The organism is Variovorax sp. dw_308 (assembly GCF_019207085.1).
Classification (GTDB): domain Bacteria; phylum Pseudomonadota; class Gammaproteobacteria; order Burkholderiales; family Burkholderiaceae_C; genus Variovorax.
The window spans coordinates 396242-509942 of the sequence record NZ_JAATOM010000001.1 but is presented as its reverse complement, the minus strand read 5'-3'; the positions used below and the strand labels follow the sequence as shown (position 1 = coordinate 509942).

Sequence of the window (113701 nt, the reverse complement as noted above, 5' to 3'; positions counted from 1 at the left end):
GCGCTGGTAGATCGCATAGAAGGGCGTCGGCGCGCTCGACCCGGCCAGGAAGCCCAGCGTGATCGAGGCCTGCAGCAGGAAAGCCGCATTGGGCGACAGGCGCCGAGCGGCCGGCAGCACGGCGGCGGGGTGAGAAAGGCTGGTGCGGGCATTGGTCATGGTGGGCGGCCTCTTCGTTCGAGCTGGCTGACATCGAACAGACAAGTCTGTCTGGTGGTTGCAGTGTACAGACCGGTCTGGTAATGTCAAGCCCATGGAAACGAAAAAATCCCTTGCCCCGCAGCGCGGCTCCGCCCGCGAGCGCTTGCTGGCGGCTGCCGACGAGCTGTTCTATGAAGGCGGCATCCACACCGTCGGCATCGAGCGCGTGATCGAGCGCGCCGGCGTGGCCAAGGCCTCGCTCTACGACTGCTTCGGCAGCAAGGAAGAACTGATTCGCGCCTACCTGCAGTCCCGGCAGGAGGCGCGCAGGCTGCGCATCACCGCGAGGCTCGCGACGTACACGACTCCGCGGGACCGCCTGCTCGGCGTGTTCGATGCCATGGAAGACCTCATGGCAAGCGGCAATTTCCGCGGTTGCGCCTTCAATCGCGCGGCCAGCGAATCAAAGGCAGGCGGCGTCATCCAGTCCACCTGCGACGACGCGCGGGGCTGGATGCGGGAGCTCTTCACGGGGCTGGCCCGGGACGCCGGCGCCGCCGATCCGGAAGCGCTGGCGCGGCAGCTGATGCTGCTCTATGACGGCGCCTCGGTGTCCGGCCAGCTCGAGTTCGGCAGCGGCGCGGCAGCTACGGCCCGCGCCATCGCAGCGCACATGCTGGACACCGCCATTCCTGCAAAGGCCAGGAAAAAAGTCGCGGCCTGACCGGGATTCGTTCCGCGCCAGACTACGGCAGCGCTAGAGGCTGCGCGCCGCGAAGGTATCGCAGGACTGGATCTTGCCGCTCTCATAACCAGCGCCAAACCAGTGCTGGCGCTGGGCGCTGGTGCCGTGGGTGAAGCTGTCCGGCACCACCGCGCGCCCCGCCGAACGCTGCAGCGCGTCGTCACCGATCTTCTGCGCGGCGTTCATGGCCGCCTCGATATCGCCGGGATCGAGCCATTGCTTCGACTCCTGCGAATTGCGGGCCCAAACGCCCGCGAAGCAATCCGCCTGCAGTTCGACGCGCACGCTCAGGGCGTTGTTCTGGGTCTCGCTGAGGCGATTGCGCATCGCGTCGACCTTGCCGGTCACGCCGAGTTCATCCTGCACATGGTGGCCGACCTCGTGCGCGATCACGTACGCCTGCGCAAACTCGCCAGGCGCGCCCAGGCGGTTCTTGAGCGTGTCGTAAAAAGCCAGGTCGATGTAGACCTTCTTGTCGCCGGGGCAGTAGAACGGGCCCATGGCCGACTGGCCGGTGCCGCAAGCGGTGGGCGTGGCGTTGCGAAAGAGCACGAGCCGGGGCGGCGTGTAGGTCTTGCCGTTCTGCTGGAAGATCGCCGTCCACACGACTTCGGTATTCTTGAGCACGGTGGACACGAAGGCCGCTTCGCGATCGTTGGCGGGCGGCTTGTGGGCCGGCCCGGGTTGCTGCTGCACTTGCGGCGAGCCGCCGCCGCTGAGCATGCCGAGCATGGTGAGCGGGTTGATACCCAGCACCCATCCGCCGATCAACGCCACCGCGATCGTGCCGATGCCGATACTGCGACCGCCGATGAATCCGCCGCCTCCTCCGCCGCCACCATCCCGTCGATCCTCGACGTTGTCCGATTGTTCGTTGCCTTCCCATCTCATGGCTGTCTCCTCACCGGCGGCGCCGGATAGCGCGTGAATAGTAATGGCTCAACGGTGGGGCGTGTAACCGACGGTCATGACGCCATCCCCCAACGCCGCCGGGCGCGACGGGCGTTGCGCGACCTCCGTGCGACGTTGCGCTTCGGCAGCCGCGCGCCACTCGGCCGCGCGGACCTGGGAGTGGGCAATCATCGCCATGGCCACGGCTTGCGCCAACACGATCGCCACGAGTACGGCAACCAGCAACTTGCGCAGCGGCGACAGTTGGCGCACCTCGTTGATCGAATCCAGCATGAAGGTCCCCTTTGGAGCGACGCGCCCGGTGCGCGACGGCAGCGCCATGCTGAACGAGCGTGCGCACGACGGCTGGGAGCGCGCGGCGCAAGCGGGCGTAGGAACTCAGGCCTTTGGAAGCGTCACGCCGCGCTGACCCTGGTACTTGCCGCCACGGTCCTTGTAGCTGGTCTCGCAGACCTCGTCGCTCTCGAAGAACAGCACCTGCGCGCAGCCTTCGCCCGCGTAGATCTTGGCCGGCAGCGGCGTGGTGTTGCTGAACTCCAGCGTCACGTAGCCTTCCCATTCGGGCTCGAAGGGCGTCACGTTGACGATGATGCCGCAGCGCGCATAAGTGCTCTTGCCGAGGCAGATGGTCAGTACGTTGCGCGGGATGCGGAAGTACTCGACGGTGCGCGCCAGCGCGAAGCTGTTGGGCGGGATGATGCAGTAGTCGCCATGCATGTCGACGAAGCTCTTCTCGTCGAAGTTCTTGGGGTCGACCACCGTGCTGTGAATGTTGGTGAAAACCTTGAATTCCGGCGCGCAGCGGATGTCATAGCCATAGCTGGAGGTGCCGTAGCTGATGATCTTGTGGCCTTCGCGTTCGCGGATCTGGCCCGGCTCGAAGGGCTCGATCATGCCGTTGCTCTCGGCCATGCGCCGGATCCATTTGTCGCTCTTGATGCTCATGTGAAGTCGGGGCTGCGGGAAGTGGGCGTGGATTTTGGCACGCCACCCGCCGAGGGCGCCGCTTGCGAGATCACCGTCCGCTCGATCACCCGGTCGTCGCCCAGCACGATCAGCGAAAACAGCAGTTCCTCCAGGCTGTTGGCCCGCCCGGTCTTGCGCGCCAGCAGCGGCGTCGCCTTGGGGTCCAGCACCAGGAAGTCGGCCTCGCAGCCGGGCTGCAGGTTGCCGATCACGCCATCGAGTCCCAACGCACGCGCCGCGCCGGCGGTGTGACGCCACCACAGTTGCGAGGGCGGGATGCTCAGGCCCGGCTTGGTCCGGCCCTCGCGACCCACGTAGTAGGCGGCGAGCATGGTGTGGAAGGGGCTGAAGCTGGTGCCGCCGCCCACGTCGCTGGCCAGCCCATAGCGGTAGCCGATGCGATCGGCGCCCTCGAAATCGAAGAACCCGCTGCCCAGGAACAGATTGCTGGTCGGGCTGACGGCAGCAGCCGCACCGGTCTCGCGCATGAGGCGGCGATCGTCGTCGTCGAAATGGATGCAGTGCGCATAAATCGATCGCTCGCGCATCAGGTCGAAGCCAAGGTAGACGTCCAGGTAGGAGCGCGCCTTGGGGAACAGCTTCATGACCCACTTCACCTCGTCCTCGTTCTCGGCCACGTGGGTGTGGATCCAGGTGTCGGGATAGCGCGCGGCCAGCTTGCCTGCGCCGCGCAATTGCTCGTCGGTGCAGGTCGGCGCAAAGCGCGGGGTGATGGCATAGCCGAGGCGGTCGACGTTGTGCCAGCGCCGGATCAGCGCTTCGGTGTCGATCAGGCTCTGTTCAGTTTCGTCCCGTACACCATCTGGCGAATGACGATCCTGAAGCACCTTGCCAGCCATCATGCGCAGCTTGCGCCGCTGTGCCGCCGAAAAGATGGCTTCGACGGAACTCGGGTGCGAGGTGGCGAAGGTGAGCGCGGTGGTCACGCCATTGCGCATCAACTCGTCCAGGAAGACCTCGGCCACCTGCGCGGCATGCGCCGGGTCGGCAAACTGGCTCTCGGCAGGGAAGGTGTAGTTCTCCAGCCATGGGAGCAACCCATCCGCAGGCGCCCCGATGATGTCGGTCTGCGGGAAATGGATATGCATGTCGATGAATCCCGGCGCCAGGATGCGCCCGGGTAGGCTTATTGCGTCGAGGCCGGCATGGCGAGGGACCACCTGGTGCCATGGCCCGGCGTCGACCACGACCTGCCGACCGCGGGAATCGGCGCCGACGACCAGCAAGCCATCTTCGTCAAACAGGGCGCCTCCATCGAAATCAAATCGCAAAAGTGAGGCACGGTACGCTTTCATGGGGGGTAGCTTAAGCAGAAACGCCACGTCAATGATGCTTGCGTACCGATAATTAGTATCCGCAACCGTACACAATCGTCGTGAATTCCAGGGAGCCCTTTCCTTGAGAACTCGACCCCTTCCCCCGGATCTGGATCTCTGCAATCAATGAAAGTGCTGCTGATAGGTAACCTGCCCGCGGACGGGCAGACGAGCATGCTGTTGTTCCAGGCCGTCATCCAACGCGAAATGACGCGGCTGGGCCATGACGTGCGCCTGGTCACGCCCATGCCCTGGGTGCAGCGGCTGCCGTGGCCCGAGCGCCTGCGGAAATGGGTGGGCTATGTCGACAAGTTCGTGCTGTTCCCGTTCACGCTGAAGCGGCATGTGCGCTGGGCCGACGTGGTGCATGTCACGGACCACTCCAACGCGATGTACGTGCCCCGCGTGACCGCGAGGCCGAATATCGTGACCTGCCACGACGTCATCGCGATCCAGGCCGGTCTCGGCATGATTCCCGGCTGGAATGTGGGCTGGACCGGGCGCGTCTTCCAGCGACTGATCTCCAAAGGGCTGGACCGCACCGATGAAGTCGCCTGCGTATCCCACCTGACGCGCCGCCACCTGCTGGAACTGCGCCTGGCCCAGGAAGGCAAGGTGGGCGTGGTCCTGAATGGCCTCAACGCTGCCTTCGCGCCGGTGGCGCCCGAGGCCGCCGCACCCGTGGTCTGCAAAGTCGGCCTGGGACCGCAGGACCGCTATGTGATGCACATTGGCGCCGACATGCCGCGCAAGAACCGCATCACCATCATCAGGGCGTTCATCGAGTTGCAGCGGCGCGCCGTCGCGAGCGGGCAGCCGCCGGTGGCCGACAAGTTGCTGATCGTGGGGCCGCCACTGTCCCCTCCGCTGGATGAACTCGCCCGCTCCAGCGGAGTCTCCGACAAGATCATCCTGGCCAAGAACGTGTCGCATGAAGATTTGTGCGCGCTCTATTCGCAGGCCACGGCCCTGCTGTTTCCCTCGCTGCAGGAGGGCTTCGGCTGGCCCATCATCGAGGCGCAGGCCTGCGGCTGCCCGGTGTTCACCTCCGACGTGGCGCCGATGAACGAGATCGGCGGCACGGCCGCGGTCTATGTGCAGCCGGAAGACGCCGATGGACTCGCAAGCGCGATCGAGCAGGCCGCGCCGCGCCTGGATGAGATGCGCAGGCTGGGTCTCGAGAACGCCTCCTTCTATACGTCCGAGCGCATGGCCCGGGGCTACATCGACACCTACCGCAAGGCGATCGACGCCCGCCAAGCCGCATGAAGAAGCTGCTGTCGCTCCTCGTCGTGGCCCTACCCTGGCCGCTGAAGCGCTGGCTGCTGCGCAAGGTGTGGGGCTATCGCATCGCGGACAGCGCGCGCATCGGGCTCTCGTACATCTTCCCGGGTGAACTGGAGATGGGCGAGCATGCGTACATCGGGCATTTCAATGTCGCCATTCACCTGGGACGCGTGGCGTGCGGCGAATATTCACGCATCGAGCGGGGCAACTGGATCACCGGCCACCCGCCCGCGGGCGCCCATTTCTCGCATCGAACGGGGCGCGACCCCGCCCTGCTGCTCGGCGCCCATGCCGCCATCACCAAGTCGCACATCATCGATTGCACCGACCGCGTCTCGATCGGCGCCTTCACGACCGTGGCCGGATATCACTCGCAGCTCATCACGCACGGCATCGACGCCGTGACGGCGCGCCAGGACTGCAAGCCGATCTCGATCGGCGCCTATTGCCTGGTGGGCACGCGCATCACCGCGATCGGCGGGGCGGTGCTGCCCGATCGCTGCATCCTGGGTGCGGGATCGGTGCTGAACAAGGCGCATGCCGAGGAGTGCGTGCTCTATGCCGGGCAGCCCGCGGTTCGCATCAAGTCGATTCCGGAAGATGCGGCGTACTTCAAGCGCACGCGCGGCTTCATCGACTGAAGGTGTGAATATTCCTGCAGCGGACACCGCCCTCGCTACGGGATCTCCGCACCTTCAGGGTCCCCAAGCTTGCTGAGTCATCAAGCGCCCTGGCGACTCACCTTGCCCTGCACGCCTTCGACCAGCCAGTTCATCTGCAGGATCTGGGCATCCGTGAGCGAGCTTCCCTTCGGGATTACCACGCGGCCCTGGTTGTCGCGCACGTCGGCCGTCGCGGCAAAGGGCAGGAGCTTGCCGCTGCCGATGTCGCGCTGGCGGGCCAGCACCTCGTCCTGTACGGACTTCGGCACCTTGCTGCCGAAATCGCCGACGCGGATCATTCCTTCCTTCACGCCGCCCCAGATCGAGCCGCTTTTCCAGGTGCCGTCCAGCACGGCGCGGGCGCGCTGCGTGTAGTAGCCGCCCCACTCGTGCGTGACGGCGACGATCTGGGCGTCGGGCGCCACCTTGCGCATGTCGGAGTGGTAGGCCACGGCCATCTTGCCGCGCTCCTGGGCGGCGCTCATGACGGCGGTGGAGCCGGTGTGGAAGGCGATCACGTCGACGTCCTGGTTGAACAGTGACATCGCGGCATCGCGCTCCCTCGGCGGGTTGAACCATTCGTCGAGCCACACGACCTTGACCTGCGCCTTCGGGTCGACCGAGCGCATGCCAAGCGTGAAGGCGTTGATGCCCTGCAGCACCTCGGGGATCGGGAAGCCCGCGACGTAGCCGGCCAGGTGCGTCTTCGTCATGCGGCCCGCGGCGACGCCGGCCAGGTAGCGGCCCTCGTAGTAGCGCGCGTTGGAGATGGCGACGTTGTCAGCCGTCTTGAGGCCGGTCACCGATTCGAACTTCACGTCGGGGAAGTCGCGCGCCACCTTCAGCGTCGGCTCCATGTAGCCGAAGCTCGGGGTGAAGATGAGCTTGTTGCCTTGCTGGGCCAGGTCACGGATGACGCGCTCGGCGTCGGCGCCTTCGGAGACGTTCTCGACATAGGTGGTCTTGACCTTGCCGGGTAGCGCAGCCTCGACGGCCTTGCGGCCCAGCTCGTGCTGATGGACCCAGCCGGCATCGGTCAGCGGCGCAACGTAGACGAAGCCGACCTTGAGCGGCGCACTGGCGGGCGCGGGGGTCTGGGAAAAAGCGGGAGATGAAAAAGCGCAGGCAGCCGCGATCGCGGCCACGAGGTTTTTGTACATGGTAGTCCTCTACATGGCCCCGGGTGGTTGAAAAAATGCGGCGCCTCGGAGCAGCGGTGCGGGCGGTATTTTAGCGGCGCGGCCCCGGGCCTTCGAAATGCCCTGGCGCGGCGGAACTTCGCCAACGGCTGCCCGTCTATCCCGTGCCTCGCAACCCTCTCCAACCAACATCAACAACCGTGAGCAGCCTTTCATGAGCCGCAATGGCCCCGGCGTCCGATACGCCACCAGTCCCCTGCTCGCAAGCAAGACGCCGCTGTGGCGCAGCAAGTTCATCGTCGGCAGCATGGCATTCGGCTTCGCGCTGCTGGCTGCGCGTGCGGCCTATGTCGAGGTCTTCAACAACCAGTATTTCATTCACCAGGGCGAGGTTCGCTTCGTGCGCACGCTCGACATGCCGGCCAGCCGCGGCCGCATCCTGGACCGCAACGGCCAGATCCTCGCGGCCGACGTGCCGGCGCCCAGCATCTGGGCCATCCCGGAGGACATCGAGCGCGACGACCCGAGCGTGCAGGCCAGGCTGCGCGATGCCGCGCAAGTGCTGGGCATGCCACAGAAGGACTTCGACAAGAAGCTGGCCGACGAGGACAAGAGCTTCGTCTGGATCAAGCGCCAGGTCGACGTGGCCGTCGCGCGCAAGCTGGCAGAGCTCAACATCAAGGGCCTCTACCAGCGCAGCGACTTCAAGCGCCTCTACCCTGAAGGCGAGGCCGCTGCGCATGTGGCCGGCTTCACCAACATCGAGGAGCAGGGCCAGGAAGGCGTGGAGCTGGCCTTCGACCACAGTCTGGCCGGCAAGGCCGGCTCGCGCCGCGTCATCAAGGACCGGCTCGGGCGCGTGGTGGAAGACGTGGGCGAGGCGGTGCCGCCGGACAACGGCGACGACGTGCAGCTCAGCATCGACGAACGGATCCAGTACGTCGCCTACGAGAAGATCCGCGACGCGGTGATCGAGAACAAGGCGAAGGCCGGCAGTTGCGTGGTGGTCGATGCAGTGACCGGCGAGTTGCTCGCGATGGCCAACTACCCCAGCTTCAACCCCAACGACCGAAGCGACCTCAGCGGCGACCACCTGCGCAACCGCGCGATGACCGACGTGTTCGAGCCCGGCTCGACGATGAAGCCCATCACCGTCGCCACCGCGCTGCAGCTGGGCCGCATCACGCCGCAGACGATCATCGACACCAACCCGGGCCGCATCACGGTGGCCGGCGCCACCATCCACGATGACGAGAACTTCGGCGTGCTCAACGTCATCGGCGTGATCCAGAAGTCGAGCAACGTCGGCGCGACCAGGATCTCGCAGCGCATGACGCCGCACGAGATGTGGGATTCGTTCACTTCGCTCGGCTTCGGGCAGAAGCCGCAGACGGAGTTTCCGGGCGCCATCACCGGGCGGCTGCGGCCGTGGAAGGCATGGAGGCCGATCGAGCAGGCCACCATGTCCTATGGCTATGGCTTGTCGGCCTCGCTGTTCCAGATCGCGCATGCCTACACCGCGTTCGCGCACGGTGGCGAGGTGATCCCGGTGAAGCTGCTCAAGAGCGATGCGCCGCCGGTCGGCATCCCGGTGTTCACGCCGCAGATCGCGAGCGAGGTGCGGCAGATGATGCACCTGGCCGCGGCGCCCGGCGGCACGGCGCCGCTGGCGCAGACGGTCGGCTATTCGGTCGGCGGAAAGACCGGCACCGCCCACAAGCAGGAGGGCAAGGGCTACGCCGGCAACAAGTACCGCGCCTGGTACACCGGCATGTCGCCGATCGACAAGCCACGCATCATCGTCGCGGTGATGGTCGACGAGCCTGGGGCGGGCAAGTACTTCGGCGGGCTGGTCGCGGCGCCGGTGTTCAGCCAGGTGGTGCAGCAGACGCTGCGCATCATGAACGTGATGCCGGACCTGGCGGTGCCTTCGCAGGCGCATTGAGGCCCGTCAGGGGCCATCGCGACGCCTTGGGGCGCGATGGCCCGCGCCGTGAATCGGCATGGGCCCGCAGCGCGGGCGCGCCGCAGAATCGGAGGATGCCTGAAGCATCCCCGCAACCGCATTGGCGGCGCAATCTCATCGTCTGCATGTTCGGCTCGTTCACGACCATCGTCGCGATGACGCTGCTGCTGCCCTTCCTGCCGCTGTATGTCGAGCAACTGGGTGTGACGGACCATGCGGCCATCGTGCAATGGTCGGGCGTCGCGTTTGGCGCGACCTTCTTCAGCGCGGCGCTGTGCGCGCCGCTGTGGGGGAAGCTGGCGGATCTCTATGGGCGCAAGCTGATGCTGATCCGCGCCAGCCTGGGCATGTCGGTGGCGATGGCCCTGATCGGCGTGGCGGACAACGTGTGGCAACTGGTGGGACTGCGCCTGCTGGCCGGCCTGCTCGGCGGCTATGCCTCCGGCTCGATGGTTCTGGTGGCCACGCAGACGCCCAAGGAGCGCACCGGCTGGGCGCTCGGCACGCTGTCGTCGGCGATCATGGCGGGCAACCTCGTCGGACCATTGATCGGCGGCGCATTGCCGCCACTGATCGGCATCCGCAACACCTTCTTCGCGGCGGGTGCGGTGATCTTCGTGGCCTTCCTCGCCACCGTGACGCTGATCCGCGAAGAGAAGCGGCCTCCTGTGGCCAAGGGAGCGCAAGTGAAGGTCGGCTGGGCGTCCATTGATGACAAGGGGCCGATCGTCGCGATGTTCATCACCGGCACGCTGCTGATGCTGGCGAACATGTCGATCGAGCCGATCATCACGGTCTACGTCGCGCAACTCGTGGCCGACCCGGTGCACGTGACCCTGATGGCCGGGCTGGTGATGTCGGCCGCGGCGCTGGGCAGCATCCTGTCGGCGGCGCGTCTCGGCAAGCTGGCGGACCGCGTCGGGCACTGGACCGTAATCATCGGCTGCCTCGCGGTCTCTGCCGTGCTGCTGGTGCCGCAGGCCTTCGTGACATCGTCCTGGCAACTGGTGCTGCTGCGCTTCCTGATGGGGCTGTCGCTAGGCGGCCTGCTGCCCTGCATCGCCAGCGTGATCCGCCACAACGCGCCGGAGCGGGCGGCGGGGCAGATGCTGGGCTGGTCGGTGTCGGCGCAGTACACCGGGCAGGTGGTGGGGCCGCTGCTCGGCGGTTTCGTCGGCGGGCACTACGGCATGCGCGCAGTGTTCCTGGGCACTTGCGTGCTGATGGCGGGCGGTGCGCTGTGGAATTGGCGCGTGAAGCGCTGAAGGTCCCAGCCCCCAGAGCCGGCTCTGCGCCCTGGTCGCCATGCCGCTGCTGGCGCCCAGGAAGCGCTATCAGCTGGCGTCGAAAGTCTCGAATGCAGCGTTGAGCCGGTCGACGTAGGCCTTCTTGGCGGAAGCCTCGATGAAACTGCCGTTGAAGCTGTTGGCCGCCAGTTGCCAGGCCTGCTGCGCCGAGAGGCCGGTCGCGGCGAAGGTCTGGAGGAAGTTCTCGTTCATGTAGCCGCCGAAGTACGCAGGGTCGTCCGAATTGACCGTCGCGACCAGGCCTGCGTCGAGCAAGGTGCCAAGGTTGTGCTTCGACAGGTCCGGGAACACGCAGAGCTTGAGGTTCGACAGCGGGCACACCGTCAGCGGGATCCTGTCCTGCGCCAGCCGCCTCATGAGCGCGGGATCCTTGCTGCTCTGCACGCCGTGGTCGATGCGTTCGACCTTGAGCACGTCGAGCGCGCTCCACACATAGGCGGGCGGGCCTTCCTCACCGGCATGCGCGACGAGGTGGAAGCCCAACTCCCGGCAGCGCGCGAACACCTTGGCGAATTTCTCCGGCGGATGGCCCACCTCGCTGGAATCGAGGCCGATGCCGATGAACTTGTCGCGGTATGGCAGCGCCTGCTCCAGCGTCTCGAACGCCTCTTCCTCGCTGAGATGGCGCAGGAAGCACAGGATCAGCGCGGCGCTCACCCCGAGCTTCGCCTGCGCATCGACGCAGGCGCGGTGCAGGCCGTCGATCACCGTCTTGACGTCGACGCCGCGCGCCGTATGGGTCTGCGGGTCGAAGAACATCTCGCAGTGGATGACGTTGTCGGCGGCAGCGCGCTCGAGGTAGGCCCAGGCCATGTCGTAGAAGTCCTGCTCCTTCAGCAGCACGCTGGCGCCGGCGTAGTAGATGTCGAGAAAGCTCTGCAGGTTGGTGAAGGCATAGGCGCGCCGCAGTTCCTCGACGCTCGCATAAGGGATGCTCACCGCATTGCGCTGCGCCAGCGCGAAGATCAGCTCAGGCTCCAGCGAGCCCTCGATGTGCATGTGAAGCTCGGCCTTGGGCATCGCGCGCAGCAGCGCGGGCAGGCGGTCTTGGGCAATGGGGCGGACAGTGGTCATGGTGGGGGTCTTGTTCGTGGGAAGTGCAGTTCAACGGCAGCGAATACGGGAGCGGACAGCCGAACGCAGAAGTCGCAAAGGTTTCGCAGAAGTCGCAAAAGGAATGCCTGAAATTTTGCTTGAATCCTTCTGCGACTTCTGCGTGCTTTTGTCAAAGCAAAAGGGCCGCTCGAAAGCGGCCCTCCATCAGCAAAGCGAGCGAGTTACTTCTTGTCGCCCGGCACCTTGCCGTCCACGCCCTTGACGTAGAAGTTCACGCCCGACAGGAACTTGTCGTCGGCCACGGCGCCGGCAGCGACCAGCTCCTTGCCGTCGTTGCCGACGATCGGGCCCTTCCAGATCTGGAAGCTGCCGTCCTTCAAGCCCTTCTTGACCTCCTCGACCTTGGCCTTGACGTCGGCCGGCACGTCTTCGGCGATCGACACGATGTCGATCGCGCCTTCCTTCACGCCCCACCAGCTCTGGCCGGTCGTCCACTTGTTGTCCAGCACGTCCTGCGTGGCCTTGATGTAGTACGGCGTCCAGTTGATGACGGCCGATGCCAGGTGGGCCTTGGGGCCGTAGGCAGTCATGTCGGAATCCCAGCCGAAGGCGCGCTTGCCCTTCTCTTGCGCCGTCTTCAGCACGGCCGGCGAGTCGGTGTTCTGGAACAGCACGTCGGCGCCGCCATTGATGAGGGCGGTGGCCGCTTCGGTTTCCTTCGGCGGGCTGAACCATTCGTTGACCCACACCACCTTGGTCGTGATCTTCGGGTTGACCGATTGCGCGCCCATGGTGAAGCTGTTGATGTTGCGCAGCACTTCAGGAATTGGCACCGAGCCGACCACGCCGAGCTGGTTGCTCTTGGTCATGCCGCCTGCGATCACGCCGGCCATGTAGGCGCCTTCGTAGGTGCGGCTGTCGTAGGTGCGCATGTTCGGCGCGGTCTTGTAGCCGGTGGCGTGCTCGAACTTCACGTCCGGGAAGTCGGGCGCGATCTTGAGCATGGGCTCCATGTAGCCGAAGGTCGTGCCGAAGATCAGCTTGTTGCCCTGGCTGGCCATGTCGCGGAACACGCGCTCGGCGTCGGCCGACTCAGGCACGCTTTCGACGAAGGTGGTCTTGATCTTGTCGCCGAATTCCTTTTCCAGCGCCTTGCGCGCGTTGTCGTGCGCGAAGGTCCAGCCGCCGTCGCCCACGGGGCCGACATAGGCAAAGGCGATGTTCAGCGGACCCTCGGCCGGCGCCGGCGCGGGCGCGGCGGCGGTAGGTGCCGGAGCGGCCGGCGGGGCAGCGGGCGCCGCAGCTTCTTCCTTCTTGCCGCAACCGACGAGTGCGGCCGAAGCCACGGCGGTCAGGGCGGCCAACTTCAGCAGGGCGCGCTTGTTCATCAGATCAGTCATTGTCGAAAATCCTCAAAAGGGGACAGGTTGGCAAACACAAAAAGACACATCCGGGCGGATTATGAACCGGGGTAGAACGGTTTTCCGATCGACGCCGGCATGTTCACGCGGATGAACGCCGGGTTGCGGGAGATCAGTGCCAGCACGACGATGGTGGCAACGTACGGCATCATGTTCAGGAACTGGCTGGGAACGTCGACACCCACGCTTTGCAGGTGAAAGCCCAGCATGGTGACCCCGCCGAACAGGTAGGCACCAAGCAAGACCCGCGCCGGTCGCCATGTCGCAAAGGTGGTCAGCGCCAGTGCGATCCAGCCCTTGCCGGCCACCATGTTCTCCACCCACAGGCCCGTGTAGACCACCGACAGGTAGGCGCCCGCCAGCCCGCACAGCGCGCCGCCCGCGACCACCGCCAGCAGGCGTATGCGGCGCACCGGGTAGCCCAGCGCATGCGCCGACTCGGGTGATTCGCCGACCGAGCGCAGCACCAGCCCCGAGCGCGTCCGGTAGAGGAACCAGATCAGCGCGAAGGCCAGGAACACCGCGAAGTAGACGATCGGGTGGTGCCTGAACAGCGCCGGCCCGACCAGCGGAATGTCCCCCAGGAAGGGCAGCGGGTACTGCACGCTCTCTGGCAGCTTGGCCTGCACGTAGTCCTTGCCGGCAAAGGCCGAGAAGCCCACGCCGAACAGGCTCAGCGCCAGCCCGGTGGCGTACTGGTTGGTGTTGAGCCAGATCACCAGCAGGCCGAACAGCATCGACAGGAAGGCGCCCACAGCCATGCCCGCCAGGAAGCCGATCCAGGTGCTGCCGGTCTGCACCGTGGTCGCGAAACCGGCGATGGCAGCGCAGAGCATCAGGCCCTCGGCGCCGAGGTTGACGATGCCGGCCTTCTCGTTGATGAGCAGGCCGAGCGAGGCAATGGCCAGCACGGTGCCGGCGCTGAGCATCGAGCCCAGCAGGAGTGCGTAGGAGTCCATGTCAGAGCGCTCCTTCGGTGGCGCGTGCAACGGGTTGTGCGGTGAGGGGGGTGCTGGCTTGCAGCGAAGCCGTTCCGGCGGAGAAAGGCGCCGGCTTTGGCGCCGCCTTGCGCCGGATGCGGTACGCGATGAGCGTGTCGCAAGCCAGCAGGGTGAACAGCAGCAGGCCCTGGAACACGCCGGTCAGCGACTTCGGCAGGCCCAGGCGCGACTGCGCCAACTCACCACCGATGTAGAACATGCTCATCAGGATGGCCGAGAACACCATGCCGACCGGATGCAGCCGCCCGACGAAGGCCACGATGATGGCCGCAAAGCCATAGCCCACCGGCAGGTAGGGCGTGAGCTGGCCGATCGGGCCGGCGACTTCGAGCGCACCGGCAAGGCCCGCCGCGCCGCCCGAGGTCAGCAAGGCGATCCACACCGCGCGCCGGGCCGAGAAGCCCGCGTAGCGCGAAGCCGCCGGCGCAAGGCCGCCGACCTGCTGGGCAAAGCCGGCTCGCGTGCGGAACAGGAAGACCCACAGCGCCCCCACACCCAGCAGCGCGATCGCCAGCCCGATGCTCACGCGCGAGCCCTTCATGAGGCGCGGTATCTGCGTGATCACGTCGAAGGGCTTGCTCTGCGGGAAGTTGAAGCCCGCCGGGTCCTTCAGCGGCCCGGAGACGACGTAGCCCAGCACCAGGATCGCGACGTAGACCATCATCAGCGTCACGAGGATCTCGTTGGCGTTGAACTTGTCGCGCAGCAGCGCCGCGATCGCCGCCCAGGCCATGCCGCCCAGGATGCCCGCCACGATGATGGCCGGCACGATCCACGGGCCGGTGTTCTTGTCCGCCGTCACCGCCACGAAGGACGAGCAGATCGCGCCGATCACGAACTGCCCTTCGGCGCCGATGTTCCACACGTTCGAGCGGAAGCACACGGCCAGGCCCAGCGCGATGATCAGCAGCGGCGTCGCCTTGACCATCAACTCGCCGAGCGCGTAGCCGCTCTTGATCGGCTCGTAGAAGAACACCAGCAGGCCCTTGACCGGGTCCTTGCCGAGCGCCGCGAACAGCGCCATGCCGATCAGCACCGTGATCAGCAACGCCAGGATCGGCGAGCCATAGCTCCAGAATTTGGAGAGCTGCGGACGGGCTTCAAGCTTGAACATGTGCGGGCTCCCTTGCTGCGGCGGCGCCATGCCAGAGTCCGCTCATCCATTCACCGATCTGCGGCACCGTGGCCGCGGCCCGATCCACCGAGGGCGACAACTGCCCCTTGGCGATCACATACAGGCGGTCGCTGATCTCGAACAGCTCGTCGAGTTCTTCGCTTACCACCAGCACCGCGCAGCCCGCATCGCGCAGCGCCAGGATCTCGGCGCGGATCAGCGCAGCCGCGCCCACGTCGACGCCCCAGGTCGGCTGCGCGACGATGAAGATCTTCGGGTTGGCATCGATCTCGCGCCCGACGATGAACTTCTGCAGATTGCCGCCCGACAGCGACCGTGCCGCCGAGCCCGGCCCGCCGGCTTTCACGTTGAAGCGCTTGATGATCTCGGCCGCATGGCCCTGCAATGCGCCGGTGCGAATCCAGCCGCTCTTGCTGATCGCGTTGTCGCGGGTCAGCAGCATGTTATGGGCGAGGCTCAGCGTCGGCACCGCGCCGCGGCCCAGGCGCTCCTCGGGCACGAAATGCATGCCGAGCTTGCGGCGTCCGCGAGGTCGCATTCGCGCCGCGGCCTGGCCGAACATCTCGATCATGCCGGCCTCGGCACGGGTGTCCTCGCCGGAAAGCGCGTAGAGCAACTCCTTCTGGCCGTTGCCCGAGACGCCGGCAATGCCGACGACCTCGCCGGCACGCACATCCATGTTCACGCCGTCGAGATCGACGCCGAACTGGTCTTCGCGTGCCAGCGTGAGCCCCTTCACGCGCAGCGCGACCGGCCCCACCTTGACCTGGCGATGCTGCAGCGGCGGCGGCTCCGCCCCGATCATGAGGCGCGACAGCGACTCGTTGCTCTCCTGCTGCGGGTTGCACACCCCCGTGACCTTGCCGCCACGCAGCACCGTGCAGGCGCTGCACAACTCGCGGATCTCGTGCAGCTTGTGGCTGATGTAGAGAATGCTGCAGCCCTCGGCGGACAACTGCTTGAGCACCACGAACAGCTTCTGCACCGCCTGCGGCGTGAGCACGGATGTGGGCTCATCGAGGATCAGCAGCTTGGGATTGGTGAGCAGCGCGCGGATGATCTCGACGCGCTGCATCTCGCCGACCGACAGGGTGTGGACCGGGCGCGTCGGGTCCATGTCGAGGCCGTATTCGCTGGCCTTGGCCTCGACGCGGCGCGCAACTTCTGCCAGCGCCAGGCTCTTGTCGAGCCCGAGCCAGACGTTCTCGGCCACGGTGAGCGTGTCGAACAGGCTGAAGTGCTGGAACACCATGCTGATGCCCAGCGCCCTCGCCTCTTGCGGGTTGCGGATGTTGACCGGCTGGCCGTTGAAACTGACGGTGCCTTCATCCGGCTTCACCGAGCCGTAGATGATCTTCATCAGCGTCGATTTGCCGGCGCCGTTCTCGCCGAGAACGGCATGCGTTTCACCGGGTTGGACCGTGAGGGAAACGTCGCTGTTCGCGACCACGGCCGGATAGCGCTTGGTGATGTTCGCAAGCTGGAGTCTGTAGGGTGTCATGACCTTGGAGCGTTGTCATTTTTTATGCCAGAAAAGTCGCTGAACGTCCGTCCGGGCGGACGACGCCAGTCGCTCTCCTTTGTATCACCCCCTACTGCGAGCCCGGCCTTAAGCCTTATGTTTGATGGCGCTCCCCGTGCTGGACCGCAACGACGCGGCCACGTTCTTGCTGCGCTCGCGCAACCATTGCGCGGAGATGGACGAATGCGTTCGCTCGTGCCAGAGCTGGTAGTACATCAACTGCGGCAGCGCGATCGGACACTCGAGGATGCAGACCGGCAGCCGCTTGACCAGGCGCTCGCAGTACTGGCGCCCGGTGGTCAGCACCAGCAGGCTCGATGCCACCATGTCGGGCATGAGGCTGAAATGCGCACAGCGCGCGGTGATGTTGCGCTGCAGGTTGAGCTCGTCGAGCATCTGGTCGATGACGCCGCGTGCACCGGGATGCGTGGGCGTCGGCGCGATGTGCTCGGCGGCGAGCCAGGTGCGTGCGTCCCAGCCGCGACGTGCGGCCGGATGGTCGGTACTGACCAGCGAGACCACCTCATCGGCGAACAGCTTCGCCATGTGCAGGTCTTCCGGCGGCTTGAGCCAGTTGCCGATGACCAGGTCGACATGGCCGAGCGACAGGTGCGCGTGGTAGTCGGAGTCGGGCGACAGCGGATGGATCTCGATCTTGCACAGCGGCGCCTGGCTCTTGATCTGCGCTACGAGCATCGGCAGGAACAGCGGGTCGAGGTAGTCGCTGGCGGCGATGCGGAAGGTGGCGGTGGCGTGCTGCGGATCGAAGCCACGCGCGTCGCTGAACAGCACCTCGGCCGCGCGCAGGATGCTGGCGCTGGGCTCGATCATGCGCAGCCCCGCATCGGTCGGCACCATGCCGGTGCCCGAACGCACCAGCAGCGGATCGCCCGAAAGATCACGCAACCGCTTGAGCGCGGCCGAGACAGCCGGTTGGTACATGCCGAGCCGGATGGCCGCACGCGACACGCTCCTGTCCGTCAAGACCGTGTAGAGCACCCGGATCAGGTGCAGGTCGATCTTGTCGAAAAGCGCGTTGTCTCTCATGACGTCTCAATCAAGCGGCCGACGGTGCGGCGGACTGGACGGCCGTGATCGCGTCGAGGATGGCCTCGCTGGTGGCGGGCGCGCGCAGCGGCGGGTCGCTCTTGTGATTGCCTGCCGCGGACACCGCGTCACGGATGGCATAGAACACAGAGAACGGCAGCAGCAGCGGCGGCTCGCCGACGGCCTTGCTGCGGTGGATCGAGTCCTTGAAGTTGTCGCCTTCGAACAGCTGCACGTTGAACACCGGCGGGCAATCGTTGGCCGTCGGGATCTTGTAGGTGCTCGGCGCGTGCGTGGTGAGCTTGCCGCTTTGCGGATGCCACACCAGTTCCTCGGTCGTGAGCCAACCCATGCCCTGGATGAACGCGCCTTCGACCTGGCCGATGTCGACGGCCGGATTGAGCGAGCGGCCCGCGTCGTGCAGGATGTCGGCGCGCAGCAGCTTCCATTCGCCCGTGAGCGTGTCGATGATGACTTCGCTCACGGCCGCGCCGTAGGCGAAGTAGTAGAAGGGATTGCCCTTCATCTTCTCGCGGTCCCAGCTCAGGCCCGGCGTGGCATAGAAACCGTCGGACCAGAGTTGCACGCGGTCGATGTAAGCCTCGCCGACCAGCGTGGCGAAGTCGATGGTGCGGCCGTTGACCTCGACCTTGTCGTTGGCGAAGCGCACGGCCGAAGCCTCGCCGCCATGGCGTGTGGCCGCGCAGGCTGCGAGGCGCTCGCGGATCTGGCGTGCGGCATCCTGCGCAGCCTTGCCGTTCAGGTCGGCGCCGGTCGATGCGGCGGTTGCCGAGGTGTTGGCGACCTTGGTGGTGTCGGTGGCCGTGGCGCGCACGGACTCGAAGCTCACGCCCAGTTCATGCGCCACGACCTGCGCCACCTTGGTGTTGAGGCCCTGGCCCATTTCGGTGCCGCCGTGGTTCACCAGGATGGAGCCGTCGGTGTACACATGGACGAGCGCGCCGGCCTGGTTGAAGTGCTTGACGTTGAACGAGATACCGAATTTCAACGGGGCCAGCGCCAGGCCGCGCTTGAGCACGGGGCTGGTCGCGTTGAACGCCTCGATCGCCGCGCGGCGCGCGCGGTAGTCGCTGCTGTCTTCGAGCTGGGTGACCAGCTTGTCGATGATGTTGTCGGACACCACCTGGTCGTAGGGCGTGACGTTGCGTTCGGTCTGGCCGTAGAAATTGGTGCGGCGCACGTCGAGCGGATCGCGTCCCAGCGCGCGGCCCACCGAGTCCATGATGTTCTCGATGGCAATCGCGCCCTGCGGGCCGCCGAAGCCGCGGAACGCCGTGTTGCTCTGCGTGTTGGTCTTGCCCGAAAAGCCGTGCATCGACACGTCCGGCAGCCAATAGGCATTGTCGAAGTGGCACATGGCGCGGGTCATCACCGGGCCCGACAGGTCGGCCGAGTGGCCAGCGCGCGACACCATCGTGATCTCGGCGCCGAGGATGTGCCCCTCGTCGTCATACCCGACCTCGTATTCATACCAGAAGCAATGGCGACGTCCGGTGATCAAGAAGTCGTCGTCGCGGTCGAGCCGAAGCTTGACCGGGCGCTTCAGATGGTTGGCCGCGATGGCGGCCACGCAGGCGAACAGGCCCGACTGCGATTCCTTGCCGCCGAAGCCGCCGCCCATGCGCCTGCATTCGACGTGCACTTCGTTGGCGTGCAGGTGAAGTGCGTGGGCAACCATGTGCTGCATTTCACTCGGATGCTGGGTCGAGCAATAGACGTGCATCGCGCCGGCTTCCTTGGGGATCGCATAGCTGATCTGCCCTTCCAGGTAGAACTGCTCCTGGCCGCCCACGTCGAAGCTTCCCTTGAGCCGGTGCGGCGCCCGGGCGATGGCAGCCCTGGCGCCGCCTTCGTTCGTGCTGCGGGCCAGGTGCATCGGCGGCAGGACGTACTGGCCTTTTTCGTGGGCCTGCCGCGGCGTCAGCACCGGTGGCTCGGCCTCGATAGTGAGCACGGACTTGGCCTTTGCCGCTGCACGGCGGGCGATGTCGCGCGATTCGGCAATGACCGCGAACACGGGTTGGCCGAGGTGTCGGATGTCGCCGGCGCAAAGGATCGGATCGTCGTGGATGATCGAGCCGCAATCGTTGGTGCCGGGTATGTCCTGGGCGGAGAGAACGGCCACCACGCCGGGGATGGCGCGGATCGCCTCGAGGTTCATGCCCGTCAACCGCCCGTTGGCCACCGGCGACAGGCCCAGTGCGCAATGCAGCGTGCCGGCCAGTTCGGGGATGTCGTCGATGTAGGTGGCCTCGCCGGCAACGTGCAGTTGCGCCGATTCGTGCGGCCTGCTGATGCCGACACGGGCGCCGTCGCCATGGGCCTTGGCTTCCGCGGCCACGTCGATGCGGGCTGCCGCGTTCTTGAGGTAGTCCGCGAATGCCTCCGCGGTTTGCAGCAGGCGGGCGTCGATGGGTTTGTTCACTTTCAGGCTCCTTCAGCAACGACGTGCGGCATCACGCTCCAGACGCTGGTGGCTTCCACCGGCAGGGCGTCCGAGGCGCGCGTTTCGAGCCAGAGGCGCTGGATGAGATTCTGCGCCACCTGCAGCCGATAAGCGGCCGATGCACGCATGTCCGACAGCGGCTTGAAGTCCTGCGCGAGCGCCACCTTTGCCGCGTTCACGCTGGCCTGCGTGAAGGGCTTGCCGAGCAGCGCGGCCTCGGCGCCGGCAGCGCGCTTGACGGTCGCGGCCATGCCACCGTAGGCCAGCCGCACCTCCTTGACCACCTCGCCATCGAGTTCGATCGAGAAGCCGGCGCACAAGGCCGAAATGTCGCAGTCGAAGCGCTTGCTGATCTTGTAGGCGCGCACGCGTCGCGAAGCGACCGACAGCGGCACCGACACCGCCTGCACGAACTCTCCCGGTTCGAGCTTGTTCTTCATGTAGTCGACATAGAACTCGACCAGCGGCATGCGGCGGACCCGGGCGCCCTGGCGCAGCTCGATCTGCGCATCGAGCGCCATCAACACCGGCGGCGAGTCGCCGATGGGCGAGCCGTTGGCGACGTTGCCGCCCATCGTGCCGGCATTGCGGATGGGCGGGGAGGCAAAGCGCAGCCAGACGTCCGTCAGGCCTTCGAAGCGCTGCGCCAGGGCGCGCCAGGCGTCTTCGAGCGACGCGCCCGCGCCGATGTAGAGCTCGCCATTGCGTTCGTCGACCGCCTTCATGTCCGCCACGTCGCCGACGTAGATGATGTCGCCGAGATCGCGGAACTGTTTGTTGACCCACAGGCCGACGTCGGTCGAGCCGGCCAGCACCTGGGCGCCCGGCATGCGTTCGCGCAGCGCGGCCAGTTCGGCCAGCGTCTTCGGCGCATGGAAGCGGTCGGTGCGGCCACCCGCGGTGTTGCTGTATTCGAAGGTGTCTTCGCGTTGCAAGGCGGTCAGCGCCTGCACCACGGGCTGCGTGTCCACCCGCACGGCCGGCAGGTCGAACATGCGCTGGCCCGCGTCGAGGATCGGCCGATAGCCGGTGCAGCGGCAGAGGTTGCCCGACAGCTCGTCGGCCAGTTGCTGGCGCGAGGGCTGGGTGCCGGCGGTCTGGTGATGCTCGTAGCTCGACCAGAGCGACATCACGAAGCCTGGCGTGCAGAAGCCGCATTGCGAACCGTGGCACTCGACCAGCGCCTGCTGCACCGGGTGCAGGCATTGCACCGCATGCTTGCCGTGCTGCTCGGTGTCGACGACCTTGCCGCACTGGCGCTTCAGGTCCTCGACCGTGAACAGCGCCTTGCCGTGCAGGGTGGGCAGGAACTGGATACAGGCGTTGACGGTCTGCAACTGCAGGCCGCCGACGGCGCCGGCAGCGCCAGGAACGGCCAGTTCGCCGATGACCACGGTGCAAGCGCCGCAGTCGCCTTCGTTGCAGCCTTCCTTGGTGCCGGTGCAGCGCGCGTCCTCGCGCAGCCAGTCGAGGACGGTGCGGGTGGGGTGGACATCGGAGACGTCGACAACGCGCCCCTGATGGAAAAAACGGATGGGTTGGGTGCTCATGCTCGTGGGTGCTTGCAAGAAAGACGCCGCAAGTGCGGACTATTGCTCTAACTTAGTGGTTCTTGCGCCCGGCGGAATACGAGTCCAGGAATAAGAAACATCCGTCGGGCGATATGTCACAGCCCCAACTATTCATCAACGATCAAGGCTGGGCAATGGACATTCTGCGCCTGCGCTTTCCGTGGGTACAGGAATTGCGGAGTCGACGCCACCTGTCGTACCGATGCACCGTCAAGGTTCACGTTTTCCCGAACGGTGACCGAAGCAGATTGCTATCGGCACGACATGGCGCAAAGAATTGATGGAGTAAGGGAGGAATTTGAAGATGACTGTCACCTTGGCCGTCCGCCTTGCCGGACTGCGCCACCCCGCCATGGCCGCCTGCTCAGGCAAGGCCACACCTGTTGAAGCACCGCCACTGCGCGCCGGGAACGACGCCTTCGGCTGAGCACGCTCCCGTCTCTCCCATCGACGCCCGTCACTTTTAGAAAAACCATCAGAGAGGAATCGCCATGAGTTCAAGCAGCACCACCACCGGGGGCGCGCCGCCGCGCGGATCGGCGCGGGCAACCAAAGTCCACCCGGTCGACGAAGTCCTGCCAATACCCCTGCTCGCGGCCTATGGCTTCCAGCACGTGCTCGCCTTCTACGCCGGCGCGGTGCTGGTGCCCATCATCCTGGCGAGTGCGCTGAACCTCACGCGCGACCAGTTGATCCACCTGATCAACGCCGACCTCTTCACCTGCGGCATCGCCTCCATCATCCAGGCGTGGGGCATCGGCAAGGTGGGCGTGCGACTGCCGCTGCTGCAAGGCGTGACCTTCACGGCGGTGAGCCCCATGATCGCCATTGGCCTGGGCGCCGGCGGCGGCGTCGACGGGTTGCTCGCCATCTACGGCTCGGTGCTGGTCGGCGGCCTCTTCACGTTCTTCGCGGCCACCTACTTCGCCAAGCTGGTGCGCTTCTTCCCGCCGATCGTGACCGGCTCGGTGATCCTGATCATCGGTGTCGCGCTGCTGCCGGTGGCGGCCAACGACATCGTGGTGGGCAAGGGTCCGTTCGCGATCCAGGACCCGGTACTGCTCAAGAACGTCATGTATGCCTTCGGCACGCTGGCGCTCATCGTGGCCATCCAGCGGCTGTTCCGCGGCTTCATGGCCACCATCGCGGTGTTGATCGGGCTGGTGATCGGCACGCTCGTGGCCTGGGCCATGGGCGACGCGCACTTCGCGGACGTCGCCACGGCGCCGATGCTGGGCTACACCTCGCCCTTCTACTTCGGCATACCGACCTTCAGCTTCACGGCCTGCCTGTCGATGCTGATCGTGATGATGATCACCATGGTCGAAACCACGGGCGACGTGTATGCCACGGGTGAAATCGTGCAGAAGCGGATCCGCGCCGACGACATCGCCCGCGCCATTCGCGCCGACGGCGCCGCCACCTTCCTGGGCGGCATCCTGAACTCGTTCCCCTACACCTGCTTCGCGGAAAACGTCGGCCTGGTGCGCCTGACGCAGATCAAGAGCCGCTGGGTGGTGGTTGCCGCCGGGGTCATCATGATCATCCTGGGTTCGCTGCCGAAGGCCGCTGCCCTGGTGGCCGGCATCCCGCATCCGGTTCTTGGCGGCGCGGCATTGGCCATGTTCGCGGCGGTGGCCGTGGTGGGCGTGCAGACCTTGTCGAAGTGCGACTTCAATGACCATCGCAACATCGTGATCCTGGGCACCAGCCTCGGTCTCGGCATGCTCGTGACGGCGCAGCCCTTCGTGGCCGGCGCGTTCCCGAAGTGGGCGGAAATCGTGTTCGGCAGCGGCATCACGCTGGGCGCCTTGTCGGCGATCTTCCTGAACATCCTGTTCAACCATACCGGCGGCAGCCCGCACACCGCGGTGGCCGGCGTCCCGGGCAACCTGGTGGGTCTGGACCAGGTCAATTCGATGTCCCGCGCCGAGTTCACCAAGACCTTTGGCGGCCTGGTTGAAAACACGCCGTGGGTTCTGGATGCAGCCTACGCGCGCAGGCCCTTCGCCAACACCCTCGCGCTGCGCTCCGCCTTCCAGGACGCCTTGCTGACCGGCACCAAGGAAGAGCAGCTGGAACTGATGAACTCGTTCGCCGACCTCGGCAGCGAGGGCGACGCGCACAACGCCTACCTGCTGGACCACGCCGACGCGGGCATGAGCGGCATGGAGGAAAAGGATCACGAGGAAGTGCTTGAACTCGCGATCGCCTATCGCAAGCAGTTCGGCTTTCCGCTGATCGTCTGCGCCAAGGAAGTGGAGCGCTACGAACGCGTGATCGCCAACGGCTGGCATCGGATGGCCAATTCAACGGGGGTGGAGCGATCGGCTGGGCTGATCGAGATTGCCAAGATCGCCAATCATCGTTTCAACGAGTTGGTTGCCAACGCCAACCCGATCGGAACGGCCCGGGCACAAGCGTTTGCAAAGGCACACGCACACGGACACTAAAAAAGTTCTTGGTTGAGCAGAGCCGCATCACTGCGGCCTTCAGAGTGCATCGCGCAAGTGATGCACTTTTTTTTGCTTCCAGCGGCCTTGCTGCACTGCTGCCCCATCAGTTTTCCAGCACGACGGCGAGCGCGGCGGTTCGCGTTCGGTAGCAACCTCTGAACCGCTTTTGCCGGTCCGTAGGGTGCGCCTCCTTGAGAGGCTGAGGGCCGCGGCTCCGAGCCCGCAGCAGGCTTGGACGGCCCGCAAGAGCAGCCGCCTCTGGCGGCCGCCCGAAGCGCGGAAGGCGCTTCGGGGGTGGGTCAGGCTTCAGCGAACAGGTCTGTCATCACTTGACGCAGCCAGCGGTGCGCCGGGTCGGCTTCGAAGCGCTTGCTCCAGTGCAGTGAAACGCTGAAGTTGCGCAGTGGGAATGCCGGCTCAACGATCGCGTAGCCGCCCTGTTCCTCGACGAAGCCGCGCGCGATATTGCGCGGCATCACCACTGCGAGGTCGGTGGCGCGCACGATCGCGGGCAGTACCATGAAGTGCTCGGTCGTCAGCCGCACGCGGTCGTCGAGCTTGAGCAGATGCAGGATGCGCAGCGTGTCCGCATGAGTGCGCACCGCGACGTACTCGAGCCTGCGCAAGGCTTCGAGCAGGGCCGCGCCAGCACGTGTGCGCTGCTGCACGAACGGGTGGCCTTCGCGCAGCAGCACGATGTAGCGGTCCTTCAGCAGCAGCGTGCGCTGCGTGTCCTTCACTTGCGGCAGGAAACCGAAGGCGAAGTCGAGGCGTCCGCTGTCGAGCGCGCCGCCGATGTCGGCCTGCAGCAGCGGCAACGTCTCGATGCCCACGGCCGGCGCCAGTTCGCCCAGGCGCGCCATCAAGGGCGGCAGGAAGCGGCCTTCGCCGATGTCGCTCATGTGGATGCGGAATCGCTTGGACGATGCGGCGGGGTCGAAGCGCTCGGGTTCGTCGAGCGCCTGCTGCAGCGTCCTCAGCGCGGCGCGTACCGCCACGGCCAGCCGGTCGGCGCGCGGCGTGGGCGCCACGCCCCCGGGAGCGCGCACGAACAGCGCGTCCTGCAGCAGTGTGCGCAGGCGACCCAGCCCATGGCTGGCGGCGGGCTGCGTGAGGCCCAGCGACTCGGCCGCGCGGCTCACGCTGCGGGCGCTGTAGACCGCGTCGAACAAACGCAGCAGGTTGAGGTCGAGCGCGTCGATATGCATGAAATGCATGTTACTTAGTTCGAATCATTTATTGAACGACGGGCGCGAGCCTCGCACACTCCGTCCGGCGCTACGCCGATCCAACAGTCGAGAAGGAGACAACTTGATGATGCGCGAGTTCAAGAGCGGCAAGCGCCCCGGCTACACCATGGCCATGGCCGGGGCCGTCTCGCAGGTTCCGGTCGAGGACCTCGACACCCTCGCCTACTACATCGCACGCTTTCCCGCCTCGCCGGCCGGCAAGTAAGCGGAGGAGCACCCGATGGAAGTTTCCTTCAGCAAGGAGATCGAAGCATTACGCCTGGGCACGGGCGACACCTTCCATGGCGAGGGCATCCTGGCCATCACCAAGGGGCTGCTGCAGTCCGGCGTGTCCTACGTGGGCGGCTACCAGGGCGCGCCGGTGTCGCACCTGCTCGACGTGATGGTGCAGGCCAAGCCGTACATGGACGAACTGGGCGTGCATGTGGAGGCATGTTCCAACGAAGCCTCTGCCGCCGCGATGCTGGGCGCATCGATCCACTACCCGCTGCGCGGCGCGGTCACCTGGAAGTCGATCGTCGGCACCAACGTGGCGGCAGATGCGCTGTCCAACCTGTCGTCGCCGGGCGTGACGGGCGGGGTGCTGATCGTCGTCGGCGAGGACTACGGCGAGGGCGCCAGCGTGATCCAGGAGCGCACGCATGCCTATGCGCTGAAGTCGAGCATGTGCCTGCTCGATCCACGGCCGGATCTCGGCCGGATGGTCGACATGGTCGAGCACGGCTTCCGCCTGTCGGAGCAATCGAACATGCCCTGCATGATGGAGCTGCGCATCCGCACTTGCCATGTGCGCGGCAGCTTCGAATGCAGGGACAACATCGCGCCGAGAATTTCCACGCGTGCGCTGATGAGCGAGCCGGCCGGCTTCGACTACATGCGGCTCGCGCATCCGCCGGTGACCTTCCGCCACGAAAAACTCAAGGGCGACGAGCGGCTGCCCGCCGCACGTCGCTACATCGTCGAGCACGGGCTCAACGAACTGATGCCCGGCGAGCATGCGGATCTGGGCATCGTGGTGCAGGGCGGGCTCTACAACGCGCTCATCCGCGGCCTGCAGCAACTCGGCCTCGCCGATGCCTTCGGCGACAGCGTGATCCCGCTGCTGGTGCTCAACGTGACCTGTCCGCTGGTGCCGGAACAACTGGCCGAGTTCTGCGTGGACAAACGTGCAGTGCTGGTGGTGGAGGAAGGCCAGCCGGAATACATCGAGCAGGAGCTGGCGACGCTGCTGCGCCGGCGCGACATCCAGACACCGCTGCATGGCAAGGACATGCTGCAGGCGGCCGGCGAATACGGCGTGGAAGTGCTGGCCACGGGCCTTGCAGCTTTCGCGGCGAAGTGGCTGCCCGGCCATGCGCTGGATTCGGCGCAAGGATGGCTGGCCGGCAACAAGTCGCGCCGCGCCGCCGTCGCCGCCCAGCTCGAAGCGCCGCTGCCCAACCGCCCACCCAGCTTCTGCATCGGCTGCCCGGAGCGGCCGGTGTTTTCCGCGCTCAAGCTTGCGCAACTCGACAACGGCCCGGTGCACATCGCGGCGGACATCGGCTGCCATGCTTTCGGCACCTTCGAGCCCTTCTCGATGGGCCATTCGATCCTCGGCTACGGCATGAGCCTGGCCAGCCGTGCCGGCGTCTCGCCGATGATGAACCGGCGCGCGCTGTCGATCATGGGCGACGGCGGCTTCTGGCACAACGGGCTGCTCACCGGCGTGCAGAGCGCGCTCTTCAACGGCGACGATGCGGTGCTGTTGATCTTCAAGAACGGCTACACCTCGGCCACCGGAACCCAGGACATCATCTCGACGCCCGACGACGACATGAAGGCCCGCGCGGTCGACAAGCTGCAGAGCATGGTCGCGCAGAACCAGACCATCGAGACCACCCTCAAGGGCCTGGGCGTGCAGTGGATGCGCACCGTCCACACCTACCGCGTCGACAGGATGCGCGCGACGCTCAACGAAGCCTTCACCAGCGACTACAACGGCCTCAAGGTGATCGTCGCCGAAGGTGAATGCCAGCTCGAACGCCAGCGCCGCATCAAGCCCTGGCTCGCAAGCCTGCTGCAGCGCGGCGAACGCGTGGTGCGGGTGAAGTACGGCGTCGATGAGGACGTGTGCAACGGCGACCATGCCTGCATCCGCCTGTCGGGCTGCCCGACGCTGACGCTGAAGGACAACCCCGATCCGCTCAAGGTGGACCCGGTGGCCGTGGTGATCGACGGCTGCGTGGGCTGCGGCCTGTGCGGCGAGAACGCGCATGCGGCCACGCTATGCCCCAGCTTCTACCGGGCCGAGGTGGTGCAGAACCCGAAGTGGCATGAGCGCCTGCTGCATGAATGGCGCGCGCGCGTCCTGCGCTGGCTTCAACCGGCGCAGCCGCGCACGACACGGGTGCAGCCATCATGAACCGGACATCGCCGATCACCCTGCTGATCTGCGCCCTGGGCGGCGAAGGCGGCGGCGTGCTGACCGAATGGCTGGTCGACGTTGCGCGCCATGCCGGCTACGCGGCGCAGAGCACGTCGATCCCCGGTGTGGCGCAGCGCACGGGCGCGACCACCTACTACCTCGAGGTGTTCCCCACGCCGCTCGCACAACTCGGCGGCCGACGCCCGGTGTTCAGCCTGAGCCCGGTGCCGGGCACGCTGGACGCGATCGTCTCGTCGGAACTGCTGGAGACGGCGCGGCAGATCGGCAACGGCATGGCCGTGCCGCAGCGCACGCTGGTCATCACATCGTCCGCGCGCACGCTGACGACCGCGGAGCGCATGCAGCCCGGCGACGGGCGCGCGGATGCGCAGCGCCTGCTCGACACGGTGAAGTGCTTCAGCCGCGAGCACCATGTGTTCGACATGGCTGCAGTGGCGCGCGAATGCGGCACGGTGGTGAGCGCAGTGATGCTCGGCGCGATCGCTGGCAGCGGCTTGCTTCCCTTTCCGCGCGAGGCCTACGAGGCGGTGGTCCGCGGACGCGACACCGAGGCGCCGGAGAAGGTCGACAAGATGGCCGCCGCGAGCCTGCGTGGCTTTGCCCGGGCATTCGACGCGGTCAGCACGCCGCGCGCGCAGGCCGCGCTGGTGACCAGCCTGCTGGCCACGCAGGAGCCCGATGGATCGGCGCCCTCGCCACTGCCGGACGACCTGGCATCGGCCTTTCCGCAGCCTGTGCACGCGATGCTGGCGCTGGGCCATGCGCGGCTGCTCGACTACCAGGACGCCGGCTATGCCGCGCTCTACATCGAGCGCCTGCAGAGAGTGCTGGCCACCGAGCGGGCCGCCGACCCGGCCGGCGCCAACGCCTTCGCCATCACGCGCGAGATGGCGCGCTGGCTGGCGCTGTGGATGGCCTTCGACGACATCGTGCGCGTGGCCGAACTCAAGAGTCGTGCGAGTCGCATCCGCCGCGTGCATGCGGAGGTGAAGGCCGGGCCGGACGACATCGTCCGCATGTACGACCACTTCAAGCCCGGCGCGGCCGAGTTGGCGGCACTGTTGCCGCTGGCGCTGGCCCATCGCCTGATCGCATGGGACCGCGGGCGCCAGGCGAAGGGGAAGGCGCCCTGGGCCGTGCCCCTGAAGATCGGCGCGCATTCGATCCTGGGCATGGCATCGCTGCGTTTTCTGGCCTCGCTGCGCGGCTTGCGCGAGCGCGGCAGCCGCTTTGCCGACGAGCAGGCACTGATCGACCGCTGGCTGGCCGCGGTGGTGGCGGGCACGCGCAACAACTGGCGGCTCGGCCATGAGATTGCCCTGTGCGGCCGGCTCATCAAGGGCTACGGCAGCACCAACGAACGCGGCAAGGCGAACCTGCTGCACGTGATCAACCACCTGGCCAGCGAACCGCTGCCGAAATGCACGCCCACCAAGCGCGCCGACGCCATTGCCGCCGCGCGCACCGCGGCGCTGGCCGATGACGCCGGCATCGCGCTCGATGCCGCACTGGTGCGCCACGGCGCGCCGCCACGCCCCGTGGTGGCGCAGCCGATACGGTGGATGAAGCGCCAAGCCCAGCCGAGGTGAGGGGTACGGCAAGGGCGCGGGATTCAACGCAGCCGGGTTCAGGGGGGCTCGTCGCCAGCACCGCTTAGGGCGGCGCGGCCATCACGAGGATGGCTGCTTGACCCCCGGCGTGGAAGCCTGCACGAGACCGAGGTCGTCGATGTCCTTGCACACGATGTCGATGGTGTTCTGCAAACGGCGCACGTTGCCAACGAAATAGCTGGCGGATGCTTCTGCCCGTCGACGGAACTCGGCCGCAGTGAAGTAGCCGCGCGCGGCCAGCGCGAGAATGTCCCCTCGGTCGTTCCCCTCGAAGCGGCCAAGCTTCGAGACCCCGACGTCCACCGGAGCAAGTACCCTCAGTCTCACGACGCGCTGCTCGTTTCCGATGCCGACCCACTCCCGCGAGTCGTCCTCGTAGTCCTCATGCATCGGACCGAGCGTGGGAGAGTAGGTGGTGTCGAAAAACAGCTGGGTGGGCTTGCCGGTGGCGTCCACAAAGTCGACGATCAGGTCGTTGTAATCGAGTGCCATCCGCCGCGAGAAACTCGCGTCCACGTCCCTGGTGACGCGAGTGCCGCAGTAGTAGTTCACTGCCATTCCGCCTGCCAGGTACATGATGATCGGCGGGCCCTGGTACGAGTTCTGACGAAGCGTTGCGTCGATCCTGTCGAGCATCGTCGACAGCGCCGCCGCCAGCTCAGGGGTGGCGTGATTCATGGGCGATCCTGGTTTTCAGCATGCTGTCGAAACGGCTGCAATTGAACTCTGCCGCCCTTGCGCGCTCGGCGAAATGGCCGACCGAACCCGGGGAGAGCTGTTCGGCGACACGGAAGAGCCCGTCCTCGTGGCCGTACCAGTAGCCTCCTGCGAGAAAAAGCGCTGTCGCGACGACCTCGTCGCGGCTGACGAGGCCGCTCTTCGCAAGCTGCACCCACGCATCCACATCAAAGTCGTGGCGTTGCGAAGCGCCAAACGCCAGGAGGTGCTCTTCGTGGTCTCGATTCATCCGCCAATGGTAAGGGGAGTGCGGCGCGGGCGGTCCGGCACGCGTAACTTTTCGGACTCACATCCCACAGGTAAACGCGGATATACGCCACCCCCACCTTCTTATAAAACATAACTTGATTCCAGCCCGCTTCCATTGCATCCGTTCACCAGGAGACACCGATGACGCGCCACCGATTCAGCACACTCGCGCTTGCCGCCGCGCTCGCCGCCTGCACCTGGAGCGCGCAGGCGCAGGACAAGCCGGTGAACCTCAAGATGTCGAGCTGGGTGCCGGCGCAGCATCCGCTCAACCCGTCGCTGATCGCCTGGGCCGAGGACATCAAGAAAGCATCGGGCGGCACCATCACGGCGACGCTGTTCCCGTCGGAGCAACTGGGCAAGGCCTTCGACCACTACGACATGGCGCGCGACGGCATCGCCGACTTCGCCTACATCAACCCCGGCTACCAGCCGGGCCGCTTCCCGATCATGGCTGGCGCGTCGCTGCCCTTCCTGTTCTCGAATGCCAAGGGCGGCTCGGCCGCCATCGACGCCTGGTACCGCAACTACGCCGCAAAGGAAATGAAGGACGTGAAGTACTGCTTCGCCTTCGTGCACGACCCCGGCACTTTCCACTCGCGCAAGAAGATCCTGCTTCCCACCGACATCAAGGGCATGAAGATCCGCCCGGCCACCAGCACCATCGGCCAGATGGTCACCTCGCTGGGCGGCACCAACGTGCAGGCCTCTGCGCCGGAGTCGCGCGACATGCTGGAGCGCGGCGTGGCCGATGCCATCACTTTCCCGTGGGGCTCGATCGGCCTGTTCGGCATCGACAAGGTGGTCAACTTCCACATGGACGTGCCGCTCTACGTCACGCCCTTCGTCTGGGCCATGAACAAGGACAAGTACGACGGCATGTCGCCCGCGCAGAAGAAGGTGATCGACGACCACTGCACCAGCGAATGGGCCGAGAAGGTCGCCTCGCCCTGGGCGGACTTCGAGTTTGCCGGCCGCGCCAAGATCGCGGCGCTGCCCGGGCACGAGGTGTACAAGCTCACGACCGAGCAACTCGATGCATGGCGCAAGGCCGTCGCGCCCGGCGAGGCGCAATGGGCCGAAGGTGTGAAGAAGGCGGGCGGCGATCCGAAGGCGGCCATGGATGCGTTGAAGGCCAGCCTGGCGAAATCCGGCGCGGCACTTTGATGCTCGGGGAACAGTCTTCCTCTCTCGCCGGGGGAGGCGTGGGGTTGGGGCACGCTGCGGTTGATAGCCCAGGCTGCGTGCCCTCATCCCAACCTTCTCCCAGGGGGAGAAGGAGCAAGACATCATGAGCACGCGCTCGACCAACGTGATGGATCGCATGATCAACACGATCGAATGGCTCGCGGCCATGTTCGTGGGGATCGTGGCGCTGAACATCTTCATCGCGGTGGTCCTGCGCAAGTTCTTCAACACCTCCATCCCCGACGCCTACGACTTCGGCCGCATGCTGCTGGGCATCCTGATCTTCTGGGGCATCGCGGCGACGAGCTATCGCGGCGGGCACATCACGGTCGACCTGGTGTGGACCGCGGCCGGCCCGCGCATGAAGCGAGTGATCGACGTGTTCGCGACGCTGGTGCTGCTGTTCGTGGTGGCGGTGCAGACCGCCATGCTGTTCGACAAGGTGCGCGGCACCTATGCCGACAACGTGCAGACCTACGACCTCAACATCCCGACCTGGCCCTTCTATGCGGTTGCATGGTTCGGCGATGTCTGCGCGGTCGTGTTGATTGCCATCCGGACGTATCGCCTCATCTTCCAGCCCGAGTTGCTGGTCGAGGAGACACCGGAGCAGAAGGCGGATTGATGGGCATCGCCGCACCGCGCCAGCTTGGAGCCACATGAGCACGGATGCGATCGCGGTTCTCGGCTTCGTGGTGCTTTTCGCATTGATGCTGCTGCGTGTGCCGGTCGGCATGGCGATGGGCCTGGTGGGCGTGGTCGGCTACAGCTGGATCGTCGGCCCCGGCCCTGCCCTCAAGCTGGTGGGCCAGACCTCGATGCGCACCGTCACCGACTACACCTTCGGCGTGATCCCCATGTTCATGCTGATGGGCGCGCTGGTGTCGGTGTCGGGCGTGAGCCGTGAACTGTTCAAGGCGGCCAACTCCTTGATCGGGCATTTGCGCGGCGGGCTCGGCGTCGCCACCGTGCTGGCCTGCGGCGGCTTCGCGGCGATCTGCGGCTCCTCGGTGGCGACGGCGGCGACGTTCTCGGCGGTCGCGTATCCGGAGATGCGGCGCTTCAACTATCCGCAGTCCTTCTCCACCGGCGTGATCGCGGCGGGCGGCACGCTCGGCGCCATCCTGCCGCCGTCGACTGTACTCGCCGTCTACGCCATCCTCACGCAACAGGACATCGGCAAGCTGTTCATGGCGGGCGTGGTGCCCGGCATCCTGGCGATGACGATGTACGTGCTGACCATCGCGCTCATCGTGCGCGTGCGGCCCGACTGGCTGCCGGCTGGCGAGCACAAGCCGTGGTCGGAGCGGCTGGTGGACCTCAAGGCGGTGTGGGCGCCGCTGGTGCTGTTCGTGTTCGTGATCGGCGGGCTCTACGGCGGCTTCTTCACGCCCACCGAAGCCGGCGGCGTCGGCGCGAGCGGCGCCTTCATCCTGGGCCTGCTGCGCCGCAAGCTCGACGGGCCGAAGATCCGCGAGGCCTTGCTGTCCGCCACGCGCACCGCCGCCGCCGTGTTCACCGTGCTGATCGGCGCGCTGCTGTTCGGCTACTTCCTTACCGTCACGCAGAGCCCGCAGAAGCTCATCGGGTTCCTCACCGGCCTGGGCATCGGCCGCTACGGCGTGCTGGCGCTCATCATGCTCATGTACCTGGTGCTGGGCTGCCTGATGGATGCGATGGCGATGATCATCCTGACCGTGCCGATCATCTTCCCGGTGATCGTGGCGCTGGGCTTCGACCCGATCTGGTTCGGCGTGATCATCGTGATGACGGTGGAGCTGGGGCTGATCCATCCGCCGGTGGGCATGAACGTCTTCGTCATCAAGAGCGTGGTGAAGGACGTCAGCTTCACGACCATCTTCAAGGGCGTGTTGCCCTTCATCGCGACGGACATATTGCGCTTGATCATCCTGATCGCTTTCCCGATCATTGCGCTATGGCTGCCGACCAGAATGAGATAGGCCTCTCGCGCTCGCAACTATTGCGAGCTTGCGCGGGTGCTGTCGCGTGCGCTGCCCTACCCTTTCACGTTGCAGCCCACACATCCGCAACGAACACGCGCATGAACACCCGCCCCATCCCCTCGACGAACGAAGCCCTGCCCGTCATCGGCTGTGGCACCTGGCTCGGCTTCGACTACTCGCCAGGCACGGCCGAATACGCGCGCTTGCCGGGCGTGCTCGACGCCCTGTTCGACGCCGGCGGCCGCGTCGTCGACAGTTCCCCGATGTACGGCCGCGCCGAGGCCAACACGGGCGACCTGCTGGCCGCCGCGAAGACCCGCGACAAGGCCTTCCTCGCAACCAAGGTGTGGACCAGCGGGCGCGAGGCCGGCATTGCGCAGATGGAGCAATCCTTCGCCCGCCTGAAGACGCAGCATATGGACCTGATGCAGGTGCACAACCTGGTCGACTGGCGCACGCACCTGGCCACCCTGCGCGACTGGAAGGCGCAAGGCCGCGTGCGCTACCTCGGCGTCACGCACTACACCGCGTCGGCCTACGGGGAAGTCGAAGCGGTGCTGCGCGCGGAGAAGCTGGACTTCCTGCAGATCAACTATTCGCTCGACGAACGCGCGGCGGAGAAACGCCTGCTGCCGCTTGCGGCCGAGCGCGGCGTGGCGGTGATCGTGAACATGCCTTTCGGCGGCGGCGGCCTGCTGCGCCGGCTGCGCGACAAGCCGCTGCCGGCCTGGGCCGCGGAGATCGGCTGCACGAGCTGGGCGCAGGTGCTGCTCAAGTTCGTGCTGAGCCACCCGTCGGTGACCTGCACCATCCCCGGCACCAGCCGGCCGGAGCACATGGCCGAGAACGCCAAGGCGGGCATGGGTGTGGTGCCCGACGCGACCTTCTGGAAGCAGCACGCGGCGGACCTGCCTACTTAGTTGGGCTTGGGCGCTCGACCCTGCCACCGGCCACCTACACGCGCTTTCGTTCGCGCAGCGACGCGACCTGCTCCGCGGCATAGCCCAGTTCCGCCAGGATCTCGTCGGTGTGCTCGCCGAGCGCCGGCGCGGCGCGGCTGAAGTCGACCGGCGTTGCGGACATCACCACCGGATGGCGCGCCACCGGATAGGCCTGCGCACCAAAGCGCTGCCGCTGCAGCATTCCGTTGGCCTGGATCTGTTCATCCTCGAGCGCCTGCTGCAGGTCGTTCACTGGCGCGGCCGGGATCTTGCAGCCAGCCAGCGCCGCCAGCACCTCGTCGCGGCCACGCGCGGCGCACCAGTCGCGCATGACGGCGCTGATCGCCTCGCCGTTTTGCGCGCGCAGCTCGTCGCTGGCGAAACGCGGGTCGGACTTCATCGCCTGTTGCCCGACCAGTTCGCACCAGCGTCCGAACATCGCCTGCCCGATGGTCTGCACGATGAGCCAGCCGTCGCGCGCGCGGAACACGTCGCTGGGCCCGGCGAGGTAGCCGCGGTTGCCCTGCGGCACGCGGTTCTTCGCCAGCAGCGCCTGCTCGATCAACGCGCCGTTGGTGTGCACCAGGGCCGTCTGCAGCAACGAGCCTTCCACGCATTGCCCGCGCCCGGTTCGCTCGCGCGTCCACAGCGCGGCCAGCGCGCCCATGGCGCAGGCCTGCGCGGTGCCGAAGTCCACCCACGTGGCGGCGGTGCGCGCCGGCGCATCCGGCAGGCCGGAGAGGAACATCGCGCCGCTCATCGCCTGGCCGACCGAGTCGAAGCCGGCCTGCCGCGCCGAAGGCCCTTCGGTGCCGAAGGCCGTCACGCTCACCAGCACGATGCGGGGGTTGCGGGCGCTCAGGGTCGGGTAGTCGAGGCCGAGGCCGCGCAGCGTCTCGGGCGGCAGGTTGGCAACCACCACGTCGGCCGTGGCCACCAGTTGCTCGACGATGGCGCGGCCTTCCTCGCTGGCCAGGTCGAGCGTGAGGCAGCGCTTGTTGCGGTTCAACTGCAGGAACATGCCGCCCTCGCCGCTCTCCAGTACCGGCGGCACGCGGCGGTCCTCGCCACCTTCCACGCGCTCGATGCGGATCACGTCGGCGCCGAGGTCGCCCAGCAAAGCGGCGCAATAGGGGCCGGCAATGTAGCGGCCGAAGTCGAGCACGCGCACGCCTTCGAGCAGGGGCGGTGCGCTGGGATGGGAAGCGGGTGTCGTCATGCGGACCAGTATCCCGCGCGGCGCCAGCCGCACCCATGCGTGGAAAGCCGGAAGCGCCCGTCCCGCCTTGTCCGCACCTTGTTATCGTTCATGGCACATGACCCAAATCCTCGGCATCACCGGCCCGATCTACCTCGTCATCGCGCTGGGCTTCCTGGCGGGGCGACTGGAGATCTTCTCCAAGGCCGACATGCGGGTGCTGGGCACCTACGTCGTCAAGTTCGCGCTGCCGGCGCTGGTGTTCACCGCGTTGTCGCAGCGGCCGGTGGGCGAGATCCTCAATGCGCGCTACATGGCCGACTATGCGGTCGGCTCGCTGATCGTCATGCTGGTCGCCCTTGCCTGGGGCTGGCGGCAGCAGGGCAAGAGCTTCACGCTGAGCGCGTTGTGCGGCCTGGGCATGTCCAGCTCCAACAGCGGCTTCATCGGCTACCCGATCGCGGTGCAGGTGGTCGGCCCTGCCACGGCGGCGGTCGCGCTGGCCATGAACATGGTCATCGAGAACCTGGTGATGATCCCGATCACGCTGGCGATGGCGGACAGCGGCAGTTCGGGCGCCGGCAAGTGGTACCGCATCGCGCTGGGATCGATGGGCAAGCTGGCGCGCAATCCGGTCATCCTGGCCATGCTCGGCGGCTTCGCCGTGGCCTTGCTGGAACTGCCGATCGCGGGCGGCGTGCTGGCTCGCACGATCAACATGCTGGCAATGTCCTCGGCGGCGGTGTCGCTGTTCGTGATCGGCGGCGCGCTGGTCGGGCTGCCGATCAAGGGCATGCGGCGCGATGTGTCGGCGATCGCGCTGGGCAAGCTGGTGCTGCATCCGCTGGTGGTCGGGCTGCTGGTGTGGCTGCTGCCGCCCAGCGACCCCTCGCTGCGCGCCGCGGCGGTGGTGTTCGCGGGCGTGCCGATGCTCAGCATCTATCCGATCCTGGCGCAGAAGTACGGCTTCGACGCGCTCTGCGCAGCGGCGCTGCTGCTGGCGACTGTCCTTTCGTTCGTGACGATCAGCCTGCTGCTGTGGTCGCTGGGGGAGTTGCCGGGCTGGATACCCGCGACGTAGCCACGGTATCAGCCGGCGACAACGGCGATGCCGCGGATCTGCCCCGCCTTCGCTTCACCCACCGGCCGCGGATAGCGCGCGGGCGCAAAGCGATGCAGCAACTCGGCCTCACGCGCACGCGCCATCGCAAGGTTGGCCAGCTTCACATGCCCGTAGCCGCGGATCGTCATCGGCACGGCGGCGATCTGGGCTGCCAGCTTCTGGTTGCCCGGCGACAACGCCGCCACCAACTCGTCGAGCCGCGCCTCGAACTGGCCGATGAGCGAGCGCTCCAGCCGGCGCTCTTCCGTGTAGCCGAACAGGTCAAGGGCGGTGCCCCGCAGGCGTTTGCCGCGGGCCAGCCACTTCATCGCGGGCAGCATCCAGCCGCCGAGGCGGATCTTGCGCGGCGGCTGCCCGTCCTTCGGGCGTGACAGGAAGGGCGGCGCCATGTGGAATTCAAGCTGGAAGTCACCCTCGAACTGCTCGGCCAGCTTCTCGCGGAAGCTGCCATCGGTGTAGAGCCGCGCCACTTCGTATTCGTCCTTGTAGCTCATGAGCTTGAGCAGGCTGCGTGCGGCATTGCGTGTGACGGGCAGGCTCGCGTCACCACCCGCCAGTGCGGACTCGCGCGCCCTCACCTCGCGCAGGCGATCTTCGTAGCGCCGGGCCCAGGCGGCGTCCTGGTAGGCGGACAGGCGAACGATGGCATCGGCGATCAGCGCCTGCGCCGTCTCGTCCTGCGGCGCATGCGTGGCGGCGCTGCGCAGCCCATGGATCGCATCCGCATCCGCCGCGGCCAGCCGGCCCAGCGAGAAGGCCGTGTGGTTCGCCTCGACCGCCACGCCGTTGAGCTCGATCGCACGCGTGATCGATTCGAGGCGCAGCGGGATCAGCCCGCGCTGCCATGCGTAGCCCATCGCCAGGATGTTCGACGCCTGCGTGTCGCCGATGAACTCCTGCGCCAGCGTCTGCGCATCGAAGGTCTCGACCTGTTCATCGCCGGCAACGAAACGCATCTTCTCCAGCAGCAGGTCCACCTTCAGGTCGGCATCGGGATTGCGCAGCGCTTCGGCGACCGGGATCTCGTGCGTGTTCGCGAGGATGCGCGTGCGGCCGTGGCGCACCGTCTGCAACGCATCGGCCGATGCGCCGACGACGATGTCGCAGGCGAGGATCGCATCGGCCTGTTGCGTGTCGATGCGGACCTGGTTGAGCCGCTCGGGCCGATCGGCCAGCCGCACGAAGCTCAGTACCGCGCCGCCCTTCTGCGCAAAGCCCATGAAGTCCAGCACGCTGGCCGACATGCCTTCCAAGTGCGCCGCCATCGCGATCACCGCGCCCACCGTCACCACGCCGGTGCCGCCGACGCCCGTGACGAGCAGGTCGTACGGGCCATCCCACAAATGCCCGCCAGGCGCTGGCAGCTCCGTCACATGCCGGAGGAAAGCCGCGCGGCCCGCCGCGAGCGCGCCGCTCTTCTTGCGCAGTGCGCCGCCGGTCACGCCCACGAAGCTGGGGCAGAAGCCCTTGGCGCAGGAATAGTCCTTGTTGCAACTGGTCTGGTCGATCTGGCGCTTGCGACCGAGTCCGGTTTCCAGCGGCAGCACCGCCACGCAATTGCTTTGCACGGTGCAGTCGCCGCAGCCTTCGCAGACGGCCTCGTTGATGAAGAGGCGCTTGGGCGGGTCTTGCAATTCGCCCTTCTTGCGGCGCCGGCGCTTCTCGGCCGCGCAGGTCTGTTCGTAGATCAGCACCGTGACACCCGGCACTTCGCGCAGGCGACGCTGCACCGCGTCGAGTTCACTGCGGTCATGGAACTCGGTGCCGGCCGGGAAACGACTCTTGAGCGCGTCGTACTTGTCGATGGCGTCGCTCACGACCACCACCTGCTTCACGCCTTCGGATTCCACCTGCCGCGCGATCGCATCCACGCTGATGACGCCGTCCACCGGTTGCCCGCCGGTCATCGCCACCGCATCGTTGAAGAGGATCTTGTAGGTCAGCGTGGCCTTCGCCGCCACGGCCTGGCGGATCGCGAGATAGCCGGAGTGGTAATAGGTGCCGTCGCCGAGGTTCTGGAACACGTGCGGTGTGCGCGTGAACATCGAGTGCGAGACCCAGTCGACGCCCTCCCCGCCCATCTGGATCAGCCCGGCGGTGCTGCGGTCCATCCAGTTGGCCATGAAGTGGCAGCCGATGCCGGCACGCGCGGTCGAGCCCTCGGGCACCCTGGTGCTGGTGTTGTGCGGACAGCCGGCGCAGAAGTACGGCAGTCGCTTGACCGAATCGCCACCGTTGCTCAGCAGCTCGGGCAACGTGAAATCGCGAACATGCCGGAAGTGGTCGCCCAGTTCGGTGTTGTCGGGGAAGTGGGCCGCGAGCCAGTGCGCCACCAGTTCGATCAGCCGCGAAGGCCGCAATTCGCCGAGCGCGGAGACCAGCGGCTGGCCGTCGCGGTCGTTCTTGCCGACCAGCGCCGGACGCGCACCGGCCGGCGCGTTGTAGAACAGGTCGCGCAACTGCGTCTCGACGATGGCGCCCTTCTCCTCGATGACCAGGATCTCGTCCAGCCCCTGCGCGAAGGCCTTGATCCGCGTCTGCTCGATCGGGAAGCTCAGGCCCACCTTGTAGAGCCGCACGCCCACGCGCGCGAGGCTCTCGGGCGTCACCTCCAGCCGGCGCAGCACTTCCATGAGGTCGTAGTGCGCCTTGCCGCAGGTCACGATGCCGGCGGTGGCATGCGGGCTCTCGATGATGTGGCGGTCGATGCTGTTGACGCGGGTGAAGGCGGCGACGGCCTCCAGCTTGTCGGCCAGCCGCGATTCGATGCGCAGCGACGGCAGGTCGGGCCAGCGGTAGTGCAGGCCATCGCGCGGCGCACTGTGGTCGGTGATGCCGCGCACGGCGTCCGCATCGGCCCAGCCCGCGACACGGGCATTCACGATGTCGAGGTCGACCGTCCCCGCGCTCTCCACCACCTCCGACAGCGCCGCCATGCCGACCCAGGCGCCGCAGAAGCGCGACAGTTCATAGCCATACAGGCCGAACTCCAGGTACTCGGCCACGCTGGCCGGCTGCAGCACCGGCATGCTCCAGGCCATGAAGGCATGGTCGCTCTGGTGCGGCATCGACGATGACACGCAACCGTGGTCGTCGCCCGCCACCACCAGCACGCCGCCGTGCGGAGAGGAGCCGTAGGCGTTGCCGTGCTTGAGCGCATCGCCCGCGCGGTCCACGCCGGGCCCCTTGCCGTACCACATCGCGAACACGCCCTCGACCGTGCGCTCGGGGTCGGACTCGACGCGTTGCGTGCCCAGCACCTGCGTGGCCGCCAACTCCTCGTTGATGGCCGGCACGAAACGGATACCGGCGTCCTTGAAGCTGGCGCCGGCCTTCCAGATGGCCAGGTCGACCATGCCCAGCGGCGAGCCGCGATAGCCGCTGACGAAGCCTTGCGTGCGGAGGCCACGCGCCGCGTCGCGCCGGCGCTGCATCAGGAGCACGCGCACCAGGGCCTGCGTGCCGGTGAGGTAGATGGCGCCTGAATGGGCCCAGAGGCCATCGGCGAGCTTGTAGTCGGCGCGCGCCAGCGGCTGCGCAACGGAAGCGTGAGTCATGCAAGGATTGTTCTTCGCATGCGCAAGGAATATTCTCTCCACTGCACTCGAACCAACCCTCAATTCGAGAACACGATTCTCGATTCAAACCATGAATGACGATTTCGTTCCCCTCGACAATCACTCGTTGCAGATCCTCCACGAACTCCAGCGCGACGCCCGCCAGACGGTCCAGCAGATTGCCGACAAGGTAGGACTCTCCTCCACGCCGTGCTGGCGCCGCATCAAGGAGATGGAAGCCTCGGGCGTGATCCGCGGCTACACGGTCGTGGTGGACAGGGAGAAGGTCGGCCTCAACCTCGCGGCGGTGACAGAGGTCAACCTGGATCGGCACCATGAATCGAATGTGCGGGGCTTCGAGAAGGCGGTGGCGGCCAGCCCGCAGATCGTGCGCTGCGTCGCGGCGACCGGGCCGGCCGACTACATCCTCACGGTGCTGGTGCCGGACATCAAGCACTACGAGAAATTCCTGCACGCCACGCTGTTCGAGCAGGCCGGCGTGACGCACGTGCGCTCGGCGATCGTGCTTCGGGAGGTCAAGAACGAAGGCAGCCTGCCGATCGAGTCGGGGACGGCATTGCGGCAACGCTGAAGCATCGCGCCTGGCGCAGGCTTCGGCAACCGGGCGGCCGCCTCGAGGGCGCGCATCCGGCGGGCGGGCTCAAGCCCTGCGCCGTCGCGCCTTCAGCATCTCGGCCACGAGAAACGCCAGTTCCAGGCTCTGCGACCCGTTGAGCCGCGGGTCGCACGCGCTCAGGTAGCGCGCCTGCAAGCCGGCCTCGGTCAAGCCTTGCGCGCCGCCGGTGCATTCGGTGACGTCCTGGCCGGTCATCTCGAAGTGCACGCCGCCCGCATAGCTGCCGGCGGCCGCATGCACGTCGAAGAAGCTGCGCACCTCGGCCAGGATGCGCGGGAAGTCGCGCGTCTTGTAGCCGGCCGATGTGGTCACGGTGTTGCCGTGCATCGGGTCGCAGCACCAGACCACGCTTCGCTGTTCGCGCTGCACTGCCGCGATCAGGGCCGGCAGGCGCCCGGCCAGCAGGTCGGCGCCCATGCGCGTGATGAGCACCATGCGGCCTTCGGCGTTCTGCGGATTGAGCGTGTCGAGCAGCCGCAGCAGGTCGTCGGGCTTCGCGTTGGGCCCGAGCTTGCAGCCGATCGGGTTGTCGATGCCACGCATGAACTCGACGTGCGCGCCGTCCAGCGAGCGCGTGCGTTCGCCCAGCCAGAGCATGTGGGCCGAGCCGCCGTACCAGCGGCCGGTGGCGTCGTCGCGGCGCGTCAGGGCCTCTTCGTAGTGAAGGTGCAGCGCCTCGTGCGAGGTGTAGAACTCCACTTCCTTGACCTGCGACGAGTTGCTGGCGTCGAAGCCGCAGGCTTCCATGAAGGCCAGCGCCTCCTCGATGCTTTGTGCCACCGCCTCGAAGCGCTCGCCCTGCGGGCTGTGGCGCACGAAGTCGGAAGTCCAGCGATGCACCTCGTGCAGGTCCGCGAAGCCGCCCTGGGCCATCGCGCGCAGCAGGTTGAGCGTGGCCGCGGAGTGCGAGTAGGCGCGCAGCAGGCGCTGCGGGTCGGCTGTGCGCGCGGCTGGCGAGAACTCGGCGCCATTGACGATGTCGCCGCGGTAGGACGGCAGGCTCACGCCGTCCACCGACTCCATGTCCGACGACCGCGGCTTGGCATATTGGCCTGCCATGCGGCCGATCTTGACGACCGGGCAGGAGGCCGCGAAGGTCAGCAGCACCGCCATCTGCAGGATCACGCGGAACGAGTCGCGCACGGTGCCGGCACTCAGTTCGTCGAAGCTCTCCGCGCAATCGCCGCCCTGCAGCAGGAAGGCCTTGCCGCGCGACACGGCCGCGAGGCGTTCCCGCAGCGTGGCCGCCTCGCGGCCGAAGATCAGCGGCGGCCAGGCTGCCAGTTGCCTGTCGGCCAATGCCAGTGCCGCGGGGTCCGGATAGCTCGGCATCTGCGCCACCGGAAAGCGGCGCCAGCTGTCGGGCGACCACGTCGTGGTCGAAGGTGCGGTGTCGGTCATGCCGCACGATACCGCGACTTCAGCGGTGAACGGCGCGCGCCGCGCTCAGGCGTGCGTGGTCGCCTGCGCCTCGGGAGACTGCTTTCGCTTGGCGTCGTGATAGCGGCCGGTTCCGCGCGTCAACAGCGTGTCGGTGGGCAGCAACGTGCCGGGCTGATAGTCGCGCTGGCCGGCGATGCGCTGGTAGAGCGGCGCGAAGTCGACCTCGGCAAGCTTGAGCAGCTCATCCAGGTTGTCGATGACGAAGTAGCTCTCCTGGAAGTCGTCGATGCGGTAGTTGGTGCGCATCACCCGCTCCAGGTCGAAGCGGATGCGGTTGGGGGACGGGTCGTCGAGGGAGAACACCGTCTCCGTGAGCGACGAGGCGATGCCGGCGCCGTAGATGCGCAAGCCGTCGGCCTGCTTCACCAGCCCGAATTCCACCGTGTACCAGTACACGCGCGCCAGCTTGTCGAGCACGCCGAGCTTCTGCGCCCGCAGGCCGCCCACGCCGTAGGCCTGGATGTAGTCGGCGATGGCCGGGTTCATCAGCATCGGCACATGCCCGAACACGTCGTGGAACACATCGGGTTCTTCGAGGTAGTCGAGCTCGTGCGGCTTGCGGATGAAATGCCCCGCGGGAAAGCGACGATTCGCCAGGTGCTCGAAGAACACCTCGTCCGGCACCAGGCCCGGCACAGCAACCACCTGCCAGCCGGTGCGCTTCATCAGCACCTCGCTGAGCCGTTCGAAGTCGGGAATCTGCTCGGGGCCGATCGGCAGGTCCTTCATGCCGGCGACGAACTCGTCGCAGGCTCGGCCTGGCAGCAGCTTCGACTGGCGCTCGAACAGCGTCTTCCACACGGCATGCTCGGCCTGGGTGTAGTTGTGCCAGCCCTGGTCGATGGTCCAGTCGGCGCGCTCGGGCTTCTCGCCGGCTGCGAGGCCGTGCAACGCCGTGTCGTCATGCGGGGTGGCGAATGTCTGAAGCTGTTGGAGCATGTCAGTGTTCCAGCGCAGCGGTGGCTGCAAAGACGCGGTCGGCCTGCAAGGCGGCCTCGATGTCGCGCATCGACAGGCCGCCCACGTCGTGCGTGGTCAACGTGATGTCCACGCGGTTGTAGACGTTCGACCACTCCGGGTGATGGTCCTGCTTCTCGGCCGCCAGCGCGACCTGGGTCATGAAGCCGAAGGCCTGGCGGAAGTCGGCGAAGACGAACTCGCGACGGATCAGGCCGCCGCGGTCCTCGCTGAACTGCCATTGCGGCACGTCGCCCAGCAGGCGGCCAAGGTCTTGCGACGAGAGTTTCATCGTGCGGTCGCTCAAGCGGCTTGCAGCACGCCGCGGCGCACCTGGTCGCGTTCGATCGACTGGAACAGCGCCTTGAAGTTGCCTTCGCCGAAGCCGTCGCTGTAGTCGCCCTTGCGCTGGATGAACTCGAAGAACACCGGACCGCCGAACGCGGTCTCCGAGAAGATCTGAAGCAGCAGACGGGGCTGGCCGCCTTCAGTGGTGCCGTCGAGCAGAATGCCCCTTGCCTGCAGTTCCCCGATGGGTTCGCCGTGGCCCGGCAGGCGCGTTTCCAGCATCTCGTAGTAGATGTCGTTCGGCGCGGTCATCAGCGGCACGCCGGCCAGGCCGAGCTGGTCGATGGTATCGATGAGGTTGTCGCTCGACAGCGCAATGTGCTGGATGCCCTCGCCGTTGAACTTCATCAGGAACTCTTCGATCTGGCCCGAGCCCTTCGACGATTCCTCGTTCAGCGGAATGCGGATCTTGCCGTCCGGTGCGGTCAGCGCCTTCGAGGTCAGGCCGGTGTATTCGCCCTGGATGTCGAAGTAGCGGATCTCGCGGAAGTTGAAGAGCTTCTCGTAGAAGTTGGCCCAGAAGGTCATGCGGCCGCGGTAGACGTTGTGGGTCAGGTGGTCGATGACCTTGAGGCCGTGGCCCGGCGGGTGGCGGTCCACGCCTTCGATGAATTCGAAGTCGATGTCGTAGATCGACTTGCCGTCCTCGAAACGGTCGATGAGGTACAGCGGCGCACCGCCGATGCCCTTGATGGCGGGCAGGCGAAGTTCCATCGGGCCGGTGGCAATCTCGATGGGCTGCGCGCCGAGTTCGAGGGCGCGTGCGTACGCCTTGTGCGAGTCCTTCACGCGGAAGGCCAAGCCGCAGGCCGACGGGCCGTGCTCTGACGCGAAGTAGGCGGCGGGGCTGTGCGGCTCGCGGTTGACGATGAAGTTGATGTCGCCCTGGCGGTAGAGCACCACGTCCTTGGAGCGGTGCTTCGCGACGAGGGTGAAGCCGAGCTTTTCAAAAAAGGGCTCCAGGGTGTTGGCGACGGGCGCGGCGAATTCAACGAATTCGAAGCCTTGAAGGCCCATGGGGTTCTCGAAAAGATCGGTCATGCGGAGGTCTCGTATGTGGGTTGGATCGAATACCCACGATGCTAGGGATTTGCGCCGCAACAATCTTGCAAGTTTTGTATGTGTTGGCCTCAATACGCAGGAATCCTGCGTCTTCGATCTGACGTTTGCACGTTCAAATATTCATATCGTGCCGAAGCGCCGTCTTTTCACAGCATTGCGTGACCTGGCAAAGCGCGCGAACATGAGCGCACGGCGCTTCCGCCACGAACAACAGAGGAGACTTCTCATGAACCTTGGCGACAAACTCGCCGGCAAGCGGGTGCTGGTGACGGGGGCCTCGTCGGGGCTCGGTGAAAACTTCGCGCGCCTGGCCGCCGGCTGCAAGGCCCAGGTGGTGATTGCCGCGCGGCGCAAGAGCAGGCTCGACGCGCTGGCCAAGGACCTGGAGCAACTGGGCTCGCCGCAGGTCACTGTCGTGGAGATGGACGCGGCCTCCGAGCAGTCGATCGACGACGCCTTCGCCGCGATCGATGCATCGGGTGACGTCCTCGACGTCGTCATCAACAACGCTGGCGTATCCGGCGAAGGCGCGTCGCTCACCTTGCCGACGAAGGCGTACGACGACTTGATGGCCGTCAACGTGCGCGCGGTCTGGCTGGTCGCGGTCCGCGCAGCACGCCGCTGGCAGGCGGCCGGCCGTGGCGGCTCGATCGTCAACATCGCGTCCATCCAGGGCGAGCGCGTCATGCCGGGCATCACGCCGTATTCGACGTCCAAGGCGGCTGTCGTGCACATGACCAAGAGCCTGGCGCTCGAATGGGCCCGCTACGGCATCCGCGTCAATGCGATCGAACCCGGCTACATCGGCACCGAGATGACCGACGCGATGTGGGAAACCGACTATGGCAAGGCCCTGATCAAGCGCATCCCGATGCGCCGCCTCGGCAAGCCCGAGGATCTCAACGGCCTGCTGTTGCTGCTGGCCACCGACGCGGGATCGTGGATGACCGGCGCCTGCGTGCCGGTCGACGGCGGGCACCTTTGCTCGTCGCTGTAGCCAGCGGCTGCAAGTCGGGGCCGGTCAACTCGAAAGAGCGAGCGTCTCGGCCGCCGTAGAGCCCCGCTCGACGATCCGGAAGCCGATGTCGACCACGGGCTGCGCAACGGTCTCCCCACGGCAGCGCTCGACGATCATGCGGGCCGCCAGCCGGCCGATCTCGGGGCCGTCGACATGCACGGTGCTGATCGACGGTACGGTATGCGCCGAGAAGTCCGCATTGCCGAAACCGCAGATGGCCAGGTCCTCCGGGACGCGCAGCCCGCGTGCCTGCGCTTCGATCAACACGCCGTGGGCCAACTGGTCTGAACTGCAGCAGACAGCGCGCAATGCCGGCTCCTTCTGCAGCAGTTCCGCCAGCGCGCGGCGCCCCAGTTCGAGGTTGCTGGGCGCCGGTACCACCGCCGTCGGCACGTCCCGGCCGATGGTTGCCACGAATCCTTCGCGGCGCATCAGGGCGCGCTGATCGCTCCCCGTGGCGACGCCAACCTTGTGCCAGCCCTTGCCAAGGAAGTAGCCGGCCACCGCGCCGCCGACTTTCAGCAGCGAGAAGCCGACCAGCATGTCCACGGGCCGCTCCGTGAAGTCCCAGGTCTCGACGACCGGAATGCCGGCGCGCTGGAGCCGATCCCGGCCAGCCTGCGATTGCACCAGCCCCGTCACCACGATGCCGTCGGGCCGACGGCTGATCATCGTGTTGAGCATGGCTTCCTCGCGCGCCGTGTCGTACCCGGTCTGCCCGATGATGAGCTGGTAACCGGCCGCGGCCAGGGATTCGTTCAGCGCGCCCACCGTCGGCAGGAATTGCGAGACCGAGAGCGCCGGCACCAGCGCGGCGACCAGCAGGCTGCGCTTCGACTTCAGGCCGCCCGCCAGGAGATTGGGGGTGTAGCCGGTGACCTCGACTGCCTGCTTGACGCGCGCGATGGTCTTGTCCGACACCAGCCCCGGATTGCTCAAGGCCCGCGACGCGGTGATCAGCGAGACGCCTGCTTCGCGTGCCACGTCATGCAGGGTCGAGGGCTTGAATGGAAGGGGCGCGTTCATGGTCTCTTGGAGATTGACAACGTTAGCAATATAGCCCGGAAAGGCGGCTTGAATCCGCCTTGCGTGGCGGGCGTCAACGACTGTCCGTCCTGGCAACTTCTCCCCATAAACCATCGGCGAGACCAAGGGAAAACCCGCACGAAATGTCGATTGACGCCATAAATGACAACGATATCATTTGCACATCCCAGCAGAGCAGACCGAGGCATCAGACGGCAGGCTCCATGGGAATGCTGGCGGAAGACCTGCTCTCTGCGGCAAATAATGACAACGTTACCAGTTTGACTGGCAGCACAAGACAAACCACAGGCGCCCCACGGCGCAGCAAAGGACCAACTCATGAAGAAGATCGCCCTCAGCGGCGCCGGCGGCCAACTCGGCGCCGTGCTGCGCACCGCATTGATCGCGCGCGGCGTCCCGCTGCGCTCCGCCGCCGGCAGCAAGCCGCTGGCACCGCTGGTCGACGGCGAGGACCTGATGCATGGCGACCTGCGCGACAGCGCCGTGGTCGACCGGCTGCTCCAGGGCGTCGACGTGCTGATCCACCTGGCCGGCACGAGCGTCGAGAAGCCCCTGCCCGAGATCATCGAGAACAACCTGCGCGCGCTGGTCGAGGTCTACGAAGGCGCACGGCGCAACGGCGTGCGCCGCATCGTCTTCGCCAGCTCCAACCACGCGATCGGCATGTACCCGGTCACCGACAAGCTCGACCTCGATTGCGCGCTGCGCCCCGACGGCTTCTACGGCCTGAGCAAGTTGTGGGGCGAAGGCCTGGCGCGCATGTACTGGGACAAGCACGCCATCGAGAGCATCTGCGTGCGCATCGGCAGCTGCATCGAGCGGCCGACAGAGCCCCGTCACCTGAGCACTTGGTTCGGCCACGACGACCTGCTGCATTTCGTCGACCGCTGCATCGAAGCCGAGGACGTGGGCTTCCTGGTCGTATGGGGCGTGTCGGCGAACAAGCGCAGCTGGTGGGACAACAGCGGCGCCGAACGGCTGGGCTTCAAGCCGACGCAGGACGCGGAAGCCTTCGCCGCCGAGGTGCTGGTCCGGCCGAACCCACTCGACGCCCTGGGCCAACGCTTCCAGGGCGGCAGCTTCGTCGGCATCGATTACTCGCGGGATGACATCGCGGCGCAGCGGCCCGTGGCCGTCGCCGCCTGACGCTCCCTTTTCCTGAACTCCCGGATTCATACACAACAGGAGACATCACGATGAAGATCAAAGGCTTGCGCTGGTGGATGGTCGGTCTGGTTTCGGCCGGCCTCATCGTCAATTACCTCGCGCGCAACACGCTGTCGGTGGCAGCACCGACGCTGATGAAGGACCTCAACATCACGGTGGAGCAGTACTCGCACATCGTGGTCGCATGGCAGCTCTGCTACGCGTTCATGCAGCCTGTCGCCGGCTACCTGCTCGACGCGATCGGCACCAAGATCGGCTTCGGCATCTTTGCGCTGCTCTGGTCGCTGGCCTGCGCCGCGGCGGCATGGTCCACCGGTTGGCAAAGCCTCGCCTTCTTCCGCGGCGTGTTGGGGCTGACCGAAGCGGCCGGCATCCCGGCCGGCGTCAAGTCCACGACGGAGTGGTTCCCAGCCAAGGAGCGCTCGGTGGCGATCGGCTGGTTCAACATTGGCTCGTCGGTCGGCGCCTTGCTGGCACCGCCGCTGGTGGTCTGGGCCCTGATGCATGGGCAATGGCAATGGGCCTTCCTGATCGTCGGCGCGCTGGGCATCGTGTGGAGTGCACTGTGGATGCTGTTCTATCGCCACCCGAAGGATCATCAGGCCCTGACCGACAAGGAGCGTGACTACATCCTGTCCGGCCAGGAGGCGAAGTACGCCAACGCCGGCGCAGCCAAGCGCAAGTGGACCGAGATGATCCGCAGCCGCGACTTCTGGGCCATCGGCATCCCCCGCATCCTGTCCGAGCCGGCATGGCAGACCTTCAATGCCTGGATCCCGCTCTACATGATGACCGAGCGGCACATGAACCTGAAGGAAGTCGCCATGTTCGCGTGGATGCCCTTCCTGGCAGCGGACATCGGCTGCGTGCTCGGCGGCTACCTGAGCCCGCTCTTCCACAAGTACGCCAAGGTCTCGCTGTTCACGTCACGCAAGATGGTGTTCGTCTTCGGCGCCCTGTGCATGGTCGGTCCGGCCTGCGTCGGCTTCGTCGCCAGCCCGTACGTCGCGATTGCGCTGCTGTGCGTGGGTGGCTTTGCGCACCAGACGCTGTCGGGCGCCCTGTACTCCATCACCTCGGACATGTTCGGCAAGAACGAAGTCGCCACGGCCACCGGCATGGGCGGCATGGCGGGCTACCTGGGCGCCGCGGCGTTCACCGCACTGTTCGGCGTGCTCGTCACGCAAGTGGGTTACAGCCCGCTGTTCGTGGTGCTGGCGGTGTTCGACATCGCCGCAGCCGTGGTCGTGTGCCTGCTGGCCCGAAGCGGCGACCGGGTGCCCGAACCGCGCTGGCAGCCGGCAGTCGCCGTGGCCAAGTGAACCGAAGCACCTGCTGAACGAGAAGCGTCGGCGTCCCTGCACATGAAGCAGCAAACGCCGGCCCGACCCAAGCCCACGGAGACATCGATGAACCAGACACTCACCCTCAAAGACTCGCCCGACGCCATGCCCAGCACTGCGGAAGCAAGCAAACCCACGCGCGTGCGCTACTGGGTGCTGCTGATGATCTTCATCGTGACCACGGTGAACTACGCCGACCGCGCCACCCTGTCGATCACCGGCCCGGCGATGCGCCAGGAGTTCGGCTTCGACACGATCCAGATGGGCTACATCTTCTCGGCCTTCAGCTGGGCCTACGTGCTCTCGCAGATGCCGGGCGGCTGGCTGCTGGACCGCTTCGGCGCGCGCAAGGTCTACGCGGCGAGCATCTTCTTCTGGTCTGTGTTCACGCTGATGCAGGCGTCGATCGGCGTGGCGACCAGTGCGGCGCTGGCGGTGACGACGCTGTTCGTGATGCGCTTCTTTGTCGGCATGGCGGAAGCGCCCGCTTTCCCGGCCAATGCCAAGGTGGTCGCGAGCTGGTTCCCGACCAAGGAGCGCGGCACCGCCTCTGCCATCTTCAACGCGGCGCAGTACTTCGCGGCGGTGGTCTTCACGCCGATCATGGCGGCGGTGACGCATTGGCTCGGCTGGCACTACGTCTACCTGTTCATGGGCGCATTGGGCGTGGCGCTGGCGATCGCGTGGTGGTTCCTCATCCACAGCCCGGCCAGGCATCCCTCGGTCAACAAGGCGGAACTCGACCACATCGAGGCCGGCGGCGGGCTGATTCACATGGGCGAGCGCGGCGGCCCCACCGCCACCGCCTTGCCGAAGGGCCAGACGGCCTTCTACGTGAAGCAGTTGCTGACCAACCGCATGCTGCTGGGCGTGTACATCGGCCAGTTCTCGATCAACGTGCTGACCTACTTCTTCCTGACCTGGTTCCCGGTGTACCTGGTCCAGGAACGCCACATGACGATCATGCAGGCCGGCTTCATGGTGTCGCTGCCGGCCATCTGCGGCTTCGTCGGCGGCGTGCTCGGCGGCGTGGTGTCGGACTGGATGATGCGCAAGGGCTTCACCGCCACCGCGGCGCGCAAGACGCCCATCGTCGTCGGCATGGTGATGTCGATGACCATGATCCTGTGCAACTACGTCTCGGCCGACTGGATGATCGTGGGCCTCATGGCGCTCGCCTTCTTCGGCAAGGGCTTCGGCGCACTGGGCTGGGCGGTCATGGCCGACGTGGCACCCAAGGAAGTGATCGGCCTGGCCGGCAGCATCTTCAACACCTTTGGCGCCGTGGCGGGTATCGTGACGCCGATCGTCATTGGCTACATCCTGGCTGCGACCGGGTCGTTTGCCGGGGCGCTGGTGTTCGTGGGATTGAATGCGCTGGTGACGGTCTTCGCGTACCTGGTGATCGTGAAGGACATCAAGCGCATCGAGCTCAAGCACTGACGAACTGAATGAATCATCGGAGTCCCACATGAAAAGCGAAACACTGCCAATGGCGCCCCTGTACATCACGATGCACGATGCCGACAACGTCGCGATCGTGGCCAACGACGGCGGGCTGCCCGCCGGCACGGTGTTCCCCTCGGGCCTCACGCTGGTGGACAAGGTGCCGCAGGCGCACAAGGTCGCGCTGGTCGACATTCCCGAGGGCGGCGAGGTGCGCCGCTACAACGTGGTCATCGGCTATGCGCTCAAGCCGCTGCCCGCGGGCACGTGGGTGCATGAGCGCCTCCTGAAGATGCCGCCCGCACGCGAGTTGGTCGGCCTGCCCATCGCCACCATCAAGCCCGAGCCCCAACCGCCGCTGGAGGGCTACACCTTCGAGGGCTACCGCAACCTCGACGGCTCGGTGGGCACCCGCAACATCCTGGCCATCACGCAGACCGTGCAGTGCGTGGCCGGCGTCACTGACTTCGCCGTCTCGCGCATCAAGGCCGAGTTGCTGCCCAAGTACCCCAACGTCGACGATGTCGTCGCGCTGGAGCACACCTACGGCTGCGGCGTAGCCATCGATGCGCCCGACGCGATCATCCCGATCCGCACGCTGCGCAACATCAGCCTGAACCCCAACTTCGGCGGCGAGGTGATGCTGGTGAGCCTGGGCTGCGAGAAGCTGCAGCCCGAACGCCTGATGCCACCGGGCACCATTCCGTTGATCGACGAGCGCAACGTGGCCGATGTCGGCTCCAGCGCCGATGCCAAGCTCGACGTGGTCTGCCTCCAGGACGATGCGCACGTGGGCTTCATGTCGATGGTCGAGTCGATCATGCGGCAGGCGGAAGAACACCTGGAGCGCCTGAACGCGCGTCGGCGCGAGACCGTGCCCGCGAGCGAACTGGTGGTGGGCGTGCAGTGCGGCGGCAGCGATGCGTTCTCCGGTGTCACGGCCAACCCGGCGGTGGGCTACTGCACCGACCTGCTGGTGCGCGCGGGCGCCACCGTGATGTTCTCGGAAGTGACCGAAGTGCGCGATGGCATCGACCAGTTGACCTCGCGCGCCACGACGCCCGAAGTGGCCGAGGCGATGATCCGCGAGATGGCCTGGTACGACGCCTACCTGGACAAGGGGCGCGTGGACCGCAGCGCCAACACGACGCCGGGCAACAAGAAGGGCGGGCTGTCGAACATCGTGGAGAAGGCGATGGGCTCGATCGTGAAGTCGGGGAGTTCGCCGATCTCGGGCGTGATCTCGCCGGGCGAGAAGGTGAAGCAGAAGGGGCTGATCTACGCAGCCACGCCGGCGAGCGACTTCATCTGCGGCACGCTGCAACTCGCCGCAGGCATGAACCTGCATGTGTTCACCACGGGTCGCGGCACGCCCTACGGCCTCGCCGAAGTGCCCGTCATCAAGGTGGCCACGCGCGCGGACCTGGCGCGCCGCTGGCACGACTTGATGGACATCAACGCGGGCACCATCGCCACGGGCGAGAAGACCATCGCGGACGTGGGCTGGGAGATGTTCCAGCTGATGCTCGACGTGGCCAGCGGTCGCAAGAAGACATGGGCCGAGCACTGGAAGCTGCACAACGCGCTGGTGTTGTTCAATCCGGCACCGGTGACTTGAATTGTTTGTCAGGTTCCAACTGACTTCGACAGGCTGCCGACCTGAACGCGGACGCGCGCGCTGACCTTGCGAAGTCAGCGCGCGACATGTGTAGGGCCCGCTGGATGCATCGATCCAGCGGCATCGGCAGGAGGAGCCGGCGCATTCGGTGACCCGATGCGCCGGACTCGCGCCGCGGCTCAATTCGACGCGACAGCCGCGCGGGTGCTGGCCTGGTTCCGATGGGCGGCCAACTCGAAGGAGCCGCTGTCCTCGCCATACAGCTGGTCGAGCGTGCCGTTCTTCTCGGCCGCCGCCAACTCGGACTTCACTTCCGCGCGCGGCGTGTCCAGCACCTCGTGGCGTGAGAGATAGAACGAACCGCTGTCGGTGCCATCCAGCGCGTTCAGCGTGCCGTCTGCACGGGCCTCCTTGACTTCCGCCTTCACTTCACTGCGGGGTTCGGTCGAGTGGAAGTGGGAAGCGAGATAGGCCGAACCGCTGTCCTCGCTGGTGAGCGCCTGCAGTTCCCCGCTGGCCTCCGCGGCCTTGAGTTGCGCCTGCACTTCTGCGCGGGTCAAACCTTGGGCCGAGACCGCGGTGGCGGACAGGGCGAGGACGGCGGCCAGAGCGGCCATGGTTGCCTTGAATTGCTTCATGATGATTTCCTTCGCGCGTCTGGATGAAGGAGAGAGGCAACGCCGACAGACACGCATCCGGCGACCTCTTTGAATTACCTGGCGACTTGCGTCTGCTTCGGTGCCTCTACTGTCGATTCCGGCGGTTGCGGCCGGATTGCATCGCGGAGGCTGTGCAATGCGCATGAAACGGATCAGATTGCTTTTGAAACACTGCAGTTCCTGCCCCGGTTCAGCCGTGGGCCGCCGCCTCGAGGATGAGGTCGGTGATCTCGTCCGGATGCGAGATGAGGCCCAGGTGGCTCGACGGCAGCTCGATGGTCCTGGCCTTCATGCGCTGGGCCAGGAAGCGCTCCAGGTCCGGATTGATCGTGCGGTCGTTGCTGGAGACCTGGTACCACGACGGCTTGCTGCGCCACGCAGCCACCGTCGTGCGGCCGTTGAACAGCGTCGATGCCACGCGGCCCTGCACGGCGTAGAGCACACGCGCCTTGACGGGGTCGATGTCGCCCGCGAAGTCGCGCAGGAAGGCCTCTTCGCTCAGTTGCGCAAAGCCGCCGGACGTGACCAGCCCGGCGCTGGCCGGTGGCTTGGGAAACTTGGCGGCGAGCGCGCCGAAGTCCTCGCCTGCATCGGGCGCCCGGGCCGAGACATAGACCAGGCCGGACACCTTCTCGTGGACCCCTGCCTCGCTGATGACCATGCCGGCCCACGAGTGGCCGACCAGCACGGTCGGTCCGTCCTGCAGATCGAGGATGCGGCGCGTGGCCTGGACGTCATCGTCGAGCGAGGTCAGGGGGTTCTGCACCGCCGTGGCACGCAGTCCTGCGGCCTGCAGGCGGCCGATGACATCGAGCCAGCAGGAACCGTCGGCATAGGCGCCATGAACGAGAACCACGTTGCGAACTCGCACGTTGGCGGCGCTGCGCCGTGGTGCGGGACCGGGAATGGACTGGGCCATCGAGGTTGCCGCCACCAGCGAAGCGCCGGCGCCGGCCAGGATTGCGGAAAAATTGCGTCGATTGATCATTGGAGTGCTCCTGCGCCAGCCCCGCAGCGCGGAATGCACTGGCCTCGAACCGGCAGGCTCCAAGATCCCTCACTGCCATTGCCCGCGCGTTGCACGCGGGCCGGTGGTCGAATCCAATCGAAATGCGGGCGGTTTCAGCTGCAATACGCCGCGCGGCGGACTTGCTCAGTGCACCACCTGGACCTGCTGCTCGAACACGTAGCCGGCCCCGCGCTCGGTTCGGATCATCTTTGGTGCCGAGGCATCGACCTCGATCTTGCGGCGCAGCCGCAGGATCTGCACATCGATCGAGCGGTCGTACACCTCGGCGCCATGCAGGCGCGACAGCTCCAGCAACTGGTCGCGCGACAACACGCGTTGCGGTTGCTCGCACAGGGCCAGCAGCAGGTTGAATTCCCCGTTGCTGAGTTCGACGCGCTTGCCTTCCGGCGAGGTCAGGCGCCGTGCCAGCAAGTTGAGTTCCCATCCGGAGAAGCGATAGGCCCGGCGCTTGGTGCTGTGTCCCTGGGGAGCGGCGTCGGCTCTGGCCTGGTAGCGGCGCAGCACGGCGCGAATCCGCGCCAGCATCTCGCGGTTGCTGAAGGGCTTTGTGACGTAGTCGTCGGCGGCGATCTCCAGGCCCATGACCCGATCGGCCTCGTCCTGCTTGCCGGTGACGATGATGACCGGCACCTCGCTGGTGTCGCGCAGGGTGCGCGCCAGCTGCATGCCGTCCTCGCCGCCCAGCCGCAGGTCGAGCATGACCAGGTCGATCACGTTCTCCTGCAGCACGGCGTTCATCTCGATCCCGCTCGCGACGGCGGTCACCTGGAATTCGTTCTCCGCCAGGTAGTCCGACAACAGCTCTCGCAGCGCCGGATCGTCATCGACGACGAGGATGTGGGGTGAAGCGGTTTGCATGGCTTCGAAGCGTAGACCCATTGATGCTACGGGAGCCTACGGCCGGATTACAAGTGAAACCGGATACGACATTGCGTCGGCATCGGCAACGGCTCCAATCGGTACTGCACGGGCAACTCCGCCCGGCGCAGGACAGGGACCGATTTGATGTCGAAGATCATGGTTATCGAGGAAGATGGAGCGATGCGCATGCTGATCTCCGAATGGCTGGCCAGCGAGGGGCACGACGTCTGCTCGCTGCGTCGGCTCGACCCTGCGCCTGACGCCACGGTCGACCTGGTCATCCTCGACCTTCCCTATCCGCGCTCGTCCAGCGGCGAGACCGCCCGCGCGGTGCAGGCGGCGCACACCATCTACCCGCGTTCCTCGGTCATCGGCATGTCGACCCAGGTCGGTCGCAGCCTCGGCGGCGATTCCGTCGTGGCCCGTGCGCTCGGCGTCAGCCGATTGCTGGCCAAGCCGTGCAGCCGGGAGGAGATGCTCGGCGCCGTGGCGGCTGCCTTCTAGCTTCATGCCATGACATCGGGTGAACGGCTCCGGCAGCGCATCATTGCCGCGGGCATCGTGCTGGTCACCGTCTTCACCGGCTCGGCGGTGTACGACGGCTGGCGGCTGCACCAGCAGATCATGCTCGCCAACGAACGCGAACTCGGCAACCTGGCCAAGGCGCTGGCCGAGCAAGGCGCCCGGACATTGCAGGCCGTCGACGTGCTGTTGCGCGACACCAGCGTGTGGTGGGAGAGCAGCGGCCGCGTGCTTGCGCCGGAGGCGATCTCCGAAGCCCTGGCGTCGCGCGTGGTCGGCGTCTCGCAGGTGAGCGTGCTCTCGATCGTCAACGCGCAGGGCATGCAGCTGCATCGGTCGCGCATCACGGGTGAGCCGCTGGCCGATGTCTCCGACCGGCCCTATTTCCGGAACCAGCGCGACCGGATGTCGGGCGGGCTGTTCATCAACGATCCGGTGGTCACGCGCACCGAGCGAGTGGCGGCGCTGGTGGTGTCGCGCCGACTGAACAAACCGGATGGCACCTTCGACGGCGTGGTGGCCGCCACCGTCACGCTGCAGGCGATCCAGGCGGCCTATTCGGCGATCGAACTCGGGGAAGGCAGCGCCCTGATCCTGACGCTCGACGACGGCACGCTGGTGGTGCGGCAGCCCGAGATCCCCGGGCGCGACACCAGCCAGCGCTTCCCCGAACTGCCCGCTTTCAAGGGCGACCCGCTGGTCGATCGCGCGGTCAGTCCGGCCGACGGCCGGGCCAAGCTGCTGGCGGCCGTGGGCGTCGGCCACCGGCCGCTGACGCTGACGATCACGCGCGACGAGGACAACGCCCTGCGCCCCTGGCACGACGAGGTGCGCAGCGCCGTCATCCGCACGCTGCTGCTGACCGCGCTGGTGGTGCTGACCATCGCAGGCCTGCTGCGCCAACTGCGGCGGCTGGAGGCCGGTGAAGCCGAGAAGGCCGCGCTGCAGGCCCGGCTGCAGAAGGCCCATCGGCTGGAGTCGCTGGGCACGCTGGCCGGCGGCATCGCCCACGACTTCAACAACATCCTCGGCGCGATCCTCGGCTTCGGCGAGATGGCCCAGCAGCACGCCGTGCCGGGCACCGACATGCGCCGCCACATCGACCGTGTCATGCAGGCCGGCGCGCGGGCGCGCGTGCTGGTGCGCCGGATTCTCGACTTCAGCCGCAGCGGCTTCGCCGAGCGCGTGCCGGTGCCGATCCAGGCGGTCGCGGAAGAGGCCATGGCGATGCTGCGCCCGACGCTGCCCGAAGGCATCCGCTTCGACGCGCGCCTGGAGGCCGGCACGGCGGCGGTGCTGGGCGACGGCACCCAGCTCTACCAGGTCGTCATGAACCTGTGCACCAACGCCGCCCAGGCGATCGGCGATGCCGGCGTCATCGATGTCGGCCTGGACCGCGTGCAGTCCGGCACGCGGCGCCCGCTGCTGCATGGCGAACTCGCCGCGGGGGCCTATGTGCGCCTGACGGTGTCGGACACCGGGCGCGGCATGTCGGCCGAAGTGCTCCAGCGCGCCTTCGATCCCTTCTTCACGACCAAGAAGGTCGGCGAAGGCACGGGGCTCGGGCTGTCGATGGTGCACGGCATCGTGGCCGATCTGGGCGGGGCGATCGACATCGAGAGCCAGCCGGGCCACGGCACCCGGGTGGCCATCTGGCTGCCGGTTTCCGGTGAATTCGAAAGTCTGCCGCAGCGCCCCGAGCCCGGCTGGCCGCTCGGCCAGGGCCAGGTGGTGATGGTGGTGGACGACGAACGGCCGCTGGTCGAACTGGCCGAGGAACTGCTGGCTGAACTGGGCTACGAGCCGGTCGGCTTCGAATCGTCCGAGCGTGCGCTGGACGCCTTCATGGAAGACCCACAGCGTTTCGATGCGGTGCTCACCGACGAGATGCTGCCGGGACTCGCCGGCAGCGAGCTGGCGCGGCGGCTGCTCGCGGTGCGGCCTGGGCTGCCGGTGCTGCTGGTCAGCGGCAACGTCGACGCGGCGCTGGAGCAGCGTGCGCGCGACGTCGGCGTGGTGGCGCTCATGCGCAAGCCGCTGGCGCTGCGGGAGCTGGCCGAGAGCCTCGCGCGGATCTTCGATCGCACGTGAAACGGCCCGGCGCGCCGTAGAAATTCCCGCGCGAGGCGCGATGTCCACGTGGTGCTGCCAGTGTCGAGCGCGCGCGGCTGAACTCGAACAGCCGAACGCAGAAGAAAGACAAAGTTACGCAGAGGTCGCAGAGGAATTCAAAAGAAAGTTTTTGGCATCCCTTTTGCGACCTCTGCGAAACCTTTGCGAAACCTTTGCGACCTCTGCGTTCGGCAGCCCGATCCCGCATCCGGAACGTTGATCAGCCGAGATCGCCCGCCACGCGCGGCGTCTCGCCGGTGTCCCGGAGCCACCCGCCACCCAGCGCCCGGTACAGGTCGACCAGGCTTTCCAGGCGGTCCAGCCGCACCGTCACCAGCGCCTGCTGGGCGTTGTACAGGTCGGTCTGCGCCGTCAGCACGTTCAGGTACCCGTCCACCCCGCTCTCGTAGCGCAGTTGCGAGATGCGCAGCCGCCGGCCTTCCTCGTCTGTGAAGCGCCGCGCCGCGGCCAACTGGTCGTCGTAGGTGCTGCGTGCGGCGAGGCCGTCGGACACCTCGCGGAACGCCGTCTGTATTGCCTTCTCGTACTGCGCGATGCCGATGTCCTTGCGCACCTGCGCGATGTCCAGATTGGCGCGATTGGTGCCGGCATCGAAGATCGGCAGCACCAGCGAGGGGGCGAAGGACCATGCGCTGGAACCGGCGCCGAACAGTCCGCCCAGCGTCGGGCTGGCCGAGCCGAACGCGCCGGTCAGCGTGATGCGCGGAAAGAAGGCCGCGCGGGCGGCGCCGATGTCCGCATTCTCCGAACGCAACTGCGCTTCAGCCTGCAGGATGTCAGGGCGTCGTGTGAGCAGGTCGGAGGGCAGGCCGGCCGGCACGTCGTCGCGGATGGCCTGCTCGCTCAGCCGCACCGGGGCCGGAAGGTTCTCCGGCAGGGGCTCGCCGATCAGCAGCACCAGCGCGTTCCCGGCCTGCGCGCGCAGGCGCAGTTGCGCGGCCTCGTTGACGCGGGCCTGGTCGACCAGCGTCTGCGCCTGGCTCAGGTCGAGATCCGACGCGGTACCGACGTCGAAGCGGCGCTGCACGATCGCCAGGGAACTCGTGACGGCCTCCAGCGTGGCGCGCGTGACGGCCAGTTGTTCGTCGCTGGCGAGGGTCGCGAGGTACTGGTCGGCGACCTCCGACACCAGCAGGATCTCGGCGGCCTGGCGCGCGTGCGCGCTGGCCATGTATTGCTCGAAGGCCGCGTCGCTGAGGCTCTGCAAGCGGCCGAAGAAATCGACTTCCCAGGCTGCCGACAGCGCCACTGTCTTCGAATGCGTCAGCAGCGTGTTGCCGCTCGGCTCCAGGCTGCCCGGGGTGCGCGACTGCGCGCCTTGCACGCCGGCCGAGACCTGCGGGAACAGGGCCGCGCGCTGGACGCCGTACTGCGCGCGCACCTGCTTCACGTTCAGCATCGCGACGCGCAGATCGCGGTTGTTCTGCAGCGCGATCTCCACCAGGCGCTGCAGGCGCGCATCGGCGAGGAAGTCATGCCAGCCGATGTCCGTGGCGGGCAACTGCCCTGCCCCGGCATTCGCCGCTGTTCCCTGGCCCTCGACCAGGGGATAGGCGGCGGCGACCGGCGCGGCGGGTCGCTGATAGAGCGGCTGCAGCGAACAGCCGGCCGCGGCGATGGCGGCGGCTGCCGCGAGGGCGCAGAGCGGGAGGGTGCGCATGTCAAGCTCCTTCGAGAGTTGCGTTGGCGTTGGTGTTCGCGCCGGCGTTCGCGGCCCCGGCCGGCAGTTGCGGCGCTGGCGCCGGCTTCGTCCGCGCCAGCCGGCCCGCGACCACGACGTAGAACATCGGGATCATGAAGATGGCGAGGAAGGTCGCCGCGGTCACGCCGCCAATCACGCCGACCCCGATCGCGTTCTGGCTGGCCGAGCCGGCGCCCCGGGCGAGCGCCAGCGGCAGCACGCCCAGCCCGAAGGCCAGCGAGGTCATGACGATCGGCCGCAAGCGCATGTGCGCCGCCTCGATGGCCGCATCCAGCGCGCTGCGCCCCTCGGCCTGCAGGTCGCGTGCGAACTCCACGATCAGGATGGCGTTCTTCGCCGACAGCCCGATGGTCGTGAGCAGGCCGACCTGGAAATAGACGTCGTTGGACAGGCCGCACAGGGTGGTCGCGGCCAGCGCACCCAGCACGCCGAGCGGGATGACCAGAATGACGGACAGCGGGATCGCCCAGCTCTCGTACAGCGCGGCAAGGCAGAGGAACACCACCAGGATCGACAGCGCATAGAAGTACGGCGCCTGCGAGCCCGACTGCTGTTGCTGCAGAGAGATGCCGGTCCATTCGAAGCCGACGCCGGGCGGCATCTGCTTCATCAGGCGCTCCATCGCGGCGATGGCCTGGCCGGTGCTGCGGCCCGGCGCGGCCTGCCCCTGGATCTCGATCGCGGGCACGCCGTTGTAGCGCTGCAGTTGCGGCGGTCCCCAGCTCCACGAGCCCTTCGCGAAGGCCGAGTACGGCGTCATGCCACCCTGCGCGTTGCGCACGTAGAGGCGGTCCAGGTCCTCCGGGTTCATGCGGTACGGCGCGTCGGCCTGCACGTACACCTTCTTGATGCGGCCATCGGTGTCGAGGAAGTTGTTGACGTAGCGCGCCCCCCAGGCGATCGAGAAGGCCTGGTCGGAATCGGCGATGGCAACGCCCAGGGCGCTGGCCTTCTCGCGGTCCGCCTCGACCTTGAAGGTCGGGTTGTCGGCCAGCCCGTTTTGACGCACCAGCGCAAGGTCCGGGTCGTGGCGGGCGAGGTCCAGCAGCTTGTCGAGTGCCTGCATCAGCTTCTCGTGGCCGACGCCGCCGCGGTCCTCCAGTTCGAAGTCGAAGCCGTCCGCCGTGCCCAGCCCCTGGATCGCGGGCGGGTTGATCGGGATGATCACCGCGTCCTTGAACGGCGCGAAGCGCTTGGTCAGGCGCGCAGTCAGGGCGTTGGCGCTGAGCTCGGGCCGCGTGCGCTCGTGAAAGTCCTTCAGCTGCACATACACCAGGCCCTGGTTCTGGCCGCGGCCGGCGAAGTTGAAGCCGTTCACCTGGAAGCTGGCCTGGACGGTGTCGGCCTCGTCCTTCGCCAGGTAGTCGCTGATGGTCTCGAGCACGCCGCCCGTTCGTTCCATGCTCGCGCCGGGCGGCGTCTGCACCTGGATGTAGAGGAAGCCCTGGTCCTCCGTCGGCAGGAAGGAGGTCGGCAGGTGGACGAACATCCACCCCACCGCGGCGATGATCGCCGCATAGATCACGAACCAGCGCCCGGCGCGGCCGATCACGTGGCGCACGCCGTGCACATAGCCGTCGCGCGAGCTGTCGAACTGGCGGTTGAACCAGCCGAAGAAGCCCGTCTTCGGCGTGCCCGATTCCCGGTCGGCGGGCTTCAGGATCAGCGCGCACAGCGCCGGCGTGAGCGTCAGCGCGACGAACACCGACAGCAGCATCGCCGAGACGATCGTGAGCGAGAACTGCCGGTAGATCGCGCCCACCGTGCCGCCCGAGAACGCCACCGGCACGAACACGGCGCACAGCACCATCGCCACGCCGACCAGCGCGCCGGAGATCTGCTGCATCGCCTTGCGGGTCGCGTCGGCCGCCGACAGGCCTTCTTCCTCCATGACGCGCTCGACGTTCTCCACCACGACGATCGCGTCGTCCACCAGCAGGCCGATCGCCAGCACCAGGCCGAACATCGACAGCGTGTTGATGGTGAAGCCCAGCGCCGCCATCACGCCGAAGGTGCCCAGCAGCACCACCGGCACCGCGATGGTGGGTATGAGGGTGGCGCGGATGTTCTGCAGGAACAGCAGCATCACCAGGAACACCAGTGCGATGCCTTCGAACAGGGTCTTCACGACTTCCTTGATCGACTCGCGGATGAAGGGCGTCGAGTCGTTCGGGTACACCACCTTCAGCCCGGGCGGGAAGTACTTCGAGAGCTCCTCGATGCTGCCGCGCACCGCCTTCGCCGTCGCCAGCGCATTGCCGCCGGTGGACAGCTGCACCGCGATGCCGGCGGCCGGCTTGCCGTTGTAGTGGGTGTCGACGGCGAAGTTCTCGGCACCCAGGTCGATGCGCGAGACATCCCGCAGGCGCACCTGCGAGCCGTCCGGCAGCACCTTCAGCAGGATCGCGCCGAAGTCCTCCGGCGTGCGCAGCAGCGTCGCGGCCGTGATGGTGGCGGTGAGCTGCTGGTTGCCCACGGCAGGCGCCCCGCCCAGCTGGCCGCCGGAGACCTGCACGTTCTGGTTGGTCACGGCCGTGGTCACGTCTACCGGCGTGAGCGCGTAGCTGTAGAGCTTCTGCGGGTCCAGCCAGATCCGGATCGCGTACTGCGTGCCGAACACGTTGAGGTTGCCCACGCCGTCGAGCCGGCTGACCGGGTCCTGGACATGCGAGACGATGTAGTTGGCAATGTCGAACTTGTTCATGCTGCCGTCCGTCGACACGAAGGCCGCCACCAGCAGCGTCGAGCTGCTGGACTTGGTGATGCGCACGCCGGTCTGCTGCACCTGCGCCGGCAACAGCGGCGTGGCCAGCTGCAGCTTGTTCTGCACCTGCACCTCCGCGATGTCCGGATTGGTGCCGGGCGCGAAGGTCAGCGTGGTGGTCGACTGGCCGGTGTCATCGCTGGCCGAGGACAGGTACAGCAGGTGGTCGAGCCCGCTCATCGATTGCTCGATGACCTGGACCACCGTGTCCTGCACGGTGGTCGCCGAGGCGCCGGGATAGCTGGTCGTGATCTGCACCGTGGGCGGCGCGATCTGCGGGTACTGCTCGACCGGCAGCGTGAAGATCGACAGGGCCCCCGCCAGCATGATGAGGACGGCGAGCACGATCGCGAAGATCGGCCGCGCGATGAAGAACCTGGCATGGCGGATCACTCCTGGTTGGCGCTGGAGGCGACGACGGGGTGGACGGCCGCGCTGCCCGCAGCTGCGACCTTCACCGGCGCCAGCGGCGTGAGGGCCGCCGGTGGCGCCAGCGACGCGAGGGGTGCGCCGGGCGCGCCCTCCGGGGCCGTTTCCACCGGCCGCACCAGCGCGCCGTCCCGCACCTTCTGCAGTCCCGCCACGATCACTTTCTCACCATCGACCAGGCCGCCGTCGACGACCCAACGGTCGCCGATGGTGCGCGTCGCCTGCACCGTGCGCAGCGCGACCTTGTTGTCCGGACCGACGACGAACACCGTCGCCTGGCCCTTCGGATCGTGGGTCACGCCGACCTGCGGCACCAGCAGCGCGGCGTCGTCCACGCCCTGGTCGATGCTGGCGCGCACGAACATGCCCGGCAGCAGCACATGCTCCGGATTCGGGAAGACCGCGCGCACCGTTACCGAGCCGGTGCCGGCATCGACCGTGATGTCGCTGAACTCGAGCTTGCCCGGCTGCGGGTACCGGGTGCCGTCTTCCAGCGTGAGTTGCACCTTCGCCGCGTCGGCGCCGTCGAGCTTCAGCTTGCCGGAGGCGAGGTCGCGCCGCCATTGCAGCCCGGCCAGGCTGGAGCGGTTCAGGTCCACGTAGATGGGGTCCACTTGCTGCACGGTGGACAGCAGCGTCGCGGTGCTGCCCTGCACGTAGGCGCCCTGCGTCACCTGCGAGATGCCGACGCGGCCGCTGATCGGCGAGACCACGTCGGTGTAGGCCAGGTTGATGCGCGCAGCCTCGACTGCTGCCTTGCCGGAGGCGACCGCGGCTTGCGCCTCGCCCTGCGCGGCGACCGCGTTGTCCAGGTCCTGCTTGCTCACCGCGTTGGCGTCGATGAGTTGCCGGTCGCGCTGCGCCAACGCGTTGGCCGAAACCAGGCTGGCCTGCGCGTTCTGCAGCGAGGCCAGCGCGCCGTCGAGCGCGGCGCGGTAGGGCGCCGGATCGATGCGGTAGAGCGACTGGTTCGCCTTGACGTCCGAGCCCTCCTCGAACTCGCGCTTCAGTACGATGCCGTCGACCCGCGCGCGCACCTGCGCCACCAGGTAGGCCGAGGTGCGGCCCGGCAACTCGGTGGTGATCGGCACTGGCTGCCGGTGCACGGCGACCACCTCCACTTCGGGCGCCTGTGCCACGGGCGCATGTGGTTTCGAATCTCCGCATCCCGCCAGCAGGAGGACGCAAAGGGCGGCGCTGCCGCGGCTGCGCATGAGTGCTTGGAGTGAGTGCATGGAAGCGGCTCCTGTCAGTGGACGATGGGGTTGCTGTCAGTGAGAGCCGATCGTGCGGGGCCTGCGTTGCGCTCGGGTTTCAGGCGCACGGGCTCGTGTTTCAGCTGTAGCGCAGGCCCGCTTGTCGACGACGAGAGGCAGCCGCAACCGCTCAGGGACACCACGCCGGTCAACAAGAAGGACGGGTTGTCGAACATCGTTGAGAAGGCGATAGGCTCGCGATCGTGAAGTCGGGCAGCTCGCCGATCTCTGGCGACATTTCTCCAGGCGAGAAGCTGGAGCAGAAGGGACATGTGGCCACGTCGGCGAGCGACTTCATCTGCGACACGCTGCGGGCATGAATCTGCATGTGTTTACGAAGGGCCGCGGCACGCTGTACGGCCTAGCCTGCCGATCATCAAGGTGGCCCACGCGGGCTGACCTGCCACACCACTGGCAGGACCTGATGAACATCAACGCGGGCACCATCGCCACGGGGGAGAAGACCATCGCGGACGTGGGGTGGGAGATGTTCCAGCTGATGCTGGACGTGGCCAGCGGTCGCAAGAAGACCTGGACCGAGCACTGGAAGCTGCACAACGCGCTGGTGTTGTTCAATCCGGCGCCGGTGACTTGAGGGAGCGTAGACGCATCAAGCCGCATGGCGGAAACTGGGCCATCGCATGAACCAACGCGTATTCGCGACAAGGTAACTCACAGGCGCGCACCAGAAGGACCTGGCCTGCACTCGCTGCGTCAACGCCCCGGACTCAACCTGTCAGTTTGCGAATCACTCGAAATCCCAGGAACTCATTGCGATGGCCTGGAAACTGACCGCCGCGAAATCCGGCGCGACTGAACTTGTCGAGGTGAAACCATGAACCGCCGCGTACGGACAGTCGGTCACATTGATCGGTTGCGGCTCCACCAAGTTTGCTGGCATCCAGAACTGGTGCGTATTCGCTGCACGTCCACTCCAAGACATTTCCTGCCATGTCGGTCAAGCCGTTCGGGGTATCGGCGGTAGCGAAGACTCCCACAGGACTTGTGCAGCGCAAATGGGAATAATCGCCATTAATTTGACAGGGCTTGACTTTCGCACTGCCCCACGGCCATTTGCGCCCTTTCTTGCCACGTGCGGCGGCCTCCCATTGGGCCTCAGTGGGCAGCACGATATTCTGTTCACTTTGCGCGGAAAGCCATCGGCAGTAGGCATTGGCTTCAAACAGGCTGATGCCGACAACCGGCTGTGAAGGCTGGTTGAATGCTGCGTTCGCCCACTCTTGAGGCAGGCGGTACGCGTGGGCGCCCCATCGTGATTCCAGTAGTCTCTCGATTGCGTCATTATCTTTTTCAGCGTTCGCTTTGAGCCACCCGCGTTGAGACGCAGTGCAAGGCACGCGCGCGAGCGTGCCCCCGAGATCATCGCGCGCTTTGCGGAAAATATTTCGCCATTCTTTTACCTCTTCGTTGTCACGTAATCCATCTTTCCACCACTCCAATTCCCGGCCGCTCCCCCACCAATGTTCGCAGTTGTAACCGCCATCATCGACGAAACAACGGTACTCGGAGTTGGTAACCGGTGCAAATGCCATTTCAAACGCCTCGATGCCGACATCGGTAACAGGTTTCTCATCAGGCTGATCGCCACGCACGCCAATGCGATACACGCCAGCTTCGATGCGAATCCACTTCGTCGGCATTTTGAAGCGCACTTCCTCCTTGGTTTGTCCTTCCAGATAACGTGGATCTCCCAGTTGACCAAGAATCTGGCCTGCCTCGATGCGTTGCCGCAAGTCGACCGTGACATCGCCACTCCGGGTCAGAAGCGCCGCGCGAAGGGGAACCAGTTGTTCCGACCACTCTCGCTTGCTGTTGAGACGCGCCAGCGACGCAGCCGCGGCGCGTCCAGCCAGAGCTAGATTGGTCGCACTCAGGTGGCGAATCCAATCTATCGGATTGCCGCTCAATTGCACAGCAATTTTGACAGCCTCTTCCCAGGTACTTAGCGCAGGTGCTGGAAGGGGTTCGTTCGTTTCCAGGGCAGCCCAAACGTCGTGGAAAGGCACAAGCTCAGGAGCTGGGAAAATCAATTTCGGATTGTCCGGACTTTCATTTTTCACCAGACGGTTTCTCAGATTTCGCCCGACGAAGAACTCATGCCACAGGGGGTGTCGGTATTCGAGAAAGGTGCCCTCACTGCCATCCTTCTCGTCCGGGGGGCTCCATCCGTGGATGAATCCCAATGCCTTTGCTGCCTGCAACAAAACACGGGGATGCGGAGGCTCCGTGACAGCAAGATCGAAAGGCGCCTCGTCATGGGGTGACGCGTTAGCTTGGCGCAACACCTCGGCCAACTGCAAGAGCATCTCCCTCTGGCTGAACTTATACGGATCGACCCCTCCCTCCTTCGACGAGCGAATAAGGGACTCCGCGTGCGCGTCAAAGCCCCTCAAGAGCCAACCATCTTCCGGAGTAGCACGAAGGTCATATTTCCACGGACGGTCGGGGCGAACGGCGAACTCGAGTTCGTCCTGGCTTAACAAACCCTCGGCCCTTAATGCCCCGTCTGGTCTGTCATTCAACTCACGATGCAGGCGCAACCAGACAATGCCGCTCAATTGTTCACCGAGATCAACAGCGAGCCGCCCCGTCGCTTCGTGCAGCTCGCACTGTGCGTGCAAATTGAACGGCACCCGACACATCTCACGGAGCTTGTCTGTCCCTGGCTTATGTAGTGCGCTCAATACTGCGCCTGCTTCACGTTTTTGGCAATACTTGTCAATTTGCTCGTCGCTCCACTCAGCGAGACGTATAGGACGAGGTACTAGTTTTTTTCCACGCAGTCCTTCGCCGATTTCCAGTGTTCGCACGCTGAAAACCGGAGCGAGGCGGCCATTGGATGAGTTGCTCAAGTCGGCAGCCCACTTTGCCCAACGCCCCATGGCTTTAGCGCGTGAAGCCTTGTCATTCGGACTTATTTCATTCAAGCCGTCCGCCAAGATACGGATTTGCGCCCAGTGGCACGCTTCATCCCAGCCGAGAAAGCTATTTTTGGTTTCTTCTTTCCAGAGATACTTGAGCCACTCGTTTGGCTCCGGATCGGCTAATGTATACGAGGAAAGCGACACCCAAAAGCACAACTCCTTCGGCTTCTCTCTTTTCTCAATGGCCCGCAATCCTTCTGTCGCCGTGCGCAATTCGTGGTGTTGCAATGCAGTGGATTTTCCGCCTCCGGGCTCCCCCATCAGCATCCAGGCATCCGCATCGGGCTGCGCTTCCAGCAGTGCAGCCAAGTCCTCATAATCGGGCTCTGGCAGACCACGAAACTTATCTGCCTTGAACCGAAGCTCGACGAAAAGACGGCTCAAATCTCCATTATTTGGAGAGCACCATTTTGCAACTCGTTTGACAAGATAGCTGCGCAAATCAGTTACCCTTTCGTTGAACGCTCTACCCGCAAGCTGCAGGAGGTCCGTCGGCAACTGCGGCAACGATTTCGAACTGTCTGCTAGTAAAAATTCGTGAAATATTCTCTGATTTTCTTCAAGCTGTCCGTCATCGATTCCCCTGAGTCCACCACGCATTTCATATGCCTCGGTCTGGCACAATTCGGCAATGCTTTCAACGACTGCTTCCAGTTGCGGAGTTTTGGACTTGAGATCCCAGCCCGCGAGATCAAAGTAATTCAGGGTTCGGAATTCCATTGGCAGCTTACAGTCAACCTGAATTACGACGGAAACGACTTTTTCATCGAGGAGTCCCTCGTGCGCTTCTGCGCGAACCCAGCGAGACCTCACCGACTCTTTTGACCACAGAACCACCACGGCGAGTGCGGAGTCAATTTTTGCCTCGAGCATCGGGGAAAATGGCTTGCTTCCCCGCATCTGCGTATCCACAAAAACAGTGAAATTCGCACCCTTAAGGTAAGTTTTCAGTGCCTCGGCACACTTACCATCGGCTCTCGAATAGCTTATGAAAACTTGCTGACCTGGCGGCGGTGGTGGTGGTGGTGGTGAGTTCATAGCTTGTGATTGAACTAGTGTGAGACCTTTGATCAACTTCGCGGATGGCGAGCCACAGCGGCAAACATCTTGACGCGAACCACTCGATTCCGGCAAGTACTCGCGTTGCTGAAAGAGAGGACGAAACGGCGTTCGAACCAGCAGGAAATCTGCAAGGCGCGACTACGGGCTCGCCGCCACAATCCGACCGCTGTCCACGCGAAGCATTCGCCCATGGAAGGGATGCACGCTTCTACGATGGGCAATGGACGTCAACGTGGCGTCGGCCAGCCGCATCCGGAGGAGTTTGTAGATCGCACGCTCATCCGCCTCGTCCAGCGCCGACGTCGCCTCGTCCAGAAACAGCCAATCCGGTTGCACCACAAGCGCTCGCGCAATCGCAAGTCGCTGAACCTCCCCGCCAGAAAGTCGGCGTTCCCACGCATCGATCCGGTGCATTTCTTCCTTCAGGTGATGCAAACCGACGTCCTCCAATGCCTTGGCCACGGCGTCATCCGGTATCTCCGCTTCGGGCAGCGGATAACACACAGCGTGCTTGAGCTTGCCAAGCGGCATGTAGGGCCGCTGAGGCAGGAAGAGCGCCGTGCCCTTTCCGCAGGTCAACTTACCGCCGCCGTAGGGCCAGATTCCTGCAAGGATCTTGAACAGGCAGGACTTGCCAGAACCGCTCGGGCCCTGGATCAGCAAGTGGTCGCCGCGAACGAACGTCAGATTGACGTCTCTCAGCACGCGTCGCCCGTCCGGCAGGTCGATGTCCGTGTTGGTCAGGGTGATCCGCTCTGAGTCATCCCGGCAGACTTCCACCGCGATGCCCGGGCGCCGGCTGTCCCGCATCGCACGCTGGAATCCAGCCAGCCGATCGACTGTCGCCAGCCACTCCGTGACCGCGGCATAGTTGTCGACAACCCAGGCCAACCCAGCCTGCACCTGCACGAAGGCATTGCTCGCCTGGAAGATGCCCCCCAATGCCATCCGTCCGGCGAAGTAGGCCGGTGCCGTTACCGCGAGCGGAAAGACCAGCACCACCTGACCGTAGCCGGACGTCATGAAGGTCAGCCGTCTGGTCAAGACCATGATCTCGCGCCAATTCGACACGACCGCGCCGAGTCGGCCATCGAGTTCGCGCTTCTCTGCGGCCTCTCCACCATGCAGGGCAATACCTTCCGCGTTCTCCGAAAGCCTCATCAAGCCGAACCGCAGGTCCGCCTCGGCCTTCTGCTGCTGGAAGTGCAGGGGCGAGAGCCGCCTGCCAATCAGGTGCGACAGGCCGGTGCCGAGGACCGCGTAGGCCAGTGCGACCCACACCAGATAGCCGTGGACGGTGACGCCCGCGACGACGATGTCCCCGGAGATCGACCACAGCAGGACGACGAAGCACAGCAGCGTCGCAACGGCCCGCATCAGGCCGGTGCCAAGCAGCAGCGTGTTGTCGACAAACAGGCGTATGTCTTCCGCGATGCGCTGATCCGGGTTGTCGGTGCCCGTCTGTTCAAGTCCCATCCTGAAATAGGTATGGTCTGCCAGCCACTGGCCCACATAGCGATCCGTCATCCATCTGCGCCAGTTGATCTGCAGCAACTGCCGCAGGTACAGCGCGTAGACGGTGACGAGCACCGAGACGATCAGGATCGTCGAGAAGCCCGGCATGAATCCGCCAGTGGGCATCTGGCGACCCAGCAGCAGCAGTCCGAGGAACTGGTCCCAGTCCTTTGCTTCCAGGGCGTTGTAGAACTCGCGCTGCCAGTAGGTCAGGAGCACTGATATGGCAACGAGCAGGAGGTTCAGCACCACGATCGAAAACAGCAGGGCGCAGGCCGGCCAACGCTGGTCACTTTGCCAATACGGCATGCAGAGGCGTCGAGCCTCACGCAGGGTGTCGTCAAGACGGCGCATCCAACCCTCCTGTGTGCAATCAATGCCGCCCGTTTCTCGCACGCTGGTGGCGCGACAGGGAGTGAACTATTACTTTAGAACGTTTGACCTACCAGAACGATTCGGGTAATTTGAGGCGTGGGCTGCCCACACCACGTCTTCTTCTCCCTCATCCTTCCGACTTGCACAGGAGTTACCCAGATGGAAACCCAAGGTCGAATCGTGACGCCGCTTTCATTGTCGATTGCGCTGGCCAAAGCAGCCTTCGAGCGCGGACAACTGGACAACTACAAACCCTTGCAGAGCCTCAAGGCCTCCGGTGCCCCCAGCACGCCAAAGGCGTCCTGGGGCCCGATGATGAAGAGGTGAATTTGCGTCGCCCGCATTTCGCTTCACGCGTATGCTGCCCCCCGCGCGAGCGCAGCGTGCGCGAATCGCTCGAGTGAAGGCTTGAGCAGGAGATGCACGGTTCGTTCGGCCCCATCGAACTGATCGTCCTGCAAGGCACGTCGTTCTGCAATCTCAATTGCAGCTATTGCTATCTGTCGGAGTCAAGCCGCAAGCAGCGCGGCTCAATGTCGCTCGAAGCCATCGAGTCCGTCTTCTCACGCATCCTCGCAAGCCCCTACGTGGGCGAAACCCTGCATGTCAGCTGGCATTCGGGCGAGCCGCTGGTCTTGCCGCCCGACTACTACCGCCGTGCCATCGATCGAATCCTTGGCCTGAAGAAGCAGTTACTTCCACACGGGCTCCGGGTACGGTTTGACATCCAGACCAACGGAACGCTGATCGATGCGTCCTGGTGCGAGTTCTTCAAGGACTACCGCGACGTGCTCGGCGTCGGCGTCAGTTGCGACGGCCCGGATTTCCTTCATGACGCGCATCGCCACACGTGGGCGGGCAAGCCGACGCATCGCCAGACGGTACGCGGCATGGATATGCTGCGCGCGAACGACATCGTCTTCGACATCATCGCGGTCGTGTCGGAAAAAGGCTTGGCATACCCCAGGGAGTTCCTGAACTTCTTCCGGCCGTATGCCGGCCGTATCGGCGAGTTTCATTTCAACCTGCTCGACGAATTTACTGGAAACGCTCCCTCGCCCGCGTGGACAGCACGCTATGCCGGGAAGTACGAGCGTTTCCTGGAGAGCTTGCTATCGGAGATTCGAAGCACCGACGATGCGCTGGTCGTTCGGAATTTCAGCAGCTTCTTCGAGCATTTGCTTGCTGACGCGGAGGGCGCGGCGCAACGCACTGCGCGCACCTTGAGTCGACCATTCAAGACGCTCAACATCGACATTGCCGGCAATGTCTCGACCTTCTACGCCGGGCTGGCGGAAGACGGCTGCAAGGACATCTATGGCGATGGACGTGGCCTGACGGTGGGCAACCTCCTGTCTCAGGAACTCGAAGACATCGCCCGGTCCCCCAAGCTACAGCGCATCGCCGACGATTTCGAGCGCAGCCATCGGGCCTGCGAGTCGAGTTGCGAATTTGCGTCGGTCTGTCCCGGTGGCTACAACCTCGTGAAGCACAACCGATTCGGAACCTTCGAGGCGACTGAAACACCCGAGTGCTTCGTGCACGTCAAGACCTTTGCGCGGGTCATGCTGCAAGACATCGAGCGAAGCATTTCCCCGGCGCACCCGACACCCACGGCGTGACGGCGCACAACGCGCTTACGCGATCGATGCCTCGGATTCACGGCCGAGATCCGTCTCGTCGAAAGCGCGGACAGGGCACGAGATTTCGAGCTGGATTCCATTGGGGTCGTGGAAGAAGATCGAGCGTGCGTGGCCGAGGTCGATCACCGACGAGGTGTCCACCCCGAGATTCACAAGCTCCGAACGCCGTTGCTCCAGGGCATCGAGTGTCGAGACCCTGAGAGCGACGTGATACATGCCTGCCGGAACACCGAGCGCGCCGTTGATGCCGGTGTCGTAGTTGTCGGGGATACCGCGGACGCCCTTGGCTTCCATGAATACGAGATATTGGCCGTCGCCCACGTCGAACGAAACCTGGCGCATGGTGCCGCCTTCGCGGATGTGGATCTTCTCGTCGGCCTTGCAGGCGAACCTCAATGTGCGACTGTAGAAGCGGATCGTCGCCTCCATGTCGTGGGTCGACAGACCCACATGCGAAAAGCCCTCAGCCATGGTCTCGTTCCCTTGCGGCGTGCGTCACCAAAGAGCCCAGATGATCCGCGAGGCGGAGCGCGAGCGCAATCAGTGTGAAGGTTGGATTCGCCCAACTGCTGGTGGGGAACACACTGCTGCCGGCGATATATAGGTTGTCGATGCCATGTACACGGCAGTCGCTATCTACGACACCTTCTGTGCTGGTCGCGGACATTCGCGTGGTACCGATGTGGTGATTGGTGGGGATGAACGTGCGCCCGCGCGAAGTCGATCCCGAAGGCCGTCCAGGCGAGAGGTGCCCGGCACCGCATCGCGCAAACTCTTCCGCCAGCAACCGGCACGTGATGTCGTAGCTTCGCTGGTCGAGCGAGTCGAGCTGCCAGTCCAGCCGGACGCGGCGCAAGCCGATGGCATCGCGCGAATCGGATAGTTGCAATGCGCTGTTCGGATTGGGGGCCTGCTCCATGAACAATCCCAGACGCGGCGGTTCACTGCTGGGCATGTCGGGTGTCCTGTAGACATGCGCGCGAGCATTCAGGATCTTCTCCGTTTGCTGGGCCCGGGTCGTGAGTCCCAGTGCCAGCATGAATTGCTGCCCACCGATCCCGTTCGATTGGTGGAGCGAATGCTCAAACCAGTCTGCATGCGTCAGTTCGAGCGCGTGGACTGCTTCGTGCGGATGCTCCATGAAGAAGCGTCCGACGAGCCCGGTCTCGTTGCCGATGCCCGCGGGATGGTGCCCGTTGGCATTGAGCAGGAGCCGCGGCGTCTCGATGCCTCCGCAAGCCAGGACAACGACATCCGCCGCCACGCGGCCCTCGCGGCCGTCGAGCGTCCGCACGAGCAACTCAAGGACCTTGGTGCCATCCCGGCTCAACTGGATGTCAGCAACGCTTGCATGCACGAGCGCGGTCAAGCTCTTCGAGGCTTCGAACGCGTCCCGAAACTGTGCGCCGAAGCGCGCGATGGACGTGCCAAAGCGCCAGACCGAAGGTGTGACCAAGGTGGCGTCGAAGGGCAGATCGACCGCCTTGCCCGCCACGCTATGTGCATCGAAATCCGCGCGATCCAGGTTGACCACCGAAGCGGCACGCGCATAGAAAGGCGCCAGTTGCGCGGCCTCGATGGGCCAACCACTTTCAGGCACCCATTCACGCCGCACGAAATCATGGTCGTCCAACACGGCGCACCACCCCGCCCACAGGCTGGAAGATCCACCGAAGCCCCGCGCCCGCGAGTCGGTCAACGAGTAGTCCCAACCGACGGACTCGCCTTGCGAGAGTGCGTTCACGTCGTCGCAGTTCTTGAGGCCACCGCTCTCGATCAGGAGCACCGGGCCGACGCTTGCGAGTTCTCTTGCGATCGTGATGCCTGCCGGGCCGGCGCCGACGACGGCGAACTGCGTTGCGCGGTTCAACGGACAGTCGGCCTTGCGTGCGTCGAGAAACATGGGCAGATGCAGAGCGTGCAGATGACCGGGTTGGGATTGCAATGGATACTAGCGGCACCCGCTCAAACCAACAATCGCGTATGAAGCTCGTATTGGTCGGACACGCGTGCTGGCTCCTCGAAACCGCAGACGTCCGGATCCTGTTCGATCCGCTTCTCTTCGATCCCAACCAAGCCGATTGTTATGAGGTCCACCCTTCCCGCTCGGTGAATATCGATGCGCTTCGGGACGTGCAGGTCGTTGTCGTCTCGCACAGGCATTCCGATCACTTCGATTTGCGCTCGCTGGCTGCATTGTCGAGAGAGGCTCAAGTCCTCTGTCCGCAAGACACGCTGCTGGCAGACACGCTGCGCAGACTCGGCTTCAGGAGCGTCCGGGCATTGGGTGACTGGCAACCCGTGCGGTTCGGCAGGACAAGCCTGCTCGCGACACCATCGGACAACAAGGTGCCGGAACTGGGGTTCGTGGTTTCAGACTCGGTGAATGCCGTGTGGAATCAAGTCGACACGCAAGTGAGCGCGCGCACGGCGCAACGGGTCAATGCGATTCATGGGCGCCTGGACGTCGTCATCAGTCCATGGCAGCCGCTGATGGAGCTCAAGTTCCAACTCAATGAAGAGACAGGATTTCCGCATCGCGACTACTTCGATCTGCTGGCCCGCGCCCGTTCAAGCAATGCCAGGATGCTGGTTCCGGGTGCGTGTGGCTTCAGGTACACCTCGGGCGGCGACTGGATGAACAGGCAGGCATTTCCGGTGGCACGCGATCGTTTCATGGACGACCTGGCCGCCGCATGGCCGCATGCACCGGTACAGCTGGAAGGCATGGCGCCGGGCGACGAAATCGTCTTCGAAGGGGAAGAACCGGTTATTCGCCGGCAAGGCAGTCCGATCGCCTCGTCGAGTTCCGATGACGAAGACCAACGCGTGGCCTACTGCCCCGTCGATCCGTTCGCAAGCCTTTACAGGAACATTCGCGAGCGCGATGCACGCGCATGCGGGATCGAGGATGTCATCGAGGACCTCGACCGCTTCGTACGAGCCAACTGGGAAGACAAGTCTTCAGCACTGCAGCGTTTGCGCGGCTGGAAGGTGTTGTACCAGTTGATCGTCTGCTTCGACGACTTCAATTGCTTCGTGCATTGGGACCTGGGGCGCACCGGAGAGCGAGTGGATGGGAACGACACGCGGGCCACCATGACGTCGATCGTCAGCGGCCGGGTACTTCGGCTGTTGTTCGAAGGACGCTGCGGATGGGAGGAGGCGTACCACTCGGGCGAGTGTCGCTCCTTTCAGACGGTGGCTGCCGTCTCGGAGCGGGAGTACGCATTCCCCCGACCAGGCGATGTCGAGGATCTGCTGCGATTGCGCTACCCGTATTTCGACTGCTTCGAGAAGGTCATCGACCAGGAGATCGCCCAATGGGGCGCTGATTGACTGTCAGCCGACTGGACGCAGCGCATGCCGCGCCGCCTTCACGATGCTCGCCGCATCCACCCCGAAGAAATCGCGCAGCGCCGCGCGCGTGTCGCTGCGACCGAAGTCGTCGGTGCCGAGCGTGAGGTAGCGGCGGCCTTCCGGCAGATACGCGCGCACGCTTTCCGGCACGGCGCGCACGTAGTCGGTCGCGGCGATGACCGGACCGTTGCCTTGCGCAAGCTGCTGCGCGATGAACGGCACGCTACCGGCCTCGCCGCGCAGTTCGGCTCGCTCGCACGCCGCGCCGTCGCGGGCCAGTTCACTCCAGCTCGTGACACTGATCACCTCGGTGGCGATCCCTTCCGACGCGAGTTGCTGCGCGGCCTTGATGACCTCGGTGAGGATCGCGCCGGAGCCCAGCAGCGTCACCTGCGTTGACGTGGCGTCGGCAGGGAAGCGCCCGAAGCGATAGCAACCGCGCAACACATCACCATGCACCTCCTGCGGCAGGCTCGGCTGCGCGTAGTTCTCGTTCATCAGCGTGACGTAATAGAAAACGTCCTGCTGCTCGACCATCATCTCGCGGATGCCCGCATCGATGATCAGCGCCATCTCGCCCGCGAAGGCCGGGTCGTAGGCCTTGCAGTTGGGGATGGTCGCGGCGACGAGGTGGCTGGTGCCATCTTGATGCTGCAAGCCCTCTCCGCCGAGCGTGGTGCGGCCAGACGTGGCGCCGAGCAGGAAGCCGCGCGAGCGTTGATCGGCGGCGGCCCAGATCGCATCGCCCACGCGCTGGAAGCCGAACATCGAGTAGTAGATGTAGAAGGGCAGCATCGCGAGACCATGCACGCTGTAGCTCGTGGCCGCCGCCGTCCAGCTCGCGATGGCGCCAGCCTCGCTGATGCCCTCCTCCAGGATCTGCCCGTCGGTGGCTTCGCGGTAGCTCAGGATGGTGTCGATGTCTTCCGGTGAATAGCGCTGGCCCACGCTCGAATAGATGCCCACCTGCTTGAACAGGTTGGCCATGCCGAAGGTGCGCGCCTCGTCGGCCACGATGGGCACGACGCGCGGGCCGAGTGCCTTGTCCTTCAACAGGTTGCCGAGGATGCGCACGAAGGCCATCGTCGTGCTCATGTCCTTGCCTTCGGCTTCGATGGCGAACTTGGCGTAAGCGGCGAGCTCGGGCTTGGGCACGACGTCGCAAGCCGTCTCGCGCCGCGGCATCGCTCCGCCGAGCGCTTGTCGATGCGACTTCAGGTACTGCATTTCCAAGCTGTCGTCGGCCGGCTTGTAGAAGGCCAACGACGTGGCCTGCTCGTCGGTGAGCGGCAGGTTGAAACGGTTGCGGAAGCCGATGAGGTCCGCGCTCTCGAACTTCTTGTGCGAGTGCGTGGTCATCTTGCCCTGCCCTGCGCCCATGCCGTAGCCCTTCTTGGTGTGGGCGAGGATCACGGTCGGCTGGCCTTGATGGGCGGCGGCCGCGGCATAGGCCGCGTGGATCTTCACGAGGTCGTGGCCGCCGCGCTTCAGGCGGTCGATCTGCTCGTCGGTCATGCCTTGCGCGAGGCGCGCGAGTTCCTCGTTCTGGCCGAAGAAGGTGTCGCGGTTGAAGCGGCCGTCCTTCGCGGCGAAGGTCTGCATCTGACCGTCGACCGTGTTGGCGAAGGCACGCGCCAGCGCGCCCGTAGTGTCGCGCGCGAACAGGCCGTCCCAGTCGCTGCCCCACACCAGCTTGATGACGTTCCAGCCTGCGCCTGCGAAGAGCTTCTCCAGCTCGTCGATGATGCGGCCGTTGCCGCGCACCGGGCCGTCCAGGCGCTGCAGGTTGCAGTTGACCACCCACACCAGGTTGTCGAGCTTCTCGCGTGCGGCCAGGGTCAGGGCGCTCATCGACTCGGGCTCGTCCATCTCGCCGTCGCCGAACACACCCCACACCTTGCGCGCGCCGCAGTCGAGCAGGTTGCGGTGCGTGAGGTAGCGCATGAAGCGCGCGTGGTAGATCGAGCTGATCGGGCCGATCCCCATCGAGCCGGTCGGGAACTGCCAGAAGTCGGGCATCAGGTAGGGATGCGGATAGCTCGACAGGCCGCGCGCGCCCTCGCCTGTCGTGAAGGCCGGCGCGGTGAGTTCCTGGCGGTAGTGTGAGAGGTCGTCTTCGCTCAGGCGCCCTTCGAGAAAGGCCCGCGCATACACGCCCGGTGCGCTGTGCGGCTGGAAGAACACGAGGTCGCCGCCGTGGCCCACGTCCCTCGCGTGGAAGAAGTGGTTGAAGCCCGTCTCGAAGAGGTCGGCCGCGCTGGCGTAGCTGGCGATGTGGCCGCCCAGTTCGCCATAGGAATGATTGGCCCGCACCACCATCGCGAGTGCGTTCCAGCGCATCAGCGACGCCAGTCGCTCCTCCACTGCGAGGTCGCCGGGAAAGGCGGGCTGCGCGTCAACCGCGATCGTATTGACGTAGGGCGTGCACAACTCCGGCGCCCAGCCGATGCGCTCGTCGCGCGCCATGCGCGCCAGTTCGTCGAGCATCTGCCGCGCGCGCACCGGGCCGTTCGCGGCGACCAGCGCGGCGAAGGCATCGCGCCATTCGGCGGTTTCCTGGGGGTCGGGATCGATGGCGCTGGAAAGCGCTGCGAGGTGGGGCGCTGAGAGGGCATTCATGGAGAGCACTTTAGAGCGGTCGGGGCCAAATGTGTTGCTGTGCAGCCTTGTAACCGGGTGCTTGTGCAGCATAAACTGCCGCGCAACAAAGCAATCACGGCATCCATGAAGCTAGATAGCCTCGACATCCGCATACTCGACGAACTGCAGCGCAATGGCGCACTCTCGAATGTCGACCTCGCGCGCCGCGTGCACCTCTCGCCCTCACCGTGCCTTGCACGCGTGAAGGCGCTCGAAGGCGCCGGCGTGATCGACCGCTACGTCGCCATCGCCAACGCCGCGGCACTGGGACTGGGGCTCAACGTCTTCATCTCCATCAGCCTGACGACGCAGAGCAAGGCATCGCTCGCCACCTTCGAGCAGCGCATCGCCGAGCATGACGAGGTGATGGAGTGCTACCTCATGACCGGCGACAGCGACTATCTGATCCGCGTGCAACTGGCCGACATCGGGGCGCTGGAGAAGTTCATCCTGGAACAGCTCACGCCCATCCCGGGTATCGAGAAGATCCGCTCGAGCTTTGCGCTCAAGCAGGTGCGCTACAAGACCGCCCTGCCCTTGCCCTCGGCTCGGCCTTGATGGCTTTTGAACCGCAGGGCTGGCTACAAGAGCGGTCGCCGGATCCTCTAGGCTTCATCTTCAATCTCGTGATCCTCTCGACCAGAACCTGCCAGCGGCGTCCAGGCCAGCCGCTGCCCGCTGATCCATTCGTCCAGGTGCCGCCGTGAGAACTCGACACCGCGTTCGCGCAGTTCGGTGCTGCAACCCAGGGACTGGAGCGCCATCCTGACGGAGATGTCCATGTACGCATGCGGATCCGCCACGCCGCTGCGCACGCCCTGGATGCCTCCGGCAGAGGCGCCCATCAGGAAGTCGCAGGCCGTCTGCGCATCGTCGATGTGGAACTGGCCCAAGACCCTGCCGCGCTCCAGGTCGCGCGCCATGTAGATAGCCACCAGAGAGTCGCGCGGCCACGCATCCATGCGCGTGACGAACGCCGCCCAGTCGGGGTCCCGCCACGCGCGAATGAGGAACAGCCGAAAGCCAACCGCCGCGCGTTGCCAAGGCTCCTTCAGGCAGTCGTAGAGCGGAAGGATCTCCGCGATCATGCGTTCGTTCATCCCGGTGCTGGCAGCCCGCAGCGCATCGTCGAGCGAAGGAAAGTGCTGGTAGAACGTGCCGCGCGAGATCCCTGCCTCGCGCACCACGTCCTCGATGACGGGCATGTCGTCGCCCCGGCGCACGAACACCCGCACGGTCGCCTCGAGGATGCGTTTGCGGGTGCGCTCGCGTTTGCGCAGCGCGCTCTGCACACGGTGATCGTTGTCGCCGGCTCCAAGGCGCGACGCTGTGGGCGATGCCTGCATGAGGTGTCTCCTGACGCTTCGATGCCAAGCTGACATCTTGACGATTCGGCATTCTGACTTGCGGAAAGCAGGCATGGAAGCGTCGCCGCCAAAGATCAAGAATTCGTCCATGGCCCCCACCCTTCCCGACTCGGAGCAACGCACGATGAACTCCATCGAACCCAGCCTCTTTCGCTCGGTCATGGGGCGTTTCGCCACCGGCGTGACCGTGGTGAGCTATCACCGGGAGGGCCTGCCGGCGGGCATGACCGCCAATGCCTTTCTGTCGGTGTCCCTCGAGCCTCCCCTGGTGCTGGTGTCCGTGCGGAGAAACTCCCAGTTCACTGCACACGTGCGGCACGGCAGCCGTTATGGCGTGAATCTATTGGCCGAGAGCCAGCAGGACCTGAGCTCGCACTTCGGCGGCCGGCCCGTCGAGGGGATACCGATCCCGTTCGTGCACTCGGCCGGCACGCCGCTGATCGATGGCAGCCTGGCGCACATCGTGGCCCGCGTCGTCGACATCCATGCGGCCGGCGACCACCTGCTCTACATCGGCGAAATCGAGCATCTGAGCCATGGCACCGATGCCAGTCCGCTCATCTTCTACGGCGGCAACTACCGCCAGGTGCACACCCACGCGAAGCCCGCTGTTCAGTGGCAATCCACCGATGGCTGGTGAATGCCATCTCACCCTGAAGGAAACAACATGTCCCATCTCCATCCCGATCCTGAAGTCACAGACCTGCGTGCGGAACTCGTCCGCCGCGCCCATGCGCTGAAACCGCTGCTGCAGAAGAATGCAGCGCAGACCGAAAAAGACCGTCGCGTCGTCGAGGAAAACATCCTGGCCCTGAGCGAGGCGGGCCTGTTCCGCACGCTGCAGCCGCGGCGATACGGTGGCTACGAAGCGGGCGTGCGAACGCACCTCGACGTCACCGCGGCGATCGCGGAATACTGCCCCTCGAGTTCGTGGGTGGTCAACCTGATCGGCGTGTGCACCTGGTTCGCCTCCCTGCTTCCGGGCCGGGCGCAGGACGAGATCTTCGGCGCCAATCCGCTGGCCCGCGTGGCAGGCGTCTTCACGCCGAGTTCGCAGACGCACCGGCGCGCGGTCGATGGCGGCCTGGTGGTCTCCGGCAAGTGGTACTACGCATCGGGTTGCCTGCACGCCGACTGGGGCTTGATCGGCTTGACCGAGCAGAACGAGAAAGGCGAAGTCACCGACCAGTTCCTGGCCTACGTGCCGATGAGCGAACTGCGCATCGAGGACACCTGGCATACCGTCGGGATGCGAGGCAGCGGAAGCAACTGCCTGGTGGCCGACGAGATCTTCGTGCCCGACCATCGCATGTATTCGATCCAGCGGGCCATCGGTGGCGACTACGCGAGCGAGTTCAAGGAGGAGCCGCTCTACCGCAGCGCCTTCGTACCGGTCGCAGCCTTGATCCTGGTGGGTCCGCAGCTGGGCATGGGCACCGCCGCGCTGAAATATGTCATCGACATGGCCGGCAAGCGCAACATCGCATACACCGTGTACGGCAAGCAGTCGGAATCGGTGGCCTTCCAGATGCAGATTGCCGAAGCGGCCATGAAGATCGACACGGCGCATCTGCATGCGTACCGGGCGGCGGAAGACATCGAGCGCTTCGCGGCCGAGGGCAACTATCCGGACTTCGTCGCGCGGGCCAGGGTGCGTGCCGACACGGGCCATGCCATCACGCAGATCGTGGAGGCACTCAACATCCTGGTCACGGCGCACGGCGCGGGATCCTTTGCGGAATCGAGCCCGATGCAGCGTTTCTGGCGCGATTCGAACACCGGCGCCCGGCATGCCGTGGCATCGCCCCTGATCGCCGCCGAGGTGTACGGCAAGGCACTGCTCGGCGTCGACACCTTCGTCACGCCACTGGTGTGAGTCACTCAAAGAGGATCAACATGTCAATCCGACCCACGAGCTTCGCGCACGTCGTCTACCGCACTTACCGCTTCCAGCAGATGCTGGCGTGGTACGTGAAGGTGTTCGACGGCAAGGTTCAATACCAAAGTCCGGTCATCGCCTTCGTCACCTACGACGACGAGCACCATCGCGTGGCCTTGCTCAACATGGGCATCATCGTCGGGGAGTCCGAGGCGCGCTCTCCGCGCGGCCAGCCCGGGATGGACCACGTGGCCTACGGCTACCGCTCGCTCGCCGAACTGTTCGAGAAATACGCCGAATTGAAGGCGTCGGGCGTGTTGCCGTATTGGTGCATCCACCACGGCATCACGGTCTCGCTCTACTACGCCGACCCGGACGGCAACCAGATGGAGTTCCAGGCGGACAGCTACACCTCGAACGACGAGGCCAACGCGTTCATGTACGGCCCGAACTTCGAACTCAATCCGATCGGCGTCGAGTTCGATCCCGAGGTCTTCCTGGCCCGCTTGCGTGCCGGCGAAAGCGAAGCGGCGCTGTTGACGCGCACCGAGCATCTGCCCGTCTCGGAAATTCGCGGCTCGATGTTGGGCTGAGCGGCTGGGCATTGAAAACCCATGACATGAACAGCGATCAAACCCAACCAACCCGCATCGAGGACGAGGCCGCCTGCGCGCGCCTGTGCGTCGACTTCGCGAACCACCTCGATGCGCGGCGCTATCCCGAGGTACTCGATCTGTTCACGCAGGACGGGTCGCTGGATCGCATGGGGACGGTGTTCGCCGGCCGCGCCGCGATCGAGGGCTTCCTCGACGCGCGGCCGACGGGCATGACGACCCGGCACCTGTGCACCAACATCCGAGTGCATTTCGACGACGGCGCGGACGAGGCCACCGGCTTCTGCTACGTCCTGTTCTTCCAGGGCAGCGCAGAAACAGGTCCCTGCATCGCGAAAGGTCCGCCATCGGTGGTGGAGTACCACGACCGCTTCAGCCGCACTTCGTCGGGCTGGCGCATCCAGGAGCGGCGCATCCGCATGGCCATCCAGGGCTGAAGAGGCTCCGATCAAGCCCTCGCGGCGCGCGGCAATCGGCCTACTTCCGAGCCTTGACCGGCAACTGGAGATATGACGCGTACCCTCCTCCGGTGTGTATGACGTGCTGGCCGCTGTTGGCGCCCACATACTCCTCGATCGCTGGCATCAGGGTGCCCAGGAGATTGCGGGAACTGACGATGAAGCGCAACTGCTGGCCGGGGTAGAACGCGAGGCCCATCGGCATCAGGTCGATCTCGATGTCCACGATCTGCCCGGGGCTGAGTTTCTCCACCCGGTCGAAGCTGTGCGCAGGCACATCGCCGGTGGCCAGCTTCTCGTCCAGGTGACGGGCGGAGACGCGCAGGCGTCCATCCGATCCCTTGTACCGCAGGATGGTGGCGCCATGGTCGGTGAGATCGTGTGCCATCGCGCTCTGGTTGGGAACGGTGAATGCCTGGAGTGGCGTGCCGTACTTGTCCAGCTTCTGCACCAGCACGAAGAGGTCCATGTCATCGGCATCCCGCGCCTCGACCCACAGGTGCGCCTTCGGATAGCCGACGATCACTGTCTCCTCGTCAAAACGCGTGAGGAACGACACTGCGTTGGGATTGGACGCCTCGGCGTAGGAAGCGTGGAACTCGGCGGCGGGCGCATCCAGGGTCAATGTGCGCGAGCGGCCGTCGAGATAGAACCTGGTCGGAACGACATCCGTCGGTGGGAACCGGGCCGCGGGGAGATCGACGCGATCACCGCCCTCCAGGTCGAGCACGCTGTATCGCACGGGCGGCGTCTGCTCCCAATCGTTCTCCACGTTCTTCAGGTAGCGGTCGAAGAAGCGCAACAGGTCAGCCCGATTGCGCTCGTCGTAATAGTCCGGCCACTCCTGGCCGTTGTGGATGCGCAGCCACTTGTCGTTCGAAGCGATGCGCCTCCAGGCGCGGAAAGTTCCTGCGGTGTGAAGGGTGTTCGAGTAGCTGGCGACCACGTAGGCGGGAACCGTGATCCGGTCGAACTCGGGGATCTTGTTTTCCCACAGATCGTTGATTAGCGGATATTTTTCAACCTCCGCAAGAAGGTCCTCCTTCAGGTTCTTGCCGAAGAAGCTGCCCTCCTGCAGTTGTCGTGCGAAGCCCACATCGGGCATGCCTCCGCGCATGACGAGGTCGCGATACACGTCGCTGACCCCCTCCCACGGATTGATGGCCGCCAGGTGCGCAGGCTGCTCGGCCGCAGTGAACCATTGCGACACGGCAAGGTAGGAAGTTCCGCTCATGCCGACCTTGCCGTTGCACCACGCCTGCTCGGCCAGCCACTCGACGATGTCGTGGCCGTCACGGCCGTCCTGCCGGTCCCAGATCACGGAGTCACCTTCTGAATCGACCACGCCGCGGATGTCGGGGTTGCAGATCGCATAGCCCTGTGCCACCCAGAAGGCTGGATCGGGCGCCTCGAACTTCGCGAGGCCGGAGACCACGTTGTTGTTCAGGCCGACGAGACCGAACACACCCATGACGCTGGCAGAAGTGCCCTGCCCCTTGCCATAGGGGCTGTAGGCCACGATGACGGGCACTTTTTCCGATCCAAGCGGACGAAAGACATCAACGTGAACGGTCACGCCGTCGCGCAGCTTCAACGGAACATCCTTCTCGAACAGGATGTCCACCGGGATGGGCCGGAACGCAGGCGCGATCTGGAAGCCCGCCTTCAGGATTCGGGTCCCTGGATCGAACGGGGTCAACAGGCCGGTGCGCGGGGCAGGCAGTGGACTGGACGGGATGTAGATCTTCTTGTCATTGCGCACGCAAAGTTCCTTTGGACCGAGTGGTCCGTGTCACGCGGTTATACGTTTGCGCAGTGGCGTCTTCAAGCACCTGGTGCTTTGGAGGCGCCCGCGACCATCTGCTCTCGCCGCCGGATGGCGAGCGGCGTCTCGCCAAACCAGCGCTTGCACGATCGCGTCAGCGCCGATTGCTCCGACAGTCCCAACTGCTCGCAGACCTGTACCAGCGGCAAGGGGCCGGCAAGGTAGCGAAGCGCCGCTTCGCGCAACACGGCGTCGCGCACGTCGGCAAAACGCACGCCTTCCAGACTCAGCTGGCGCTGCAGTGTGCGAGGGTGCAGGGCCAGCATCGCCGCGACGCCTTCCAGCGCGCATTGCGACGTGCCCAGCGTGCGCGCAATTGCGAGCTGCACGCGTGTGCGCATGCTTTTCTGCGGGGCATCGAAGGTGCTTTCGAGATAGTGGGTCGCCAGGTTGCGCAACGTCGCATTGGCCTGCGGCAACGCTGCATCGAACAGCTTGCGCGGCACGATCAACGAAGCGCTGGGTTGGTTGAAGCGCGGTGCGATGCCGAACGCATGCCGGTAAGCCGACGCGCTGGCGACCGGAGCATGCGGAAAGTGCACGGCCTCCAGCCGGTAGCGATCCCCGCCGAGCAGCGCCAGGATGCGGTGACCACCGCACAGCATCAATTCGAACGCCTGCCGGGACTCGGGTAAATGCATGCCGGACGTCTCATAGCGCAGTTCGGCGAAACTCGCGCCCGCACTCCCGTCGGTGACAAGCGTGATCGCCAGTCCCTGGTTGTGCACGTACATGTAGCGCGATGCGATCTTCAAGGCTTCGCCGAGCGTGGGTGAGTTCTGGATGGCTACCGCAATCGGCCCGAGGATGCCCATGTCCTGCGCCTGGGCCAATCGCAAACCGAAACCCGGACATTCGAGCTCGCGTGCGGTGGCCTCCAACAGCCGCGCCAGCTTGAACGCGGGCACCAGCAATTCATCGTCGCCCAGCAACTTTTCCGGCAGCTTCTGGCTGCGCAACATGGCCGCGGGATCGCCGCCAAGGCTTCGCACCAATTCACTGAAGCCACGCAAACTCGCGGCGCGAACACTGTTGGACATGTGTCGTGAAATGTCAAATATTCGTCGCGCGGCGTCAAGCCCTGGGTTGCCCGCACCGGCGACCATCAAGCCGCCAGCTGCTTGCTGGCTCCCCTGCCCCACGCCAGACAAGAAAGACGAGACATGCGCATCCAAGAAAGCAAAAACTTCAAGATAGGCGGCCCGCGCGCCACCTATGTGCTGGTCATCTGCTCGCTGCTGAACGCAGTGGCCTACGCCGACTGGCAAGTGATGGCGGTCGTGCTGCAGTCCATCAAGCGCGATCTCGGGCTGACCGATTCGCAGATCGGCGCGGTCAACACGGCCTACTTTCTCGGCATCATCGTGTGCACCTTGCCGGTGGCGCATTTGGTCGATGCCTGGAGCCGCAAGAAGATGATCGGCTTGATGGCGCTGGCCTGGAGCGGCTTCACCCTGGCGACCGGCTTTGCGGGTGGCTTTGAATCCATGCTGCTGACGCGGCTGGGCGTCGGCATCGGCGAGGCGGGCTATGCGCCTGGCGGCACCGCGCTTGTTTCGGCGTCGTATCCCGAGTCGCAACGGGCTCGCAAGCTCGGCGTCTTCAACCTCTTCATCACGGTGGGCGTCATCCTCGGGGTGATCGTCGGGGGCTACCTGTCGGCGCACCACGGCGGCTGGCGCACACCTTTCGTGGTGTTCGCCGTACCGGGCATCGTGCTCGGGGTGCTGGCGTTCTTCATGCAGGACTACCGGCTCGAACGAGATGCCGGGCAGGCGCGCTCCCACGGCAGCATCCTCGCCAATCTGAAGCTGCTGCTGTCGGTGCCCACGCTTCGCTGGATGTACTTCGGGCTGGGCATGTTCGCGGTGCTGCAGGTCTCGGTCGGTACCTGGTTTCCGTCACTGCTGATGCGCGCTTACGACATCAAGGAGGACAAGGCCGGCCTCGTGATGGGCGTGGTCACGATCTTTGGCTTGGCCGGCCCGATCCTGGGCGGCGTGCTGGCCGATCGCTGGCACCAGCGCGTTCCCGGCGGGCGCATGCGCCTCGCTTCGGCCAGCATCGCCATCGCCGCCGTGTTCATGTTGCTGGTGTTGCTTGCGGGGCTGGATCTGAGCAACAAGCCGCTGATGATGTTCTGCGCGGCCATGATGCCGCTGCACAGCATCTTCGTCGGCATGGCCTTCCCTGCCGTCGCGGCCACCAGCCAGGACGTGGTGCCGCCACACCTCAAGGGGCTTTCCTGGGGTGCGGCGATGGTGGCGCTGTTCATGCTCGGCGGCGCCTGGGGACCGCTTCTTGTGGGCGCGATTTCCGACCGCCTCGCCGGCGGCTACCAGGGGCTGGCGATGGGCCTGGCGGTGACCGGCGTGTTCGGTTTCATCGCGAGCTGGGCCTGGTTCGTCACGGCGCGCCATGTCGAGGCAGACATGCGGCGAGCGTCCAGCCTTGGGTTGTCCGAGTCCGACGAAAAACAGCTCGCAAGCGGCCATCGCTCGGCGGTGACCAACGCAAACCTCCGCTGAGTTCACCCCGCACCCACGAGCGCAACCCAATCAATAAACCTCAGAAAGAAGAAAGACATGGCCTCCGAAATCGACATGAGCCGCCTCGACATCACCCGGCAGAACGTTGCCGTCGAAAAGGCGCTCGCCAACACCACGAACCCCCGCCACCGCTATCTTTTGCAGGCTTACCTTCGGCATCGCTATCTCGAATCCGCGGGACGGTGGCAGGAAATCCTGGACCCCTCGCTGACGGTGGACAAGCCGTTCTATCGCTTCAACTTGGCCGGCCGTGAACCCTTCACGCTCGAAGGCAAGGAGCAGGTGGGCATGCTCTACGGACATTGGACCGCGACGAACCAGTGCATCTTCTACGTCGAAGACGAAGACGTGGCCGTCGGCGATCACATGGTGATCGGCCGCGGCATCGGCTATCAACAGACGCTGGGCTCCGAACTCGCCGCCGCCGGCCTGGACGTCGATCCCACGGCCATGTACCTCAAGAAGTCCCAGATCATGATGCTGTGGCCCTACGACGACCAGTGCCGGTTGCTGGGCGAGGACGTCTGGGAGTTCGATACCGCAAAGGCCGGCCTGTACAAGCTCGACCCGGCCGACGTGCTGACGGCGGCGCAAAGCCGCGAGCTGCTCGATCCCTTCATCAAGCCATTGCCGGTCTTCGACGACAGCATGCTGCCCCGATGAAAGCGGTCGTTTGCCAGGACGCGAAGCTCGACGTGATCGACCTGCCCGAGCCCGAACCCGGGCAGGGCCAGCTCGTGCTCGAGGTGACGCGCTGCGGGATCTGCGGCTCTGACCTGCACGCTCGCCACCACGCCGATGCCCAGGCCGATGTGCTGGCCGAGGCCGGCTACGACGGCTTCGCGCGGTCGCACGAGGCGGTTGTGTTCGGCCACGAGTTCTGCGGCAACATCGTCGAGCATGGGCCGGGCACCTCGAAGAAGATCAAGACCGGCACCCCAGTGGTCGCGCTGCCGCTCGTGCGCCGGCCCAACGGGATGCATGCGATCGGCCTGTCCGCCTCCGCGCCTGGCGCTTACGCGGAACGCGTGCTGATCGAAGAAGCGTTCATGATCCCCGTGCCCAACGGCCTCGCGCCCGAAATCGCGGTACTCTCCGAGCCGATGGCAATCGGTCATCACGCGGTCAATCGATCGGAGATCACCCGCAAGGATGCCGCGGTGGTCATCGGTTGCGGCCCGGTCGGCCTGGCGATCATCTGCCTGCTGAAGACCAAGGGCATCGAGACCATCGTCGCGAGTGACTTCTCGCCGGCCCGGCGCGCGCTCGCCACTGCGTGTGGCGCAACCATGGTCGTCGACCCTGCGACGGCCTCGCCCTACGAGGCGCTGGCAGCGCGTGGCTACACCACCTCGATCGCCGACCACGCGGCAGGCGGGCTGAAGGCAATGAAGGGTCTGCGCAGCCTGCCCCTGCCTTGGCACCTGACCCTCGGCGCGTTGAAGGCGCTGGGCGCCACTGCGCCAAAGCGGCCGATCGTGTTCGAATGCGTCGGCGTTCCCGGCATCATCGACAGAATCATCACCGACGCTCCGCTCCATTCCCGCGTCGTCGTCGCCGGCGTCTGCATGACGCCGGACCAGTTCCGCCCGGTGATGGCGACCAACAAGGAAATCGACCTGCGCTTCGTCATGGGCTATGACCCGCTGGAGTTTCGCGACACCTTGCGGATGCTGGCCGACGGCAAGATCGACGCGTCGCCTCTTGTCACCGGCACTGTCGGGCTCGATGGTGTCGCTGGCGCATTCGATGCCCTTGCCGCGCCGGACAAGCATGCCAAGATCGTCATCGATCCCCGAAGCGCCGCGGTCTTGTAGCCGCCGCGAGACCGGGCTGCATTCGTCGGGGGCTGGGCTGCTGGACTTCGACGAGGTGCTGGTGCGTGCCTGGCCGCCCGGGCAGGTGGTCGGCACGCACAGCCATCCGTTCGCCGTGAAGGCGCTGGTGGTGCAAGGCGAGATGTGGCTGACCGAAGGCGGTGATACACGGCCGCTGAAGCCCGGTGACTCCTTCGAACCGGGCTACGCCGCTCCGCATGCGGAGCGCTACGGCAGCAAAGGCGCGGTCTACTGGGCCGCCCGGCGCAACACCAGGCCCGATTGACAGACGGCGCGATGTCGGCCGGTCGCCGCTGTCAGCGACGCCGTGCAGGCCCCCACCGCCAGACTACGCAGGTTCCGCTTCGTCGCAAGCCGGCTCCGCTGCTGCATTGCCCAAGCTGAACCGCGTTCTCGTGGCCGCCGTGTGCGGATGCCGCGCCGAATCGTAGAGACTGCGCGCCAGCGCGCGGTGCATCGCCACCAAGGGTTCGAGTTCGAGGTCGACGAACTGCCCGTCGCGAATCCGCACCCGCCCGTTGATCACGCTGAGCGACACATCGATGCTCTGGCAGAACACCAGCGCCGCGACCGGGTCGTGCCCCGCGCCCGCATGCCCCACGCCGCGCAGATCGAAGGCCACGAGGTCGGCCGACATGCCCGGCGCCAGCGCGCCGATGTCGTCGCGGCCGAGCACCTTGGCGCCGCCCAGCGTCGCGATCTCCAATGTCTCGCGCGCCGTCAGTGCCGCCGGACCGAAGCCCACACGTTGGAGCAGCATCGCCTGCCGCGCCTCGCCCAGCATGTGCGCGCCATCGTTCGATGCGCTGCCGTCGACACCCAGGCCGACCGGCACGCCTGCGCGGCGCATGGCACCGATCGGCGCGATGCCTGAACCCAGCCGCATGTTGGAACAGGGGCAATGCGCAACGCCGGTGCCGGTGCGCCCGAACAGCGCGATGCCCGCCGGGTCGAGCTTGACGCAGTGCGCATGCCACACATCGCGGCCGACCCAGCCCAGGTCCTCGGCGTACTCCGCCGGCGTCATGCCGAACTTCTCGCGCGAGTAGGCGATGTCGTTGTCGTTCTCGGCCAGGTGCGTGTGCAGCGAGACGCCGTACTCGCGCGCCAGGAAGGCCGACTCGCGCATGAGGTCGCGCGATACCGAGAAGGGCGAGCATGGCGCCAGCACGATGCGGCGCATGCTGTGGCGCGAGGCGTCGTGCCAGCGCGTGATCAGGCGCTCGCTGTCGGCCAGGATCGCAGCCTCGCTCTCCACCACCGAATCGGGCGGCAGGCCGCCGAGGCTCCTGCCCACGCTCATGCTTCCGCGCGCCGCGTGGAAGCGCATGCCCATCGCCTCGGCCGCCTCGATCGAATCGTCGAGCCGCGCGCCGTTGGGGAACAGGTAGAGGTGGTCGCTGGTGGTCGTGCAGCCCGAAAGCATCAGCTCCGCCATCGCGGTCTGCGTCGAGACCTGCACCATCTTCGGCGTCAGCCGTGCCCACAGCAGGTAGAGGTTGGTGAGCCAGCCGAACAGCTCCGCGTCCTGCGCCTCGGGCACCACGCGCGTCAGGCTCTGGTACATGTGGTGGTGCGTGTTGACCAGCCCCGGCATCAACACGTGGCCGCGCAGGTCGATGGCATCGGCCCCGCCGCTGGCCAGCGCGTCGCGCCATTGCGCAGGGAGTTCGCTCGTCGGCCCGACCCAGGCGATGGCCGGCCCTTCGACCACGACGGCCCCGTCGGCGATCTCGCGCCGCGCGGCATCCATCGTGACCACCACGTCGGCGTGGCGCAGGACCAGGGCGCGGCTCTTCTTCATGCTGTGGCTCATGTCGATCTTGTTGCAGGCGTCGGCGCTGCTGCGTTGCGAGGAAAAGCTCATGCCTCGGCCGAATGGGCGGCACCCGCGGCGAGCGCGAACGAACACTCCTTCGACAGCACGCCGTGATAGAACAGGTTGAGGATCACCGCCGACAAGGTGCCCAGCACGATGCCGCTGTGCGTGATCGGATGCGTCCAGGCCGGCAGGTGCTGGAAGAAGGTCGGCGACAGCGTCGGGACCAGGCCGAGCCCGATCGAGATCGCGATCACGTAGAGCGCATGCTTGTTCTTCGCATAGTCGATCGAGCCCAGGATGCGCACACCCGTCGCCGCCACCATGCCGAACATCACGATGCCCGCGCCACCCAGCACGAAGGGCGGCACCGAAGCCACGATGTGCGCCACCTTCGGGAACAGCGCCAGCAGGATCAGCAGGCCGCCGCCCATCGCCGCCACGTAGCGCGAGCGCACGCCGGTCACCGTCACCAGCCCGACGTTCTGCGAGAAGGAGGTGTACGGGAAGGTGTTGAAGATGCCGCCGATCAGCGTGCCCAGGCCGTCGGCGCGCAGGCCGCGCGTCAGCAGCTCGGGCGTCATGCGCTTGCCGGTGATCTCGCCCAGCGCGAGGAACATGCCGGTCGATTCCACCAGCGTGATCAACATCACGATGCACATCGACACGATGGCCGCCGCATCGAAGCGCGGCATGCCGAAGTGGAAGGGCGTGGTCAGCGCGATCCAGCTCGCGTCCTCGATGCCGTCGAAGCTCATGAGGCCCAGCGCGAGGGACACCAGCACACCCGCGACGATGCCCAGCAGGATCGCGATGTTGGCCCACAGCCCGCGGCCGAAGCGCGTGATGAGCAGCACCACGACCAGCACCAGCGCCGCGATCGCGAGCTTGGCCGGGTCGCCATAGTCCGGATTGGCGATGGCATGCGCCACACCGTCGACCATGCGCGTGGAGCTCGGTTGCCCACCCGCGGCCCAGTTGATGGCCACGCCCATCAGCGACACGCCGATCAGCGTGATCACCGTGCCCGTGACCAGCGGCGGAAACACGCCGAGCATGCGGCCCATCATCGGCGCCACCACGATGCCGAACAGGCCGGCGGCCATCGTGGCGCCGTAGATCGAGCGGATGTCGAGCGACGGGTCCAGGCCGATCGCGATCATAGGGCCGACGGCCGCGAAGGTCACGCCCATCATCACCGGCATGCGGATGCCGAAGCCCCAGATGCCCAGCGCTTGGATCAGCGTCGCGATGCCGGCCGCCAGCAGGTCGGCGTTGATGAGGAAGGCGATGTCCGCCTTCGACAGCCCCAGCGCGCCGCCGACGATCAGCGGCACCGCAACGGTGCCCGCGTACATCACGAGGACGTGCTGCAGGCTCAGCGCCGCGCAGCGTGGAAGGGGGACTTTCTGGTCGACCGCGTCGCGCGTGGCGTTGTCTCCGGCGGCGGTCGTGTTCGTGTGGGAACGCATGTCTCTGGACCTTTCTGCAGTGGGGCGCTCGGGTGGCGCATCTGTCGGCGGGACCGGAGTATGGAAGCGCACCATCCCCTCGCGCAAAGTCAATAAATCGCGCGGCGCGTCCACTAAAAGTGCACGTCCGGGAAGACCCGGGTTGCGCCTGGATCAGCTCGCCACCAACGCTTCCTCGATGCAGACGATCACCTGCTGCACCAGCACCTCCGCCGCAGCGCTCAACGCGGCACCGGCGCGCGTCACCAGCGCCAGGCTTTGCGGGCGCAGCCCGCTGTCGCGCAGCGGCACGAACACCAGCGTGCCGGCACGCACGTCGTCGCCGACATCGAGGCGGTTGAGCAGGCTGACGCCCGCACCCTGCCGCGTGAGCTGGCGCATGAGCGCGGTGGAGGTGGTCTCGATGACCGGCGCCACGCTGATGGCCGAGCGCCCCAGCGCGCCGTCGAGGATCGGCCGCAGCGTCAGCGAGGCGGTCGGCAGGATCAGCGGAAAGCCCACGCAATCGGCCAGCGTCGTGGAGCTGCGCGCACTCAGCGCATGGCCCGGCGGCACCACCGCGCCGATCGGCCACTCGCTGGTGAACAGCGTGCGAAGGCCGGCGTTGTCGGGCACGTCGTAGGCCAGCGCCACGTCCACGTCGCCTTCGGTGGCTGCCTTGAGCAGCGCCGTGATCTGCATGTCGATGAGCTTCAGGTAGATGCCCGGATAGCCGGCCCGGCAACGCTGCGCCACCGTCGGCAGGAAGGCGCTGGCCAGCCCTGCCGTGGTCGCCAGAGAAGCCTCGCCCTGTCGCAGGCCGCGCACCGCATCGATCTGCTGCCGCACGCCGTCGAACTCGCGCAAGGTACTGCGCGCATGCGCCAGCACGATCTCGCCGACCGGCGTGAGCTTGAGCTTGTTGTGGATGCGCTCGAACAGCGGCGCGCCCAGCTCGGCTTCGAGATTCAATATCTGCCGGTTGACCGCCGTCGGCACCACATGCAGTTGCTCGGCCGCCTTGCGGATCGAGCCGGCGCGCACCACCTCGACGAAGTAACGGACCACCTTGGCATGCATCGGTGCGCCTTCAGCCCGGGCCAGGCGCCGGCACGTCGAGCAGCGCCGCCAGCCGCGCCAGCGCATCGACCGCCGACGGCGCCAGCGCTGTCGAGCGCGTCAGCATGAGGTTGAGCCGCTGCCCGAGCCCCTCGACCATCACGCCGCTTCCGGCTTCGCGCAGCACACCCTCGTCGTCGCGGATGCAGTCCACGGCGGCGCTCACCCTTTGCGCATAGCTGCCCTGCTCCACGCCATAGCCCACCACCGGCTTGCCCAGCGCCACCGCAAAGCCCACCTCGAACACCGTGCCCGAATCCGGCTCGTGCCCGCGAAAGCACATGAGGTTGGCCACGACGCCGTCGGCCTCCTGGATGAGCCGGATGTTGCCCTCGTAGATCCGTTGCGCACGCTCGTCATCGCTGCCGCCGGCCGCCTCGGCAATGGCGGCATCGGACGGCGCCAGGCCGACCATGCCCAGCCGCTCGCAATCCGCCTTCAGTGCCTGGAAGATGGCCGCGCTGTCGCGGAAGAAGACATCGGGGCCGGCAAGGTAGACACGAGGTCGGCGGGAGGCTGGAGCCTGGCGCGGGGTCAAGGGCATGGCGTTCATCAAAAGTGGATGATGCCTTCCTTCATGACCATGCGCAGGTTGGATTGCTGCTGCAGCAGCCGGACGTCGTCGGTCGGGTCGCCTTCCACCAGCAGCAGGTCGGCGAGGAAGCCTTCCCGCACCAGGCCCAGTTCATGGCGCAGCCCCATCAGGTCGGCGCCGACCGCGGTGGCGCAGCGCAGTGCCTCCGCCGTGCTGAAGCCGAAGAAGTCGACGAAGTGCGCGATGTCGCGCGCATTGGTGCCCATCGGCGTCAGGCTGAAGCCGTAGTCCCCGCCCACCACGATGCGCACGCCACGCTTGTGCAGTTCCTTGTAGGTGGCCACGCAACTGTCGAACTTGTGCTGCATCTTCATCTGCTCGACGGCCTCGCGCGGCATGCCGAAGAGGTGGTGCTCCTTCACCGTGTTGTGCAGGAGGCCGAACGCCGGGCCGACGAAAAGCTTGTCCTTGTTGGCCTCGAGCATGTCGAGCGCTTCGCTGTCGGCATAGTCGCAGTGGTAGATGCAATCGATGCCGGCACGCACCGCCATCTTCACGCTCTCGCTGGAGCGCGCGTGCGCCACGGTGGTCTTGCCGTACTTGCGCGCGATCTCCATGAAGGCGTCGAGTTCATCGACGCACAGCGGCGTCTGCTCGCCACGTGCATGGGGCACGAACTGGTCGCCCGAGATGTTGATCTTGAGGTTGTCCACGCCCTCCCGCACGCAGGTGCGTGCTGCCAGCCGCATCGCTTGCGGGCCGTCGGCCACCAGCCCGAAGCCGATGCGATCCTGGTGCATCTGGCCCTCGTCGCCCAAGCCGCCGGTCACCGTCAGTTCGGGACCGGCCGCACGCAGCCGCGGGCCGGCCAGCTGGCCCGCGTTGATCGCATTGCGCAAGGCCACGTCGATGCGCATGCGTGCCGATGCGGCCGAGAACGCGCTGGTGAAGCCATGCCGCAGCAACAGCGTCGCGTTGGCGGCCGAGGCCAGCACATGGTCTTCGGGCGGGATGTTGCCGACGTCGGCATTGGAAGTGAGGGCCGTGAACGACAGGTGGCAGTGGCCTTCGACCAGGCCCGGCATCAGGGTGCAACCGCTGCCGTCCATATGGCGGGCGACATCCGCCGCCTGCTCGCGCAAGGCGCCACGCTGCTCGCTGATCCTGGCGATCCGCGGGCCGTCCACGAGCACATCCGCCGCCCGCCGTCGGGCATGTTCCGCATCCCAGACCAGCGCGTTCTCGATGAGTGTCAACATGGTTCCACCGCGATAGAAGTGACCCGGACAGTGTCCGCGCGAAGCCCGCGCGCCGCAAGTCGCGCCCGCCGTTCGGCAGATTGTTTCCGTTGCCGCGCAGGCGTAGAGTTTCCGCCTCGCTGAGGCTTCAGGAGCCGGACATGACACAGCAGGCGAACGACCGCGTCGAGGCTTTCATTTCGGGATTCAACGGGCAGGCGCTCACTGCCGGGCATGCGGAATACGACAAGTCCCGCTCGCTCTGGAACGGCGTGATCGACCGCAAGCCGCTCTTGATCGCGCACTGCGACGCCGCGGCGCAGGTCGCCGACGCCATCCGCTTCGGCCGTGCGGAAGGCTTGGCCATCGCGGTGCGCGGCGGGGGCCACAGCTATGCCGGCAACTCCTGTTGCGACGGCGGCCTGATGATCCACCTCGGCACGATGAACAAGGTGGTCGTCGATCCGGTCAAGCGCCGCGCCGTGTGCGGCGGCGGCGCCACCTGGGGCGATCTCGACGCGGCCACGCAGGCGCACGGGCTGGCCACGCCGGGCGGCTTCATCAGCCACACCGGCATCGGCGGCCTCACGCTCGGCGGCGGCATCGGCTGGCTTTCGAAGCTCGCCGGCCTGTCCTGCGACAACCTGGTCGCCGCCGAGGTCGTCACGGCCGACTCGCGCATCCTGCGCGCCACGGCCGACGAGAACCCCGACCTCTTCTGGGCGCTGCGCGGCGGCGGCGGCAACTTCGGCGTGGTTACCTCCTTCGAGTTCGCGCTGCACCCGGTGGGCATGGTCAGCCTCGGGCTGTTCTTCTTCGGCCTGGAGCAGGGTGCGGAGGCGCTGCGCTTCTCGCGCGAATTGGTCAAGTCATTGCCCGCCAGCGTCAACGGCTTCCTCGCCATCGGCCTCAGCGCGCCGCCTGCGCCCTTCGTGCCGCCCGAGCATCACTTTCGCACCGGGCATGCGTTGCTGGTCGCGGGCCTCGGCCCCGAGGAAGAGCACCAGGCGGTGGTCGCGCAGGTCCGCAACGCCGTGCGCCCGCTCTTCGAATGGGTCACGCCGATTCCCTACGTCGCGCTCCAGCAACTGTTCAACGGCAGCGCGACCTGGGGTTCGCTCGGCTACGAGAAGGCGCTCTACCTCGACGAGCTGAGCGACGCGGCCATCGCCGTGATCGGCGAGCATGTGCCGAGGAAGACGAGCCCGCTCTCGTTCTGCCCCGTCTTCACGATGACGGGCGCCTACCGCACGCCAGCCGACGGCGACACGGCCTTCGGCGGCAGCCGCGGCGCGGGCTACGTCTTCAACATCGAGGCCGCCGCGGCGGACCTCGAGACCTACGAAGCCGACCGCGCCTGGGTGCGCAACTTCTGGGACGCGATGCGCCCGCATGCCACCGGCTCCGGCGGCTACGTCAACTTCATGGTCGACGCCGACGAGGACCGCGTGCGCGCCTCCTACGGCGATGCCAAGTACCAGCGCCTGGCCGCCATCAAGACCCGCTACGACCCCGACAACACCTTCCGCCTGAACGTCAACATCAAGCCGGCGTAGCGGATGGGCGCGGCGTTGCGGCGCCTCCCCAAGAATGAGTACGGCAATCGACCTATACGCCGTCTGGCCCTTTGCATTCGTGCTGCGCTGCAGCGACGATGAAGGCACGCGCCGTCCGGCGCAAGCAAAGGAGTCGCCATGGGCCCCGCCGCTTCCTTCTTTCGCACACCGCTTCTTGTCGCAGGCATGCTGCCCTTCTTCTGCGCCGCGCTGTCGGGCCCTGCCGGCCTCATCGCACCGCCGCCGGAGGAAGGCAGTCCGGCCTACCTGGCGGTCCAGCATGCGCGCGATGCCTTCTCCACCGAAGTCGAGATCGACCTGTCCGACACCGAGCAGGCACTGACGGCCATGCAGCAGGCCAACCAGATCGTTGCGCCGGGCTTCTATTTCTGAGCCGACAAGCCGACAAGCCGACAGGGCCGGGCTACCTCTACAAGACCAGCAGCGCGCGGAAGTCGTTGACGTTGGTGTTGGTCGGTCCCGTCACCAGCAGGTCGCCGATCGCATCGAAGTAGCCATACGCGTCGTTGCGGTCCAGGTGATCGCCGAGCTTCCGGCCGGCGGACGCCGCGCGGACCAGCGTGTCGGGCGTGACGAAGGCGCCCGCGTTGTCTTCCACGCCGTCGATGCCGTCGGTGTCCGCCGCCAGCGCCCACACCTGTGATTGCCCCATCAGCGCACTGGCCAGCCCCATGCAGAACTCACCCGCGCGACCGCCGCGGCCCCTGGCCTGGCCGGGCTGGCGTGGCCGGATCGTCACAGTGGTCTCGCCACCCGACAAGATCACGCAAGGCCGCGCGAAGGGCGCGCCGCGATGCGCCACGGCGCGGGCCAGCGCGGCATGCACCTTGCCCACTTCGCGCGACTCGCCTTCGATCTCGTCGCTGAGGATGTGCGCATCGATGCCCGCCGCGCGCGCCGCCGCGGCGGCTGCCTCGAGCGACTGCTGCGGCGCGGCAATCAGGTGCACCTCGTTCGTCGCGAAGATCGGATCCTGCGGGTCGGGCGTTTCCAGCGCGCCGCTTTCGAGGCTGGCGCGCACCGCTGGCGGAATCTCGATGCGATAGCGGTCCAGGATCGCCAGTGCATCGGCGCAGGTGCTGGCATCGGGCACCGTCGGCCCGCTGGCGATGATGGCCGGGTCATCGCCCGGGACGTCGCTGATCGTCAGCGTGACCACCTTGGCGGGCGCGCAGGCCGCTGCCAGCCTGCCCCCCTTGATACGCGACAGGTGCTTGCGCACGCAGTTCATCTCGCCGATGCCCGCGCCGCTGTCGAGCAGTTGCTTGTTGATGCGCTGCTTGTCGGCGAGCGTGAGCCCCTCGGCCGGCAGCACCAGCAACGACGAGCCGCCGCCCGAGATCAGGCACAGCACCAGGTCGTCCGCCGTGAGCCCGTTGGCCAGCGCGAGGATGCGCTGCGCGGCCTGTTCGCCCGCGGCATCCGGCACCGGGTGCGCCGCCTCGACGATCTCGATGCGTTGCGGCAAGCCTTCGGGCCGCGGCGGAATGTGGTCGTAGCGCGTGACCACCAGGCCCGACAGCGGCGCATCCGCGGGCCACAGCGCCTCCAGCGCCTGAGCCATCGAGCCCCCCGCCTTTCCCGCGCCCAGCACCAGCGTGCGCCCCTTCGGCGGCGCGGGCAGATGCGCGCCCATCGTGGACAGCGGAAGCGCACGATCCACCGCGACGCGATAGAGATGCTCCAGGAACTCGCGCGGCTGCGCGCGAGCATCCGGCACCGTCGACAGGCCGGTTTTTGATGCGATCATTTGTGCTTTGTCCAGTCAGGGATTACCGCGCGATGAGCACGCTTTTGATTCGAAATGCCGAGTGCATAGCCACCTTCGACAACCAGCGCAGCGAGCTGCGGCACGCATCGATTTATATCCGGGATCACCGCATCGAGGCGATCGGCGCCGATGCCGATATCGCCCGGTCTGCCGACGAGATCATCGACGCGCGCGGCCACCTCGTGGTGCCGGGGCTGGTCAACACGCACCACCACATGTACCAGTCGCTCACGCGCGCCATTCCGGGCGTGCAGGATGCCGAGTTGTTCTCCTGGCTGCGCGGGCTCTATCCGATCTGGGCCGGCCTCACGCCGGAGATGGTGCATGTGTCGACACAACTCGCCATGGCGGAATTGCTGCTCTCGGGCTGCACCACCAGCAGCGACCACCTCTACATCTACCCCAACGGCGTGCGCCTGGACGACAGCATCGAGGCCGCGCGCGAGATCGGCATGCGCTTCGTCGCCACGCGCGGCAGCATGAGCGTCGGCAAGTCGCAGGGGGGCCTGCCGCCCGACAGCGTGGTCGAGAAGGAAGACGCGATCCTGAAGGACACGCAGCGCCTGATCGAGACCTTTCACGATGCTTCGCACGGCGCGATGGTCAACGTGGCCGTCGCGCCCTGCTCGCCCTTCAGCGTGAGCCGCGACCTGATGCGTGAATCGGCCGTGCTGGCACGCCAATACGGGGTGCGGCTGCACACGCACCTGGCCGAGAACGACCACGACATCGCCTACAGCCGCGAGAAGTTCAACTGCACGCCCGCCGAATACGCGCAGGACCTCGGTTGGCTCGGACACGACGTGTGGCACGCGCACTGCGTGAAGCTCGACGCAGAGGGCATCGCGCTGTTCGCGAAGACGAAGACCGGCGTCGCCCACTGCCCCTGCAGCAACATGCGGCTGGCCTCGGGCATCGCACCGATCCGCAAGATGATCGACGCCGGCGTGCCGGTGGGCCTTGGCGTGGACGGCAGCGCCAGCAACGACGGTGCGCACATGGTCAACGAGGCGCGACAGGCCTTGCTGCTCGCCCGCGTCGGCCGCGCGCTGGAACCTTTCGGCTGCGACCACGGCCCTTCTGAAATGACGGCGCGCAACGCATTGGAAGTGGCCACGCGCGGCGGCGCCGAAGTGCTGGGCCGCCAGGACATCGGCCACCTCGCGCCAGGCATGTGCGCCGACCTCGCGTTGTTCGACTTGCGCACGCTGGGCTTTGCCGGCGGCGCGGTGCACGACCCGGTGGCCAGCCTGCTGCTGTGCGCGAGTCCGAACAGCGCGTGGACCATCGTCAACGGGCGCGCGGTGGTGCGCGAGGGACAGTTGGCGACGGTGGAGTTGGGTCTGTTGGTCGAGCGGCACAACCAGCTTGCCTTGCAGTTGGCGGCAGGTTCGCACTCGGGAGGCTGAACAAGTCCCCGTGAAAGAGAGCACCTCGGCCGGGGACAGGATGCCAGGCGCAAGCCATAGCCACAGCGAGGAATTGCAACGCCTCAGACGGAAAAAAGCCCCTGAATCATCAAGACTCAGGGGCTTCTTGCTTCGTGGCGCTACCGTGAAACCGCGCGTCAGGTCATTTCGTCGGCGCGCCGCCTTCAAACCACTTCCCGATCAGCGCCCGCTCCGCATCGGTGATGCCCGTCGCGTTGTTCATCGGCATGATCTTCGTGACCACCACCTGCTGGTAGATGCCCTGCGCATGCGCAGCCACCTGGTCGGGCGAATCGACCCGCACGTTCTTCATCTGCATCGCCGTGCCGTGGCACATGTAGCAGCGCTGCTCCAGCACCTTCTGCACCTCGCCGAAGGACACCTTCTGCTCCACCGCGCCAGGCGCTGGCGCCGCGGCCGGCTCCGGCTTCATCCACACGATGGTCAGGCCCAGCACCGCGATGCCGAACAGCGCGTACGGCAGCGGGTTGCCCGCATTGCCCAGCTTGAAGCGGTGCCGCACCACGAAGAACTGGCGGATCGCCGCGCCGCCCAGCATGATGAGCAGCAGCACGATCCAGTTGTACTGGTGCGTATAGGTGAAGCTGTAGTGGTTGCTCAGCATCGCGAACAGCACCGGCAGCGTGAAGTAGGTGTTGTGCACGCTGCGCTGCTTGCCGCGCTGGCCGTGCACCGGGTCGACCGGCTGGCCTGCGCGCAGCGCCGCGACGTTCTTGCGCTGGCCGGGGATGATCCAGAAGAACACGTTGCCGCTCATGGTCGTGGCCATCATGGCGCCAACCAGCAGGAAGGCCGCGCGGCCCGCGAACAGGTGGCAGGCCAGCCAGGTCGCGAACACGATGAACAGCGCGATCAGCACGCCGACGACGGTGTCGCCGTTCTTGCGCTTGCCGAAGATCTGGCAGATGCCGTCGTAGACCATCCAGAACACGACGAAGAAGGCCAGCGCCACGCCGATGGCGGCGCCGGGTTGCCAGTCCATCTTGCTCTTGTCGATGAGGTAGGTGCTCGCGTTCCACAGGTACGACATGGTGAAGAGCGAGAACCCGGTGATCCAGGTGGTGTAGCTCTCCCAGTACGACCAGTGCAGGTGGTCCGGCAGCACCTTGGGCGCCAGCAGGTACTTCTGCATGTTGTAGAAGCCGCCGCCGTGCACGGCCCATTGCTCGCCGCCCACACCCTTGTCGAGCGATTCCTGGTCTTGCGGCCTTTCGAGGCTGTTGTCCAGCATCACGAAATAGAACGAGGCGCCGATCCATGCGACCGCGGTGATGACGTGGACCCACCGCAGGAGCAGATTGGCCCAATCGAGGTAGTAGCTTTCCATGATGCTCTCAACCCTGGCGGCACTGCTTGGCGCCGCGTTTATGTTTACCTCTGCTCACCACTGCGGGGCTGTGAACAGAAAGAAAGCCGCGATTCCCTCGCTCCGCTGCGGCTTGTGGACCGAAGTGTATACAATTTTTTCGCGCTGCGTCCATAGTTTTTCAGCCTTGGCGCAGTTGCAACAACTGTGCCGCAACCGCAACGGCGATCACCTCCGGCTCCTTGCCGGTGATGCCCGGCACGCCGATGGGGCACGTAATCCGCGCCAGCTCGCTTTCCGCAAACCCGCGCGCCTCCAGCCTGTGCCTGAAGGTCGCCCATTTGGTCTTGCTGCCGATCAGGCCGACATAAGGCAGGTCATCGCGCTCGCGCAGGCGCTTCAGGCAGGCGATGACGATGTCGAGGTCTTCCGCATGGCTGAAGCTCATGATCACCACGTGCGAACCGGGCGCAAGCTGGGCCACTGCGTCCTGCACCGGCTCGGAGTATTCGGTTTCGACCTGCGCCGGCAGGGCGTCGGGGAACACGCCGTCCCGGCTGTCGATCCAGCGCACCGAATACGGCAGGCCGGCCAGCAAGCGCGCCAGCGCCGCGCCTACGTGGCCGCCGCCGAACAGCGCCGCCGGCGCCAGCCGGGCCACGAGTTCGCGCTGCAGTGCGGCACGGTCGCCTGCCGAGATGTGCTGATACGAAAGAAACACCACGCCGCCGCAACACTGTCCCAGGCTCGGGCCGAGCGGGTAGCGCCGCACCTCAGGGATGGGCGCGCCGCCCAACAGCCAGTCGCGTGCCTCCTGCGTGGCCTGGAACTCGAGCTGGCCGCCGCCGATGGTGGCGGTGAGCCCATCGGCCCAGACCGCCATCCAGGTGCCGGCTTCGCGCGGCGCGGAGCCCTGGGTGCGGGTGATGCGCACCAGCACGCCGTCCTCGCGCGACAGGCGGTCGAGCAGCAGGTCGACGTCGCCGCTCACTGGAACATCTCCAGGCCGTGCGCCGCGGTCGGGACCTGCCGGGCAAGGCGCCGAAACCTCCAGTTGCCCTCGGGTTTTGCGAGCACGGTATAACCCCGCCGATGAACCTTTCGCCCACCCTGCGCCGACTCGCCCAAGCCAGCGCCCTGCTCTGCGCCGCGTGGCTCGCCGGCTGCGGCAGCACCGGCACCGTTCCCGGCCAGTTGAGCAATGCCACGCCGGGCCGCGACAAGGCCGCGACCGCCCCGCCCCGCCCGTCGAACGCCGGCACTGCACGCGACTACCGGCGCGATGCCGCCCGCCACATCTACGAGATCAATGCGCAACGCATCTACGAGGGCAAGCTGCCGCCGATGCTCTATGCCATCGGCACGCTGGAGGTGAATGTCGACGCCGGCGGCAAGGTCGTCTCGATGCACTGGATGCGTGCGCCGCAGCATGCGCCGGAGGTCATTGCCGAGATCGAGCGCACCGTGCTCGCCGCCTCGCCCTTCCCCGTCGCCACGAAGCTGGGCAAGGTGACGTACACCGACACCTGGCTGTGGGACAAGGGCGGTCGCTTTCAACTGGACACACTCAGCGAAGGGCAGCTGTAACCACTGACGCGGTTCACGAACCGCGGTAGGTGGAATAGCTCCAGGGGCTGACCAGCAACGGCACGTGATAGTGCTGGTCGGTATGCGCCACGCCGAAGTCCAGCGCCACCTTGTTCAGGAAATTGGGCTCGGGCAGCGTCACGCCCTTCGCCTTGAAATAGCCCGCCACGTCGAACACCAACCGGTAGGTGCCGACCTTGATGGTGGTGTTGTCGTATAGCGGGCCGTCGCTGCGGCCGTCGTGGTTCAGCGTGAACTGGCGCACCAGCGTGGCCTGCTCGCCGTCGGTGGTGTAAAGCGCCACGGACATGCCGGCCGCCGGGCCGCCATGCATCGTGTCGAGTACGTGTGTGCTCAAGCCCATGAGAAACGCTCCTGGAAATTTTGTCGCGGGAAATTCCGGTGGACAAAAGTGTATACAGTTCTTGACTTTCGGACTATCATAAAAATCATGGAGTCCTCATCCGCCACTCGCTCTATCGTCGACGCGCTGACCAAAGCCATTGTCGACCACCGCCTGCAGCCCGGCACCAAGCTGGCCGAGCAGAAGCTGGCGGACCACTTCGGCGTGTCGCGCACGCTGGTCAGGCAAGCCCTGTTCCAGCTCTCGCAAAACCGCTTGATCCGGCTGGAGCCCGCGCGCGGTGCCTTCGTGGCGGCGCCTGCGGTGGACGAGGCAAGGCAGGTTTTCGCGGTGCGCCGCATGCTCGAAGCCGAGATGACGCGCGCCTTCGTGCGCACCGTCACCCCGGCCAAGATCAAGGCGTTGAAGGAACACGTGGCGCTGGAGAAATCCGCCGTCGCAGGCGAGGACATCTCGGGCCGCACCGAGTTGCTGGGCGACTTCCATGTGCGCATGGCGGAACTCATGGGCAACACGGTATTGGCCCAGATCCTGGGAGAGCTGATTTCACGCTGCGCTTTGATCACCTTGATGTATCAGAGCGCCAGTGCAGCAGAACATTCGAATGATGAGCACGCCGACATCGTGAAAGCGCTGGCGGCGAGGGACGAAGAACGCGCAGTGCGCCTGATGACTGAACACCTTGAGAACGTCGAGGCCAACCTGACCTTCGACCGCAAGGTTCCGACAAACGATATTTCCCTCGCGCTGTCCTAGCGGCGCAAACCATCATGAGCGATTCCCCGAAGACTCCCTACCCAAGGGACATGATCGGCTACGGCCGCAATGTTCCCCATGCCCAGTGGCCCAACGGCGCGAAGATCGCCGTCCAGTTCGTCCTCAACTACGAGGAAGGCGGCGAAAACAACGTGCTGCACGGCGACCCGACCTCGGAGACCTTCCTCTCCGAACTGGTCACCGCGCAGGCCTACGAAAACCGCCACATGACGATGGAGTCGATGTACGAGTACGGCTCGCGCGCCGGCGTCTGGCGCATCCTGCGCGAGTTCGAATCGCGCGGCTTGCCGATGACCGTCTTCGGTGTCGGCATGGCCCTGCAGCGCTACCCCGAGCTGCTCGACGTATTCCTGAAGAACGACTACGAGATCGCCAACCACGGCCTGCGCTGGATCCACTACCAGAACCTGCCCGCGTCCAACGAGAAGCGGCACATGGACCTGGCCACGCATGTCATCCGCGACATGACCAAGGGCCAGTGGCCGCTGGGCTGGTACACCGGCCGCGACAGCCCCAACACGCGCCGCCTGCTGGCCGACCACGGCGGCTACGAGTACGACAGCGACTATTACGGCGACGACCTGCCTTTCTACATGCAGGTCACCAAGTCCGACGGCAGCGTGGTGCCGCACCTGGTGGTGCCCTACTCGCTCGACTGCAACGACATGCGCTTCGTGCAGGCCCAGGGCTTCAACACCGGCGAGCACTTCTTCAACTACCTGCGCGACAGCTTCGACGCGCTGTATGCCGAAGGCGAAGAGGCGCCCAAGATGATGAGCATCGGCATGCATTGCCGCCTGCTCGGAAAGCCCGGCCGCATCGGCGCGTTGAAGCGCTTCCTCGACCATGTGCAGAAGCACGACAAGGTCTGGGTATGCCGCCGCATCGACATCGCACAGCACTGGAAGAAAGTGCACCCGTTCACTGCATAAAGGGAGACTCCAAATGGCACTGACCATCGAACAACTGAACAGCGCTTCGGCGCCTGAAGCCGTCGCCATGCTCGACGGCATCTACGAGCACTCGCCCTGGGTGGGCGAGCGCGCGCTGGCCGAGCGGCCCTTCAAGTCGCTCGCGCATCTGAAGTTGGCGATGGTGCAGGTGCTGGAGCGTGCCAGCGAGGACGAGAAGCTCGGCCTGATCCGCGTGCACCCCGAGCTGGCCGGCAAGGCGATGGAAGCCAAGACGCTGACTGCCGAATCGACCAACGAGCAGGGCAAGGCCGGCCTCACCAACTGCACGCCCGAAGAACTCGCACACATTCGCGGGCTCAACAAGGCCTACGGCGAGAAGTTCGGCTTCCCCTTCATCCTCGCGGTGCGCGGGCCGCGCGGCACGGGGCTGAACAAGAAGACCATCATCGAGACCTTCGAGCGCCGCGTGCACCATCACCCCTCGTTCGAACTGGGCGAGGCGATGCGCAACATCCACCGCATCGCAGAGATCCGCCTGAACGACAAGTTCGGCCGCGACATCACGCTGGGCAACGAGGTGTGGGATTGGCAGGAACAACTCGCGGTCTACACCGACTCGGGCTATGCCGAACTGGGCCAGCTCACCGTCACCTACCTCACCGACGCGCACCGCGCCTGTGCCGCACTGATCTCCACCTGGATGACCGAGTGCGGCTTCGACTCGGTGCACATCGACGCGGTCGGCAACGTGGTCGGCCGCTACGAAGGCGCGACGCCTGGCGCCAAGGCGCTGATCACCGGCTCGCACTACGACACCGTGCGCAACGGCGGCAAGTACGACGGCCGGCTCGGCATCTTCGTGCCGATGGCCTGCGTGCGCGAACTCCATCGCCAGGGCAAGCGCCTGCCCTTCGCCTTCGAAGTGGTCGGCTTCGCGGAAGAGGAAGGCCAGCGCTACAAGGCCACCTTCCTCGGCTCCGGCGCACTCATCGGCCACTTCAATTCCGAGTGGCTCGAACAAAAGGATGCCGATGGCATCACGATGCGCGAAGCGATGAAGCATGCGGGCCTCAAGGAAGAAGACATCCCGAAGATCCAGCGCGACCCGGCGCAGTACCTCGGCTTCGTCGAGGTGCATATCGAGCAGGGGCCGGTGCTGACCGAGAAGGACTTGCCGCTCGGGATCGTCACCTCGATCAACGGCAGTGTGCGCTATGTGGGCGAAATCATCGGCATGGCCAGCCATGCCGGCACCACGCCGATGGACCGCCGTCGCGATGCAGCCGCGGCCGTCTCCGAGCTGATTCTGTTCGCCGAGCAACGCGCGGCGAAGGATGGCGATTCGGTTGCCACCGTCGGCATGCTCCAGGTGCCGAACGGCTCCATCAATGTCGTGCCGGGCAACTGCAAGTTCAGCCTCGACATCCGCGCGCCCAACAACGCGCAGCGCGACGCCGTCGCCAACGACGTGCTGGCCGCATTGAAGGACATCTGCGAACGCCGCAGCGTGCGCTACACGCTGGAAGAAACCATGCGCGCCGCAGCCGCGCCGAGCGCGCCCGAATGGCAGAAGCGCTGGGAAGATGCGGTCGACTCGCTCGGCCTGCCGCTGTTCCGCATGCCCAGCGGCGCCGGCCACGATGCGATGAAGCTGCACGAGGTGATGCCGCAAGCCATGCTGTTCGTGCGCGGCATCAATTCCGGCATCAGCCACAACCCGCTCGAATCGAGCACCTCGGACGACATGCAACTGGCCGTCGAGGCCTTCCAGCATCTCTTGAACAAACTGACGGCCTGAACATATGACTGACTACGCAAAGCTAGACGCCTGGATCGACGCTCACTTCGACGAGGAAGTGACGTACCTGCAGCAACTGGTGCAGGTGCCCACCGACACGCCGCCCGGCAACAACGCACCGCATGCGGAGCGCACCGCAGAACTGCTGAAGGACTTCGGCTTCGAAGCCGAGAAGCACGCCGTGCCCGAGCAGGAAGTGAAGGACTACGGCCTCGAATCGATCACCAACCTGATCGTGCGCCGCAAGTACGGCCCCGGCCGCACCATCGCGCTCAATGCCCACGGCGACGTGGTGCCACCGGGCGAAGGCTGGACGCACGACCCCTACGGCGGCGAGATCAAGGATGGCGCGCTCTATGGACGCGCCGCTGCGGTCAGCAAGAGCGACTTCGCGAGCTTCACCTTCGCGCTGCGCGCGCTCGAAGCCGTCGTGCAGCCGAGCAAGGGCAGCGTGGAACTGCACTTCACCTACGACGAGGAATTCGGCGGCCTGCTCGGCCCCGGCTGGCTGTTGCAGAAGCAGCTGACCAAGCCCGACCTGATGATCGCGGCAGGCTTCAGCTACGAAGTCGTCACGGCCCACAACGGCTGCCTGCAGATGGAAGTGACAGTGCACGGCAAGATGGCCCACGCGGCCATCCCGACCAGCGGCGTCGACGCGCTGCAGGGCGCGACGAAGATCCTTACGGCGCTGTATGCGCAGAACAGGCTCTACCAGCAGGTCACCTCCAAGGTCGAGGGCATCACGCACCCCTACGTGAACGTGGGCCGAATCGAAGGCGGCACCAACACCAACGTGGTGCCCGGCAAGGTCATCCTGAAGATCGACCGCCGCATGATCCCCGAGGAAAACCCGGTCGAGGTCGAGGCCAGCATCCGCAAGGTGATTGCCGATGCGGCGGCGGAAATGCCGGGCATCACGGTCGACATCAAGCGCCTGCTGCTCGCCAACTCGATGCAGCCGTCGCCCGGCAACAAGCCGCTGGTCGACGCGATCCAGAAACACGGCGAGGCCATCTTCGGCGAGCCCCTCAAGGCCGTCGGCACGCCGCTCTACACCGACGTGCGGCTGTACGGCGAAGCCGGTATCCCCGGCGTGATCTACGGCGCCGGCCCGCGCACCGTGCTCGAGTCGCATGCCAAGCGCAGCGACGAACGCCTGGTGCTGGAAGACCTGCGACGCGCCACCAAGGTGGTCGCGCGCACGCTGGCGGATCTGCTGGCCTGAGCGCGGTGCTCCGGCGCGCGCTCTTCATCGGCCTTGTCCTGTGGGCCGGCATGGCGTTTGGCCAGACGCGCTGGCCGGACTACATGTCCTCACTGGAGCCCGAGGCTTCGGAGAGCGCCGTCCTGGCCGCACTCCCGGCGGACGCAGCGGTGCGCGCACCAGACACCTCACTGCCGGCGTCCCTCCAACGCTGGAGCGGCAAGTGGTCGGGCTGGGCATGCGCGGCGCGCATCTGCGACGTCAGGCTGGCTGTCGAGCAGGTCAGTGATCAGGGTGCGACGATCGTCTATGCCGCGGCGTCCTCCGCGATGGGGCGCTACAGCGAACGATTCGATGCGCGCTTCAATGCCGACGGCGAACTGCAGGGCACGCTGACCAATGGCAGGCAGCTCGTGTTCCGCCTGCGTGACGCTGGCGTGATGGAGTTCCTGTCTCGCCGCAGTGCGACGGAGTTCGCCGCAGGCGTCTTGTCCAGGGACGATGCCGGCGGGCCGCAACGCGTGGTCGAACGCATTCCGACACCCTTCGTCGAAGGAGGCAAGCCCGTGACGCTTGAAGTCGTGATCTTCAAGCCGGCGGGCGCAGGGCCCTTCCCCTTGCTGATGGTCAACCATGGCTCGACCGGCAATGGCGACAACCCCGCCCTCTTCACCAGCACCTTTACCAGCCCGACCCTCACGCAGTACTTCACCGGCAAGGGATGGATGGTCGCGTACCCGCAGCGGCGCGGCCGAGGGAAGTCGGACGGGCTCTATGACGAAGGCTTCAACCGCGAACGCTCGGCCTACAGCTGCAATCCAGCGCTTTCACTGGCGGGCTTCGACCACGCGCTGGCTGACGTCGATGCAGCCGCCGACTTCCTGCTCGCCAAACCCGAGGTCGACGCCGGGCGCAGCGTGATCGCCGGCGTCTCGAGGGGCGGCGTCCTGTCGGTCGCCTACGCCGGCATGCACCCCGAGCGCTTTGCAGGCGTCATCAACTTCGTCGGCGGCTGGATGGGCGACGGCTGCCCGCAAGTGGACGCCATCAACGCACCGGCCTTCGAACGCGGCGCAGCGTTCAGGAAACCCGAACTCTGGCTCTACGGCGAGAACGATCCGTACTACAAGGTCACGCACAGCCGCAAGAATCACGATGCCTTTGTCGCCGCCGGTGGCAAGGCCGACTTCATGGTCATCGACCCCGGCGCCGGTCAAGGCGGCCACGGCATCCATGCGCGGCCCGAACTCTGGCGCAATGCCGTGGAGCGCTACCTCGGCGAGATCGCCCACCCCTGAATGAAACCACCGGGCCTGCTGGCACCTGATCACCAGCTGTACTTCATCCCCGCCCGCGCCGTCCAGGCGCTGTACGACGACCCCGCCTGCCACCCGATATCCCCCCATCCGGCCCACCCGCCTGCGAACCGGAGGTCGGCGCCGGCCTTCAGTTCGTAGCGGCTGGTGGGAAACACGTCCTTGCTCGGCAACTGACTGCCGTACGTCAGCTCATCCTCCAGGTGGTCGTAGAGCCAGTTGATGGCCGCATAGGGCTTGATGCGCGTGTCGCCGTCCCCGATCCAGCCAGGGTACATGCGCACGCCCAGGCGCGACGTCCAGCCGCCGCGCTTTGCGCCGTCGACCTGGGTGCCGTCGGACTGAGTCACGTTGTAGGCGTGGTTGTGGGCATAGATGAGTTGGCCTTGGGGCTGGATCACCCAGGAACTGTTGTCCGACAGGCGCAGCGCATAGCCTGTCTCGACCGACGCCATGCCGTTGTGCGACGTATAGCTGGCTTGCCGGATCAGCGGACTCTCGACCTCGTTGCGGAAGCGGGCGTATTGCGTCCAGGTGTCGGCATACCAGCCGAGCCGGGTCTGGTCGTCCTGGTACCAGGTGGCATAGAAGCCGAAGCCGCCGCCATCGGTGCGACCCTGCGCGGTGAACAGGCGGCCGGGTGCGGTGCCGTCGGTGCGGCCGCCGCCGACGCTGAGCAACGCACCCACCGACAGCCGGCCGGTGCTGCCCAGCGACCATTGCCAGACATCCACGCCGGCCTGCAAGACGGCCTGCTTGCTGTCGACACCGAAGCCGATGCCGTCATCCTTCAGGCGGAAGCCCTCGCCGCCCGTGCGCATCCAGAAGCCGCGGCCCGCACCCGACACGCCCTGGCTTGCCGTGGGCACGGAACCGTCGCCCATCCTGTCGTCGAGGCCGTAGACGAAGAGCAGATCCGTGATGCGGCGATTGCCCATGTACGCGCCGGTTTCGGGCCGAAGCGAAGTGCCGCAAGAAAGGCCAAGGCCCGCGCTTGCCGGCACGCATTGCGCCAGCGCGCCACCGCCGCCACCGCACAGCAGGACCGCGATTGCAAGGGACGAGCGATGCACGGATTCGGCCTCCATGTCAGACGACACATCAGGGCCTGTTCTCAGGCGCGTTCGAACGAATTCTGGAGAAAGTAAATGACTGTCACCTGAACGCCGCCCCCGAGTCCGCCGTCATGCCGCCGGCACGGCGCTGCCGAGCAGCAACTCCCGAAACGCCGCCGCAGCCGGCGACAGCGAATTGCCCGGTGCACGCAGCAAGGTCATGGTGCGCGCGAACTGCGGCCGGCCGACGGCGCGAATCTCCAGCCCGTTCCATTGCGCCAGCGGCCGCAGCGCCATGGTGACGACTGCGATGCCGAGCCCCTCGCGCGCCAGGCCGATCATGGTCCAGGGCAGTGCGATCTCGTAGGCATAGGCCAGCACGATGCCGCGCTCGGCCAGCTTCTCCTCGAGCATGCGACGCACCGGGTTGCCCGGCAGGTAGCCGATCAGGGGCTCGCGCGCCAGTTGCGCCCATTCGAGCGAACGGCGCGACGCCAGCGGGTGGCTCGGCGGCAGAGCGGCGATGAACTCGTCGGAAGACATGGCGGTGGAAACCAGATCGGTGCGCGCATCGGTCTGCGTGGCAATGCCCAGGTCGGCCACGCCGCTTCGCACCAGTTCCTGGACTTCGTGCTCGGGCACGTCCTGCACCACCACGCGCACGCCCGGATGCGAGGCGCCGAAGGCCCGGATCACCGGTGGCAGCAGCAAGGCGCACTGCGCGCTTGGCGCGGCGACCGCCACGCGTCCGCGCGAGAAACGGGCGAAGTCGCGCGCATCGGCAAAGAGATGGTCCCAGTCCGCGACGAGGCGCCGCGCCGCGGGCAGCAAGGCGGCGCCGGCCTCGGTGACGCGGCAGGCGCGCGTGTGGCGGTCGAAGAGGCGCGTGCCGAGCTGCTTTTCGAGCTTGACCAGGGACGCGCTGAACGACGACTGCGACATGCCCAGGCGCTCGGCCGCACGTGTGAAGTGCCCATGTTCCGCCAGCGCCACGAACACCCGCATCTCGGCCAGGGAGGCTTTCATCGCGAATCCAGATTGATTTATTGGATTGTGCGTCTTTTTCGATTTGCGCCGCGGGCCTATTCTTTGCGTGCACGCAGCATTCGCCGCCCCGTTCGTGCGCCGCCCATTCGTCCGCCCAGGAGTCCTTCATGAGTTCAGCCGGTTCGTCCTCCGTCCACCCTATCGACCAACGATTGCCGGCCGGCAAGTTGACGGCGCTGGGACTCCAGCACGTGCTGGTGATGTATGCCGGCGCGGTCGCGGTGCCGCTGATCGTCGGCCGCGCGCTCAAGCTGAGCCCGGATGAAGTGGCGATGCTGATTTCGGCCGACCTGTTCTGCTGCGGCATCGCCACGCTGATCCAGTCGCTGGGCGCCACGCAGTGGTTCGGCGTCAAGCTGCCGGTGATGATGGGCGTGACCTTCGCCTCCGTGGCGCCGATGGTGGCCATGGCCAACGCCAACCCGGCCACGGCCGGTGCGCAATTGTTGTTCGGCTCGATCATCGGCGCGGGCATCATCTCGATCCTGATCGCGCCGCTGGTCAGCCGCATGCTGCGCTTCTTCCCGCCGGTGGTGACGGGCACCATCATCGCGGTGATCGGCATCAGCCTGATGCGCGTGGGCATCAACTGGATCTTCGGCAACCCTTTCGGCCCGACCGCGCCCAACGTTGTCGACCCGGCCTACACCAAGTGGCTGTCGGACATCACGGCGCCGGGCTCCGCGCTGCCGCCGGTGCCCAAGGGCCTGGCCATCGTGCCGACCGTGCCCAACCCCAAATATGCCGACCTCACCGGCGTGGGCATCGCGGCGCTGGTGCTGGTGTCGATCCTGCTGATCGTCAAGTACGCCAAGGGCTTTGTGGCCAACATCTCGGTGCTGCTGGGCATCGTCATCGGCGCCATCGTGTCCACGATGATGGGCATCATGACCTTCGAGAAGGTCGGCAAGGCGGAATGGGTCGACATCGTGACGCCCTTCCACTTCGGCATGCCGCAGTTCGATGCGCTGCAGATCCTGACGATGACGCTGGTGATGATCGTGGTGATGATCGAATCGACCGGCATGTTCCTCGCGCTCGGCGAGATGACCGGGCGCAAGATCACGCAGCAGGACCTGGCGCGGGGCCTGCGCACGGACGGCCTGGGCACGCTGATCGGCGGCATCTTCAACACCTTTCCGTACACCAGCTTTTCGCAGAACGTGGGCCTGGTGGCGGTGACCGGCGTCAAGAGCCGCTTCGTCTGCGTGGCCGGCGGCGTGATCCTCATCGTGCTGGGGTTGCTGCCGAAGATGGCGGCGCTGGTGGAGTCGCTGCCGACCGTGGTGCTGGGCGGCGCCGGGCTGGTGATGTTCGGCATGGTGGCCGCGACCGGCATCCGCATCCTGGCCAACGTGGACTTCAAGACCAACCGCTACAACGCCATGATCGTGGCGGTGTCGATCGGCTTCGGCATGATTCCGCTGATCGCGCCCAACTTCAAGCAGTGGATGCCGCACAGCATCCACTCGCTGATCGAGTCGGGCATCCTGCTGACCTCGATCTGCGCGGTGGCGTTGAACCTGTTCCTGAACGGGGCGAAGCACGACGAGGACGCGATCATCGCGGCGGCCAAGCAGGCCGAGGCGCATTGAGCAACGCGGGCCGGCATCTGACATGAGGTGGCGGGGTCGGCCCTTCCGGCGGCGCCCGGAGGGGGCCGGCGGAGCAAGCAGCCGTACGGCTCAGGGTTTTCCGCCATACGGCCGGCCGTCTAAAGTGTATACAGTTTGGCGTACACCACGGTGCACGCCGTGGTGATCCCTTTCCCCTCACCCATCACTGCAGGCGGACACCATGGAACACGGCGATCACGGCATCCGGGGCGCAGACCCCCGGCTCATCAACGAAGACCTGGCGCCCGTCACCGGCGCGCGCAAAGGCTGGTCCTACTACAGCGTGTTCGCGATGTGGATGTCCGACGTGCACAGCGTCGGCGGCTACACCTTCGCGGCCAGCCTGTTCCTGCTCGGGCTCTCCGGCTGGCAGGTGCTGGCGGCGCTGGTGATCGGCATCTCGGTGGTCAACGTCCTCATGAACTGGATCGGCCGGCCGAGCCAGCAGCACGGCATTCCGTTCCCGGTGATGGCGCGCGTCAGCCTCGGCGTGATGGGCGCGAACTTCGCGGCGGTAATCCGCGGCGTGGTCGGCATCGTCTGGTATGGCGTACAGACCTACTTCGCGTCCAAGGCGGTGGCCACGCTGGTGCTGGTGTTCTTTCCCGACGCGGCATCGCTGCACGGCATGAGCTTCCTGCGGCTCGACATGCTCGGCTGGGCCTGCTTCCTGTTCATGTGGTTCTTCCAGCTGCTGATCTTCCAGCGCGGCATGGAAGCGATCCGCAAGTTCATCGACTTCTGCGGCCCGGCCGTCTACCTGGTGATGTTCCTGCTGATGGGCTGGATCATCTGGAAGGCCGGCTGGTCGCTCGACCTGACGCTCAGCGACAAGGTGCTGACCGGCGGCGAAGCGTGGATCGCGATGGGCAACGCGGTCCTGCTGGTGGTGAGCTACTTCGCCGCGCTGCTGCTGAACTTCGGCGACTTCTCGCGCTACGCCAAGACCGAGCGCGACATGAAGATCGGCAACTTCCTCGGACTGCCGATCAACTTCATCCTGTTCGCGATCATCGTGGTGGTGGTCACCTCCGGCAGCGCCAAGGTGTTCGGCCACATGATCATGGACCCGATCGAGATCGTCGGGAAGATCGACAACAAGTGGGCCGTCGTGCTGGGTAGCGTGACCTTCATCATCGCCACGATGGGCATCAACATCGTCGCCAACTTCGTCTCACCGGCATTCGACATCGCCAATCTGTTCCCGCGCCACATCAGCTTCAAGAAGGGCGGGCTCATTGCCTCGATCCTGGCCGTCTGCGTCTGCCCGTGGATCTTCGTCGACAGCCCGAAGGCGATCACCGTGTTCGTGAGCGTGTTCGGCGCGGTGCTGGCGCCGATGTTCGGCGTGATGGTGGCCGACTTCTACCTTCTGAAGAAGCAGGTGGTCGACGTCGAGCAGCTCTACACGATGGCGCCCAATGGCCGCTACAACTACGACGGCGGCTGGAACAAGGTGGGCCTGGCTGCGCTGGGCCTCTCGAGCGCCATCGCCATCGGCTGGGAGTTCGCCGCACAGTTGTTCCACGTGATTCCGGACAACAACTTCGGCTGGTTCATCGGGGCGATCGCTGGCGCCGTGATCTACATGGCAATGATGCGGGGCGCCAAGCGAACCTGAGCGCGCAACGCATCAGATCATCGCGAGGGGGGCCTTGCGTCGGGGCGGCGGGTACAGGCGATCGATCGCCGCGATCTCCTCGGGTTCAAGCGTCAATTCGGCGGCGGCGAGGTTCTCGCGCAGGTGTACTGCGCGAACCGCTTTGGGAATGGCGACGACACCGGGCTCGGCCAGCAGCCGCGCAAGCGCGATCTGCGCCGCCGTCACGCCGCGCCGGGCGGCCAGCGCACCCAACT

Annotated in this window: 96 protein-coding genes and 1 pseudogene (2 of these 97 cut by a window edge); 47 read left to right on the top strand and 50 right to left on the bottom strand. The window is 66.0% G+C overall.

Going from position 1 to position 113701, the window contains the following annotated elements; all coding sequences use genetic code 11:
- A protein-coding gene (locus HCU76_RS02255) for an MFS transporter (protein ID WP_218508323.1) crosses the window boundary here: on the bottom strand, window positions 1–159 show its 5' portion. The gene continues 1056 nt to the left of window position 1, outside the view; 159 of the gene's 1215 nt are visible here — the first part of the coding sequence; the start codon lies at window positions 157–159; its stop codon lies beyond the left edge, outside the window.
- A gap of 94 nt (window positions 160–253) precedes the next feature.
- Between HCU76_RS02255 and HCU76_RS02250 the strand changes: the two genes are divergently transcribed.
- Window positions 254–865, top strand: coding sequence for a TetR/AcrR family transcriptional regulator (locus tag HCU76_RS02250; protein ID WP_213957869.1), 612 nt, complete (start codon window positions 254–256; stop codon window positions 863–865).
- Between the two features lie 33 nt (window positions 866–898).
- Here the strand turns inward: HCU76_RS02250 and HCU76_RS02245 are convergent, their stop codons facing one another.
- From HCU76_RS02245 to guaD, 4 genes are all read right to left on the bottom strand, one after another.
- Complete coding sequence (locus HCU76_RS02245) at window positions 899–1777, bottom strand: neutral zinc metallopeptidase (protein ID WP_213957870.1); 879 nt, start codon at window positions 1775–1777, stop codon at window positions 899–901.
- Window positions 1778–1825: 48 nt separating this feature from the next.
- Window positions 1826–2071 (bottom strand): hypothetical protein, encoded by a 246-nt coding sequence (locus HCU76_RS02240; RefSeq protein ID WP_218508322.1) that lies wholly within the window; start codon window positions 2069–2071, stop codon window positions 1826–1828.
- Window positions 2072–2176: 105 nt separating this feature from the next.
- Window positions 2177–2743: a dCTP deaminase gene (gene dcd / locus HCU76_RS02235; protein ID WP_213957872.1), complete on the bottom strand. Its 567-nt coding sequence runs from the start codon at window positions 2741–2743 to the stop codon at window positions 2177–2179.
- Complete coding sequence (gene guaD, locus HCU76_RS02230; RefSeq protein ID WP_218508321.1) at window positions 2740–4080, bottom strand: guanine deaminase; 1341 nt, start codon at window positions 4078–4080, stop codon at window positions 2740–2742. The genes dcd and guaD overlap by 4 nt, the downstream gene beginning before the upstream one ends.
- A gap of 147 nt (window positions 4081–4227) precedes the next feature.
- On the opposite strand from guaD, the gene HCU76_RS02225 reads away from it, so the two are divergent.
- Both HCU76_RS02225 and HCU76_RS02220 read left to right on the top strand, forming a co-directional pair.
- Complete coding sequence (locus tag HCU76_RS02225; protein ID WP_218508320.1) at window positions 4228–5370, top strand: glycosyltransferase family 1 protein; 1143 nt, start codon at window positions 4228–4230, stop codon at window positions 5368–5370.
- The gene (locus HCU76_RS02220) at window positions 5367–6029 is read left to right on the top strand and encodes an acyltransferase (protein WP_213957875.1); all 663 of its coding nucleotides are present in this window, start codon (window positions 5367–5369) and stop codon (window positions 6027–6029) included. The genes HCU76_RS02225 and HCU76_RS02220 overlap by 4 nt, the downstream gene beginning before the upstream one ends.
- Window positions 6030–6109: 80 nt before the next feature.
- Here HCU76_RS02220 and HCU76_RS02215 read toward each other — a convergent pair whose 3' ends face one another.
- Entirely contained in the window at window positions 6110–7210 is a 1101-nt protein-coding gene (locus HCU76_RS02215) for a BMP family ABC transporter substrate-binding protein (RefSeq protein WP_218508319.1), read from the bottom strand.
- 193 nt (window positions 7211–7403) lie between these two features.
- Here HCU76_RS02215 and HCU76_RS02210 point away from each other — a divergent pair, with 193 nt between their 5' ends.
- The gene (locus HCU76_RS02210) at window positions 7404–9134 is read left to right on the top strand and encodes a penicillin-binding protein 2 (RefSeq protein ID WP_218508318.1); all 1731 of its coding nucleotides are present in this window, start codon (window positions 7404–7406) and stop codon (window positions 9132–9134) included.
- 95 nt (window positions 9135–9229) lie between these two features.
- On the top strand, window positions 9230–10420 hold the full coding sequence (locus HCU76_RS02205) for an MFS transporter (protein ID WP_256353921.1): 1191 nt from the start codon (window positions 9230–9232) through the stop codon (window positions 10418–10420).
- Between the two features lie 69 nt (window positions 10421–10489).
- Here HCU76_RS02205 and HCU76_RS02200 read toward each other — a convergent pair whose 3' ends face one another.
- The 8 genes from HCU76_RS02200 to xdhA all read right to left on the bottom strand — a co-directional run bounded on the left by HCU76_RS02200 (window position 10490) and on the right by xdhA (window position 21661).
- Window positions 10490–11536: an adenosine deaminase gene (locus tag HCU76_RS02200; RefSeq protein WP_218508317.1), complete on the bottom strand. Its 1047-nt coding sequence runs from the start codon at window positions 11534–11536 to the stop codon at window positions 10490–10492.
- A 203-nt stretch (window positions 11537–11739) separates the two neighbouring features.
- Window positions 11740–12918, bottom strand: a complete 1179-nt coding sequence (locus HCU76_RS02195; protein WP_218508316.1) for a BMP family ABC transporter substrate-binding protein — start codon at window positions 12916–12918, stop codon at window positions 11740–11742.
- Window positions 12919–12977: 59 nt separating this feature from the next.
- On the bottom strand, window positions 12978–13898 hold the full coding sequence (locus HCU76_RS02190; protein WP_218508315.1) for an ABC transporter permease: 921 nt from the start codon (window positions 13896–13898) through the stop codon (window positions 12978–12980).
- Between the two features lies 1 nt (window position 13899).
- A complete protein-coding gene (locus HCU76_RS02185) occupies window positions 13900–15054 on the bottom strand; it encodes an ABC transporter permease (RefSeq protein WP_213957881.1) in 1155 nt (384 codons plus the stop codon).
- Window positions 15041–16576 (bottom strand): ABC transporter ATP-binding protein, encoded by a 1536-nt coding sequence (locus tag HCU76_RS02180; RefSeq protein WP_218508314.1) that lies wholly within the window; start codon window positions 16574–16576, stop codon window positions 15041–15043. The genes HCU76_RS02185 and HCU76_RS02180 overlap by 14 nt, the downstream gene beginning before the upstream one ends.
- Window positions 16577–16684: 108 nt before the next feature.
- Complete coding sequence (locus HCU76_RS02175) at window positions 16685–17644, bottom strand: LysR family transcriptional regulator (protein WP_218508313.1); 960 nt, start codon at window positions 17642–17644, stop codon at window positions 16685–16687.
- A gap of 10 nt (window positions 17645–17654) precedes the next feature.
- The gene (gene xdhB, locus HCU76_RS02170) at window positions 17655–20090 is read right to left on the bottom strand and encodes a xanthine dehydrogenase molybdopterin binding subunit (protein ID WP_218508312.1); all 2436 of its coding nucleotides are present in this window, start codon (window positions 20088–20090) and stop codon (window positions 17655–17657) included.
- A 2-nt stretch (window positions 20091–20092) separates the two neighbouring features.
- Entirely contained in the window at window positions 20093–21661 is a 1569-nt protein-coding gene (xdhA, locus tag HCU76_RS02165) for a xanthine dehydrogenase small subunit (RefSeq protein ID WP_218508311.1), read from the bottom strand.
- A gap of 325 nt (window positions 21662–21986) precedes the next feature.
- On the opposite strand from xdhA, the gene HCU76_RS36470 reads away from it, so the two are divergent.
- Window positions 21987–22109, top strand: a complete 123-nt coding sequence (locus HCU76_RS36470) for a hypothetical protein (RefSeq protein WP_256353920.1) — start codon at window positions 21987–21989, stop codon at window positions 22107–22109.
- 64 nt (window positions 22110–22173) lie between these two features.
- A complete protein-coding gene (locus HCU76_RS02160) occupies window positions 22174–24135 on the top strand; it encodes a solute carrier family 23 protein (protein ID WP_213957886.1) in 1962 nt (653 codons plus the stop codon).
- 302 nt (window positions 24136–24437) lie between these two features.
- Here the strand turns inward: HCU76_RS02160 and HCU76_RS02155 are convergent, their stop codons facing one another.
- Window positions 24438–25355, bottom strand: coding sequence for a LysR family transcriptional regulator (locus tag HCU76_RS02155; RefSeq protein WP_213957887.1), 918 nt, complete (start codon window positions 25353–25355; stop codon window positions 24438–24440).
- Window positions 25356–25452: 97 nt separating this feature from the next.
- Here HCU76_RS02155 and HCU76_RS02150 point away from each other — a divergent pair, with 97 nt between their 5' ends.
- From HCU76_RS02150 to HCU76_RS02140, 3 genes are read left to right on the top strand one after another with little or no spacing between them, the layout of a single operon-like run.
- A complete protein-coding gene (locus HCU76_RS02150; RefSeq protein WP_213957888.1) occupies window positions 25453–25593 on the top strand; it encodes a hypothetical protein in 141 nt (46 codons plus the stop codon).
- A gap of 15 nt (window positions 25594–25608) precedes the next feature.
- Complete coding sequence (locus tag HCU76_RS02145; RefSeq protein WP_213957889.1) at window positions 25609–27792, top strand: indolepyruvate ferredoxin oxidoreductase subunit alpha; 2184 nt, start codon at window positions 25609–25611, stop codon at window positions 27790–27792.
- Entirely contained in the window at window positions 27789–29405 is a 1617-nt protein-coding gene (locus HCU76_RS02140) for an indolepyruvate oxidoreductase subunit beta family protein (protein WP_218508310.1), read from the top strand. Before HCU76_RS02145 ends, HCU76_RS02140 begins: the two co-directional genes overlap by 4 nt.
- An 81-nt stretch (window positions 29406–29486) precedes the next feature.
- On the opposite strand, the gene HCU76_RS02135 is transcribed toward HCU76_RS02140, so the two are convergent.
- Window positions 29487–30104, bottom strand: coding sequence for a DUF6036 family nucleotidyltransferase (locus HCU76_RS02135; protein ID WP_218508309.1), 618 nt, complete (start codon window positions 30102–30104; stop codon window positions 29487–29489).
- Entirely contained in the window at window positions 30085–30393 is a 309-nt protein-coding gene (locus tag HCU76_RS02130; RefSeq protein ID WP_218508308.1) for a hypothetical protein, read from the bottom strand. The genes HCU76_RS02135 and HCU76_RS02130 overlap by 20 nt, the downstream gene beginning before the upstream one ends.
- Before the next feature lie 161 nt (window positions 30394–30554).
- On the opposite strand from HCU76_RS02130, the gene HCU76_RS02125 reads away from it, so the two are divergent.
- The 4 genes from HCU76_RS02125 (at window position 30555) to HCU76_RS02110 (ending at window position 34485) form a co-directional block, all read left to right on the top strand.
- Entirely contained in the window at window positions 30555–31580 is a 1026-nt protein-coding gene (locus HCU76_RS02125; protein ID WP_218508307.1) for a TRAP transporter substrate-binding protein, read from the top strand.
- A 124-nt stretch (window positions 31581–31704) separates the two neighbouring features.
- Window positions 31705–32226: a TRAP transporter small permease gene (locus HCU76_RS02120; RefSeq protein WP_256353919.1), complete on the top strand. Its 522-nt coding sequence runs from the start codon at window positions 31705–31707 to the stop codon at window positions 32224–32226.
- A 34-nt stretch (window positions 32227–32260) separates the two neighbouring features.
- Window positions 32261–33562 (top strand): TRAP transporter large permease, encoded by a 1302-nt coding sequence (locus HCU76_RS02115; RefSeq protein WP_218508306.1) that lies wholly within the window; start codon window positions 32261–32263, stop codon window positions 33560–33562.
- A complete protein-coding gene (locus HCU76_RS02110) occupies window positions 33538–34485 on the top strand; it encodes an aldo/keto reductase (protein WP_218508305.1) in 948 nt (315 codons plus the stop codon). Before HCU76_RS02115 ends, HCU76_RS02110 begins: the two co-directional genes overlap by 25 nt.
- A 34-nt stretch (window positions 34486–34519) precedes the next feature.
- Here the strand turns inward: HCU76_RS02110 and HCU76_RS02105 are convergent, their stop codons facing one another.
- A complete protein-coding gene (locus HCU76_RS02105; RefSeq protein ID WP_218508304.1) occupies window positions 34520–35725 on the bottom strand; it encodes a CaiB/BaiF CoA-transferase family protein in 1206 nt (401 codons plus the stop codon).
- A gap of 97 nt (window positions 35726–35822) precedes the next feature.
- On the opposite strand from HCU76_RS02105, the gene HCU76_RS02100 reads away from it, so the two are divergent.
- Window positions 35823–36785, top strand: coding sequence for an AEC family transporter (locus HCU76_RS02100; protein WP_218508303.1), 963 nt, complete (start codon window positions 35823–35825; stop codon window positions 36783–36785).
- 8 nt (window positions 36786–36793) lie between these two features.
- Here the strand turns inward: HCU76_RS02100 and HCU76_RS02095 are convergent, their stop codons facing one another.
- Entirely contained in the window at window positions 36794–40384 is a 3591-nt protein-coding gene (locus tag HCU76_RS02095) for an indolepyruvate ferredoxin oxidoreductase family protein (protein ID WP_218508302.1), read from the bottom strand.
- A gap of 91 nt (window positions 40385–40475) precedes the next feature.
- Here HCU76_RS02095 and HCU76_RS02090 point away from each other — a divergent pair, with 91 nt between their 5' ends.
- Window positions 40476–40976 carry an Lrp/AsnC family transcriptional regulator gene (locus HCU76_RS02090; RefSeq protein WP_218508301.1) on the top strand — a complete coding sequence of 167 codons (501 nt, stop codon included), beginning with the start codon at window positions 40476–40478 and terminating at the stop codon, window positions 40974–40976.
- Between the two features lie 69 nt (window positions 40977–41045).
- Here HCU76_RS02090 and HCU76_RS02085 read toward each other — a convergent pair whose 3' ends face one another.
- Genes HCU76_RS02085 through hppD form a run of 4 tightly spaced genes read right to left on the bottom strand, consistent with a single transcriptional unit; the run spans window position 41046 to window position 44810 of the window.
- On the bottom strand, window positions 41046–42422 hold the full coding sequence (locus tag HCU76_RS02085) for a class II 3-deoxy-7-phosphoheptulonate synthase (RefSeq protein WP_218508300.1): 1377 nt from the start codon (window positions 42420–42422) through the stop codon (window positions 41046–41048).
- A 45-nt stretch (window positions 42423–42467) separates the two neighbouring features.
- Complete coding sequence (phhA, locus tag HCU76_RS02080) at window positions 42468–43403, bottom strand: phenylalanine 4-monooxygenase (protein ID WP_218508299.1); 936 nt, start codon at window positions 43401–43403, stop codon at window positions 42468–42470.
- Between the two features lies 1 nt (window position 43404).
- Window positions 43405–43713: a 4a-hydroxytetrahydrobiopterin dehydratase gene (locus HCU76_RS02075; RefSeq protein ID WP_218508298.1), complete on the bottom strand. Its 309-nt coding sequence runs from the start codon at window positions 43711–43713 to the stop codon at window positions 43405–43407.
- Between the two features lie 11 nt (window positions 43714–43724).
- Window positions 43725–44810 (bottom strand): 4-hydroxyphenylpyruvate dioxygenase, encoded by a 1086-nt coding sequence (gene hppD, locus HCU76_RS02070; protein WP_213957903.1) that lies wholly within the window; start codon window positions 44808–44810, stop codon window positions 43725–43727.
- Window positions 44811–45057: 247 nt separating this feature from the next.
- On the opposite strand from hppD, the gene HCU76_RS02065 reads away from it, so the two are divergent.
- Window positions 45058–45828 carry an SDR family NAD(P)-dependent oxidoreductase gene (locus tag HCU76_RS02065; protein ID WP_213957904.1) on the top strand — a complete coding sequence of 257 codons (771 nt, stop codon included), beginning with the start codon at window positions 45058–45060 and terminating at the stop codon, window positions 45826–45828.
- 24 nt (window positions 45829–45852) lie between these two features.
- On the opposite strand, the gene HCU76_RS02060 is transcribed toward HCU76_RS02065, so the two are convergent.
- The gene (locus tag HCU76_RS02060) at window positions 45853–46875 is read right to left on the bottom strand and encodes a LacI family DNA-binding transcriptional regulator (protein ID WP_213957905.1); all 1023 of its coding nucleotides are present in this window, start codon (window positions 46873–46875) and stop codon (window positions 45853–45855) included.
- A gap of 339 nt (window positions 46876–47214) precedes the next feature.
- On the opposite strand from HCU76_RS02060, the gene HCU76_RS02055 reads away from it, so the two are divergent.
- The 4 genes from HCU76_RS02055 to garD (HCU76_RS02040) all read left to right on the top strand — a co-directional run bounded on the left by HCU76_RS02055 (window position 47215) and on the right by garD (HCU76_RS02040) (window position 52470).
- Complete coding sequence (locus HCU76_RS02055; protein WP_218508297.1) at window positions 47215–48042, top strand: NAD(P)-dependent oxidoreductase; 828 nt, start codon at window positions 47215–47217, stop codon at window positions 48040–48042.
- Window positions 48043–48092: 50 nt separating this feature from the next.
- Entirely contained in the window at window positions 48093–49385 is a 1293-nt protein-coding gene (locus HCU76_RS02050) for an MFS transporter (RefSeq protein WP_218508296.1), read from the top strand.
- A gap of 87 nt (window positions 49386–49472) precedes the next feature.
- Window positions 49473–50849, top strand: a complete 1377-nt coding sequence (locus HCU76_RS02045) for an MFS transporter (protein WP_371319740.1) — start codon at window positions 49473–49475, stop codon at window positions 50847–50849.
- Window positions 50850–50877: 28 nt separating this feature from the next.
- Complete coding sequence (gene garD, locus HCU76_RS02040) at window positions 50878–52470, top strand: galactarate dehydratase (protein WP_371319739.1); 1593 nt, start codon at window positions 50878–50880, stop codon at window positions 52468–52470.
- Between the two features lie 179 nt (window positions 52471–52649).
- On the opposite strand, the gene HCU76_RS02035 is transcribed toward garD (HCU76_RS02040), so the two are convergent.
- The 3 genes from HCU76_RS02035 to HCU76_RS02025 all read right to left on the bottom strand — a co-directional run bounded on the left by HCU76_RS02035 (window position 52650) and on the right by HCU76_RS02025 (window position 55017).
- Window positions 52650–53108, bottom strand: a complete 459-nt coding sequence (locus HCU76_RS02035) for a DUF4148 domain-containing protein (RefSeq protein WP_218508295.1) — start codon at window positions 53106–53108, stop codon at window positions 52650–52652.
- Between the two features lie 211 nt (window positions 53109–53319).
- A complete protein-coding gene (locus HCU76_RS02030) occupies window positions 53320–54117 on the bottom strand; it encodes an alpha/beta fold hydrolase (RefSeq protein ID WP_213955461.1) in 798 nt (265 codons plus the stop codon).
- A 165-nt stretch (window positions 54118–54282) separates the two neighbouring features.
- A complete protein-coding gene (locus HCU76_RS02025; RefSeq protein ID WP_213955460.1) occupies window positions 54283–55017 on the bottom strand; it encodes a response regulator in 735 nt (244 codons plus the stop codon).
- 147 nt (window positions 55018–55164) lie between these two features.
- On the opposite strand from HCU76_RS02025, the gene HCU76_RS02020 reads away from it, so the two are divergent.
- Both HCU76_RS02020 and HCU76_RS02015 read left to right on the top strand, forming a co-directional pair.
- Window positions 55165–55524, top strand: coding sequence for a hypothetical protein (locus tag HCU76_RS02020; protein ID WP_213955459.1), 360 nt, complete (start codon window positions 55165–55167; stop codon window positions 55522–55524).
- 9 nt (window positions 55525–55533) lie between these two features.
- The gene (locus HCU76_RS02015; protein ID WP_218508294.1) at window positions 55534–57633 is read left to right on the top strand and encodes an ATP-binding protein; all 2100 of its coding nucleotides are present in this window, start codon (window positions 55534–55536) and stop codon (window positions 57631–57633) included.
- Between the two features lie 241 nt (window positions 57634–57874).
- Here the strand turns inward: HCU76_RS02015 and HCU76_RS02010 are convergent, their stop codons facing one another.
- The 3 genes from HCU76_RS02010 to HCU76_RS02000 form a co-directional block, all read right to left on the bottom strand.
- Window positions 57875–59335: an efflux transporter outer membrane subunit gene (locus HCU76_RS02010; protein WP_218508293.1), complete on the bottom strand. Its 1461-nt coding sequence runs from the start codon at window positions 59333–59335 to the stop codon at window positions 57875–57877.
- Window position 59336: 1 nt separating this feature from the next.
- The gene (locus HCU76_RS02005; RefSeq protein ID WP_371319752.1) at window positions 59337–62468 is read right to left on the bottom strand and encodes an efflux RND transporter permease subunit; all 3132 of its coding nucleotides are present in this window, start codon (window positions 62466–62468) and stop codon (window positions 59337–59339) included.
- Window positions 62469–62530: 62 nt separating this feature from the next.
- Window positions 62531–63805 carry an efflux RND transporter periplasmic adaptor subunit gene (locus HCU76_RS02000; protein ID WP_256353918.1) on the bottom strand — a complete coding sequence of 425 codons (1275 nt, stop codon included), beginning with the start codon at window positions 63803–63805 and terminating at the stop codon, window positions 62531–62533.
- 156 nt (window positions 63806–63961) lie between these two features.
- Between HCU76_RS02000 and garD (HCU76_RS01995) the strand changes: the two are divergent.
- Window positions 63962–64421 (top strand): annotated as a pseudogene (gene garD / locus HCU76_RS01995) (galactarate dehydratase); the annotation flags it as partial.
- Between the two features lie 133 nt (window positions 64422–64554).
- Here the strand turns inward: garD (HCU76_RS01995) and HCU76_RS01990 are convergent.
- Complete coding sequence (locus HCU76_RS01990) at window positions 64555–67809, bottom strand: SUMF1/EgtB/PvdO family nonheme iron enzyme (protein ID WP_218508292.1); 3255 nt, start codon at window positions 67807–67809, stop codon at window positions 64555–64557.
- 162 nt (window positions 67810–67971) lie between these two features.
- Window positions 67972–69702, bottom strand: a complete 1731-nt coding sequence (locus HCU76_RS01985) for an ABC transporter ATP-binding protein/permease (protein WP_218508291.1) — start codon at window positions 69700–69702, stop codon at window positions 67972–67974.
- 180 nt (window positions 69703–69882) lie between these two features.
- On the opposite strand from HCU76_RS01985, the gene HCU76_RS01980 reads away from it, so the two are divergent.
- Window positions 69883–70050: a hypothetical protein gene (locus HCU76_RS01980; RefSeq protein ID WP_218508290.1), complete on the top strand. Its 168-nt coding sequence runs from the start codon at window positions 69883–69885 to the stop codon at window positions 70048–70050.
- A 92-nt stretch (window positions 70051–70142) separates the two neighbouring features.
- A complete protein-coding gene (locus HCU76_RS01975) occupies window positions 70143–71345 on the top strand; it encodes a radical SAM protein (RefSeq protein WP_218508289.1) in 1203 nt (400 codons plus the stop codon).
- 15 nt (window positions 71346–71360) lie between these two features.
- On the opposite strand, the gene HCU76_RS01970 is transcribed toward HCU76_RS01975, so the two are convergent.
- Both HCU76_RS01970 and HCU76_RS01965 read right to left on the bottom strand, forming a co-directional pair.
- A complete protein-coding gene (locus HCU76_RS01970) occupies window positions 71361–71837 on the bottom strand; it encodes a VOC family protein (RefSeq protein ID WP_218508288.1) in 477 nt (158 codons plus the stop codon).
- Window positions 71830–73269: a GMC oxidoreductase gene (locus HCU76_RS01965; RefSeq protein WP_218508287.1), complete on the bottom strand. Its 1440-nt coding sequence runs from the start codon at window positions 73267–73269 to the stop codon at window positions 71830–71832. Before HCU76_RS01965 ends, HCU76_RS01970 begins: the two co-directional genes overlap by 8 nt.
- Window positions 73270–73349: 80 nt before the next feature.
- On the opposite strand from HCU76_RS01965, the gene HCU76_RS01960 reads away from it, so the two are divergent.
- Window positions 73350–74705 carry an MBL fold metallo-hydrolase gene (locus HCU76_RS01960; protein WP_218508286.1) on the top strand — a complete coding sequence of 452 codons (1356 nt, stop codon included), beginning with the start codon at window positions 73350–73352 and terminating at the stop codon, window positions 74703–74705.
- A 3-nt stretch (window positions 74706–74708) separates the two neighbouring features.
- Here the strand turns inward: HCU76_RS01960 and mdeB are convergent, their stop codons facing one another.
- Complete coding sequence (gene mdeB / locus HCU76_RS01955; RefSeq protein WP_218508285.1) at window positions 74709–77345, bottom strand: alpha-ketoglutarate dehydrogenase; 2637 nt, start codon at window positions 77343–77345, stop codon at window positions 74709–74711.
- 105 nt (window positions 77346–77450) lie between these two features.
- Here mdeB and HCU76_RS01950 point away from each other — a divergent pair, with 105 nt between their 5' ends.
- Entirely contained in the window at window positions 77451–77924 is a 474-nt protein-coding gene (locus HCU76_RS01950; protein WP_218508284.1) for an Lrp/AsnC family transcriptional regulator, read from the top strand.
- Window positions 77925–77971: 47 nt separating this feature from the next.
- Here HCU76_RS01950 and HCU76_RS01945 read toward each other — a convergent pair whose 3' ends face one another.
- Window positions 77972–78868, bottom strand: coding sequence for a TetR/AcrR family transcriptional regulator (locus HCU76_RS01945; RefSeq protein WP_256353917.1), 897 nt, complete (start codon window positions 78866–78868; stop codon window positions 77972–77974).
- On the opposite strand from HCU76_RS01945, the gene HCU76_RS01940 reads away from it, so the two are divergent.
- The 4 genes from HCU76_RS01940 to HCU76_RS01925 are packed head-to-tail and all read left to right on the top strand — an operon-like array spanning window position 78858 to window position 81663.
- On the top strand, window positions 78858–79373 hold the full coding sequence (locus HCU76_RS01940; protein ID WP_256353916.1) for a flavin reductase family protein: 516 nt from the start codon (window positions 78858–78860) through the stop codon (window positions 79371–79373). The genes HCU76_RS01945 and HCU76_RS01940 overlap by 11 nt on opposite strands.
- A 27-nt stretch (window positions 79374–79400) precedes the next feature.
- Complete coding sequence (locus HCU76_RS01935) at window positions 79401–80609, top strand: hypothetical protein (RefSeq protein WP_218508281.1); 1209 nt, start codon at window positions 79401–79403, stop codon at window positions 80607–80609.
- A 20-nt stretch (window positions 80610–80629) separates the two neighbouring features.
- Window positions 80630–81205 carry a VOC family protein gene (locus tag HCU76_RS01930; protein ID WP_218628210.1) on the top strand — a complete coding sequence of 192 codons (576 nt, stop codon included), beginning with the start codon at window positions 80630–80632 and terminating at the stop codon, window positions 81203–81205.
- 26 nt (window positions 81206–81231) lie between these two features.
- Window positions 81232–81663 carry a nuclear transport factor 2 family protein gene (locus HCU76_RS01925; protein ID WP_218508280.1) on the top strand — a complete coding sequence of 144 codons (432 nt, stop codon included), beginning with the start codon at window positions 81232–81234 and terminating at the stop codon, window positions 81661–81663.
- A 40-nt stretch (window positions 81664–81703) separates the two neighbouring features.
- On the opposite strand, the gene HCU76_RS01920 is transcribed toward HCU76_RS01925, so the two are convergent.
- Both HCU76_RS01920 and HCU76_RS01915 read right to left on the bottom strand, forming a co-directional pair.
- Entirely contained in the window at window positions 81704–83446 is a 1743-nt protein-coding gene (locus HCU76_RS01920; protein WP_218508279.1) for a CocE/NonD family hydrolase, read from the bottom strand.
- Between the two features lie 62 nt (window positions 83447–83508).
- Window positions 83509–84777 (bottom strand): AraC family transcriptional regulator, encoded by a 1269-nt coding sequence (locus tag HCU76_RS01915; protein WP_218508278.1) that lies wholly within the window; start codon window positions 84775–84777, stop codon window positions 83509–83511.
- Between HCU76_RS01915 and HCU76_RS01910 the strand changes: the two genes are divergently transcribed.
- The 4 genes from HCU76_RS01910 to HCU76_RS01895 are packed head-to-tail and all read left to right on the top strand — an operon-like array spanning window position 84673 to window position 88161.
- The gene (locus tag HCU76_RS01910) at window positions 84673–86037 is read left to right on the top strand and encodes an MFS transporter (protein ID WP_218508277.1); all 1365 of its coding nucleotides are present in this window, start codon (window positions 84673–84675) and stop codon (window positions 86035–86037) included. The two genes, HCU76_RS01915 and HCU76_RS01910, sit on opposite strands and share 105 nt — an antisense overlap.
- Window positions 86038–86094: 57 nt before the next feature.
- A complete protein-coding gene (locus HCU76_RS01905) occupies window positions 86095–86721 on the top strand; it encodes a hypothetical protein (RefSeq protein WP_218508276.1) in 627 nt (208 codons plus the stop codon).
- The gene (locus tag HCU76_RS01900; RefSeq protein ID WP_218508275.1) at window positions 86718–87875 is read left to right on the top strand and encodes a zinc-binding dehydrogenase; all 1158 of its coding nucleotides are present in this window, start codon (window positions 86718–86720) and stop codon (window positions 87873–87875) included. Before HCU76_RS01905 ends, HCU76_RS01900 begins: the two co-directional genes overlap by 4 nt.
- Complete coding sequence (locus HCU76_RS01895; protein WP_256353915.1) at window positions 87832–88161, top strand: cupin domain-containing protein; 330 nt, start codon at window positions 87832–87834, stop codon at window positions 88159–88161. Before HCU76_RS01900 ends, HCU76_RS01895 begins: the two co-directional genes overlap by 44 nt.
- Window positions 88162–88224: 63 nt before the next feature.
- Here the strand turns inward: HCU76_RS01895 and HCU76_RS01890 are convergent, their stop codons facing one another.
- The 5 genes from HCU76_RS01890 to HCU76_RS01870 all read right to left on the bottom strand — a co-directional run bounded on the left by HCU76_RS01890 (window position 88225) and on the right by HCU76_RS01870 (window position 94079).
- Window positions 88225–89700 (bottom strand): 8-oxoguanine deaminase, encoded by a 1476-nt coding sequence (locus HCU76_RS01890; RefSeq protein WP_218508468.1) that lies wholly within the window; start codon window positions 89698–89700, stop codon window positions 88225–88227.
- A gap of 59 nt (window positions 89701–89759) precedes the next feature.
- A complete protein-coding gene (locus HCU76_RS01885) occupies window positions 89760–91187 on the bottom strand; it encodes a nucleobase:cation symporter-2 family protein (protein WP_218508274.1) in 1428 nt (475 codons plus the stop codon).
- 153 nt (window positions 91188–91340) lie between these two features.
- Entirely contained in the window at window positions 91341–92246 is a 906-nt protein-coding gene (locus tag HCU76_RS01880; protein WP_213955443.1) for a LysR family transcriptional regulator, read from the bottom strand.
- Window positions 92247–92256: 10 nt separating this feature from the next.
- The gene (locus HCU76_RS01875; protein ID WP_213955442.1) at window positions 92257–92829 is read right to left on the bottom strand and encodes a nucleoside 2-deoxyribosyltransferase; all 573 of its coding nucleotides are present in this window, start codon (window positions 92827–92829) and stop codon (window positions 92257–92259) included.
- A gap of 8 nt (window positions 92830–92837) precedes the next feature.
- The gene (locus tag HCU76_RS01870; protein ID WP_213955441.1) at window positions 92838–94079 is read right to left on the bottom strand and encodes an amidohydrolase family protein; all 1242 of its coding nucleotides are present in this window, start codon (window positions 94077–94079) and stop codon (window positions 92838–92840) included.
- 140 nt (window positions 94080–94219) lie between these two features.
- On the opposite strand from HCU76_RS01870, the gene HCU76_RS01865 reads away from it, so the two are divergent.
- Window positions 94220–95614 (top strand): FAD-binding oxidoreductase, encoded by a 1395-nt coding sequence (locus HCU76_RS01865; RefSeq protein WP_218508273.1) that lies wholly within the window; start codon window positions 94220–94222, stop codon window positions 95612–95614.
- Between the two features lie 138 nt (window positions 95615–95752).
- Window positions 95753–96007: a hypothetical protein gene (locus HCU76_RS01860; protein WP_218508272.1), complete on the top strand. Its 255-nt coding sequence runs from the start codon at window positions 95753–95755 to the stop codon at window positions 96005–96007.
- A gap of 37 nt (window positions 96008–96044) precedes the next feature.
- Here HCU76_RS01860 and HCU76_RS01855 read toward each other — a convergent pair whose 3' ends face one another.
- Window positions 96045–97385, bottom strand: a complete 1341-nt coding sequence (locus HCU76_RS01855; protein ID WP_218508271.1) for a glycerate kinase — start codon at window positions 97383–97385, stop codon at window positions 96045–96047.
- A gap of 32 nt (window positions 97386–97417) precedes the next feature.
- Between HCU76_RS01855 and HCU76_RS01850 the strand changes: the two genes are divergently transcribed.
- A complete protein-coding gene (locus tag HCU76_RS01850; RefSeq protein ID WP_218508270.1) occupies window positions 97418–98815 on the top strand; it encodes an 8-oxoguanine deaminase in 1398 nt (465 codons plus the stop codon).
- Between the two features lie 163 nt (window positions 98816–98978).
- On the opposite strand, the gene HCU76_RS01845 is transcribed toward HCU76_RS01850, so the two are convergent.
- Entirely contained in the window at window positions 98979–100184 is a 1206-nt protein-coding gene (locus HCU76_RS01845) for a urate hydroxylase PuuD (protein ID WP_213955436.1), read from the bottom strand.
- A 160-nt stretch (window positions 100185–100344) separates the two neighbouring features.
- Window positions 100345–101154: a xanthine dehydrogenase accessory protein XdhC gene (gene xdhC, locus HCU76_RS01840; protein ID WP_213955435.1), complete on the bottom strand. Its 810-nt coding sequence runs from the start codon at window positions 101152–101154 to the stop codon at window positions 100345–100347.
- Between the two features lie 101 nt (window positions 101155–101255).
- Between xdhC and HCU76_RS01835 the strand changes: the two genes are divergently transcribed.
- Complete coding sequence (locus tag HCU76_RS01835) at window positions 101256–101750, top strand: lytic transglycosylase domain-containing protein (protein ID WP_213955434.1); 495 nt, start codon at window positions 101256–101258, stop codon at window positions 101748–101750.
- Window positions 101751–101763: 13 nt separating this feature from the next.
- Here HCU76_RS01835 and uraH read toward each other — a convergent pair whose 3' ends face one another.
- Complete coding sequence (gene uraH / locus HCU76_RS01830) at window positions 101764–102114, bottom strand: hydroxyisourate hydrolase (RefSeq protein ID WP_213955433.1); 351 nt, start codon at window positions 102112–102114, stop codon at window positions 101764–101766.
- Window positions 102115–102201: 87 nt separating this feature from the next.
- Between uraH and HCU76_RS01825 the strand changes: the two genes are divergently transcribed.
- The 5 genes from HCU76_RS01825 to HCU76_RS37115 are packed head-to-tail and all read left to right on the top strand — an operon-like array spanning window position 102202 to window position 108108.
- Window positions 102202–102870, top strand: coding sequence for a GntR family transcriptional regulator (locus tag HCU76_RS01825; RefSeq protein ID WP_213955489.1), 669 nt, complete (start codon window positions 102202–102204; stop codon window positions 102868–102870).
- Window positions 102871–102884: 14 nt separating this feature from the next.
- Window positions 102885–103823 carry an allantoinase PuuE gene (puuE, locus tag HCU76_RS01820; protein WP_213955432.1) on the top strand — a complete coding sequence of 313 codons (939 nt, stop codon included), beginning with the start codon at window positions 102885–102887 and terminating at the stop codon, window positions 103821–103823.
- A gap of 13 nt (window positions 103824–103836) precedes the next feature.
- Window positions 103837–105603, top strand: a complete 1767-nt coding sequence (uraD, locus tag HCU76_RS01815) for a 2-oxo-4-hydroxy-4-carboxy-5-ureidoimidazoline decarboxylase (RefSeq protein ID WP_218508269.1) — start codon at window positions 103837–103839, stop codon at window positions 105601–105603.
- A gap of 4 nt (window positions 105604–105607) precedes the next feature.
- Entirely contained in the window at window positions 105608–106831 is a 1224-nt protein-coding gene (locus tag HCU76_RS01810) for an ArgE/DapE family deacylase (protein ID WP_218508268.1), read from the top strand.
- A 5-nt stretch (window positions 106832–106836) separates the two neighbouring features.
- Window positions 106837–108108: an alpha/beta hydrolase family protein gene (locus HCU76_RS37115; protein WP_371319738.1), complete on the top strand. Its 1272-nt coding sequence runs from the start codon at window positions 106837–106839 to the stop codon at window positions 108106–108108.
- Window positions 108109–108137: 29 nt separating this feature from the next.
- Here the strand turns inward: HCU76_RS37115 and HCU76_RS01800 are convergent, their stop codons facing one another.
- Together HCU76_RS01800 and HCU76_RS01795 are read right to left on the bottom strand one after the other, a co-directional pair.
- Window positions 108138–109214, bottom strand: coding sequence for an autotransporter outer membrane beta-barrel domain-containing protein (locus HCU76_RS01800; protein WP_218508267.1), 1077 nt, complete (start codon window positions 109212–109214; stop codon window positions 108138–108140).
- 96 nt (window positions 109215–109310) lie between these two features.
- A complete protein-coding gene (locus HCU76_RS01795; protein ID WP_218508266.1) occupies window positions 109311–110207 on the bottom strand; it encodes a LysR family transcriptional regulator in 897 nt (298 codons plus the stop codon).
- Window positions 110208–110335: 128 nt separating this feature from the next.
- On the opposite strand from HCU76_RS01795, the gene HCU76_RS01790 reads away from it, so the two are divergent.
- Entirely contained in the window at window positions 110336–111823 is a 1488-nt protein-coding gene (locus HCU76_RS01790) for a nucleobase:cation symporter-2 family protein (protein WP_218508265.1), read from the top strand.
- Between the two features lie 202 nt (window positions 111824–112025).
- Complete coding sequence (locus HCU76_RS01785; RefSeq protein ID WP_213955426.1) at window positions 112026–113465, top strand: NCS1 family nucleobase:cation symporter-1; 1440 nt, start codon at window positions 112026–112028, stop codon at window positions 113463–113465.
- 12 nt (window positions 113466–113477) lie between these two features.
- Here the strand turns inward: HCU76_RS01785 and HCU76_RS01780 are convergent, their stop codons facing one another.
- Window positions 113478–113701, bottom strand: the final stretch of a protein-coding gene (locus HCU76_RS01780; protein WP_218508466.1) for an aldo/keto reductase. The gene runs 634 nt beyond the window's last position; only the last 224 of its 858 coding nucleotides appear in the window; its start codon lies off the right edge, out of view; it ends in the stop codon at window positions 113478–113480.

Excerpts from the sequence above, each read along its gene's own strand:
- HCU76_RS02250 (WP_213957869.1), top strand. The coding sequence starts at position 254 with ATGGAAACGAAAAAATCCCTTGCCCCGCAGCGCGGCTCCGCCCGCGAG.
- HCU76_RS02245 (WP_213957870.1), bottom strand. The coding sequence starts at position 1,777 with ATGAGATGGGAAGGCAACGAACAATCGGACAACGTCGAGGATCGACGG.
- HCU76_RS02240 (WP_218508322.1), bottom strand. The coding sequence starts at position 2,071 with ATGCTGGATTCGATCAACGAGGTGCGCCAACTGTCGCCGCTGCGCAAG.
- dcd (WP_213957872.1), bottom strand. The coding sequence starts at position 2,743 with ATGAGCATCAAGAGCGACAAATGGATCCGGCGCATGGCCGAGAGCAAC.
- guaD (WP_218508321.1), bottom strand. The coding sequence starts at position 4,080 with ATGAAAGCGTACCGTGCCTCACTTTTGCGATTTGATTTCGATGGAGGC.
- HCU76_RS02225 (WP_218508320.1), top strand. The coding sequence starts at position 4,228 with ATGAAAGTGCTGCTGATAGGTAACCTGCCCGCGGACGGGCAGACGAGC.
- HCU76_RS02220 (WP_213957875.1), top strand. The coding sequence starts at position 5,367 with ATGAAGAAGCTGCTGTCGCTCCTCGTCGTGGCCCTACCCTGGCCGCTG.
- HCU76_RS02215 (WP_218508319.1), bottom strand. The coding sequence starts at position 7,210 with ATGTACAAAAACCTCGTGGCCGCGATCGCGGCTGCCTGCGCTTTTTCA.
- HCU76_RS02210 (WP_218508318.1), top strand. The coding sequence starts at position 7,404 with ATGAGCCGCAATGGCCCCGGCGTCCGATACGCCACCAGTCCCCTGCTC.
- HCU76_RS02205 (WP_256353921.1), top strand. The coding sequence starts at position 9,230 with ATGCCTGAAGCATCCCCGCAACCGCATTGGCGGCGCAATCTCATCGTC.
- HCU76_RS02200 (WP_218508317.1), bottom strand. The coding sequence starts at position 11,536 with ATGACCACTGTCCGCCCCATTGCCCAAGACCGCCTGCCCGCGCTGCTG.
- HCU76_RS02195 (WP_218508316.1), bottom strand. The coding sequence starts at position 12,918 with ATGACTGATCTGATGAACAAGCGCGCCCTGCTGAAGTTGGCCGCCCTG.
- HCU76_RS02190 (WP_218508315.1), bottom strand. The coding sequence starts at position 13,898 with ATGGACTCCTACGCACTCCTGCTGGGCTCGATGCTCAGCGCCGGCACC.
- HCU76_RS02185 (WP_213957881.1), bottom strand. The coding sequence starts at position 15,054 with ATGTTCAAGCTTGAAGCCCGTCCGCAGCTCTCCAAATTCTGGAGCTAT.
- HCU76_RS02180 (WP_218508314.1), bottom strand. The coding sequence starts at position 16,576 with ATGACACCCTACAGACTCCAGCTTGCGAACATCACCAAGCGCTATCCG.
- HCU76_RS02175 (WP_218508313.1), bottom strand. The coding sequence starts at position 17,644 with ATGAGAGACAACGCGCTTTTCGACAAGATCGACCTGCACCTGATCCGG.
- xdhA (WP_218508311.1), bottom strand. The coding sequence starts at position 21,661 with ATGAGCACCCAACCCATCCGTTTTTTCCATCAGGGGCGCGTTGTCGAC.
- HCU76_RS36470 (WP_256353920.1), top strand. The coding sequence starts at position 21,987 with ATGACTGTCACCTTGGCCGTCCGCCTTGCCGGACTGCGCCACCCCGCC.
- HCU76_RS02160 (WP_213957886.1), top strand. The coding sequence starts at position 22,174 with ATGAGTTCAAGCAGCACCACCACCGGGGGCGCGCCGCCGCGCGGATCG.
- HCU76_RS02155 (WP_213957887.1), bottom strand. The coding sequence starts at position 25,355 with ATGCATTTCATGCATATCGACGCGCTCGACCTCAACCTGCTGCGTTTG.
- HCU76_RS02150 (WP_213957888.1), top strand. The coding sequence starts at position 25,453 with ATGATGCGCGAGTTCAAGAGCGGCAAGCGCCCCGGCTACACCATGGCC.
- HCU76_RS02145 (WP_213957889.1), top strand. The coding sequence starts at position 25,609 with ATGGAAGTTTCCTTCAGCAAGGAGATCGAAGCATTACGCCTGGGCACG.
- HCU76_RS02140 (WP_218508310.1), top strand. The coding sequence starts at position 27,789 with ATGAACCGGACATCGCCGATCACCCTGCTGATCTGCGCCCTGGGCGGC.
- HCU76_RS02135 (WP_218508309.1), bottom strand. The coding sequence starts at position 30,104 with ATGAATCACGCCACCCCTGAGCTGGCGGCGGCGCTGTCGACGATGCTC.
- HCU76_RS02130 (WP_218508308.1), bottom strand. The coding sequence starts at position 30,393 with ATGAATCGAGACCACGAAGAGCACCTCCTGGCGTTTGGCGCTTCGCAA.
- HCU76_RS02125 (WP_218508307.1), top strand. The coding sequence starts at position 30,555 with ATGACGCGCCACCGATTCAGCACACTCGCGCTTGCCGCCGCGCTCGCC.
- HCU76_RS02120 (WP_256353919.1), top strand. The coding sequence starts at position 31,705 with ATGAGCACGCGCTCGACCAACGTGATGGATCGCATGATCAACACGATC.
- HCU76_RS02115 (WP_218508306.1), top strand. The coding sequence starts at position 32,261 with ATGAGCACGGATGCGATCGCGGTTCTCGGCTTCGTGGTGCTTTTCGCA.
- HCU76_RS02110 (WP_218508305.1), top strand. The coding sequence starts at position 33,538 with ATGGCTGCCGACCAGAATGAGATAGGCCTCTCGCGCTCGCAACTATTG.
- HCU76_RS02105 (WP_218508304.1), bottom strand. The coding sequence starts at position 35,725 with ATGACGACACCCGCTTCCCATCCCAGCGCACCGCCCCTGCTCGAAGGC.
- HCU76_RS02100 (WP_218508303.1), top strand. The coding sequence starts at position 35,823 with ATGACCCAAATCCTCGGCATCACCGGCCCGATCTACCTCGTCATCGCG.
- HCU76_RS02095 (WP_218508302.1), bottom strand. The coding sequence starts at position 40,384 with ATGACTCACGCTTCCGTTGCGCAGCCGCTGGCGCGCGCCGACTACAAG.
- HCU76_RS02090 (WP_218508301.1), top strand. The coding sequence starts at position 40,476 with ATGAATGACGATTTCGTTCCCCTCGACAATCACTCGTTGCAGATCCTC.
- HCU76_RS02085 (WP_218508300.1), bottom strand. The coding sequence starts at position 42,422 with ATGACCGACACCGCACCTTCGACCACGACGTGGTCGCCCGACAGCTGG.
- phhA (WP_218508299.1), bottom strand. The coding sequence starts at position 43,403 with ATGCTCCAACAGCTTCAGACATTCGCCACCCCGCATGACGACACGGCG.
- HCU76_RS02075 (WP_218508298.1), bottom strand. The coding sequence starts at position 43,713 with ATGAAACTCTCGTCGCAAGACCTTGGCCGCCTGCTGGGCGACGTGCCG.
- hppD (WP_213957903.1), bottom strand. The coding sequence starts at position 44,810 with ATGACCGATCTTTTCGAGAACCCCATGGGCCTTCAAGGCTTCGAATTC.
- HCU76_RS02065 (WP_213957904.1), top strand. The coding sequence starts at position 45,058 with ATGAACCTTGGCGACAAACTCGCCGGCAAGCGGGTGCTGGTGACGGGG.
- HCU76_RS02060 (WP_213957905.1), bottom strand. The coding sequence starts at position 46,875 with ATGAACGCGCCCCTTCCATTCAAGCCCTCGACCCTGCATGACGTGGCA.
- HCU76_RS02055 (WP_218508297.1), top strand. The coding sequence starts at position 47,215 with ATGAAGAAGATCGCCCTCAGCGGCGCCGGCGGCCAACTCGGCGCCGTG.
- HCU76_RS02050 (WP_218508296.1), top strand. The coding sequence starts at position 48,093 with ATGAAGATCAAAGGCTTGCGCTGGTGGATGGTCGGTCTGGTTTCGGCC.
- HCU76_RS02045 (WP_371319740.1), top strand. The coding sequence starts at position 49,473 with ATGAACCAGACACTCACCCTCAAAGACTCGCCCGACGCCATGCCCAGC.
- garD (WP_371319739.1), top strand. The coding sequence starts at position 50,878 with ATGAAAAGCGAAACACTGCCAATGGCGCCCCTGTACATCACGATGCAC.
- HCU76_RS02035 (WP_218508295.1), bottom strand. The coding sequence starts at position 53,108 with ATGAAGCAATTCAAGGCAACCATGGCCGCTCTGGCCGCCGTCCTCGCC.
- HCU76_RS02030 (WP_213955461.1), bottom strand. The coding sequence starts at position 54,117 with ATGATCAATCGACGCAATTTTTCCGCAATCCTGGCCGGCGCCGGCGCT.
- HCU76_RS02025 (WP_213955460.1), bottom strand. The coding sequence starts at position 55,017 with ATGCAAACCGCTTCACCCCACATCCTCGTCGTCGATGACGATCCGGCG.
- HCU76_RS02020 (WP_213955459.1), top strand. The coding sequence starts at position 55,165 with ATGTCGAAGATCATGGTTATCGAGGAAGATGGAGCGATGCGCATGCTG.
- HCU76_RS02015 (WP_218508294.1), top strand. The coding sequence starts at position 55,534 with ATGACATCGGGTGAACGGCTCCGGCAGCGCATCATTGCCGCGGGCATC.
- HCU76_RS02010 (WP_218508293.1), bottom strand. The coding sequence starts at position 59,335 with ATGCGCACCCTCCCGCTCTGCGCCCTCGCGGCAGCCGCCGCCATCGCC.
- HCU76_RS02005 (WP_371319752.1), bottom strand. The coding sequence starts at position 62,468 with ATGCTGGCGGGGGCCCTGTCGATCTTCACGCTGCCGGTCGAGCAGTAC.
- HCU76_RS02000 (WP_256353918.1), bottom strand. The coding sequence starts at position 63,805 with ATGCACTCACTCCAAGCACTCATGCGCAGCCGCGGCAGCGCCGCCCTT.
- HCU76_RS01990 (WP_218508292.1), bottom strand. The coding sequence starts at position 67,809 with ATGAACTCACCACCACCACCACCACCGCCGCCAGGTCAGCAAGTTTTC.
- HCU76_RS01985 (WP_218508291.1), bottom strand. The coding sequence starts at position 69,702 with ATGCGCCGTCTTGACGACACCCTGCGTGAGGCTCGACGCCTCTGCATG.
- HCU76_RS01980 (WP_218508290.1), top strand. The coding sequence starts at position 69,883 with ATGGAAACCCAAGGTCGAATCGTGACGCCGCTTTCATTGTCGATTGCG.
- HCU76_RS01975 (WP_218508289.1), top strand. The coding sequence starts at position 70,143 with ATGCACGGTTCGTTCGGCCCCATCGAACTGATCGTCCTGCAAGGCACG.
- HCU76_RS01970 (WP_218508288.1), bottom strand. The coding sequence starts at position 71,837 with ATGGCTGAGGGCTTTTCGCATGTGGGTCTGTCGACCCACGACATGGAG.
- HCU76_RS01965 (WP_218508287.1), bottom strand. The coding sequence starts at position 73,269 with ATGTTTCTCGACGCACGCAAGGCCGACTGTCCGTTGAACCGCGCAACG.
- HCU76_RS01960 (WP_218508286.1), top strand. The coding sequence starts at position 73,350 with ATGAAGCTCGTATTGGTCGGACACGCGTGCTGGCTCCTCGAAACCGCA.
- mdeB (WP_218508285.1), bottom strand. The coding sequence starts at position 77,345 with ATGAATGCCCTCTCAGCGCCCCACCTCGCAGCGCTTTCCAGCGCCATC.
- HCU76_RS01950 (WP_218508284.1), top strand. The coding sequence starts at position 77,451 with ATGAAGCTAGATAGCCTCGACATCCGCATACTCGACGAACTGCAGCGC.
- HCU76_RS01940 (WP_256353916.1), top strand. The coding sequence starts at position 78,858 with ATGAACTCCATCGAACCCAGCCTCTTTCGCTCGGTCATGGGGCGTTTC.
- HCU76_RS01945 (WP_256353917.1), bottom strand. The coding sequence starts at position 78,868 with ATGGAGTTCATCGTGCGTTGCTCCGAGTCGGGAAGGGTGGGGGCCATG.
- HCU76_RS01935 (WP_218508281.1), top strand. The coding sequence starts at position 79,401 with ATGTCCCATCTCCATCCCGATCCTGAAGTCACAGACCTGCGTGCGGAA.
- HCU76_RS01930 (WP_218628210.1), top strand. The coding sequence starts at position 80,630 with ATGTCAATCCGACCCACGAGCTTCGCGCACGTCGTCTACCGCACTTAC.
- HCU76_RS01925 (WP_218508280.1), top strand. The coding sequence starts at position 81,232 with ATGAACAGCGATCAAACCCAACCAACCCGCATCGAGGACGAGGCCGCC.
- HCU76_RS01910 (WP_218508277.1), top strand. The coding sequence starts at position 84,673 with ATGCGCATCCAAGAAAGCAAAAACTTCAAGATAGGCGGCCCGCGCGCC.
- HCU76_RS01905 (WP_218508276.1), top strand. The coding sequence starts at position 86,095 with ATGGCCTCCGAAATCGACATGAGCCGCCTCGACATCACCCGGCAGAAC.
- HCU76_RS01900 (WP_218508275.1), top strand. The coding sequence starts at position 86,718 with ATGAAAGCGGTCGTTTGCCAGGACGCGAAGCTCGACGTGATCGACCTG.
- HCU76_RS01895 (WP_256353915.1), top strand. The coding sequence starts at position 87,832 with ATGCCAAGATCGTCATCGATCCCCGAAGCGCCGCGGTCTTGTAGCCGC.
- HCU76_RS01890 (WP_218508468.1), bottom strand. The coding sequence starts at position 89,700 with ATGAAGAAGAGCCGCGCCCTGGTCCTGCGCCACGCCGACGTGGTGGTC.
- HCU76_RS01885 (WP_218508274.1), bottom strand. The coding sequence starts at position 91,187 with ATGCGTTCCCACACGAACACGACCGCCGCCGGAGACAACGCCACGCGC.
- HCU76_RS01880 (WP_213955443.1), bottom strand. The coding sequence starts at position 92,246 with ATGCATGCCAAGGTGGTCCGTTACTTCGTCGAGGTGGTGCGCGCCGGC.
- HCU76_RS01875 (WP_213955442.1), bottom strand. The coding sequence starts at position 92,829 with ATGCCCTTGACCCCGCGCCAGGCTCCAGCCTCCCGCCGACCTCGTGTC.
- HCU76_RS01870 (WP_213955441.1), bottom strand. The coding sequence starts at position 94,079 with ATGTTGACACTCATCGAGAACGCGCTGGTCTGGGATGCGGAACATGCC.
- HCU76_RS01865 (WP_218508273.1), top strand. The coding sequence starts at position 94,220 with ATGACACAGCAGGCGAACGACCGCGTCGAGGCTTTCATTTCGGGATTC.
- HCU76_RS01860 (WP_218508272.1), top strand. The coding sequence starts at position 95,753 with ATGGGCCCCGCCGCTTCCTTCTTTCGCACACCGCTTCTTGTCGCAGGC.
- HCU76_RS01855 (WP_218508271.1), bottom strand. The coding sequence starts at position 97,385 with ATGATCGCATCAAAAACCGGCCTGTCGACGGTGCCGGATGCTCGCGCG.
- HCU76_RS01850 (WP_218508270.1), top strand. The coding sequence starts at position 97,418 with ATGAGCACGCTTTTGATTCGAAATGCCGAGTGCATAGCCACCTTCGAC.
- HCU76_RS01845 (WP_213955436.1), bottom strand. The coding sequence starts at position 100,184 with ATGGAAAGCTACTACCTCGATTGGGCCAATCTGCTCCTGCGGTGGGTC.
- HCU76_RS01835 (WP_213955434.1), top strand. The coding sequence starts at position 101,256 with ATGAACCTTTCGCCCACCCTGCGCCGACTCGCCCAAGCCAGCGCCCTG.
- uraH (WP_213955433.1), bottom strand. The coding sequence starts at position 102,114 with ATGGGCTTGAGCACACACGTACTCGACACGATGCATGGCGGCCCGGCG.
- HCU76_RS01825 (WP_213955489.1), top strand. The coding sequence starts at position 102,202 with ATGGAGTCCTCATCCGCCACTCGCTCTATCGTCGACGCGCTGACCAAA.
- puuE (WP_213955432.1), top strand. The coding sequence starts at position 102,885 with ATGAGCGATTCCCCGAAGACTCCCTACCCAAGGGACATGATCGGCTAC.
- uraD (WP_218508269.1), top strand. The coding sequence starts at position 103,837 with ATGGCACTGACCATCGAACAACTGAACAGCGCTTCGGCGCCTGAAGCC.
- HCU76_RS01810 (WP_218508268.1), top strand. The coding sequence starts at position 105,608 with ATGACTGACTACGCAAAGCTAGACGCCTGGATCGACGCTCACTTCGAC.
- HCU76_RS01800 (WP_218508267.1), bottom strand. The coding sequence starts at position 109,214 with ATGGAGGCCGAATCCGTGCATCGCTCGTCCCTTGCAATCGCGGTCCTG.
- HCU76_RS01795 (WP_218508266.1), bottom strand. The coding sequence starts at position 110,207 with ATGAAAGCCTCCCTGGCCGAGATGCGGGTGTTCGTGGCGCTGGCGGAA.
- HCU76_RS01790 (WP_218508265.1), top strand. The coding sequence starts at position 110,336 with ATGAGTTCAGCCGGTTCGTCCTCCGTCCACCCTATCGACCAACGATTG.
- HCU76_RS01785 (WP_213955426.1), top strand. The coding sequence starts at position 112,026 with ATGGAACACGGCGATCACGGCATCCGGGGCGCAGACCCCCGGCTCATC.